108 protein-coding genes (2 of these 108 cut by a window edge) are annotated in these 114,696 nt (G+C 58.4%); 66 read left to right on the top strand and 42 right to left on the bottom strand.

Annotation, left to right across the window (positions count from 1 at the left end; genetic code table 11):
• A protein-coding gene (mutM, locus tag GH722_08765) for a bifunctional DNA-formamidopyrimidine glycosylase/DNA-(apurinic or apyrimidinic site) lyase (GenBank protein ID MRG71860.1) crosses the window boundary here: on the bottom strand, positions 1-213 show its 5' end (the start). It extends 630 nt beyond the left edge of the window; the window shows 213 of its 843 coding nt (coding positions 1-213); the start codon lies at positions 211-213; its stop codon lies off the left edge, out of view.
• 46 nt (positions 214-259) lie between these two features.
• Between mutM and ubiE the strand changes: the two genes are divergently transcribed.
• The 3 genes from ubiE to GH722_08750 all read left to right on the top strand — a co-directional run bounded on the left by ubiE (position 260) and on the right by GH722_08750 (position 3,668).
• The gene (ubiE, locus tag GH722_08760) at positions 260-1,024 is read left to right on the top strand and encodes a bifunctional demethylmenaquinone methyltransferase/2-methoxy-6-polyprenyl-1,4-benzoquinol methylase UbiE (GenBank protein MRG71859.1); all 765 of its coding nucleotides are present in this window, start codon (positions 260-262) and stop codon (positions 1,022-1,024) included.
• Positions 1,025-1,100: 76 nt separating this feature from the next.
• Positions 1,101-2,624 carry a 2-polyprenylphenol 6-hydroxylase gene (ubiB, locus tag GH722_08755; protein ID MRG71858.1) on the top strand — a complete coding sequence of 508 codons (1,524 nt, stop codon included), beginning with the start codon at positions 1,101-1,103 and terminating at the stop codon, positions 2,622-2,624.
• Positions 2,625-2,633: 9 nt separating this feature from the next.
• On the top strand, positions 2,634-3,668 hold the full coding sequence (locus GH722_08750) for an adenosine deaminase (GenBank protein ID MRG71857.1): 1,035 nt from the start codon (positions 2,634-2,636) through the stop codon (positions 3,666-3,668).
• Positions 3,669-3,673: 5 nt separating this feature from the next.
• Here GH722_08750 and GH722_08745 read toward each other — a convergent pair whose 3' ends face one another.
• The 3 genes from GH722_08745 to GH722_08735 all read right to left on the bottom strand — a co-directional run bounded on the left by GH722_08745 (position 3,674) and on the right by GH722_08735 (position 5,567).
• On the bottom strand, positions 3,674-4,339 hold the full coding sequence (locus tag GH722_08745) for a hypothetical protein (protein ID MRG71856.1): 666 nt from the start codon (positions 4,337-4,339) through the stop codon (positions 3,674-3,676).
• On the bottom strand, positions 4,336-4,902 hold the full coding sequence (locus GH722_08740; protein MRG71855.1) for a sigma-70 family RNA polymerase sigma factor: 567 nt from the start codon (positions 4,900-4,902) through the stop codon (positions 4,336-4,338). Before GH722_08740 ends, GH722_08745 begins: the two co-directional genes overlap by 4 nt.
• 179 nt (positions 4,903-5,081) lie before the next feature.
• A complete protein-coding gene (locus GH722_08735; GenBank protein ID MRG71854.1) occupies positions 5,082-5,567 on the bottom strand; it encodes a hypothetical protein in 486 nt (161 codons plus the stop codon).
• A gap of 98 nt (positions 5,568-5,665) precedes the next feature.
• Here GH722_08735 and GH722_08730 point away from each other — a divergent pair, with 98 nt between their 5' ends.
• The gene (locus tag GH722_08730; protein MRG71853.1) at positions 5,666-6,277 is read left to right on the top strand and encodes a CDP-alcohol phosphatidyltransferase family protein; all 612 of its coding nucleotides are present in this window, start codon (positions 5,666-5,668) and stop codon (positions 6,275-6,277) included.
• A gap of 11 nt (positions 6,278-6,288) precedes the next feature.
• On the opposite strand, the gene GH722_08725 is transcribed toward GH722_08730, so the two are convergent.
• Entirely contained in the window at positions 6,289-6,807 is a 519-nt protein-coding gene (locus GH722_08725; GenBank protein ID MRG71852.1) for a hypothetical protein, read from the bottom strand.
• Between the two features lie 235 nt (positions 6,808-7,042).
• Here GH722_08725 and GH722_08720 point away from each other — a divergent pair, with 235 nt between their 5' ends.
• The 10 genes from GH722_08720 to GH722_08675 all read left to right on the top strand — a co-directional run bounded on the left by GH722_08720 (position 7,043) and on the right by GH722_08675 (position 15,929).
• Positions 7,043-8,407: a signal recognition particle protein gene (locus GH722_08720; protein MRG71851.1), complete on the top strand. Its 1,365-nt coding sequence runs from the start codon at positions 7,043-7,045 to the stop codon at positions 8,405-8,407.
• A 32-nt stretch (positions 8,408-8,439) separates the two neighbouring features.
• The gene (gene rpsP, locus GH722_08715) at positions 8,440-8,907 is read left to right on the top strand and encodes a 30S ribosomal protein S16 (protein ID MRG71850.1); all 468 of its coding nucleotides are present in this window, start codon (positions 8,440-8,442) and stop codon (positions 8,905-8,907) included.
• A gap of 5 nt (positions 8,908-8,912) precedes the next feature.
• Positions 8,913-9,464, top strand: coding sequence for a 16S rRNA processing protein RimM (gene rimM, locus GH722_08710; protein ID MRG71849.1), 552 nt, complete (start codon positions 8,913-8,915; stop codon positions 9,462-9,464).
• Positions 9,457-10,212: a tRNA (guanosine(37)-N1)-methyltransferase TrmD gene (trmD, locus tag GH722_08705; protein MRG71848.1), complete on the top strand. Its 756-nt coding sequence runs from the start codon at positions 9,457-9,459 to the stop codon at positions 10,210-10,212. The genes rimM and trmD overlap by 8 nt, the downstream gene beginning before the upstream one ends.
• 4 nt (positions 10,213-10,216) lie before the next feature.
• Positions 10,217-10,672 (top strand): 50S ribosomal protein L19, encoded by a 456-nt coding sequence (gene rplS / locus GH722_08700; GenBank protein MRG71847.1) that lies wholly within the window; start codon positions 10,217-10,219, stop codon positions 10,670-10,672.
• Positions 10,673-10,770: 98 nt separating this feature from the next.
• Positions 10,771-12,177, top strand: a complete 1,407-nt coding sequence (gene leuC, locus GH722_08695) for a 3-isopropylmalate dehydratase large subunit (protein MRG71846.1) — start codon at positions 10,771-10,773, stop codon at positions 12,175-12,177.
• 13 nt (positions 12,178-12,190) lie between these two features.
• Positions 12,191-12,814, top strand: a complete 624-nt coding sequence (leuD, locus tag GH722_08690; GenBank protein ID MRG71845.1) for a 3-isopropylmalate dehydratase small subunit — start codon at positions 12,191-12,193, stop codon at positions 12,812-12,814.
• A gap of 39 nt (positions 12,815-12,853) precedes the next feature.
• Positions 12,854-14,389: a hypothetical protein gene (locus tag GH722_08685; protein MRG71844.1), complete on the top strand. Its 1,536-nt coding sequence runs from the start codon at positions 12,854-12,856 to the stop codon at positions 14,387-14,389.
• An 81-nt stretch (positions 14,390-14,470) separates the two neighbouring features.
• On the top strand, positions 14,471-15,580 hold the full coding sequence (leuB, locus tag GH722_08680; protein MRG71843.1) for a 3-isopropylmalate dehydrogenase: 1,110 nt from the start codon (positions 14,471-14,473) through the stop codon (positions 15,578-15,580).
• A gap of 64 nt (positions 15,581-15,644) precedes the next feature.
• Positions 15,645-15,929 (top strand): hypothetical protein, encoded by a 285-nt coding sequence (locus GH722_08675; GenBank protein MRG71842.1) that lies wholly within the window; start codon positions 15,645-15,647, stop codon positions 15,927-15,929.
• 205 nt (positions 15,930-16,134) lie between these two features.
• On the opposite strand, the gene GH722_08670 is transcribed toward GH722_08675, so the two are convergent.
• Together GH722_08670 and GH722_08665 are read right to left on the bottom strand one after the other, a co-directional pair.
• Positions 16,135-16,920 carry a multidrug ABC transporter permease gene (locus tag GH722_08670; protein MRG71841.1) on the bottom strand — a complete coding sequence of 262 codons (786 nt, stop codon included), beginning with the start codon at positions 16,918-16,920 and terminating at the stop codon, positions 16,135-16,137.
• Positions 16,921-16,923: 3 nt separating this feature from the next.
• On the bottom strand, positions 16,924-17,715 hold the full coding sequence (locus tag GH722_08665) for an ABC transporter permease (GenBank protein MRG71840.1): 792 nt from the start codon (positions 17,713-17,715) through the stop codon (positions 16,924-16,926).
• Between the two features lie 156 nt (positions 17,716-17,871).
• Between GH722_08665 and GH722_08660 the strand changes: the two genes are divergently transcribed.
• From GH722_08660 to GH722_08650, 3 genes are read left to right on the top strand one after another with little or no spacing between them, the layout of a single operon-like run.
• A complete protein-coding gene (locus GH722_08660) occupies positions 17,872-19,386 on the top strand; it encodes an AMP-binding protein (protein MRG71839.1) in 1,515 nt (504 codons plus the stop codon).
• A complete protein-coding gene (locus tag GH722_08655) occupies positions 19,383-20,363 on the top strand; it encodes a 2-dehydropantoate 2-reductase (protein MRG71838.1) in 981 nt (326 codons plus the stop codon). Before GH722_08660 ends, GH722_08655 begins: the two co-directional genes overlap by 4 nt.
• A 56-nt stretch (positions 20,364-20,419) precedes the next feature.
• The gene (locus tag GH722_08650) at positions 20,420-21,169 is read left to right on the top strand and encodes a hypothetical protein (protein ID MRG71837.1); all 750 of its coding nucleotides are present in this window, start codon (positions 20,420-20,422) and stop codon (positions 21,167-21,169) included.
• 12 nt (positions 21,170-21,181) lie between these two features.
• Here GH722_08650 and GH722_08645 read toward each other — a convergent pair whose 3' ends face one another.
• The 9 genes from GH722_08645 to GH722_08605 form a co-directional block, all read right to left on the bottom strand.
• Entirely contained in the window at positions 21,182-21,856 is a 675-nt protein-coding gene (locus GH722_08645; protein MRG71836.1) for a hypothetical protein, read from the bottom strand.
• Positions 21,853-22,560 (bottom strand): FCD domain-containing protein, encoded by a 708-nt coding sequence (locus GH722_08640; GenBank protein ID MRG71835.1) that lies wholly within the window; start codon positions 22,558-22,560, stop codon positions 21,853-21,855. Before GH722_08640 ends, GH722_08645 begins: the two co-directional genes overlap by 4 nt.
• Positions 22,561-22,680: 120 nt before the next feature.
• On the bottom strand, positions 22,681-23,475 hold the full coding sequence (locus tag GH722_08635; protein ID MRG71834.1) for an SUMF1/EgtB/PvdO family nonheme iron enzyme: 795 nt from the start codon (positions 23,473-23,475) through the stop codon (positions 22,681-22,683).
• A 67-nt stretch (positions 23,476-23,542) separates the two neighbouring features.
• Positions 23,543-24,850: an MFS transporter gene (locus GH722_08630; GenBank protein MRG71833.1), complete on the bottom strand. Its 1,308-nt coding sequence runs from the start codon at positions 24,848-24,850 to the stop codon at positions 23,543-23,545.
• Between the two features lie 77 nt (positions 24,851-24,927).
• Complete coding sequence (locus tag GH722_08625) at positions 24,928-26,610, bottom strand: hypothetical protein (protein ID MRG71832.1); 1,683 nt, start codon at positions 26,608-26,610, stop codon at positions 24,928-24,930.
• A gap of 140 nt (positions 26,611-26,750) precedes the next feature.
• The gene (locus tag GH722_08620; GenBank protein MRG71831.1) at positions 26,751-27,809 is read right to left on the bottom strand and encodes an ATP-binding cassette domain-containing protein; all 1,059 of its coding nucleotides are present in this window, start codon (positions 27,807-27,809) and stop codon (positions 26,751-26,753) included.
• Positions 27,797-29,479 carry an ABC transporter permease subunit gene (locus GH722_08615; protein ID MRG71830.1) on the bottom strand — a complete coding sequence of 561 codons (1,683 nt, stop codon included), beginning with the start codon at positions 29,477-29,479 and terminating at the stop codon, positions 27,797-27,799. Before GH722_08615 ends, GH722_08620 begins: the two co-directional genes overlap by 13 nt.
• Positions 29,480-29,644: 165 nt before the next feature.
• Entirely contained in the window at positions 29,645-30,622 is a 978-nt protein-coding gene (locus GH722_08610; protein ID MRG71829.1) for an extracellular solute-binding protein, read from the bottom strand.
• Positions 30,623-30,762: 140 nt separating this feature from the next.
• A complete protein-coding gene (locus GH722_08605; GenBank protein MRG71828.1) occupies positions 30,763-31,452 on the bottom strand; it encodes an FAA hydrolase family protein in 690 nt (229 codons plus the stop codon).
• Positions 31,453-31,559: 107 nt separating this feature from the next.
• Between GH722_08605 and GH722_08600 the strand changes: the two genes are divergently transcribed.
• Positions 31,560-32,192: a glutathione S-transferase gene (locus tag GH722_08600; GenBank protein ID MRG71827.1), complete on the top strand. Its 633-nt coding sequence runs from the start codon at positions 31,560-31,562 to the stop codon at positions 32,190-32,192.
• Positions 32,193-32,240: 48 nt separating this feature from the next.
• Here GH722_08600 and GH722_08595 read toward each other — a convergent pair whose 3' ends face one another.
• Positions 32,241-34,202: a PAS domain S-box protein gene (locus GH722_08595; protein MRG71826.1), complete on the bottom strand. Its 1,962-nt coding sequence runs from the start codon at positions 34,200-34,202 to the stop codon at positions 32,241-32,243.
• A 59-nt stretch (positions 34,203-34,261) separates the two neighbouring features.
• On the opposite strand from GH722_08595, the gene GH722_08590 reads away from it, so the two are divergent.
• Positions 34,262-35,011: a DUF4197 family protein gene (locus GH722_08590; GenBank protein MRG71825.1), complete on the top strand. Its 750-nt coding sequence runs from the start codon at positions 34,262-34,264 to the stop codon at positions 35,009-35,011.
• Between the two features lie 201 nt (positions 35,012-35,212).
• Here the strand turns inward: GH722_08590 and GH722_08585 are convergent, their stop codons facing one another.
• From GH722_08585 to GH722_08575, 3 genes are all read right to left on the bottom strand, one after another.
• Positions 35,213-36,103 (bottom strand): EamA family transporter, encoded by an 891-nt coding sequence (locus GH722_08585; protein ID MRG71824.1) that lies wholly within the window; start codon positions 36,101-36,103, stop codon positions 35,213-35,215.
• Between the two features lie 260 nt (positions 36,104-36,363).
• Positions 36,364-37,998 carry a hypothetical protein gene (locus tag GH722_08580; protein ID MRG71823.1) on the bottom strand — a complete coding sequence of 545 codons (1,635 nt, stop codon included), beginning with the start codon at positions 37,996-37,998 and terminating at the stop codon, positions 36,364-36,366.
• Positions 37,999-38,323: 325 nt separating this feature from the next.
• Positions 38,324-38,695, bottom strand: a complete 372-nt coding sequence (locus GH722_08575; protein ID MRG71822.1) for a hypothetical protein — start codon at positions 38,693-38,695, stop codon at positions 38,324-38,326.
• Positions 38,696-38,773: 78 nt separating this feature from the next.
• Here GH722_08575 and GH722_08570 point away from each other — a divergent pair, with 78 nt between their 5' ends.
• Positions 38,774-38,935 (top strand): hypothetical protein, encoded by a 162-nt coding sequence (locus GH722_08570; GenBank protein MRG71821.1) that lies wholly within the window; start codon positions 38,774-38,776, stop codon positions 38,933-38,935.
• A gap of 764 nt (positions 38,936-39,699) precedes the next feature.
• A complete protein-coding gene (locus GH722_08565; GenBank protein ID MRG71820.1) occupies positions 39,700-39,948 on the top strand; it encodes a hypothetical protein in 249 nt (82 codons plus the stop codon).
• 79 nt (positions 39,949-40,027) lie between these two features.
• Here GH722_08565 and GH722_08560 read toward each other — a convergent pair whose 3' ends face one another.
• Positions 40,028-41,566, bottom strand: coding sequence for a hypothetical protein (locus GH722_08560; protein ID MRG71819.1), 1,539 nt, complete (start codon positions 41,564-41,566; stop codon positions 40,028-40,030).
• 128 nt (positions 41,567-41,694) lie between these two features.
• Positions 41,695-43,005 (bottom strand): esterase-like activity of phytase family protein, encoded by a 1,311-nt coding sequence (locus GH722_08555; protein MRG71818.1) that lies wholly within the window; start codon positions 43,003-43,005, stop codon positions 41,695-41,697.
• A gap of 214 nt (positions 43,006-43,219) precedes the next feature.
• On the opposite strand from GH722_08555, the gene GH722_08550 reads away from it, so the two are divergent.
• Positions 43,220-44,197 carry a diguanylate cyclase gene (locus tag GH722_08550; protein ID MRG71817.1) on the top strand — a complete coding sequence of 326 codons (978 nt, stop codon included), beginning with the start codon at positions 43,220-43,222 and terminating at the stop codon, positions 44,195-44,197.
• On the opposite strand, the gene GH722_08545 is transcribed toward GH722_08550, so the two are convergent.
• Both GH722_08545 and GH722_08540 read right to left on the bottom strand, forming a co-directional pair.
• Entirely contained in the window at positions 44,150-45,652 is a 1,503-nt protein-coding gene (locus GH722_08545; GenBank protein ID MRG71816.1) for a HAMP domain-containing protein, read from the bottom strand. The two genes, GH722_08550 and GH722_08545, sit on opposite strands and share 48 nt — an antisense overlap.
• Positions 45,653-45,660: 8 nt before the next feature.
• A complete protein-coding gene (locus GH722_08540; protein ID MRG71815.1) occupies positions 45,661-46,110 on the bottom strand; it encodes a hypothetical protein in 450 nt (149 codons plus the stop codon).
• Positions 46,111-46,439: 329 nt separating this feature from the next.
• Here GH722_08540 and GH722_08535 point away from each other — a divergent pair, with 329 nt between their 5' ends.
• From GH722_08535 to GH722_08525, 3 genes are all read left to right on the top strand, one after another.
• Positions 46,440-47,501, top strand: a complete 1,062-nt coding sequence (locus tag GH722_08535; GenBank protein MRG71814.1) for a C4-dicarboxylate ABC transporter — start codon at positions 46,440-46,442, stop codon at positions 47,499-47,501.
• 114 nt (positions 47,502-47,615) lie between these two features.
• A complete protein-coding gene (locus tag GH722_08530) occupies positions 47,616-48,179 on the top strand; it encodes a TRAP transporter small permease subunit (GenBank protein ID MRG71813.1) in 564 nt (187 codons plus the stop codon).
• Between the two features lie 2 nt (positions 48,180-48,181).
• On the top strand, positions 48,182-49,636 hold the full coding sequence (locus GH722_08525; GenBank protein ID MRG71812.1) for a TRAP transporter large permease subunit: 1,455 nt from the start codon (positions 48,182-48,184) through the stop codon (positions 49,634-49,636).
• Positions 49,637-49,700: 64 nt separating this feature from the next.
• Here the strand turns inward: GH722_08525 and GH722_08520 are convergent, their stop codons facing one another.
• Positions 49,701-50,825, bottom strand: a complete 1,125-nt coding sequence (locus tag GH722_08520; GenBank protein MRG71811.1) for a DUF2336 domain-containing protein — start codon at positions 50,823-50,825, stop codon at positions 49,701-49,703.
• Between the two features lie 217 nt (positions 50,826-51,042).
• Here GH722_08520 and GH722_08515 point away from each other — a divergent pair, with 217 nt between their 5' ends.
• The gene (locus tag GH722_08515) at positions 51,043-52,269 is read left to right on the top strand and encodes an MFS transporter (GenBank protein MRG71810.1); all 1,227 of its coding nucleotides are present in this window, start codon (positions 51,043-51,045) and stop codon (positions 52,267-52,269) included.
• Positions 52,270-52,328: 59 nt separating this feature from the next.
• Here the strand turns inward: GH722_08515 and GH722_08510 are convergent, their stop codons facing one another.
• Together GH722_08510 and GH722_08505 are read right to left on the bottom strand one after the other, a co-directional pair.
• Positions 52,329-52,793 carry a DUF3429 family protein gene (locus tag GH722_08510; GenBank protein ID MRG71809.1) on the bottom strand — a complete coding sequence of 155 codons (465 nt, stop codon included), beginning with the start codon at positions 52,791-52,793 and terminating at the stop codon, positions 52,329-52,331.
• Positions 52,790-53,191, bottom strand: a complete 402-nt coding sequence (locus GH722_08505) for a DUF1232 domain-containing protein (GenBank protein MRG71808.1) — start codon at positions 53,189-53,191, stop codon at positions 52,790-52,792. The genes GH722_08510 and GH722_08505 overlap by 4 nt, the downstream gene beginning before the upstream one ends.
• A 69-nt stretch (positions 53,192-53,260) precedes the next feature.
• Between GH722_08505 and GH722_08500 the strand changes: the two genes are divergently transcribed.
• The 10 genes from GH722_08500 (at position 53,261) to ccmI (ending at position 61,083) form a co-directional block, all read left to right on the top strand.
• Positions 53,261-54,022: an SDR family NAD(P)-dependent oxidoreductase gene (locus GH722_08500; GenBank protein ID MRG71807.1), complete on the top strand. Its 762-nt coding sequence runs from the start codon at positions 53,261-53,263 to the stop codon at positions 54,020-54,022.
• A 172-nt stretch (positions 54,023-54,194) separates the two neighbouring features.
• Entirely contained in the window at positions 54,195-54,821 is a 627-nt protein-coding gene (gene ccmA, locus GH722_08495) for a heme ABC exporter ATP-binding protein CcmA (protein ID MRG71806.1), read from the top strand.
• Positions 54,818-55,483: a heme exporter protein CcmB gene (gene ccmB / locus GH722_08490; GenBank protein MRG71805.1), complete on the top strand. Its 666-nt coding sequence runs from the start codon at positions 54,818-54,820 to the stop codon at positions 55,481-55,483. Before ccmA ends, ccmB begins: the two co-directional genes overlap by 4 nt.
• Before the next feature lie 113 nt (positions 55,484-55,596).
• Positions 55,597-56,343 (top strand): heme transporter HemC, encoded by a 747-nt coding sequence (locus GH722_08485; protein ID MRG71804.1) that lies wholly within the window; start codon positions 55,597-55,599, stop codon positions 56,341-56,343.
• Positions 56,344-56,356: 13 nt separating this feature from the next.
• Positions 56,357-56,539 carry a heme exporter protein CcmD gene (gene ccmD, locus GH722_08480; GenBank protein MRG71803.1) on the top strand — a complete coding sequence of 61 codons (183 nt, stop codon included), beginning with the start codon at positions 56,357-56,359 and terminating at the stop codon, positions 56,537-56,539.
• Positions 56,536-56,985 carry a cytochrome c maturation protein CcmE gene (ccmE, locus tag GH722_08475; GenBank protein ID MRG71802.1) on the top strand — a complete coding sequence of 150 codons (450 nt, stop codon included), beginning with the start codon at positions 56,536-56,538 and terminating at the stop codon, positions 56,983-56,985. The genes ccmD and ccmE overlap by 4 nt, the downstream gene beginning before the upstream one ends.
• Positions 56,982-58,970 (top strand): heme lyase CcmF/NrfE family subunit, encoded by a 1,989-nt coding sequence (locus GH722_08470; protein MRG71801.1) that lies wholly within the window; start codon positions 56,982-56,984, stop codon positions 58,968-58,970. The genes ccmE and GH722_08470 overlap by 4 nt, the downstream gene beginning before the upstream one ends.
• A complete protein-coding gene (locus GH722_08465) occupies positions 58,970-59,503 on the top strand; it encodes a DsbE family thiol:disulfide interchange protein (GenBank protein ID MRG71800.1) in 534 nt (177 codons plus the stop codon). The genes GH722_08470 and GH722_08465 overlap by 1 nt, the downstream gene beginning before the upstream one ends.
• On the top strand, positions 59,500-59,973 hold the full coding sequence (locus GH722_08460) for a cytochrome c-type biogenesis protein CcmH (GenBank protein ID MRG71799.1): 474 nt from the start codon (positions 59,500-59,502) through the stop codon (positions 59,971-59,973). The genes GH722_08465 and GH722_08460 overlap by 4 nt, the downstream gene beginning before the upstream one ends.
• A gap of 3 nt (positions 59,974-59,976) precedes the next feature.
• On the top strand, positions 59,977-61,083 hold the full coding sequence (ccmI, locus tag GH722_08455; GenBank protein ID MRG71798.1) for a c-type cytochrome biogenesis protein CcmI: 1,107 nt from the start codon (positions 59,977-59,979) through the stop codon (positions 61,081-61,083).
• A 43-nt stretch (positions 61,084-61,126) separates the two neighbouring features.
• Here the strand turns inward: ccmI and GH722_08450 are convergent, their stop codons facing one another.
• From GH722_08450 to GH722_08440, 3 genes are all read right to left on the bottom strand, one after another.
• On the bottom strand, positions 61,127-62,770 hold the full coding sequence (locus tag GH722_08450) for a Tat pathway signal protein (protein ID MRG71797.1): 1,644 nt from the start codon (positions 62,768-62,770) through the stop codon (positions 61,127-61,129).
• 12 nt (positions 62,771-62,782) lie between these two features.
• Entirely contained in the window at positions 62,783-63,286 is a 504-nt protein-coding gene (locus GH722_08445; protein MRG71796.1) for a hypothetical protein, read from the bottom strand.
• Between the two features lie 145 nt (positions 63,287-63,431).
• Positions 63,432-64,397 (bottom strand): tripartite tricarboxylate transporter substrate binding protein, encoded by a 966-nt coding sequence (locus GH722_08440; protein ID MRG71795.1) that lies wholly within the window; start codon positions 64,395-64,397, stop codon positions 63,432-63,434.
• Positions 64,398-64,575: 178 nt separating this feature from the next.
• On the opposite strand from GH722_08440, the gene GH722_08435 reads away from it, so the two are divergent.
• The 4 genes from GH722_08435 to GH722_08420 all read left to right on the top strand — a co-directional run bounded on the left by GH722_08435 (position 64,576) and on the right by GH722_08420 (position 67,306).
• Complete coding sequence (locus tag GH722_08435; GenBank protein ID MRG71794.1) at positions 64,576-65,379, top strand: aspartate dehydrogenase; 804 nt, start codon at positions 64,576-64,578, stop codon at positions 65,377-65,379.
• A 115-nt stretch (positions 65,380-65,494) separates the two neighbouring features.
• Positions 65,495-66,364, top strand: coding sequence for a hypothetical protein (locus GH722_08430; GenBank protein MRG71793.1), 870 nt, complete (start codon positions 65,495-65,497; stop codon positions 66,362-66,364).
• On the top strand, positions 66,283-66,876 hold the full coding sequence (locus tag GH722_08425; protein ID MRG71792.1) for a DUF1232 domain-containing protein: 594 nt from the start codon (positions 66,283-66,285) through the stop codon (positions 66,874-66,876). The genes GH722_08430 and GH722_08425 overlap by 82 nt, the downstream gene beginning before the upstream one ends.
• A 31-nt stretch (positions 66,877-66,907) precedes the next feature.
• Positions 66,908-67,306 carry a hypothetical protein gene (locus tag GH722_08420; protein ID MRG71791.1) on the top strand — a complete coding sequence of 133 codons (399 nt, stop codon included), beginning with the start codon at positions 66,908-66,910 and terminating at the stop codon, positions 67,304-67,306.
• Between the two features lie 47 nt (positions 67,307-67,353).
• Here the strand turns inward: GH722_08420 and GH722_08415 are convergent, their stop codons facing one another.
• The 3 genes from GH722_08415 to GH722_08405 form a co-directional block, all read right to left on the bottom strand.
• Positions 67,354-69,789 (bottom strand): FAD-dependent oxidoreductase, encoded by a 2,436-nt coding sequence (locus GH722_08415; protein ID MRG71790.1) that lies wholly within the window; start codon positions 69,787-69,789, stop codon positions 67,354-67,356.
• 244 nt (positions 69,790-70,033) lie between these two features.
• On the bottom strand, positions 70,034-71,392 hold the full coding sequence (locus tag GH722_08410; GenBank protein MRG71789.1) for a pentapeptide repeat-containing protein: 1,359 nt from the start codon (positions 71,390-71,392) through the stop codon (positions 70,034-70,036).
• 132 nt (positions 71,393-71,524) lie between these two features.
• Entirely contained in the window at positions 71,525-72,505 is a 981-nt protein-coding gene (locus GH722_08405) for a hypothetical protein (protein ID MRG71788.1), read from the bottom strand.
• 123 nt (positions 72,506-72,628) lie between these two features.
• Here GH722_08405 and GH722_08400 point away from each other — a divergent pair, with 123 nt between their 5' ends.
• The 6 genes from GH722_08400 to GH722_08375 all read left to right on the top strand — a co-directional run bounded on the left by GH722_08400 (position 72,629) and on the right by GH722_08375 (position 78,173).
• The gene (locus GH722_08400; protein ID MRG71787.1) at positions 72,629-74,452 is read left to right on the top strand and encodes a gamma-glutamyltransferase family protein; all 1,824 of its coding nucleotides are present in this window, start codon (positions 72,629-72,631) and stop codon (positions 74,450-74,452) included.
• Positions 74,436-75,395, top strand: coding sequence for a hypothetical protein (locus tag GH722_08395; GenBank protein ID MRG71786.1), 960 nt, complete (start codon positions 74,436-74,438; stop codon positions 75,393-75,395). Before GH722_08400 ends, GH722_08395 begins: the two co-directional genes overlap by 17 nt.
• Before the next feature lie 184 nt (positions 75,396-75,579).
• The gene (locus GH722_08390) at positions 75,580-75,876 is read left to right on the top strand and encodes a DUF2282 domain-containing protein (protein MRG71785.1); all 297 of its coding nucleotides are present in this window, start codon (positions 75,580-75,582) and stop codon (positions 75,874-75,876) included.
• An 86-nt stretch (positions 75,877-75,962) separates the two neighbouring features.
• Complete coding sequence (locus GH722_08385) at positions 75,963-76,838, top strand: DUF692 family protein (protein MRG71784.1); 876 nt, start codon at positions 75,963-75,965, stop codon at positions 76,836-76,838.
• Positions 76,723-77,619, top strand: coding sequence for a DUF2063 domain-containing protein (locus GH722_08380; GenBank protein MRG71783.1), 897 nt, complete (start codon positions 76,723-76,725; stop codon positions 77,617-77,619). Before GH722_08385 ends, GH722_08380 begins: the two co-directional genes overlap by 116 nt.
• Positions 77,619-78,173, top strand: coding sequence for a DoxX family membrane protein (locus GH722_08375; GenBank protein ID MRG71782.1), 555 nt, complete (start codon positions 77,619-77,621; stop codon positions 78,171-78,173). The genes GH722_08380 and GH722_08375 overlap by 1 nt, the downstream gene beginning before the upstream one ends.
• A gap of 9 nt (positions 78,174-78,182) precedes the next feature.
• On the opposite strand, the gene GH722_08370 is transcribed toward GH722_08375, so the two are convergent.
• The 3 genes from GH722_08370 to GH722_08360 form a co-directional block, all read right to left on the bottom strand.
• A complete protein-coding gene (locus tag GH722_08370; GenBank protein ID MRG71781.1) occupies positions 78,183-79,766 on the bottom strand; it encodes a L,D-transpeptidase family protein in 1,584 nt (527 codons plus the stop codon).
• A 51-nt stretch (positions 79,767-79,817) separates the two neighbouring features.
• Positions 79,818-80,798 (bottom strand): peptidase M15A, encoded by a 981-nt coding sequence (locus tag GH722_08365; GenBank protein MRG71780.1) that lies wholly within the window; start codon positions 80,796-80,798, stop codon positions 79,818-79,820.
• 121 nt (positions 80,799-80,919) lie between these two features.
• Positions 80,920-82,440 (bottom strand): Gamma-glutamyltranspeptidase, encoded by a 1,521-nt coding sequence (locus GH722_08360; protein ID MRG71779.1) that lies wholly within the window; start codon positions 82,438-82,440, stop codon positions 80,920-80,922.
• 143 nt (positions 82,441-82,583) lie between these two features.
• Here GH722_08360 and GH722_08355 point away from each other — a divergent pair, with 143 nt between their 5' ends.
• From GH722_08355 to GH722_08300, 12 genes are all read left to right on the top strand, one after another.
• Entirely contained in the window at positions 82,584-83,804 is a 1,221-nt protein-coding gene (locus GH722_08355; GenBank protein ID MRG71778.1) for a hypothetical protein, read from the top strand.
• Positions 83,805-83,817: 13 nt separating this feature from the next.
• On the top strand, positions 83,818-85,056 hold the full coding sequence (locus GH722_08350; protein ID MRG71777.1) for a glycosyltransferase: 1,239 nt from the start codon (positions 83,818-83,820) through the stop codon (positions 85,054-85,056).
• The gene (locus tag GH722_08345; GenBank protein MRG71776.1) at positions 85,056-86,192 is read left to right on the top strand and encodes a glycosyltransferase; all 1,137 of its coding nucleotides are present in this window, start codon (positions 85,056-85,058) and stop codon (positions 86,190-86,192) included. The genes GH722_08350 and GH722_08345 overlap by 1 nt, the downstream gene beginning before the upstream one ends.
• Positions 86,189-86,773, top strand: coding sequence for a histidine phosphatase family protein (locus GH722_08340; GenBank protein ID MRG71775.1), 585 nt, complete (start codon positions 86,189-86,191; stop codon positions 86,771-86,773). The genes GH722_08345 and GH722_08340 overlap by 4 nt, the downstream gene beginning before the upstream one ends.
• Entirely contained in the window at positions 86,770-87,927 is a 1,158-nt protein-coding gene (locus GH722_08335; protein MRG71774.1) for a glycosyltransferase, read from the top strand. The genes GH722_08340 and GH722_08335 overlap by 4 nt, the downstream gene beginning before the upstream one ends.
• A gap of 80 nt (positions 87,928-88,007) precedes the next feature.
• The gene (locus GH722_08330; GenBank protein ID MRG71773.1) at positions 88,008-88,805 is read left to right on the top strand and encodes a hypothetical protein; all 798 of its coding nucleotides are present in this window, start codon (positions 88,008-88,010) and stop codon (positions 88,803-88,805) included.
• An 8-nt stretch (positions 88,806-88,813) separates the two neighbouring features.
• Positions 88,814-89,326: a hypothetical protein gene (locus GH722_08325; protein ID MRG71772.1), complete on the top strand. Its 513-nt coding sequence runs from the start codon at positions 88,814-88,816 to the stop codon at positions 89,324-89,326.
• Positions 89,323-91,212 (top strand): dipeptide ABC transporter ATP-binding protein, encoded by a 1,890-nt coding sequence (locus tag GH722_08320; GenBank protein MRG71771.1) that lies wholly within the window; start codon positions 89,323-89,325, stop codon positions 91,210-91,212. Before GH722_08325 ends, GH722_08320 begins: the two co-directional genes overlap by 4 nt.
• Positions 91,213-91,264: 52 nt before the next feature.
• The gene (locus GH722_08315; GenBank protein MRG71770.1) at positions 91,265-93,160 is read left to right on the top strand and encodes an ABC transporter substrate-binding protein; all 1,896 of its coding nucleotides are present in this window, start codon (positions 91,265-91,267) and stop codon (positions 93,158-93,160) included.
• A gap of 21 nt (positions 93,161-93,181) precedes the next feature.
• Positions 93,182-94,180 (top strand): ABC transporter permease subunit, encoded by a 999-nt coding sequence (locus GH722_08310; GenBank protein MRG71769.1) that lies wholly within the window; start codon positions 93,182-93,184, stop codon positions 94,178-94,180.
• Complete coding sequence (locus GH722_08305; protein MRG71768.1) at positions 94,177-95,346, top strand: ABC transporter permease subunit; 1,170 nt, start codon at positions 94,177-94,179, stop codon at positions 95,344-95,346. The genes GH722_08310 and GH722_08305 overlap by 4 nt, the downstream gene beginning before the upstream one ends.
• Positions 95,347-95,580: 234 nt before the next feature.
• On the top strand, positions 95,581-98,109 hold the full coding sequence (locus tag GH722_08300) for a hypothetical protein (GenBank protein ID MRG71767.1): 2,529 nt from the start codon (positions 95,581-95,583) through the stop codon (positions 98,107-98,109).
• 9 nt (positions 98,110-98,118) lie between these two features.
• On the opposite strand, the gene GH722_08295 is transcribed toward GH722_08300, so the two are convergent.
• On the bottom strand, positions 98,119-99,471 hold the full coding sequence (locus GH722_08295) for a tetratricopeptide repeat protein (protein MRG71766.1): 1,353 nt from the start codon (positions 99,469-99,471) through the stop codon (positions 98,119-98,121).
• Between the two features lie 219 nt (positions 99,472-99,690).
• Here GH722_08295 and GH722_08290 point away from each other — a divergent pair, with 219 nt between their 5' ends.
• Both GH722_08290 and GH722_08285 read left to right on the top strand, forming a co-directional pair.
• A complete protein-coding gene (locus GH722_08290; GenBank protein ID MRG71765.1) occupies positions 99,691-100,665 on the top strand; it encodes a phosphate ABC transporter substrate-binding protein in 975 nt (324 codons plus the stop codon).
• A 144-nt stretch (positions 100,666-100,809) separates the two neighbouring features.
• Entirely contained in the window at positions 100,810-102,246 is a 1,437-nt protein-coding gene (locus GH722_08285) for a response regulator (protein ID MRG71764.1), read from the top strand.
• A gap of 8 nt (positions 102,247-102,254) precedes the next feature.
• Here the strand turns inward: GH722_08285 and GH722_08280 are convergent, their stop codons facing one another.
• Positions 102,255-102,662, bottom strand: a complete 408-nt coding sequence (locus GH722_08280; GenBank protein ID MRG71763.1) for a hypothetical protein — start codon at positions 102,660-102,662, stop codon at positions 102,255-102,257.
• Positions 102,607-103,122 (bottom strand): adenine phosphoribosyltransferase, encoded by a 516-nt coding sequence (locus tag GH722_08275; GenBank protein MRG71762.1) that lies wholly within the window; start codon positions 103,120-103,122, stop codon positions 102,607-102,609. Before GH722_08275 ends, GH722_08280 begins: the two co-directional genes overlap by 56 nt.
• A 139-nt stretch (positions 103,123-103,261) precedes the next feature.
• Between GH722_08275 and GH722_08270 the strand changes: the two genes are divergently transcribed.
• The 3 genes from GH722_08270 to GH722_08260 all read left to right on the top strand — a co-directional run bounded on the left by GH722_08270 (position 103,262) and on the right by GH722_08260 (position 108,639).
• The gene (locus GH722_08270) at positions 103,262-104,596 is read left to right on the top strand and encodes an aspartate aminotransferase family protein (GenBank protein MRG71761.1); all 1,335 of its coding nucleotides are present in this window, start codon (positions 103,262-103,264) and stop codon (positions 104,594-104,596) included.
• A gap of 353 nt (positions 104,597-104,949) precedes the next feature.
• Entirely contained in the window at positions 104,950-105,924 is a 975-nt protein-coding gene (locus tag GH722_08265) for a TAXI family TRAP transporter solute-binding subunit (GenBank protein ID MRG71760.1), read from the top strand.
• Positions 105,925-106,023: 99 nt separating this feature from the next.
• Positions 106,024-108,639 (top strand): TRAP transporter fused permease subunit, encoded by a 2,616-nt coding sequence (locus GH722_08260; protein ID MRG71759.1) that lies wholly within the window; start codon positions 106,024-106,026, stop codon positions 108,637-108,639.
• A gap of 91 nt (positions 108,640-108,730) precedes the next feature.
• Here the strand turns inward: GH722_08260 and GH722_08255 are convergent, their stop codons facing one another.
• Complete coding sequence (locus GH722_08255; GenBank protein ID MRG71758.1) at positions 108,731-109,096, bottom strand: c-type cytochrome; 366 nt, start codon at positions 109,094-109,096, stop codon at positions 108,731-108,733.
• A gap of 265 nt (positions 109,097-109,361) precedes the next feature.
• Between GH722_08255 and GH722_08250 the strand changes: the two genes are divergently transcribed.
• Genes GH722_08250 through GH722_08240 form a run of 3 tightly spaced genes read left to right on the top strand, consistent with a single transcriptional unit; the run spans position 109,362 to position 111,686 of the window.
• Positions 109,362-110,072 carry a haloacid dehalogenase type II gene (locus tag GH722_08250; GenBank protein MRG71757.1) on the top strand — a complete coding sequence of 237 codons (711 nt, stop codon included), beginning with the start codon at positions 109,362-109,364 and terminating at the stop codon, positions 110,070-110,072.
• A 4-nt stretch (positions 110,073-110,076) separates the two neighbouring features.
• Positions 110,077-110,973: a LysR family transcriptional regulator gene (locus GH722_08245; GenBank protein MRG71756.1), complete on the top strand. Its 897-nt coding sequence runs from the start codon at positions 110,077-110,079 to the stop codon at positions 110,971-110,973.
• Positions 110,973-111,686 (top strand): alpha/beta fold hydrolase, encoded by a 714-nt coding sequence (locus tag GH722_08240; protein ID MRG71755.1) that lies wholly within the window; start codon positions 110,973-110,975, stop codon positions 111,684-111,686. The genes GH722_08245 and GH722_08240 overlap by 1 nt, the downstream gene beginning before the upstream one ends.
• A 93-nt stretch (positions 111,687-111,779) precedes the next feature.
• Here the strand turns inward: GH722_08240 and trxA are convergent, their stop codons facing one another.
• Together trxA and addA are read right to left on the bottom strand one after the other, a co-directional pair.
• Positions 111,780-112,100 (bottom strand): thioredoxin TrxA, encoded by a 321-nt coding sequence (trxA, locus tag GH722_08235; GenBank protein ID MRG71754.1) that lies wholly within the window; start codon positions 112,098-112,100, stop codon positions 111,780-111,782.
• 91 nt (positions 112,101-112,191) lie between these two features.
• Positions 112,192-114,696: the 3' portion of a double-strand break repair helicase AddA gene (addA, locus tag GH722_08230; protein MRG71753.1), read on the bottom strand. The gene runs 939 nt beyond the window's last position; only the last 2,505 of its 3,444 coding nucleotides appear in the window; its start codon lies off the right edge, out of view; it ends in the stop codon at positions 112,192-112,194.

The raw sequence follows: 114,696 nt of genomic DNA, 5'->3' as shown, positions 1-114,696 counted from the left end.
GACCAGCACCTGACCGTCATCCAGAAACATCCGGATATATTTTGCCCGTCTGGAAATGCTTTCGACCCGGCGTCCCTGCAAACGCCCGCCCAGACCTTCGGGCAGCGGAAAACGCAGGTCCGGACGGCGAACCTCAACAGTGGTCAGCACCCGCCCTTCCAGATGAGTGGCCAGACCGCGACAGACAGTTTCGACTTCAGGTAACTCAGGCATGCGCACAAGCTAGCCTAGCCGGAGACGTTAGGCTATCTTCCCGCGCATGAGCAGCGCAGAAAAATCGGACCCGTCAGCCACCGCCAGTTTTGGCTTCACGGAAGTCCCTGAAAACGAGAAAGCCGGCATGGTCCGGGGCGTCTTCGATTCCGTCGCCGGACGCTATGACCTGATGAATGATCTGATGAGTGGTGGCACCCACCGGCTCTGGAAGGATCATTTTGTCGCCCGTGTCGCCCCGAAAGATGGCGAGGCCATTATCGATCTGGCCGGCGGCACCGGTGACATCGCCTTCCGGATGTCAAAGGCAGCCCCCGGCGCCCGGATCACCGTCTGCGACATCAACGAGAACATGATCCGTACCGGCCGCAGCCGTGCCATTGACCGCGGCATTCTGCAGGGCCTCGACTGGACCGTCGGCAATGCCGAACAGGTTCCGGCACCGGACCGCAGTTTTGACGCCTATACCATTGCCTTCGGTCTGCGCAACGTCACCCACCCGGAACGGGCACTGGCCGACGCCTACCGCGTTCTGAAACCCGGCGGCCGGTTTTTCTGCCTGGAATTCAGCCATGTTCAGGCCCCGGCCATGGCCGCTGCCTACGACCTCTATTCTTTCCGGCTGTTGCCGAAAATCGGTCGCTATGTCGCACGCGACGAAGAAAGCTATCGCTATCTCGCTGAATCGATCCGCATGTTCCCGCCGCAGGAAAAGCTTGCCGACATGATGCGTGAAGCCGGGTTTGAACAGGTAAAATACCGCAACCTGCTCGGCGGCATCGTCGCCATTCATTCCGGCTGGCGCATCTAGACATGACAGGCCCCGTCTCACTTCATTCCCTCCTGATGCGACGGCATACCGTCACCACACCAGTCAAAGTTTCCTGATGATCCGATCTGTTCGACATATATTCCGGATGTTCCGGCTGGCCGCCATTCTGGCCCGGCATGATGCGCTGTTTCCACTTGCCCGCTTTGCGGCGGCGGCACCCGCGCTCTGGATTGCCCGCCTGCTCTGGCGCAGGGGGACGGACGGACGGCCCGGAGAACGTCTGGCGCGCGCCCTTCAGGATATGGGGCCAAGCTTCATCAAACTGGGTCAGGCCCTGTCCACCCGGTCCGATCTGCTGGGCGAAGAACTGTCGAATGACCTCGCTTCCCTGCAGGATGCCCTGCCCCCGTTCGACGGCAAGCTGGCGCAGGAGATCGTCGAAATCGAACTCGGCGGAGATATCAGCAATTTCTTCAGCGAATTTGATATCCGCTCGGTTGCCGCAGCCTCCATTGCCCAGGTGCATTTTGCCACCACGACTGACGGTCGCGAGGTCGCTGTCAAAATTCTCCGGCCCGACATTGAAGCTGCGTTCATCCGAGATATCGATTTCCTGAAATGGGTTGCCGAGATCATCCATTCGACCCAGCCCGCCATGCGGCGCCTCAAGCCGATCGAAATGGTGGAAAAGTTCGAACGCACCTCCATCATGGAGCTGGACCTGCGGTTTGAAGCCGCCGCCTGCGCCGAGCTGGGGGAGAATTTCACCGATGATCCGGATTTCCACGTGCCCGAAGTGGACTGGACACGGACATCAGAACGGGTCCTCACGCTGGAACGGGTCAGCGGCATCGCCGTCGATGAACGCGACGCCCTGATTGCGGCCGGTATCGACCCCCAGAAAGTTCTGGAAACCTCTGCCCGGGTATTTTTCCAGCAGGTGTTCCGAGACGGTTTTTTCCATGCGGACATGCATCCCGGTAACGTCTTCGTCCTGCCTGACGGGTCAATCGCACCGGTCGATTTCGGAATCATGGGACGGATCGACAGGCGGACACAAAAATTCCTGGCTGAAATGCTGATCGGTTTTCTGTCGCGGGATTACCGGCGTGTGGCAGAGGTCCATTTCGCCGCCGGTTACGTACCGGCCGGTCAGTCAAAAGATGATTTTGCTCAGGCCGCCCGGTCGATTGCCGAACCGATACTGGGCCTGCCATTGTCACAGATATCTGTGGCGCGCCTGCTGGGGCAGTTGTTTCAGGTCACGGAAACCTTCCGCATGGAAGCACAGCCCCAGTTGCTGTTGCTGCAGAAAACCATGCTGACCGCAGAAGGAACCGGACGAAAACTCAACCCCTCGGTCAATATGTGGGAGCTGGCCAGACCGCTGATCGAACAATGGATGATCGATACCGTCGGACCGCAGGCCAAGGTTCGTGATACACTGGAAGATATCGCCCGCCGGACCCCGCGTCTGCTGGACAATGCCGAGAAGGCTGTCGCCACGCTGGCCGGACAGGGCATCAAGGTCCATCCTGAATCGATGGACTGGCTGAGCGGCGGCAAGAGGCGCAGTGCCACGCCCTGGGCGTTGTGGGTACTGGTCGCCGTCATGGCAATACTGGTTTTCGTCGATTAGGAGGCAGACATGCAGCCGGCGGGTTTCAACATCGAAGACTATATCGCCGGCTTGCCCAAGGCTGAACTCCATCTCCATATCGAAGGCACGCTGGAGCCTGAAATGATGCTGGCTCTGGCAGAGCGCAACGGCGTTGACCTGCCCTACAGCACGCTGGACGACGTGCGTGCGGCCTATCAGTTCGACTGCCTGCAGGATTTTCTCGATGTCTATTATGCCGGAATGTCGGTTTTACAGACCGAGCAGGATTTCCATGACCTGACCTTTGCCTATCTGCAGCGTGCCCATGCCGACAATGTCCTTCATTGCGAGATTTTCTTTGATCCGCAGGGCCACACAGATCGCGGCATTGCCTTTGAGACGGCGCTCAACGGTATCTGTTCCGCTCTTGACCGGGCCGAGGCCGCTTTCGGGCTGACCTCGCAGCTGATCATGTGTTTCCTGCGTCACCTGTCGGAGCAAGCCGCCTTCGAAACGCTGGCGCAGGCGCAGCCACACCGGAGGCGCATCGCCGGGGTTGGTCTGGATTCATCAGAAGTCGGTCATCCCCCAGCGAAATTTGAACGGGTCTTTGCCGAAGCAGCGCGTCAGGGCTACCGGCTGGTTGCCCATTGTGGCGAGGAAGGACCGGCGGACTATGTCCGTGATGGTCTCGACCTGCTGAAAATTGACCGCATCGACCACGGCAACCGTGCTCTTGATGACCCTGAACTGACGGCACGGATTGCCCGTGACGGCATTGCGCTGACGGTCTGCCCGCTCTCCAACCTCCGGCTTCAGGTCGTCACTGACCTGCGGGATCATCCGGTCCGCCGGATGCTGGATGCCGGGATGAAAGCAACCATCAATTCAGATGATCCCGCCTATTTCGGCGGCTATATGACTGAAAACTATCTCGCCCTGTCCCGGGCGCTCAACCTGACACGATCCGAGATTGACCAGCTGGCGCAAAATGCCATGGAAGCCGGGTTTCAGGATGACGACCGCCGACAGGCCTGCCTGGCAGCACTTCACCGCTACAGGTCAGCCCATCCCCCGGGCTGATCCGGTCAGCCGAAAGCGCGGGAAATAATCGGGTCGAACAGACGCCCGACCGGACCTGTCAGCCTGATCGGGCTGTCGATCACCACAAGACAGATACAGTCTTCCTGCGGCAAAGCCGTCGGGTTGTGGTCGGTATCACGATCCGCAAAAACCGCATCTCCGGCCTGATACCGGCCAATGCCGTCGTCATAGGCCCCCTTCAGCACCAGCGTCCATTCATCACCGGTATGAGTATGCTGAATGCTTTTACGGCCCGCCTTCACATGGATCAGCTGGGCATCCGCCCCGTCGCGGCCCTTGTTGAGATCAGCATACCGGACCGCCGGCCCAAGACGACGCCAGCTGGCCGAGGCCAGACCGCCGCTCAGATAGTCCCGCAACGGGGGAAACGCGCAGGGGTGATCACCGGAGAGAGATGTTGCAGGGCGCAGGGGTTCCGGCGCCAGATCATCAAGCTGATCGAACAGCGCCGCCTTTGCCGGGTCTGACATCTGTACATCAGCCAGCTGATCCAGCAGATCGCCGCCAAAGCTTTCCATCTTGCGAACCGTCTCCCGGCAGACCGGGCAGAAAGACAGATGCGTCGCCACCATCAGCGCATGGCTCTCGCCGAGAGCGCCGGAGGCATACTCCATCAGCAGTTCTTCATGCGGGTGAAATGTCGGCTTCATTCTTCTGTTCCATATGCCTGTCGAAGTTTCTTCATCGCCAGCCGGATCCGGGATTTTACCGTTCCCACCGGCAGGTTTAGCCTTGCGGCGATAGCGCCATGTGCAAGCTCTTCATAATACGCGAGCCGGATCAGATCGGATTGCTCCTGCGGCAGCGTTTTTATCGCCGCGCGCAATGTCAGAGCTTCCTGTTCCCTGTTCAGAGCCACATCAGGTGCGGTTTCCGGCTCCGGTTGCAGCATCGGCTCATCCGGATCGAGGGAAGGCCGGCGTTCCTTGCGAATCCGGTCGATGCTCTTGTTCCGGGCGATGGTGAACAGCCAGGTGGTGAAGCCGGCCTTTGCGCCATCAAACTGCGCCGCACGCCGCCAGACCAGAATCAGGGTTTCCTGAACCAGTTCCTCAGCATCGCTCTCCGAGGTACCAAGCCCGAGGAAATAGCTTTTGAGACGCCCGGAAAAGAGATCGAAAATTTCTCCGAAAGCGGATTTGTCATGGCTTTCGGCAATGCGCCGCACCAGTTCAGCACAATGTTCCGGTGTCGGTTTAGGGCGTCCGGACATCTTGCTCACAAACCAGTAGCCGCGATTTCCTGCTGATCGTCCATCTGCCGCAACAGCTATGCCCACGATACCGTGCCTCGCCCTGAAAATCAGAATACGGATCAATCATCCATTTCAGCTTTCTACGACAGGGCGGCCCGGATGGATCACCATCATGCGACATATGACAGAAAGACAGCTTATCCCTTGGTGACGGAGATTTTCAGCTGATAGTCCGCCGCATTGCGCGGATTGGCGGATGAGGTGAACAGGCTGGTATCATTCTTCAGAATGAGCAGTTCACGAAGCGGGCCCATCAGATCTTCGAAGATGTTGAAGCTGTTCTGGAATTTTTGCATGATCCAGCGTTCGCTTTCAACCACCCTGCCATCAACCAGCACCGCATCATACATGTTCATGATGATCGACAGACGCTGGGCGAAACTCAGCTTGTCGGATATTTCTTCGAGGAAATCATCGACATCATTAACCTCGGTATAGGCAATCGCTTCCTTCGTCAGTGCAGAAACCTCATCCCAGGTCAGATCACCGCGGCGGACATGCTTGCCGAACACGGTCATGAACTCCGCCATCTCCTCCTCGACGATGCGACCATCAGCGCGCATGATATAGGCAAGAGACGCGGCAATAATAAGCAACGGCTTGGCGGATAAATCTTCGGACATGGTATTCTCCCCTCAACTGCTGCCTGTTTATGCCGCATGCAGTCAAACGCGACAACCTGATTAACCGCCCGGCGCCAGACTCTCAGGGAAATGTCATTATGCTTGATGCCAGAATCAGACCTTACATTGATCGACCACTGGCTCTTGCGGCAGAAATACTGGTCGCCCGGAAGATATCTGCCAACACCGTCACCCTCGCAGGTTTTTTTATCGGCCTCGCGGCCGTACCGGCAATAGCCGCCGGGGCCTATCCTCTTGCGCTCACCCTGATCCTGATCAACCGGTTGTCGGACGGCCTTGACGGGGCGGTTGCCCGGCTGACCGGGAAAACCGACCTCGGCGGCTATCTCGATATCGTCTGCGATTTCATTTTCTATTCGGCCATCATCTTCGGCTTTGCGCTGGCCAGCCCCGGGAACAGCCTGTCCGCCGCTTTCCTGATCTTCAGTTTCATGGGCACCGGTTCCAGCTTCCTCACCTTTGCCATCATGGCGGAAAAGCGGGGCATCACGACAGATATCCGTGGCTCAAAGTCGCTCTATTATCTGGGCGGCCTGACGGAAGGCACGGAAACCATTGCCCTGTTCGTGGCGATCTGCCTGTGGCCGGAATATTTCCCGGTGCTGGCCTGGGCCTTCGGAGCGCTTTGCTGGGTCACGACAATATCGCGGATCATTGCGGCCCGGCAGACATTCGGAGATGCCGGATAGGTCTTCGTCGCCTAATGCTCTCCCTCACGATACAGCGACCGGGTGGCGCCCCGGACCAGCATGCCGAAATAGTCATGGCCACTGGTCGCGATATTCGGTGTCCGGCCCTGTACGTCAGACAGGCGACGTGACCCGCCGCAGAACACCATCCGCAGGGTCAGTTCACCGCTGCCCACCGCGGCAGTCTCCGGAACCTCTCCCTGACATATCCGATCACCCGACGCACCGGAGCCATTGAAGACCACAAAGGTGCGGGCGTCATCAGTCGGAAAATCCGGCCCGGCCTGCGCATATTCGATCACCCGGCCGATCTGCACGACCGACATTTCCTTCAGCGTCCGTTCCGCCACACCGCCGTCATTGAAGGGATCACCGATCACCACCACCGGCATCGGACCATCGGCAATAGTCGCAATCAGCGTGCTGTCGATACCGCTTTCCTGATAGCTGACCACGGAGGTCGGCACATCATCACAGGCGGTCAATGCCAGCAGGGCCGCAAAAGCCGCAAGGCGGTGAAGTGACTGCATGGATATTCCTCATCATCAGCAATATATGGATCAAGTCTCCGCCGCCACGCCCCGAAATCAAGCCGGGCCTTGACTCGCAGCCCGATTTGCCGTTTAAAGCCCGCCGTTCTGCAGAGTTCAGACACAGCTGCTCCCGTATCCATATCTACACGGGGGTCCGCCAGTCCGCGAGGGTTCGCGCACTGGCGCATTTGCGTTTGGGCGATCAGAACTGTTGTTACAAACGGAAGTGCCGATGTTCGACGCCTTACAGACCAGACTTGGTGACGTCTTCGAGAAGCTGAAACGCCGCGGCGCGTTGAGCGAGTCCGATGTATCGGAAGCGCTCCGCGAAATCCGTGTTGCGCTGCTCGATGCCGACGTCGCCCTGCCGGTCGTCAAGGAACTGATCGACAAGGTTCGCGAAGAATCCGTTGGCGAAAAGGTTCTGAAGTCGGTCACGCCCGGCCAGCAGGTCGTCAAGATCGTCCACGACACCCTGACCGACATGCTGGGCCGTCAGGTCGAGGATCTGGACCTGACCGTCAGCCCGCCGATGGGCATCATGGTGGTTGGTCTGCAGGGGTCCGGTAAGACCACATCCTGCGCCAAGATCGCCAAACGTCTGACCGAAAAAGACCGCAAGCGCGTGCTGATGGCATCGCTCGACGTTTACCGTCCGGCCGCCCAGCAGCAGTTGCAGACACTCGGTGACAGCATTCTGGTGCAGACCCTGAACATTGTTCCGGGCGAACCGCCTGTCGCCATCGCCAAGCGCGCCCGCCAGACGGCGCTGCTCGAAGGCTTTGACGTTTATATTCTCGATACCGCCGGTCGCCTGTCGATCGATGATGCGCTGATGACCGAGGTCGAGCAGGTCCGTGATGCCACCAAACCAGCAGAAACGCTGCTGGTGGCGGACGCCATGACCGGTCAGGACGCGGTCAATGTTGCCGACACATTCAACCAGCGTGTCGGTCTGACCGGCATCATGCTGACCCGTGTTGACGGTGATGCACGCGGTGGTGCTGCACTTTCCATGCGGGCCGTGACCGGGCGCCCGATCAAGCTGCTCGGTGTCGGTGAAAAGCTGGAAGATCTGGAGCCGTTCCATCCCGAACGTATCGCCGGCCGTATTCTTGGCATGGGCGATGTGGTCTCGCTGGTCGAGAAAGCCACGGAACAGTTCGAGGCGGATGAAGCCGAAGCACTGGCCAAGAAACTCCAGAAGGGCAAGTTCGACCTCGATGACATGGCGGCCCAGCTGAAGCAGATCACCAATATGGGTGACATGGAAGGTCTGCTCGGCATGTTGCCCGGTGTCGGCAAGATGAAAAAGCAGCTCGCCAACGCCAATATCGACAGCAAGGCCATCGGACGGCAGACAGCGATCATCTCGTCGATGACCAAATCCGAGCGGGCCAACCCGAAACTTATCAATGGCTCCCGCCGCAAGCGCATTGCCGCTGGCTCCGGCGTGGATGTCCAGGACGTTAACCGCCTGTTGAAACAGCACCGTCAGATGGCCGACATGGTCCGGAAGATGGGGAAAATGGGCAAAAAAGGAATGATGCGCGGACTGGCCGGCATGATGCCGCCGGGCTTTGGCGGTCCGCGTTAATCACTGAATTCGTAAAGAAAGGAACTACCTGAATGTCTCTTCGTATCAGACTGTCCCGTGGCGGCGCCAAGAAGCGCCCGTACTACCGCATCGTGATTGCCGATTCACGCTCACCGCGTGATGGCAAGTTCATCGAGCGTGTCGGCACCTACAATCCGATGGTCCCGCAGGATCACCCGGAACGTATCCTGCTGAAGGAAGACCGGATCAAATACTGGATGGGCGTTGGCGCCCTGCCGTCAGAGCGCGTTGCGAAGTTCCTCGGTCAGGCAGACATCATCCCGATGCCGGCGATCCCGAGCCAGACCAAGAAGAACCAGCCGAAAGCCAAGGCCCAGGAACTTCTGAAAGCCAAGGCGAAGGCCGCTGAAGATGCTGCTGCCAAAGCCAAGGAAGAAGCTGAAGCGGCTGCTGCCGCTGCTGCTGCACCGGCTGAAGAAGCTCCTGCTGAAAAAGCTGCCGCAGAAGAAGCACCGGCCGAAGAAACCGCCGCGAGCTGACGATCATGACGGACAGCCGCGTCTGCATCGGCGCCTTTGCCGGCGCGCATGGAGTACGCGGTGGCGTTCGTCTGAAGTCATTCACAGCGGAATCGTCGGATATTGCATCCTACGGACCGCTGGAAGACGAAGCGGGAACGACGCGATACGAGATCCAGCTGACCGGCGAGGCAAAAGGTTTGCTGACCGCCCGGGTAAAGGGGATTTCGGATCGCGATGCGGCACTGGCCCTGAAGGGTGTACGGCTTTATGTCGATCGCGCCCGGTTTCCGGAGCCGGAAGAAGAAGAATACTACCATACCGATCTGGTCGGTCTGGTGGTGGAGTTGCCGGACGGGACACCGTTCGGAAAAGTAAAGAGCGTCGCGGACCATGGCGCGGGCGATATTCTTGAGATCGTCCGGCCGGATGCCCCGGCAGTACTGACGCCCTTCACCCTGGCGGCGGTACCTCTGGTAGATATTGCGGGTGGGCGGATTATATATGATCCGCCGGAAGAGATAGACGGCGAGGCACCGGAAGGTGCCGGTGAAGGTGACGTAAAAGGCGATGACTGAGTCAGCCGAACAGAACAAGGGATGGCATGCCACCCTGCTCACGATCTTCCCGGAAATGTTTCCGGGATCGCTGGGCCTGTCGCTGGCAGGACGCGCGCTGGAGAAGGGGCTGTGGTCGCTTGAAACTGTGGACATCCGCAGTTTTGCACGCGATAAACACGCCTCTGTCGATGCCACCCCGTTCGGAGGTGGTGCCGGCATGGTTATGCGGCCCGACGTTGTCAGCGACGCCATTGAAGGCGCCGGTGGCGTTGGCCCGCTGATCTATCTCAGCCCGCGTGGACGCCGCTTCGACCAGAAGCGCGCGCGTGAATTGGCAGAAGGTCCGGGATTGCGGATCCTCTGCGGACGGTTTGAAGGGGTCGACCAGCGTGTGCTGGAGGCTCATGAGGTTGAGGAAATCAGCCTCGGTGACTTCATCCTGTCGGGTGGCGAACCGGCGGCACTGGCCGTCATGGACGCCTGCGTCAGGTTGTTACCGGGTGTGGTCGGCAGCGAGGAATCGCTGTCGGAAGAGAGTTTCGAGACGGGGTTGCTGGAGCATCCCCACTATACAAGGCCCCAGGTTTGGCGGGGTCGGGCGGTGCCGGAGGTTCTGATCTCCGGGCATCATGGGAATATCGAGGACTGGCGTCGCGGCCAGTCGGAAGAACTTACGGCAGCGCGCCGACCGGACCTCTGGGCCCGGTATCGCACTGACCGGGATAATTCCGGGGACGTCGCGACAAAGCAGCAGGAAAGGGCGTAAAGCCATGAATATGATTGAACAGATCGAAGCCGATCAGATCCAAACGCTCGGCAAGAACATTCCGGAATTTGCACCGGGAGACCTGGTTCGCGTGCAGGTGAAGGTCATCGAAGGTGATCGTGAGCGTCTGCAGGCTTATGAAGGCGTCTGCATCGCCCGCAGCAATAACGGCCTGAACTCCAACTTCACGGTCCGCAAGCTGTCCTACGGCGAAGGTGTGGAGCGCGTGTTCCCGCTCTACAGCCCGAACGTTGCAGAAATCGAAGTGGTTCGCCGCGGCAAGGTTCGTCGTGCGAAGCTGTATTATCTGCGTGGCCGCGCCGGCAAGTCCGCGCGTATCGCCGAGCAGACAACCGGTACGAAGGCGAAACTGCGCCAGGAAGAACGGGTTGCAGCTGCTGAGAACCGGACATCGCGCCGGAAGAAAAAAGCCGAAGCCGCGGCAGCGTCCGGCGAATAAGACGACCAGCGCCGCACCCGCTCAGGGCTGCGGCGCTTTTCGTTTCGGGAAGAGAGTCACAGCGGACTGGTTCCGCCAGATGGAGAGGCATGACTGATATGGTTGCACCACGCACATTGTTCGAAAAAATCTGGGATACCCACCTGATTGATCGTCAGGATGACGGGTCTTGCCTGATCTATATTGACCGCCATCTGGTCCATGAAGTCACCAGCCCGCAGGCTTTCGAGAACCTGACGCTGACCGGTCGCAAGGTCCGCCGTCCGGAACTCACCCTGGCGGTCCCCGATCACAATGTGCCGACCAAGAACCGGGAAGCCGGTATCGAGGATGAGGAAAGCCGTATTCAGGTCGAAACCCTGCAGAAGAACTGCGCAGATTTCGGCGTGCCGCTGTTTGATACCTTCGACCCGCGTCAGGGCATTGTGCATATCATCGGCCCGGAACAGGGCTTCACCCTGCCCGGCGCCACCATCGTCTGCGGCGACAGCCATACCGCGACCCACGGTGCCTTCGGCGCACTGGCATTCGGTATCGGCACCTCGGAAGTTGAACATGTGCTGGCGACCCAGACACTGGTTCAGCCGCAGTTGCAGAACATGCGCATCAATGTCACCGGCAAGCTGCCGGCCGGATGCACCGCGAAAGATCTGGTGCTGGCCCTGATCGGCAAGATCGGTACCGCCGGCGGTACAGGTTATGTCATCGAATTCGCCGGACAGGCGATTCGGGATCTGTCGATGGAAGGCCGCATGACGGTCTGCAACATGACCATCGAAGGCGGTGCCCGCGCCGGTCTGATTGCACCGGACGAAACCACGTTTGACTATCTGAAAGGCCGCCCGATGTCGCCGAAGGGCGCCGCATGGGAAGCCGCTGTCTCCTACTGGAAAACCCTGCCGTCCGATGACGGTGCGGTTTACCAGAAGGAAGTCACCATGGATGCCAGCGACATCGAACCGCAGGTCACATGGGGCACCAGCCCGGAAGACGCCCTGCCGATCAGCGCAAAGGTACCGGCACCGGAAGACTTTGCTGACCTCGGCAAGCGCTCCGCCGTGAAGCGGTCACTGGACTATATGGGCCTGACCTCCGGCACCCCGCTGGAAGAAGTGAAGATCGACAAGATGTTCATAGGCTCCTGCACCAATGGCCGCATCGAAGATCTGCGTGCCGCCGCCGAAGTACTGAAGGGCCGCAAGGTCGCCGACAGTGTTCACGCCCTGATCGTTCCGGGTTCCGGCCTGGTGCGCGAACAGGCCATCGAGGAAGGCCTCGACAAGATCTTTATCGAAGCCGGTGTCGACTGGCGTGAGCCGGGTTGCTCCATGTGTCTGGCGATGAATGCCGACAAGCTGGAAGCCGGTGAGCGCTGCGCCTCGACATCCAACCGTAATTTCGAAGGTCGCCAGGGCAAGGGGGGACGTACCCACCTGATGAGCCCGGCAATGGCCGCGGCGGCTGCCGTCATGGGTCATCTGACCGACGTTCGCAAACTGGTCTGAGGGAGAAAGTAACATGGACAAGTTCAACAAACTGACCGCTGTTGCGGCCCCGCTGCCACATGTGAACATCGACACCGATGCGATCATTCCGAAGAACTTCCTGAAGACCATCAAACGCACCGGTCTCGGCAAGAACCTGTTCGCGGAATGGCGTTATAATGACGACGGTTCGGAAAAACCCGATTTCGTGCTGAACAAGCAGGCCTGGCGCAAGGCGCAGATTCTGGTTGCTCATGAAAACTTCGGTTGTGGCTCCAGCCGCGAACATGCCCCCTGGGCACTTCTCGACTTCGGCATTCGCTGCGTCATCGCACCGTCTTTCGCCGATATCTTCTACAATAACTGCTTCAAGAACGGCATCCTGCCGATCAAGCTGCCGCGCGAGCAGGTCGACCAGTTGATGGAAGACGCTGAACGTGGCGCCAATGCCACGATCACCATCGATCTTGAAAACCAGACCATTCAGGGTCCGGACGGCGGCGAGATCAGCTTCGAAGTCGATGCTTTTCGTAAACACTGCCTGCTGAACGGCCTTGACGATATCGGCCTGACCGAACAGAAGGCAGACAAGATCGACAGTTTTGAGACCGAACGGAAAATGTCCCAGCCCTGGCTGTCAAATCAGGCTGCCGAATAAACCCGGACAGGGTCTCCTGAGCATTTTCTGGCCCCCGGGATGCAGAAAGTAAGCAACTACGACCAGCTGGCAGCCCTCAATCTGATTCCGGCTGCCAGCTGGGTCTTTGATCTCGACCATCATCAGATCTGGTGGGGCAATCAGGCGGCGATTGAATTCTGGCAGGCGAAAGATCTGGCAGACATGAAATCGCGTGATTTCTCCAGCGACACCGGCATGGTGCGCCAGAGACTGCGTGACAGTTTCAACAATACGCCGGAAGGCTCCTTCGCTTCAGAGTCCTGGACACTCTATCCCAGGGGCCAGCCGACAAACGCGCTGCTGCATCTTTCACCCCTGCTGATTGAAGAAGGCCGGGCTGCCGTCCTCATACATCTGATTGTCATGCCGCAGGACAAGGCGGATGATCCGGACCCGAATGCCCAGCGGCTTCTGGAGGCAGCAAGATACAGCCAGACAATCGTCCGGACTTACTCCAAAGAAGGGCGGTTGCTGTCACAGAACCCCGCCGCCGCATCGGTTTTCCCCGCCCTGCCCTCCATGTCGGCAGATATCGCCATCGGAGCGATGTTTGAAAACCCTGAAACCGGTGACCGCATTCTGGATGACGTGTCCCGGGGCATTTCCGGATGGCATGAAGAAATTGTCATTACCGCCGCCGGGAAACGATGGTACCGGCTGAATGCCCAGCCTGCCTTTGACCCGGTTACCGGCCTCCCTTCAATTATCGTCAGCGGTGAGGACACAACCGAATCCCGCAATATTGTCGACCGGCTTGCGGCCATGAATGAGTCACTGGAAAGACGGGTTGAAGAACGCACGACCGAACTTCGCGACGCCCTGACACTGGCCATACTTGCCAGGGCCGAAGCAGAAGAGGCTAACAACGCAAAATCCAGTTTTCTTGCGCAGATGAGCCATGACCTCCGGACGCCCCTGAATGCCATCATGGGCATGTCTGACCTGATGCGCAGTGAAGTTTTTGGTCCGATAGGCGAGAGATACAAAGCCTATAATGAAGATGTCCTGAATGCGGCAACGCATCTGCTGGCGCTGATCAATGACCTGCTTGATCTGTCCAAGATCGAAGCCGGTGCGCTTGAACCGGTTTTCGAATGGTGTGTCATCAGAAGCATCATTACCGAAGCCTGTGATATTGCCCGTCGTGGAAGCGGGGGTCGGTCCCCGGAGATTACGGTCCAGATCGACGGCGATCCGGAAATTTTCAGTGACCGGCGAATGATTCTCCAGATTCTTGTCAATTTGCTGTCAAACGCAGTGCGCTTCACACCGGAAACCGGACAGATCTATGTTGCAGCTGTAACACGCAATGATGTCACCCTGCTGCGGGTGCGCGATACAGGTGCCGGCATTCCCGCCGACAAGCTGGAAGACGTCCTGACCCCCTATCGTCAGGGTGATCCGGAACTGGCAGCCCAGAATCAGGGCACCGGCCTTGGCCTGGCTATTGTGAACAGCCTGTCTGTCCTGCTCAGTGGCTCAACCCGGATCGAAAGCACCGTCGGGCAGGGAACCGAGGTTATCGTGACCCTGCATCATTCAAAGGTTTCATAAATTGTACCTTTCGGTGACCCGGTCTGACCGCTAAAAACAGCATCAACAAATTCACGCTTCATTCCGACGGAGGAAACGACTATGGCTGCCAATAAAAAATTGCTGATCTTGCCCGGTGATGGCATCGGCACGGAAGTAATGGCTGAAGTACGGCGCGTCATCGACTGGATGGACAAGCGCCGCCATGTCTCCTTCGACATCAGCGAAGACAAGGTTGGTGGTGCGGCTTATGACGAATATGGCACCTCGCTGGCCGACAAGACGCTGGAAACCGCACTCTCTGTCGATGCGGTGCTGTTCGGTGCTGTTGGCGGTGCGAAATGGGATAATGTCGAACGCCATCTGCGTCCGGAAGCGGGTCTGCTGAAACTCCGCAAGGAAATGGACCTGTTCGCCAATCTTCGCCCGGCGACCTGCCTGCCGGCACTAGCACAGGCCTCCAGCCTGAAGGAAGAACTGGTCTCCGGCCTCGACCTGATGATCGTTCGCGAACTGACCGGCGGTGTCTATTTCGGTGAACCACGCGGCATTTCCACCCTCCCGGACGGCCGCAAGCAGGCCATTGATACACAGATCTACGCCTCCGATGAAATCGAGCGGGTCTGCCGGGTGGCCTTTGAACTGGCTGGCAAGCGTTCCGGCAAGCTGCATTCCGTCGAGAAGGCGAATGTCATGGAGACCGGTGTGCTGTGGCGTCAGATTGCCACCGAAGTGGCGAAGGACTTCCCGGACATCACCACCGAACATATGTATGCCGACAACTGCGCCATGCAGCTGGTCCGCAACCCCAAGCAGTTCGACGTCATTGTGACCGACAACCTGTTCGGTGATATCCTGTCGGATTGTGCGGCCATGCTGACCGGCTCACTCGGCATGCTGCCGTCAGCCTCTCTCGGTGCTGCCGACGATTCCGGCCGCCGCCGCGCCCTCTACGAGCCGGTACATGGCTCCGCCCCCGACATTGCGGGCACCGACAAGGCCAACCCGCTGGCAACCCTGCTCAGCTATGCGATGACGCTGCGTTACAGCTTCGACATGACAGAAGATGCCGACCTGATCGAACAGGGTGTCATGAACCTTCTGGCCAGCGGCATGCGTACCGGTGACATCATGCAGGACGGCAAGACCCTGACCTCCTGCACCGGCATGGGCAAAGCCCTGATCGGCGAACTGGACAAGCTGGCCGCTTAACGGTCACTCTGTCTTCCCTCCCGGAGCGATCCGGGAGGGAAACATTCCTTGTCCGGTACTCATCATGCGCCTGCTCCTTGTTCTGCCTGTCCTGCTGCTCTCCACCGCCCCGGCGATGGCGGTCACGCCCGAGGAATGCCGGACAGCTCTCGACGCCCTCCTTGACGAGATCGAGACCAACCGCAGCTATGCAGAAGACATCTACCGCGAAAGCCTGAAAGCCGCCGACACCGACTATGAACGCGAGGTCTGGCAAGCCGAGATCGACAAGGTCTACGATCAGGAAGAACGCGAACGCAGCCGCGCCGACCATATGTGGCGCGACTGCATGGCCGCCACCGAGGGCTGAGACCCGCACGCGACGCCAGTTCCCCGCCGACCCCGCAGTTTACCCGCCTCCCTCATACCTCCCTCCTCATCCTGAACTCGTTTCAGGATCCCACCCCGCCTGTCTGAGCCTGTGCAGACAGGCGGGGTGGGGTCTCAGGAGATCCTGAAACGAGTTCAGGATGAGGGGAAAGGGAGCGGGTGTATAATAACGAAAATCAGACAGCTCAGTCTTTCAGGCGATATCCGGACCGGAACATCAGCCAGACGGCGGCGGTGACTGCGAGGGCTGATCCCAGCACCACGCTGAAGCCGGTCAGCGGGGCGACTTCAGACTGGCCGAGAAAGCCGCCCCGCATACCATCAATCGCGTAATAAAGCGGATTGATCTCGACGATCCAGCGCAGCGATTCGGGCAGACGGTCGGCGGTGAAGAACATGCCGGAAAGATAGGTCAGCGGCATGAAAGCGAAGGTTTCCACGGCCTGCCACTGGTCCCATTTATTGGCGAAGATGCCGAGGACCATGCCAAGAGACGACAGCAGCAGCAGGATCGCCGGGACAAACAACAACAGGCGCAGCGGGGCTTCGACCGTCATTGGTGAACAGAGCCAGACGACGCTGCCGACAATCGCAAGGTTCAGCAGTCCGTTGATGATGCCCGACAGCAGGTAACCGGTAATCAGCTCACCCGGCCCCATCGGGGGGACCAGTACATCACCGATAATGCCCTCCATCTTGTCGAACATGAGGGAGATCGAGGAATCTTCAAAAGTCCGTTCCATCATGGCATAGGCCACAAGGCCGGGAGCGATGAACAGGATCGCCGGAACGCCGCCTATCGTCTCCCGCAGATCGCCCAGAATCAGCCCGAAGACCGCCAGCATCAGCAGCGCGGTGACGGCCGGGGCCAGCAGGGTGATCTTGTAGATATCGACCATCCGCAGCCATTCACGGCGGACCAGCGTCGCGATGCCCATCCAGTTGACGAGACCGACGCTGCGGACCTGCACCGGTCAGGCTTTCAGCTTGTAGCCGCACCGGAGTAACCGGTAGCAGAGTGCCCAGAGCATCAGATCAACCCCCAGCATAACCGCTACACCCAGCATGGGATCAGTGTCCGAACGACCGATGAAACCGGCGCGGAAGCCGTCGATCATGTAAAAGAACGGGTTGAAATGTGCGATGGTCTGCACCGTCTCGGGCAGGCGCTCAATGGAATAGAAAGTACCGGAAAGAAAGCTGAGCGGCGTGACGACGAAATTGGTCACTGCTGCGATATGATCGAACTTCTCGGCCCAGATACCGCCGAGTATGCCAAGCAGCGACAGCAACAGCGACGCCGCCGCGGCATGGAAAACAATCAGGAACAGATTGTCGACTCCGATCGGGGCAACAAAGGCCATCGCCAGCAGCACGACAATCCCGACGCACAGGCCACGGGTCATGCCCCCCAGTGCAAAGGCCGTGAGCAACTCGCCAGCCCCCAGCGGTGGCATCAGCACATCAACGATATTGCCCTGAATTTTCGAGATTACGAAGGATGAGGACGTGTTCGCAAAAGCGTTCTGCGCAATGGCCATCATCACCAGACCCGGCGCCAGAAAAGCCAGGAACGGCACCCCGCCGACTTCCCGCACCGCGCCGCCCAGCGCCAGCCAGAAGATCGTCAGAAACAGCAATGTGGTGACAATCGGAGCCATCAGGGTCTGGGTATAGACCGAGGTGAACCGCCGGACCTCCTTCATATAAAGGGTCCAGAGACCTAGCCAGTTGATGTAGCCGATGACACGGGGTTGCGGAACCATAAGCGTCCTTGGAGAAATACAGGGTGCGGGATATGGCCCGGGTTTTACCGTTCCGCGGAAAGCACGGCAAGGATTAGCCTCAATCGGCTGCTCCCGCCATTGACGCGCCGCCGGGGACAGGTGACCATCCCGGTAATAAGGAAAAGGAAACCGTCCATGTCCGCCAGAACCATTCACGATCTGCTGGGCCCTGCCCGCGACGATGCCGATGCCATTTCTGCCCCCGACCGCCCGGCCCTCAGTTACCTCGGCCTGCGCGAACTGACTGAACGCACAACCGGAACCCTGAACAGCCTCGGCCTTGGCCACGGGGATGCCGTTGCCATTGTGCTGCCGAACGGGCCGGAAATGGCGACCGCCTTTGTGACCATGGCTGCCGCCGTTACCACCGCCCCCCTGAACCCGGCTTACCGGGCAGAGGAATTCGATTTCTATCTGCAGGATCTGGAAGCCCGCGCTCTGGTCGTCCAGAGCGGAGACGAGACACCGGCCCGGGAGGTTGCGGCAAAACTCGGCATTCCCGTCATCGAGCTGACGCCCGGCACTGCCGCCGGTGATTTCACCCTGAGCGGCACCTCTGCCGGCCCCGCCCGCACTGATGGCCCGCAGGACCCGGATGCCATCGCGCTGGTACTGCATACATCGGGCACGACATCGCGGCCAAAAATCGTCCCCCTGTCGCAGCGTAATATCTGTGCCTCCGCCAGCAATGTCGCGGCGAGCCTGGCGCTGACCAGCGCTGACCGCTGTCTCAACGTGATGCCCCTGTTCCATATTCACGGGCTGATTGCGGCTGTTTTGTCGTCACTTTCCGCCGGGGCCTCGATCTTCTGTAGTCCCGGCTTCAATGCGCTGCGTTTCTTCAGCTGGATGGATGAAGCCCATCCGACCTGGTACACCGCCGTCCCGACCATGCATCAGGCAATCCTGTCGCGGGCTGCCCGCAACCCCGACAGTATCAAGACCTCTCCCCTGCGTTTCATCCGTTCTTCCTCTGCCTCGTTGCCGCCGCAGGTCATGGCTGCGCTGGAGGAAACCTTTGATGCGCCGGTCATCGAAGCCTATGGCATGACCGAGGCGGCCCACCAGATGGCTGCCAACCCGCTGCCACCGAAGGCCCGCAAGCCCGGCAGCGTCGGCCAGCAGGCCGGGCCGGAAGTCAGCATCATGTCACTGGACGGAAAACTGCTCACCACCGGAGAGACCGGTGAGGTTGTCATCCGTGGCGAGAATGTTTTCGGTGGCTATCGCAACAACCCCACGGCGAACGCCGAAGCCTTTACCGATGGATGGTTTCGGACCGGCGATCAGGGCGTTCTTGATGACGAAGGATATCTGCGGATTACCGGCCGTCTGAAGGAGATCATCAACCGGGGCGGGGAAAAAGTCTCCCCCCGTGAAGTTGACGAAGTGCTGATGGATCACCCCGCCGTGGGACAGGCCGTCACCTTTGCCCTGCCCCACGACAAGCTGGGCGAGGAAGTTGCCGCAGCCATCGTGCTGCGCGAAGGGGGAATCGCCACCGAACCCCAGATCCGGGAGTTTGCCGCAAACCGGCTGGCGGACTTCAAGGTGCCAAAGAAAATCGTCTTCCTTGATGAAATTCCAAAGGGCGCGACAGGCAAACTCCAGCGCATCGGGCTGGCAGACAAGCTGGGGCTGACGTCATGAAAATCTGCATCTATGGCGCCGGCGCAATCGGCGGATATCTCGGGGCCGGTCTTTCCATGGCAGGTGAAGACGTCACGCTGATCGCCCGTGGTCCGCATCTCGCCGCCATGAAGGCCAACGGGCTGAAGCTGCTGAGCGGTGGCGAGGAACATGTCTGTCATCCCGCCTGTACGGACGATCCGGCAGAAGCCGGACCGCAGGATGTGGTCATCATCGGCCTGAAAGCTCATTCCCTGCCGAAGATTGCCCCCACCGTCGCACCGCTGCTGCATGACGATACGATGATCGTCACCGCACAGAACGGCATCCCCTACTGGTATTTCTACAAGGAGGGCGGCAAGTATGACGGCACAAGAATTAGCAGCGTCGATCCGGACGGGTCGGTCTGGAAGCATATGGACCCGGCACGGGCCATCGGCTGTGTTGTCTATCCGGCCTGTGACATCATCGAACCCGGCGTCATCCGGCATGTGAAGGGTAACCGTTTCCAGATTGGCGAGCCGGATGGCAGCCGGTCAGACCGTATCAGGGAACTGTCGAAGGTGATGATGAATGCCGGATTCAAATCGCCCCCCCGCACCCGGATACGTGACGATATCTGGGTCAAGCTGTGGGGTAACCTGTCGTTCAACCCGATCAGCGTGCTGACCCATGCCACACTGGATATCCTCGCCAGCGACCCGAATACAGTACCGGTGATCCGCGAGATCATGGTCGAGTCACAGACCGTGGCAACCGAGCTTGGCATCAAATTTCCGGTCGATGTGGACACCCGAATTACCTGGGGTGGCGATGTCGGGGCCCACAAGACTTCCATGTTGCAGGATCTCGAAGCCGGTCGCCCCATGGAGATTGACGCCATCGTCGGCGCTGTCTCCGAGCTGGGTCGGCTTACCGGAATTGCGACCCCCACCATTGACCGCATCCTCGGGCTGGTACGCCAGCGTGCCCGTATCGCCGGATGCTATGACGGCTGACGAAACGCGCCACGCCTGATACTCTCTGTCGCTGGGTACAGGCTGTGGGTTCGATGATGAGGGTCACAATCAAACGGGCGATGCTGTTCATCGCGCTGACATTTTGCAGCGGCCCTGCCGTCGCAGCAGACGCCTATCGTGGCATGACCCTGCTGGTTGCGCCCGGCGCGGAAAAACTCGAACGGGTCGTCCGACCTGACGTTGCTGTAGCCAAGATCAGGACCGCACTGGATCTGATTTACCGAAAATCCCCCCTGAATGCCCGGCTGATCGACAGGCTGAAGCAGATCGGCACGGTCGTGATCATCTATGATCCCCAGCATGCCGAAAGCACGCTGACGGAAAACCGGCTTGCCCGGTTCCAGACCGAATCCGGTATCGACGAAATTGACCGCCGGACCCCGCTGACCTTTGTCGCTGTCCTTGGCAAACAGGTCATGTACCGCGACCCCAATGAACTTGCGGGGACCATCGTGCATGAGATCGTGGGTCATGGCACCCAGCACCGCATTGGTCGTCTGTCAAAAATGACGGTGGAGGACCGGGAATGCGAAGCCCGCCTGTTTCAGCTGGCCAGCTGGCAGGACCTCGGCGTGCCGCAGCGTTCGACCTTTGTCATCCAGTTCCGGCGCAGCCTGGAACATCTCTACTGCCTCCCCTTCCGGCAATGGATGGCAAAACGCCGTCATGCTCAGGCAACCGGATTTGATGAGATCAAAATCCAGCCGCTGGAACTGGCAACCGCCTTCCGGGATTACATCGATACGGTTCTCGGCAAACCGCTACCAACCTCTCCGGATCGATAATCCGGTTCCTCGTCAGCCGGCAATATGCATCTTCGGGTCGGCGATGGTGTCAAAGGCCGGGCGGGACCGGATCTGTTCGTAATAGCGTTCGACATTCGGGAATGCCGGACCGTCAATTTCCAGAAGCTTCCAGCGATGCACCCGGATCATCATCGGAATATCGCCCATCGACCATCTGTCCCCGGCGATATAGACGGTCTTCCCCAGCTGACTATCAACAATCGCCATCGCCTTGATCAGGGCATCCCGGGACTGGCTGGCAATCGCGGCATCCCGCATTTCGTCGGGGAAACGGATCGTATGTTTCACATAGTGATGCATCGGGCGCATCAATTCATTGTCCGCCCATATCATCCAGCGGGAAGCCGAGACGAAGATCTTGTGATCATTGCCATAGAACAGTTCCGGATCGCAGCTCATGCCGAGATACTGAACAATCGCGTTTGATTCCCACAGAATGAAGCCATCATCATCAATGGTCGGGATCGTGCCATTGGGATTCATCGCCAGATATTCCGGTGTATCAACAACGCCAAACGCCTTGTTGCCTTTTGCCACATGGCCAGTGGACCCCATGGTGGCGCTGGCGAGGGTCAAATCGTAATCACGTCCCAGTTCTGCCAGTGCCAGCAGAACCAGCTGGGTATGGGCAGAGGAAGGGCGGCCCCACAGTTTCAGTTTCGTCATGTCGCTTTTCCTCCCGGCTTGTTGCCGTCCTCAGAGTTGAAATTCTCCGGACGGGAGATGAACGCCTCCCGGCCCTTCCAGATATGATCTTCCATCAGTTGCCCTGCCCGGTCTGCATCGCCCGCGGCGATAGCGTCGACAATGGCCCGATGTTCTTCATTCGATTTTTTCAGGCCCCGGCCATGCACAAGGGTCCGCATGCGGTAAAGCCGCAGATCCCGCAGGGTGCGTTCATGATTATGCGAGATACGCCGGTTTCCCGCCGCATCGACAATCGTCGTATGAAAGACGTCATTGAGTTCATAATACCGGGCGTGATCATCACAATCGGCGGCAAGCTGCATATCCTCAACCTGCTGGCGAAGCATCAGCACCAGACCGGCGACCGGCTTGCGCACCACCTCCCGAACCGTGTGACAACAGAGCGCCGAGCGTTCACCAAAGGCTTCCAGCGCCTCCGCTGCGGAAATGGCCTGCACATAAACGCCCCGGTTGGGTTCACTGCGCAACAGGCCATCAGCCTTCATTTCCCGCAATGCCTCGCGAACCGGCCCCCGGCTGATCCCCATGCTGCGGGCGAGATGCAGTTCATTGATCCGTTCACCCGGCGGCAGATCACCGGCAACGATCAGCCGCTCTATTTCCCGGCGTGCTGCTTCCGCAAGGGAACCCGGCCGGATGAATCTGGTCTGCTGGACAGTCATGGCGGGAAAATATCCGGGTTATGTCAACTGTCAACAATTATATAATAACTAAATTAATATAATTAGTTAGATTATATATCGTGATCTTCATGTGGAAGGGTACGGTCAGAACAGAGCCGTCTAATCCATCTCGCGGGCGACCCGGATACCGATATTGTAGCTTTTCATACGGGCATCATTCTTGGCCCGGCTGGCAGCTTTTGAAACCGGCGAGAAATAGTACCAGGACCCGGAACGGATCGTCTTCAGCAGGCACTTTTCAGTCACCCGCGGTTTGCCTGTGGGATCAGCCCCCTCATGATTCGGGTGCCAGCAATCAGCCGTCCATTCCCAGATATTGCCATGCATTTCATACAGGCCAAAGGGGTTCGGCTTGAAAGTGCGGGTTGGTGCGCTTTTGTGTCCGCTGAATTCACCGGCACCACATTCCCGGCAGTTCGCCAGTCCCTGTCCGATTTCGTCACCCCACCAGTAATGGGTGCGGGTGCCGCCCCGTGCGGCATATTCCCATTCTGCTTCTGATGGCATGCGATAGGTCTTGCCGGTGATCCGCGACAACCATGCGATATAGGCTTCGGCCTGCGCGAAGGTCATGTTGATGACGGGCCGTTTTCCCCGGCCCCAGCCATGATCGCTGGCAATGGCATCACAGCCTTTCGCAGCAACACAGGCCTGCCAGTGGTCCCAGGTAATTTCTGTCCGGGACAGGGCAAACGGCCTGGCCAGCTTTACCCGTACCGTCGGCTTTTCGGTCGGCCGTCCCGCCTTGTCGCCCATGATGAATTCGCCAGCGGGGATGACCGCCATCTCCGGGCATTTCGGACAGTCCTGAAAAAACTTTCCGGCATCCTGTGCCTGTGCAGAACCGGCAGCAAGACAGAACAGAACAACGGCAAGGAGGGCAGAGATGCGCATCTGCATATCATAATCGGCAGCGACGGCGGCTCCAAGCGTTCCGGAAGGCCGCCGCGCCAGTGAGCGATCAGGCTGTTTCCGATATCTTTATCTGGCCTTCTCCGGTCCCTGCCTTGTCAGTATCCGTGTTGTCGGAACCGGTTTCTTCCATTTCATCCGCTGTCATGATCGCCGCCACCATCGAGCCGCGCGGCGAGACCGCGACATAGCTGGTCTGGTCTTCTGCCGGCAGCGAACTGCGGACGGTCATCCGGTAGGCGACAAACAGCGCAATCGCTCCGTAAATTGCGCCCAGCGTCCAGCCAAAGGCGGCATCACCATACCAGCTCATCGCAGTCGCCACCGTCACCGGCCCGGCAACAGCACCCAGTCCATTGACCAGCACCAGCTTTGCCGAGGCGGCTACCATCTGTTCATATTCCAGATAGTCATTGGTGTAGGCGATGCAGAGTGAATAGATCGGTGTCGAGAATGCCCCCAATGTACCGAAAGCAATCACCAGCCAGATGAAGCTGGCTTCTGCCGTCAGCAGTGCCACGGCACCGGCAGCGGCGGCGGAAATTACCGCAATACCGAAAATAACCAGACGGCGGTCCAGCCTGTCTGACAGGGCGCCAATCGGCCAGAGCACGAAAACCGGCGCTATGAAGGAAGCCGCCATGAAAACCGAGGTCTCACCCAGACTGAAGCCGATGGCGCGGGCATACACCGCACCGATGGAAAAGATCGCGCCAAAGCCAAGACCATTGAGAAAGGAAACCAGCACCCCGGTCGGACAGGCATCAAATATCTCACGCAGACTGATCCGCGACGGCTTGTCGAAGCCGGGCGCCCGCGATGTCGAAATGGCCAGTGGCACCAGCGAGCAGGAAACGATGACCGAAACCAGAATGAACAGGACAAAACCATCCGGGTCAGACAGTACCAGCATGAACTGACCGGCCCCGACCGCCCCCATGGAGACAACCATATAGATCGACAGCAGCGTGCCCCGGGTCTTATTGGTCGCGACCTCGTTCAGCCAGCTTTCCGCAACGATATACAGACCCGCATAGGCAAAGCCGGTGACGATACGCATCAGCACCCATGGTACGGGATCGACAAAGACAGCATGGATCAGGACCGTAGAAGAGGCGATGGTTGCCAGCGCCGCAAACACACGGATATGGCCAACCCGGCTGACAAATTTCGGTACAATGATGCTGCCGAGAAAGAAGCCGACATAATAGCCGGACATGATGATACCGGTGGTCGCATCCCCAAAATCTTCCGAGGATGCACGAACGCCAAGCAGGGTACCCTGCAGGCCATTGCCAAGCATGATGAAGCCGATGCCAACGAGCAGCGCCCAGGCCGATTTGATAGCTACCCACATTGCCGCTGTCCGATCCTTGTATCAGATCGGGCGATTACCACTTCATGGCACCGCTGCAAAGCGAATTAGGCTGATTCTCAGGATTTCCTGTATTCAGACAGATCAGGCGGGTTTGGACCCGGCGCAGTCTTGCGTTCAGCCAGACTTTCCGTGAAGAACCGTTCCCATTCGCGGATCGCCTCGTCACGTTCGAAAAGTCCGGGAACATTTGCCTCCAGCGTCTTGCGAACAGACTTGCCGAAAGCCTGATCCGTCACCAGACGGACCGCCGTATCAACATAATCCGCAAGCGAATCAGCAATACAGACATCCAGTTTCGCCTGCCGCAGAATGGCCCTGCAAACCCGCCCCCGCATCAGGCTGTGCGGCTGGGTCACCACCGGCGTGCCGACAGACAACGCCTCGAAAGTGGTATTGCCGCCATTGAAGGTCGGAATGTCGAGAATGACATCTACCAGCTTCATCAGATCGAGGAACTGCGCATTCGCACGCGGCGGAACAAATTCGATACGCTCTGCAATATCCCCCATCTTCCGGGCCCAGCGCTGCTTCAGATAGAGCGACCACCGTGGATAGCGACCATGCACGACAAGGATACGGGCCTTCGGATCCTTCTTCAGAATAGCTTCGAGATAGGCATCAAAGTCCGGATGCAGTTTGAACAGGTATTGCGCGATGAGGTAATAATTTACCCCTTCCTCAAGCCCGGCATCAGCACGGGTACGCAGCTTTCCAGCCGCGACAGGTTTTGGATAACTGGTTGGCAGGGTTTCAAGCTGGAACAGCTTTTCGCTATACCAGCGCTGCGGGTTATCCGGGTCTTCCAGCAATTTCGATGAGACGAAATAATCAATGTTCGGAATACCCGTCGTCACCGGATGTCCCCAGGTCACACATTGCACCGGCGCCAGACGGGCAAAGCCCAGACAGTAGGTCCAGGTGTCCATGCCGATTTCCGGAAAAACCAGAACATCCAGCTTCGCCAGCGCCAGCCGTCGTCGCGCCTCACCCAGATCGCCGGGCAGCTCGATGGCCAGATCGGCCGATTGCAGTAGTTCTTTTGTCAGATCATCGCGCCCGCCGGGTCCGACAGCCACGGTAACGTGGAATTTCTCACGGTCCATTCCGGTAATCAGACGCCGGTTGAGCTTGCCGATGGAATGTTCCCGCAGGAAACGCGAGACAAAGCCAACCCGGATCTTCCGACCCGACACATCAGGCACCTTGCCGTCGACGCAATGTGGCGCCGATAGTGCCAGATCAGGCGTAACCCGCCGATAGAACTGGGCCAGCGCCTCATAATAGGGACGGTCATTGATGCCGTAATAAGCGAGATAAAACAGCGAGGCACCGTCAACGGTCGGATCCGGAATCGAGAGGCTCTGTGCCGACAATGCCCCCACACCAGCACGAACTCGGGCCAGATGCAGGGCTATTTCATTGTTGGATGCCACCAGCGGCGGCAGGGCCAGCGCAATCTTGAGCCGCAGGGAGTCGCGGGGTGTAAAAGCCTGCGCCAGACCGAAGCAGCGCACCGCGCCATTGATATCCCCTTCCCGCAGCAGCAGGTCAGCCAGCTTCAGCTGTGCGACCGACTGTGTCGGATCAATCGAAACGGCGGCGATCAGTTGCTGTCGCGCCTCCTCAGACTTGCCGGATTTCTCCAGTTCGCTGACCAGCTTCAGTCTCGCCGCCGTGTTCAGCGGGGACTTCTCGACCAGGGCTGCCAGAGCTTCCCCGGTTTCCTCAATTTCTGCCATCTCGGACCGCCTTCAGACTATTCCACAACCCTTTCCGCAATCATCCGCGCATTCGCTTCGCAGACAACCTCCCCGGCGCTTCCCTGCGCCTTAAGATCAGGTCGCTAATCCATTGCAGTTCTGTCACCCGGGACAGGGAGCTATCCGGGCAATACCCAGCCATCCCGGATCAGGACACCAACGGCATCACCAATCTGTCCGGCATAGCCCGGAACTTCTGCCGACAAGGTCAAGTCGTCGCTGACAGCGACCTCCAGACTGCTCACCGGACCGCGATAGGTCCGGCTTTGAATTTTCGCGCTAATCGCCCCTTCCGCACCGGCTTCGCCGATCGTCATCCATTCCGGCCGGATGCACAGCCGGGCGGGCTGGCCGACATCAACATGCCCGCGTACCGAAAACACCTGTTCGCCGATCCGCACCAGACATTTGCCGTCCGGCTGTTCGCCAGCCCCGGTAACCGTCACCACCTGACCGCGCCCGATAAAACGCGCCACCATTTCGTTTGCCGGGCGGTCATAGAGTTCCGGAGGCGGTGCAAGCTGCACGATCCTGCCCTTGTCCATGACTGCAATGCGGTCCGCAAGGGCCATCGCCTCAGCCTGATCATGGGTCACATAGACCATCGTGGCACCGGTGGTCTGATGAAAGGCACGGAACTGATGCTGCATCGATTCGCGCAGATGGGCATCCAGATTGGCGAGGGGTTCATCCAGCAGAACGATATCCGGTTCCATCGCCAGGCAGCGGGCCAGTGCGACACGCTGGCGCTGGCCACCGCTGAGGTTGGCCGGCCTGCGGTCACCGAGCCCGCCCAGCCCGACCTGTTCCAGAGCCAGGTCAATCCTGCGATTGGCCTCGGCCCCGCGCAATCCCCGTACCCGCAGGGGATAGCCGACATTTTCGGCAACATTCATATGCGGCCAGAGCGCATAGGACTGAAAAACCATACCGACCCGCCGGTGTTCGGGCGGAATAAACAGACCGTTCCCGTCAACCATATCACGGTTACCGAGACGGATATGCCCTCCCGTGGGGCGTTCAAAACCGGCAATCAGCCGCAGCAGCGTGGTTTTGCCACAGCCGGAAGGCCCCAGCAGGGCGATGAACTCGCCCGACATTGCGGCCAGCGAGACCTCCGCAACCGCGGCGTCTTCTCCGAAATGTTTCCAGACAGATGTGATTTTCAGGTCTGCCATGGCAGTACCCCCTTCGGCAGCCGTCCGGACAGGGCATGGACGGCAGTCATGAGAACAAGAATGGCGATGACTGCGAGAACGGCGACAGCAGATGCCAGCACCGAATAGCCGCCGTCATCCAGATTAAAGACAACAACCCCCAGCGTCTCCGTACCTGACGACCAGAGCAGGGCCGACACCGTCAGCTCATTGAACGCCGTCATGAAGACAAGAATTGCTCCCGCCGCCGCCGACGGAGCAATCGCCGGGGCAATCGCAGAACGCAGACGCATCAGGAACCCGGCACCACTGGATTGTGCGGCTTCCTCCAGCGACCGGTCTGTCTGAATAAAGGCGCTGATGACCGGACGCAGCCCCAATGTCAGAAACCGTCCGAGATAAGCCGCGAAGATGATCCAGAGCGTTCCATAAATGCTGATATCCAGCAGCGGAATCGGTTTCAGGAAAATCAGAATACAGGCAATAGCCAGCACGACACCCGGCAGGGCATAGGGTGTCTCGGCCGCAATATCGAGGAACCGGGTCACGCCGGAACGGCGCCAGGCGATGAAATAACCCAGCGGGATGGCAACAAACATCAGCACGATTGCTGCCCCCCCTGCCAGAATGAAGGAATTCCGGAAGGCCCGGCCCGTCACCTCCTGCCGGAAGATCACTTCGCTATAGGCTTCCAGTGTTGCCGTCTCAAAGCTCAGACGCACGCCATAGGCAGATACCAGTGAGGTGGCGACCAGTGCCAGCAACGGAGCAATCAGGATCATGGCGATGACCATCCAGCACCCGCTTTCCGCAACCGGACGCAAGCGACCGAGTGTCAGGTCAAGGGTACGGGAGGGAGCACCAATGGTCCGGTAATCCCGGCGTGACAACATCCAGCTCTGAACCAGCAGACCGGTCAGCGCAATAACCCCGATGATGATCGACAGAATGGCAACTTCAGAAATGATCGACGGGCCAAAGCCGGAGAGGCGCTGATAGATCAGCACCGGCAGGGTTGTATAGGAAATCGGCGTCCCCAGCATCGCCGGAATACCGAAATTTCCGATAGCGGAAACAAAAGCCAGCGCGCCGCCGGCAATCAGTGGTGGTGTCATCAGGGGAACAACCACATCAAACATCACCCGCAGGCGACCACTGCCGGAAATACGGGCCGCTTCAACCATTTCGCGGGGGAGAGACCGCAGCCCCGCCCGGAGGGCCAGAAACACCAGCGGTGCATGCTGCACACCAAGCAGCAGGATAATACCTTCCTGCGAATACATCGGATGGGGCGAACCAAGCGGCGGTGCAATTCCCAGAGCATTCAGCAAGGCACTGGACGGACCAAACAACTGTATCCAGCTGAGAGCCGTGATCTGCGGTGGGATCATCATGGGAATCATGAAGCAGAAGACCAGCGGCCCCTTGGCCCGGATATCCGTCAGCGCCACCAGCAGCGCAAAGATCGACCCGAGCACAACCGAGATCACCGCCCCGCCAATCCCGGTAATCATCGAACGCTGGGTCGCCAGCCAGGTTGATTTTGAGGACAGGACTTCCCGGGCAACATCCAGCCCGGGGTCTCCGCCCGGCGCAACGCCCTCAAGCAGCAGGCGCCCAAGTGGCAGGGCACTGAGGCAGACAACAAAGAAGGCCAGGCCGCACAGCATCAGCCGGTCGCTGGCAAACATACCGGCGGCCCGTGGTTCAGGTCTGGTGGACAGAATTTCGTTCAATGGGGAATGACGCTGATCTGGAAAAGGAAAAGCCCGGCGACACCGGGCCCGACAGCAACTGACGGATCATCAGGAAACAGCGGTGGCCGGGTATTTATCACCCGGCCACCGCTGATAACCTTACTGACCGAAAGTCTCGGTGAACTTCTTCTTGTCGGCATCGGCATTTTTCAGTGCCGCAGCCGCGTCAAAAGCCATCAGCTTGATCTTGTCACGCGACGGAAAACCGGCCGGCGTGGCAACATCAGGATGGGCAGCCAGATAACCCTGGCTCAGAGCCAGTTCCTGACCTTCCCTGGACAGCAGGAAGTCGATGAAAGCCTTCGCGGCATCCACATTCGAAGCGGTCGACAGGATGGCCGCCGGCTCGGTGACTGCGGTCACACCGCTTTCCGGAAAAACAAATTCAACCGGAGCACCTTCAGCTTTCTGCCGGATCGGCAGGAAGTCAACGACCATGCCATAAAGCTTCTCGCCGGAGGCAACAGCCTTGAAGGTTCCGCCATTTCCGCCTTTCGGCGAGACACCGTTGGCGGCCAGCTTTTCATAATAAGCCCAGCCGAATTTTGGATTGCTGGTCAGTGCAGACATGTGGATAGCGGCAGCACCGGACGTCAGCGGTGACGGCATCGCAACCAGCCCCTTGGCTTCCGGCTTTACCAGATCATCCCAGTCGGTCGGTTTCATCGGTGCACCCGTATTGTAGACGATACCGGTGGTGATCAGCTTGGTGGAAAAATAGGTTTTGTCGGCGTCATGAATACCGGCTTCATAACCGGCAACCGGCGCCGCATCATAGGCCATCAGACGGCCTTCGCTTTTCAGCTGTTCCATGTTGACCACGTCAGCGATCAGCAGCACGTCGGGCTTCGGCGCACCGGCCGCAAATTCGGCCCGCAGTTTCGCCATAACCTTGGTCGTACCATCACGAACCCATTCCACATCAACATCCGGATGAGCCTTCTTGAAGGCATCAACTGTCTGCTGGGCGTCCTTGTTCGGCTGGGATGTATAGAGAACCAGTTTGCCGGAAGCGGCAAAGGCCTGCCCGGTCAGAAAAGCCGTCGCTATCGCGGCAGCGACAAGTGTCTTGCGCATGGGTAATCCCCTGTTCGATGAATTGAAACGCTCGTCTGCGAGCGTGCTCCTCCGATAACAGGTGAATGTTATGCTTTTGTGACGAAATAAAAAAGAGAGGATCACGCCGGAGGATATCCGGCGTGATCATTTCTGAAAGATCAGACGACCTTGATCTCGACTTCGCCGACACCGTCAACGCCGCCAACAAGGTGATCGCCCCGCTTCACGGCCCCAACACCGGCAGGCGTTCCGGTATAAATCAGGTCGCCGGCCTCAAGCCCAAAATCCCGGGACAGGATGGAAATGGTTTCCTGAACATTCCAGATCAGCTCGGCAATGTCGGAATCCTGGACGATCTCGCCGTTATTCTTCAGCCAGATACGACCTTTCGTCGGATGCCCGATGGAGGCCGCCGGTTTCAGCGGTGAAATCGGTGCGGAATGATTGAAAGCCTTGCCGGCTTCCCAGGGACGGCCAAGTTTCTTCATTTCGCCCTGACGGTCGCGGCGCGTCATATCCAGACCAACCGTGTAGCCCCAGATATGATCCAGCGCATCAGCTTCGGCGATATCGTCGCCGCCCTTGCCGATAGCAACGACAAATTCCATTTCGTAATGCACATTTTCCGACAGATTCGGATACGGAAAGTCGCTGCCGGTCGGCAGCAGAGCATCCCCCGGCTTCATGAAGAAAAACGGTGGTTCACGGTCCGGATCGTGGCCCATCTCGCGAGCATGTTCGGCATAGTTGCGGCCAACGCAATAAACGCGGCGGACCGGAAACCGGTCCTGACTGCCGTCAACGGCAACTGAGGGTGCGGCTGGCGCAGGGATGACATAACCCATAATATCGACTCCATATCCAATGTGTGCCGGACAATACAACCCGCGCGCGACAGCTTCCAGTGGCGATTTGCCGGATACCGGACAGATCCCCAGAACCGGAGAAAATACGTATGATCGAACTCTATACCTGGACCACACCAAATGGCCGGAAAATCACGATGGCCCTCGAAGAAATGGGCCTGCCTTATGTCGTCAGACCCGTGAACATTCACAAAGACGAACAGTTTGCCCCGGATTTCCTGAAAATCAGCCCGAACAACAAAATTCCGGCAATTGTCGATACGGAAACCGGTATTTCGATGATGGAATCAGGTGCCATCCTGCTCTATCTCGCGGAAAAGTCCGGCAAGCTGCTGCCGAAAGATCCGGCCGGTCGCTGGAAAGTCATTGAATGGCTGATGTTCCAGATGGGCGGTGCCGGACCAATTCTCGGACAGGTCCATCATTTCCGGAAATATAATTCCGGCAAGGCACCCTATGCCGAGGAACGTTTTGGCAATGAGGCGAAACGCCTCTACGGGGTCATGGACAAACAGCTGGCTTCAAACGAATTCATCGCTGGCGATCTGTCTATTGCCGATTTTGCGATCTGGCCCTGGATCGGCCGCCATGACTGGCAGGAAATCGATCTGAACGACTTCCCGAATGTGAAACGATGGTATCTGGCGATGGCGGAGCGTCCGTCCGTGCAGGCCGGCTGGAATATCCCGCCGACGGATCAGAAGATCCCGATGCCCGCCTGATCGTCTGCACTGGTCTGTCGCGGGGCAAACAGCGCGCGACAGACCAGATTACCCGGTTGCCGGCGCATTCGTTGAGAGCAGACGTTCCGCCGGCAGGCTCACCCGTACCGTCGTGCCCACGCCTATCTTGCTTGTCAGGTCCAGGCGGCCGCCATGCAGCTCAGCCAGGGATTTGCTCAACGGCAGTCCCAGACCACTGCCTTCATGGTTTCGGGTCATTGCATCAGCAATCTGGACAAAAGGCAGTAACACAGCCTCCTGATCGGCATCGGTAATTCCGATACCGGTATCGCTGACTTCGATAAACGGGCTGTTTTGCTCTACGCCGGTCCGGACCGTAATTTCCCCCTCACTGGTGAATTTGATGGCGTTGGTCAGCAGGTTCAGAAGTATCTGCTTGAACAGCCGTTCATCGGCCATAATGACGGGGGCCTTATCTGCACCACCTTCGATCCGCAGCATCAGTCCTTTGGCGCGGGCACGCTGCCGGACCATGCGCAGGCAACTTTCAATCAAATCGGCAACGACAACCCGCTCTTCGTCAATCTGGGTTTCGCCGGCTTCGATCTTCGTGATGTCGAGAATATCGTTGATCAGGTTGAGCAGATGTTCGCCGGAATACAGGATATCCTGACTGTATTCGAGATATTGCGGATTACCGAGCGGCCCGAGCAATTCCTGAGACATGAATTGCGAAAACCCGATGATCGAATTCAGCGGTGTGCGCAGCTCATGGCTGATATTGGCCAGAAACTGTGACTTCGTACGATTTGCCAGTTCCGCCTCTTCCAGCGCCCGGCGCAGGCGTCGCTCTGCTTCGAACCGGCTGGAAACATCAACAGCGGACGCCAGTACACGAAAATCATCACTATCCGGCTCTGTTTCGAGATAGGCGGTCATCTCCACCTCAACGACCGAGCCGTTGCGATGGACAAACCCGGCAAGCTGATTCTCGTACAATCCGTCTTTCAGCAGCTTCGGGCGCAACACTTCCTGAACAAGTTTCCTGGTCGGTTCCGTTGCCAGTTTAAGAACGTCCGTATTCAGCAGCTCGTCTTTCTCATAACCGAGTTTCCGGGCAAAACGGTCATTGATCGCTTCAAGAAGATATCCCTTGCCGCAGGTCCAGAGCATGACCGGGCTGGTTTCATATAACTGCTGATAACGCCGGTCACTCTCCTGATGCGCTTTTTCCGCAAGAACCCGGCTCGTTACATCCTGAAATGTGCCGAAAATTGCGATGACCTGGCCGGTTTCGTCCGTTTCACAGAACCCGCGAGAATTGCAGTATCTTATGCTTCCGCCGGGGCGGACAATTCGCAGTTCGTGTTCGAACGGCCTGGCATCCCTGATGGCTTCCGCAACCAGGCTTTCAACAATTGACCTGTCGTCCGGATGATAAGCCTCAATCGCCTGTTCCAGCGTTATCGGCCGGTCGGCAGGCAAACCGTGAATACGATAAAGTTCGGGTGACCAGAACACGACCAGAGGATCCAGCTGTACGCGCCAGAATCCGGTATGGCTGATCTGCGATGCCAGTTCATGATCCGCCTTGGTGCGTGACAGCTCCTTCTCCAGATTCACCCGTTCCGTAATATCCGTGTAGGTGGTTACAAACCCGCCGGAAGGCAGCGGATTGCCAACAACATCAAGGACAATACCGTCCTTCGTCACCCGCTGAAAACGATGCGCCTTACCCTGACGTGCCAGCCTGATGCGATCATCAACCAGGGCATCCAGGTCACCCTCACCATATTCGCCGCGCTCCGCATTATGCCGGAAAAAGGAAGCAAGGGGTGCGCCCTGGTAAAGCAGTTCGTCGGGAAACCCGAGCAGCTTTGCGAACTGCGGGTTCCAGATGACGAGATTCAGATCGCGATCAAACACAGAGAACGCCTGCGACAAATGTCGTACGCTTTCCTTGAGAATATCGTCGTCAACTGAACCTGTTGGCTTGTTTTTCAATCGTCTTTCCCCGTCTGCAGACAGTCTAGGAGGTTCCGATAACAATTCGCAAACTGAAACGGTTGCGGTCCTGCCCGCCTGTCCGCCACTATCGGCGGGAACAAATGGAGCAGGTCATGCATATTTCCCGTCGCCAGATTATCACATCTCTGATCTCCGTCGCCTGTCTGATATCCCCCCCGGCTCAGGCCCAGTCATTCCTCGACAAGGCGCGAAAAGCATTGGGCGGGGGAGGAGGCACGTCGTCCGGTCTGGGCAATGACGAGATCATCAAGGGGCTCAAGGAGGCACTGCGTGTCGGCTCTGACCGGGTCGTCAGCCAGATTGGAACAACCGACGGCTTCAATGCCAATCCGGACATCCATATTCCACTGCCGCCGACCCTTCAGAAGGTCCAGTCAGCGCTCAAAACCGTTGGTCTTTCCGGTATGGCAGATGACCTGGAGCTCCGCCTGAACAGGGCTGCGGAAGCCGCTGCGCCGGAAGCCCGGCAACTGTTCTGGAATGCGGTTTCAACCATGAGCATTGATGACGCGCAGAAAATCTACAATGGCCCGGATGATGCCGCGACAAGTTATTTCCGGGGCCGGATGACACCCGAACTGCGCGAGAAGTTCACACCCGTCGTCAATGACAGCCTGCGCGAAGTCGGTGCCGTCCGGTCATATGATGCGATGATTGGTCAATATAAATCCCTGCCCTTTGTCCCCGATGTCACGGCCGACCTGTCCGACCATGTGGTAACCGAAGCACTGGGTGGCCTGTTCCTGCTTCTCGGTCGCGAGGAGAAGGCCATTCGTGAAAACCCGGCTGCGCGAACCACCGAAATTCTCAGGACTGTTTTTGGGCGATGAAGGGTCCGGAACCCAGAAAGTTGCGGTGGCGCTTCTGGGGGAAGGGAGGGGGAAGGGTGAAGCGCCACCGCTGTCTCTGGACAGGCCGAGGCGTCGGTCCTGTGTCCAAAACGACTGCGGGTTCAGGGAGGGGAAAACCGCAAGCCGTCATCTGATGAGACCTGTTGTATACGCGTCAGACTAGAAAAAATGTGACCGGCGTCACAGGTGAGACTTTTTTCCAGTGTTTTTCTTATGCGGTGTCATCACCTCAATACCCGCCGCCACCAGAATTGAAACGCCCCCCGCGATCTCGGTCAGACCGACCGGCTCTCCCGCATAAAGCGCTGCGGATCCGACACCAACGACAATTTCACCCATCAGCAGAATACCAACCCGGGCCGGTGCCAGATGCCGCGCGCCCCAGATTGTCAGGATCAGCAACAGTCCCAGCATCACCCCGCCCAGCAGAATCGCACTGCCCGATGATACCGTCCAGACCACCGTTTCCACGCCGCCCGGCATGACGACAAGAATCGCCAGAACCGATATCGCAGAGCCGCTGACCAGCGTCCAGAATGTCGCGGACCGGACACTCACAGCCGGTCGGTCAAACAGGCTGAAAGAGCCGATTGACCAGATCAGTCCCGCCGCCAGTGCGGCAACATCCCCTGCATTGCCGGGTAAGGGCAACCCGCCATCGTCACCCAGTATCAGCATCAGCCCGACAAGACTCAGGATCAGTGCGGTCGCCCTGTGTAATGTCAGCCGTTCACCCCTGAACGTCAGGCCGATCAGGGTGCTCCAGACCGGGGTCAGGTAAAACAGCAGCACCGCGTTCACCACAGTCGTCATGCCAAGAGCCAGGGAATAGAGCGTCATCGCCGCGCCAATGGTCACACCGGCGGGAAGCCCGCCCCAACCCGGTCGACCGGTCCATGACAGCACCGGCGCATAGAGACAAAGGGCCGCAATGTTGAACAGAGCCGCCACCATAACCGCATCAGGGCCTTCTGACTGAAGCCAGCGGACCGGTATCCAGTAAAGCCCCCAAAGAACTGATGCCACGGCGACAGCCAGTGTCGGGCCAGCATATCTGCTGTGCGTTTTCATCGGGTAGCTTTCAGTTTTGTGAAGACCACCGCCATACAGACAAGGACTGAAATCACTGCCTTTGCACCGGCGGAACTGGCTGGGATCCTGATTTAGGACAGTTTTCCACACCCGGCAACAGGACAGCAACCGCTTCCCGCCACTCCCGCACCCCTGACGCCTTCAAGCCGGCAATCTTCTACCGCCGGAAAAATTCCGGCAGGATCTTCTGGCGAGGCTGGCTGAACAATAACCGGAATCCGGGTCTCCGTTCCTGCATATCAGGCGACATGATGGCTGTCTCCGGCTGCTTCCTGGGACTGCAGCATCAGATTGACGATAAATCTGGTGCCACCCGTTTCTGCCGGTGTGGCCCGCACATTGCCCCCCTGTCGGGTGACCGCCCGCTTGACGATCGACAATCCTATTCCGCTGCCTTCATATTCAGACCCGCTATGAAAACGTCGGAACGGCTCGAATATCTGTTCCGCCAGCGCCGGGTCAAAGCCGACCCCGTTATCCGCAAATGTGAGGGTAAATCTGTAGTCTGTATAAACGCCGGAGATCCGGACTTCGGGGGACACTCCCTCCCGGACGAACTTCGCAGCATTTGACAGAATATTCACAAAAGCCTGCACCAGCTGGAAACGGTCCCCCGGCACAGGCGGACCGTCGGGTATATCAAGGCTCACCGACCCTGACCGGTCATCGAACAGATGTTCCGTCTCCCTGACCGCAGCCTGAACAACCTCCCGGAGGTCGAGCATTTCCTGAGATAATGGTTCCGAACCGACCCGTGAATAAGCGAGAAGATCGACAATCAGACGGCGCATCTTCCGGGCAGATATCGCAAGTTTATCGAGATGACGACCAAGATCATCACTGACCTCATCACGATGGCGTAATCTGATCAGGTCAATATTGGTCAGAATTTTCCGCAATGGTTCCTGCAGGTCATGTGACACGACAGAATTGAATTGTGCGAGCTCTTCATTTGCCGTTTCCAGCGCCGTTGAATGCGCAATCAACCGGTCTTCCTGCCGACCCATCCGGTGTATAAGCTCCGTCAGAGACGCCTCTAACCGGCCCAGGGCTTCATAAGCCGACATGCCCTCCGGCCAGGCATGACGGGTAAAAACCTCACCCGGGCCGGAAGACTTCGCCATCCCGACAAGCCGTTCAATGCGCTCCTCGATATAGGTATTTGCCGATTGCAGGCTTGCTGCCGTAACAGCCAGTATTCTCGCATTCTGCCGGGCACGGACATAGACAAACAGAATGACAACGGTCAGCAGTACAAGGCCACCGACGGCGAAATGGAACACCATTCTGATCCGGCTCATCTGGAAATTCTGTTCCTTCAGATTTTCTTCGAGAGCCTCGCGCGCGGCATGAATACCGGCAAGAATTGACCCCATTGCAGCCATGGCTGGGCCGTCATCGATCCTGACGACGCGATCAATCGCGATGGCACTGCGACCAGCCACAATCAGCCGTTCCGCAATGAATGTCATCTCACGATAGGCTTCCAGCGTGTTTCTGATCGCCGCCATGTCATCGACACCGCCCCCCACTTTTTCCAGAGCAAGCAATGCCTTGTTTATCTGAAGCCGGGCCATGAGGAGACGGTCCGCGTCACGCCGCAAAACCCCGTTTTTGAAATTGTGAATGAACTGGGTGTATCCGAGATGATGCTGCATCTCTTCATAGGCCCCGAGCCGGAAATAAACATCTGCCTGAAACTTGCGAAGCGTCTCGATCTGCCGGCTCGCATCCCCCAGCTCCCTCACCAGAAACAGGCTTGCGATGATTGTCACCATGGCAAGCATCAGCAGGCAGAGCAGTATCGAACTCATCCGGTCCTGCGGGGTGCCGGATTTATCCGAATCATTCTCAGACCTTGTCCGAAACAGCATGAATAACCCCAGAAATCATCTCTGAAAAATATACTTTTGGCATAAATTCTAATAAAACCAACAAGTTTTAAGTGCTAAAAAAATCAATATATCGCAGTCGCTTCCAAGTTACCTCCAGAAGGCCTTCGTAACGATACGTACTTTCCACAATACCTGCGTGGCCCCGATGCAAAGTGGCAAACTGCCCCCTATCGTCCGTTGTTGTACGACATGCGCGCACTGGATCGACCGCCAGACGGGTATCAGGTTCGGTACAGTATATCTGATCTGAGAAAATAACGTGTAGACGGAACTGGTCGGCATTTTGCCGGATGCCCGTACAGTGTCAGCAATCCGTAAATATCAGCTTATCCAGATGCTGTGAGATTTCAGTCATGTCAGAATCGTTCTTGAATTCCAGATTATAGACCCGAACCGAATAGCCGCAGGACTGCCTGATCTCGTAGTCCCGCGACAGCAGCTCGATATATCGCTCAAGTCGCTCAATCGATTTATTGTTGAGTATCCGCCTGTGTAACCACCGTTTGAAATTCTGATAGTGCTTTTCCCTTTTCTCCTCACTGTCGTCATCGTCCTCATTCTTTTCATACCAAATGAAGTCTGCGGCCTGTCGCTGAGACCACCCGGCCCGGCGCAGCAGGTGAGAAAGCGCATCATACAACTCATCAGCCCGTTTTTCTTCCTCGTTTGTCCCCATTTGTCCCCACCGTTACCGGATAACGTTGTTGTCAGGACATTCCTGACATTTCTCAAACCAAGCTAATGGAGTAATAGCATGTCGAAGAAAACGAAGAACAACCCCACTTCCGGCAAGCAGGTCACCCCGATGACGAAAGAAGCTGCGGAAAGGATAGAAAGGGCTGCCAGAGGGAAGCCGAACAGTGATCAGGGATTTGTGAAACGGGCCGTGGAGGCAGCAAAAGAAAACAAAAAGTAAGCCCCGTTCCGGGCCGCCCGATGGGAGACCAGACTGTCTCCTATCGGGCATTCTCGGCCCGGCATTCTTCCGCTTTCACCTTGAACGTGCTGAAAAAGGCCTTCCGGTCTCCCTCAAGATCATCCAGAGTCAAATCCTGTTGTGTCTGCTCCAAAGCGCACAGGCACACGTCTCTTTTCTCGCGAACCTCCCTGTCAAGAAGGCTTCGCTTTGAATTCCCGACACAGCTTTCGACAATCGCATATTCTGTTGCGATCGGATAACGGTCAGAGGACATAATCGTATAACTCAAGGCACCCGTAGCGGCCGCGACAAAGACCAGGCGACCGAGCCGGTTGCTTCGACGATCAAACTTTCCATCCGCGATATGCGCTTTACAGGAAGCACATGTAATTCCGAATGGCAGGGGAAGACGGGTGTCCGTTCCACATTTCGGGCAGGCTATTTCCATTTATTGCTTTCCGACTATGACATCATGAAATAATTCCCTCTATGTTTGTTTTTTACAACACAAACATACCTTAATAGAAATTTTAACTCCCGATCACTCACAAGCCCAGATGAACGGGCCAGTCAAAAAACACTGACATTGCCGGAACAAACAAACCCCCGCACGGGTTCAATATGTTCAGATCCAACCCATGAAAATATTGCAATGCAGCATTTCAATTATATCTCTTTGTGAAAACAGAATTATATGTATGCTGCGATGCAATATAAAAATCAAATCAAGGGAGGGGCACAAACAACTTTGGAGAGTTTCCATGTGGCCCTATACCAATATCGAAAATGAGTGGATTGCCGAACCGTCCGAAACGAACGAGCGCCTGACCTATGTCAGGGTCTCGCCGGAGATGATGGATTATTATATCCGCCGGAGCGAGAAGCTGCGTGCACAGGCTGTCAGCAGCATGATCATCGCCGCCTCATCATGGGTCCGGCATCTGGTTGTCGACCGGTTGTTCCACGATGTTATCGGACGACTGGCTCACCGGACAGCTATCCGGCACTAGACCGGTCAGAACGGCGGCCCTGCAGCACCCGAACCGGTGGCGGGGCCGCTTTTCAGATTATCCGGAGGCCCTGCCCCGGCTATCCGATATACCGATGCGTTTTCACCTTCGCATCCTGTGGTGCAAAGCCCATCTTCTTCTTGAAATAGAGGGCGGCGGCCTCTTTCTTTTTCTCGAAATATCCGCGCTCAACATACATGCCCTTGTCCTGACGGATCGGCGAGAGCACGTAGCGTGATTTATCGATAAAGCGTTGTGAATCCTTAATCAGCGGATCCAGATGCTTCTTCTTGTTGGTCTCTGCATCCAGCATCCAGTTATCCATCAGAATATTGTCACAGAGAATATTCAGGACATTCGACGTGGTACTGTTAGCCAGATAATAGCAGCCCAGCAACGGCGAGACCTGGAAGATGTTGGAATCAAGCTTTTCTGCCGGATTGTTCCGCAGGATCGCGTTGATTTTCTTCATTTCCTTATACTTCATCGCGAAGATCGTAACCTTCTGACAAAGCTTTGCGAGAGAAGCGACCGCAGATGTTGCCGGTCCGGTCGCACCACCGAGATCGGCAAATAGTCCGGCAGTGGAAACGGCGAATTGCGCCGTATGAATGGTTGCCAGACCCGCATGCTCGGCCGAACTTTCATTCAGCAGACGCTGCAGGGCCGTGCAGGCATCCCGGGCGTTTCCCGGCAGGATGAAGGGCATATGCTTGGTCACTTTATGGGCCTTGTGAAGATCCTGCGCCGCCTTGCCCCATTCCATCGCCGCCTTGCTGCCGCTCTTGACCTGCTGCACGATTGGCAGAGCCGATGAGATAAAGTCGGTAATGAACTCCGTTCCCAGTTCTGCCAGAATATCCGGCAGTTCGACGACATCGAACAGTTCGAACAGCAGCTTCAGAACCTTGTCGAATCCCGGGACCTTTAAATAGAGATCGAGATTGATTCCCGGAATCTCGATCGCCGAGAGATCAATGGACGGGAAGTCAATGTCGATCGAGGGGACATCGACATAAGGCAGCGAGATATCCGGAACCGAAAGGTTCGGCAGATCAACCCGAAGATCCGGAATCACGAAATCCGGAAAACTGAGTCGCAGATTCAGGTCAATCCCCAGAATGCCCTGCAGGTCCCACAATACCGACGGCAGGGTCAGATGGGGGAACTTGACACCGATAGCCCAGACCAGCGCCGGCAGCGAGATGTCCGGCAACAGGTCCTTGTATTTAATCAGCCCTTTCAGATTGAGCCGGACTTTCGGCAGGCTGAAGCCGGGGATGCTTCCCAGCTTGAAATTAGGCACCAGACTGAGATCCCAGCCCGGAATGCTGAGCGACGGAATATCGATATCGATCAGCTTGCGCAGATCAATGCCCTTGAACAGATCCACATTGAGGCTGGGAATATCGATGTCCGGCGCGTTGAGGCCGGGAATTTTCTGGACGGATTTACGGGCCTTGTTGGCTTCCTTCGCCATATCCTTGGCGTCATCCAGCAGGCTTTTCGGCTTCAGCTGGGTGCCTTCGAACATAGCCTGAAGGGCTTTCCTGCGTTCGCGGGTGATCTCCATGAACGCGGCGCGAAGCGCAATTTCTTCCGATGCTGTCAACGCCATCCGGCGATCCTCCGAAAACCGGACCGGCCAGATGGAACCGGGCCAGTCAGAAACTCTCAGTCTCTGACTAGCCCGGAAAGTCTCTATATTTCGTGAACGCCAAACCGCCGCTCACTCATGTAACCGGATTAACGACGCCACAAAGCCGGATCGGCCGACACCGCACCTTTGACAACAAGGATGCGGGTTGCATCACCATTAATGCCGAAATCATTGTCGTTGATCAACGCCATCGAACCATCACCGAGAAAAGCCACCCCTTCGATTTTCGTCGGCGCATCCCTGTAATCGCGGGAGGTATCAAAGCGCAGCGTCTTGGGAACCGCGACGAGGTCCAGCGCCCTGAGGTCATTGCCGGCTTCCAGCGACGGACTGGTCGACGGATCGTCCCAGCGGCTGCCGAGAATGTTCGTGGCACCTTCAAGGGTCACTTCATGCAGCTTGGTGGTACCATCTGTCCGTTCCAGCATCAGCAGCCGGTCCAGTCCAAGAGCCGTTACTTCGGAGATTCGCGGTGCATTTTGCTTGTCCGACGGATCAAGGCCGAAGGTCTGCGGATCATCAAGCTGGTAGATATATTCTCCGACAAGCTTGCCCGACTCGCGGTCAAGCTTAAACAGACGCGTATTCTTTGACGCGGCATAGGTTTTTGCATCCGGGTTTGCCAGCGGGTTCTGAACCATGAAATAGAGAAATTTCTCATCCGGAGAGACCGCCATTGATTCGATACCACGGTTCGCCTGACGACGTGATAACACGGCTGGCAGACTTGCAACGATCTCGGTATCCGCCCCTGCATAATCCGCCGCAGCATCGGCCGGCACCAGACGTCTGAGCACCCGTCCGTCAGCAGCAACATGCAGGATCGAGGGACCCATTTCCTCGCCGATCCAGAAACTGCCATCAGACAACTTCACAATTCCTTCCGCATCAATCGCATCAGGACTGAAGGCCAGTTTGTTACCCTTCAGGTCAATGCCCACATCCGTCTTTGCAACCGTCTGCGGGTTGAGCATGCCGGAAACCGCAAGACCGGATGCCGTTTTCAGCGAAATAACATCCTTCACCAGAAAGCTTCCCGCAGCGATATCCAGTTCCAGACGATAGATCGACGGCGTATAATCCGGTGTCGGATAGAACCGAGCACCCTTGATGCCCTTGCAGAGAGCCTGGCTTTCCTCGCCCATCAGTTTGATGGCGGCCTTGCAGGTGAAGTTCGGACCGCGGTCCGAAACCGCATAGATGACATTCGTCGGATCAGAGGCATGACGGAAGGCGCCGGAACCCAGACCAACACTGTAGGTTACCTGCTGACCATTGGGATAATCGACATTGCGCCACTGGCTGAGCGGATCATCAATAGTCAGAACCGTAACGTCTGCTGCCTGAAGCGATGTCGCCGCCAGAAACATCGCTGTACTGAATGTCATAATTCTCATGTAACCGGATCTCCGTTGAGTTGAGTTGGCGGACCCTAATCCGGTTTCATGACAGGTTTTTGACCCCCCGCATGACACTGAAAATTTTGTTATCTGCTGATTCTTCTAATTCCTGACGGTCCAGTGACTCAGATCACTTTGCTTCACCGTCAGATGGCCCACTATCCGGCCCGCAAAAGTGGGCATCATCCCGAACCGGAATGAAAGTGATTGCATGATCAGAGACGATGACTGTCCGGATACCGACAGCATAGGTGCCGCCCTGCTCGGCGTGGTGACAGACGCCCTGCCAACGGCAATTGCCTATGTCGATCGCAACCGGATTTATCGCTATGCCAACAATTCATATCTGAAAGCCGTTCGCCAGTCTGCCTCTGACGTTATCGGCCAGTCCATAGACGCAATCGTACAGAATGAATGGCTGTCGGATGATGTGATTGAAATGATTCACAATCGCGTCGCACGCGCCCTGAACGGCATGGCCAGCGAGTTCAGTTTCAAGGCGACCCTCCCGGACACGAAAGAAGAAATCTGGTTACTTGCAACCTATACGCCTGATGTCGACCCGGCTGGCCGGGTTCGCGGATATGTCAGCCTGTTCCGGGATATTACCGAAGAGAAAGCCATCGAGTCACAGTTGCAGGAAAGGGCGACAACCGATCCCCTGACGGGTTTGCGAAACCGCCGGTTTCTGGAAGATGTTGCTGCTCAGAAATTTGCCGAGGCTGAACGCGGTGGAAAAACACTCGGGCTGCTGATGATTGATGTTGATCTGTTCAAATCCTTCAACGATCAGCACGGGCATGCTACCGGCGACGAAATTCTGTGTCAGATTGCCAAAGCCATCTCGGACAGCCTCCGCCTTGGTGATATCGTCACAAGATGGGGTGGTGAGGAGTTTCTTGCCCTGCTCAACAGTACCGAACAGGGGCAGATCATTCTGGCCGCCGAAAGAATTCGCCAGTCTGTGGAAAACCTTCACCTCCAGCCCGGCACACTGCCTCACCCCGTAACCGTTTCGATTGGGGCTTCGCTGTGCGGTAATGATCCGACACAACTCGATCAGGATATAGAAGCAGCTGACAAGGCGCTTTATGCCGCAAAAATGAATGGCCGCAACTGCATCGAGACCAGCCCCCGGTTTTCAGGCGGAGGCGCGGCTGACAAACGGAAACTCGACCCAGAAGGTTGAACCTTCATTCACAACCGATGTGAAATCGATCTCTCCGCCCATCCTTATCGTCAGCTGCTTTACGAGCGCCAGTCCAATCCCGGCACCGTCAATGGATCCGGCCTCCCGCCCCAGACGATCAAAGGGAATAAAAACCTTGTCGTGCATGGCCTCGGATATACCTTCGCCGGTATCGCGGATCGTCAGGCGGCACCAGCCATCCCTTACGCTGTCCAGACTGACAAAGACCCGGCCGTCTGACCGGTTGTACTTGATGGCATTGACCAGAAGATTGGTGACGATCTGACGGTACCGGGCACCGTCGACAAAGATTTTGTTGCCACCCGCCAGGGCCGTCTGAAAATCCAGATGCACGGCCTTCTGTGCAGCCCGGCCGGTCTCCCCGGCAATCACGGCTTCGACGATCACCAGCGGGTCAACCGCTTCCGGCGTGATCTTCAGGGTTCCCGTTTCCAGCTCGCTGTAATCCAGCAATTTGCTCAGCAACGACAGCAGAATGTCACCGCTTCTGACAATCTCCTCCAGATACTGACTGCGGCGTTCAGGCGAAATCGAATCCGCGTCTTCGATGAGCAGGCTGGCAAACCCGATGGTTGCATTAAGCGGCGTCCGGAACTCGTGGCTCATCGCCGCAAGAAACTGGGTTTTTGCCCGATTGGCCAGCAGGGCCTCGGTACTTGCCTGTTCCAGATCATGCGTCCGTTCCCTGACCCGCCTTTCCAGATCACTCTGGGTCTGCTTGAGCAAAGCGAGGCTTTTCTCCTCCCGGTCCTGCAAGGCGTTGAAAGCGGTCATCAGATCACCGATTTCATCATCACTGTCCCAGGTAACACGCCCCCTGGCCCCGTCTCTGGTTTCCCCGAAGGCGCGCCTGAGATCATCGATTGGCCGACCGATCGAGCGACTGTAGGAAACATGAACAATGACCAGCGCCGCCAGCAGCATCACCCCGACGGAGAGCACAGCAAAGCCGAGCCGGTTGAGGGTCTGCTCCCGCAAATGCCGGTCTGTAAAGGCAATCTCCAGCCGCCCCGCCTGACGTAACCCGTCCTGATCCGCAAAGTTCACGAACTGTGACATCCGCCATTCCGCCGGTTCATCCTGCGGCACGCCAAAATTATCGATCAGCCCCCCATTCATGTCATAAATCGCGAAAGCAGCGACAGCATCATCCGCTATCACCGACGCCATCAGCAGTCTGATCTGGCGACGGTCACGGCGATAAAGGGGCTCCGCCATGATGATCGACAGGTTCGACGCAACCGCCCCAAGCCGCTGTTTCAGGTGATGACTCGCCCGGCTGTAACTATGCCATTCATAACCCGCCGTCAGCAGCACCAGGACCAGAAACAGCGCCGGCACAAAAAGGGCCAGAAACCGCAGTTCAACAATTGAAACATGGCGGCCCTGCCATGCACGGGGTTCAGGCGGCTCAATGCCAGTCTCGGTAGACACGTACCGGCTTACAACATTGTACGCGGTGTGGTCTCGATACTCGGCCAGATCCGGTCACTGATGGAGATGTTCTTCTCCATATCCTCCAGCCAGAGTATATGTGTGCCGCGATCCAGCTGCAGAAACAGCCGATCTTCGACAATTTTCCAGGCATGGGGATCAATCTCGAATTTCTTGCCGACACGGACACCGTAGGAACAAAACCCGCCATAGGCCGGCGCATATCTGACCGGGTCAGCCTCGAACAGTTTCCGGTTTTCCGCCGAAGAAAAAAGATAGGTCCCGCCATCATGGGTTGCCACATGACCGGGCATTCCCCGGGCCGGCATACCAAGCGTGAAATAGGCAACGACATCATAGCCTTTGACCATGATGCCCTTGCTATCAACATTCAGCTCATCCGACGCCTGTACCGCCCCTCCGGCACAGAGCAACGCTGCAAAGAGCATCAAACGCAAAAACTGAACCATCCGACACCCTTTCAAAACAGACGGGAAGCTTATCTTTTGAAGTACTTAGACCCGGGAACAAGGTATCCCGACATTCTGTAACGCTCCATACATTTCTGAATATATTTACCGGACAATATAATTCTGGCCAATTCTGAATATATTTCCCGGACAATATAATTCAGTCAGTTTGTTCTTGAGAGCCGAACAGCAGTCCAGTAGGTTTTCTTCCTGTCAGCAACAAGGGGCTGGCAGCAAAAAAATAAACATACAATCGGGCGATGATGCCAATGCATCAATCACCTTCAAAAAACAGTATTGGTTCTGGGAGAACTGTAATGAGTTTCAAGAAAATTGTGACGACGGTCGCTGCTGCGGCTGTTGTCAGTGCGACCGCGTTTGCCTGGACAGCGCCTGCTGTTGCTCAGGACAAGAAAGTCCGCTGGAAAATGGGTTCATCCTATCCCAGCCGACTGGTACAGCTCGGTGGCCTTGGCGTCATCCTGTCGAAGAACGTGGAACGTCTGACCGGTGGCGACATTCAGCTGAAATTCTTTGAGCCGGGCGCACTGGTTCCGCCACTTGAGTATTTTGACGCGATTGCAGCCGGCTCCGTCGATGCCGCCTGGTCAACCCCCGGCTACTGGCAGTCAAAAGAAGCTTCCCTGTCATTGTTTGCCGCCGTTCCTTTCGGCCCGTCAGCCGGCGAATATCTCGCATGGATGTTCCATGGCGGCGGTAACGAACTGATGGACGAGGTCTATGGCAAACACGGCCTGAAAGCCCTGATGTGTGGCGTTATCGCACCGGAAGCTTCCGGCTGGTTCCGCAAGGAAATCAATTCTGTCGACGATCTGAAGGGTCTGAAGATGCGCTTCTTCGGTCTTGGCGCGAAGGTCATGGAAGAACTGGGCGTCTCGACACAGCTGCTGGCGGGTGCAGACATTTATCCGGCCCTGGAACGCGGCACCATTGATGCCACGGAATTCTCCATGCCGGCGATTGATCTCGATCTTGGCTTCCATCAGGTCGCCAAGCATTACTACTTCCCCGGCTGGCATCAGCAGTCGACCCTGTTTGAACTGCTGATGAACAAGCAGAAATGGGAAGCCCTGTCAGACACCCAGCAGGCTCAGCTGGAAATCGCCTGCAAGGCCAACATCATGGAGGGTCTCGCCGAAGGTGAGGCCATTCAGGCCAAGGCGCTGATCGAGCTGAAGGCCAAGGGTGTCAATATCCACCGCTGGTCGCCGGAAATCCTCGGCACACTGGAGGAGACCTGGAACAAGGTTGCCGCCGGACTGGCCGCCGAAGATCCGACCTTCAAGAAGGTCTGGACTTCCCTGCAGGCTTTCCGCGCCGACTACAAGGTGTGGAGTGACCTCGGCTACCTGAAGTAAACGTCAACTGCATTGCGGCCGGAGACCGTCATCTCCGGTCGCAATGTGCTTCCTGACAAGACTTCCGGATACTTATCGCAGGCCGGATCAGTTACTTCAGACCTCGGGGGGACCATGCATCCGCTTCTGCGCACAAGCACCATGCTCGACACCGTCATTGATCGGGTCGCCATGGTTTTCGTCTGGTCAAGCATCCTGCTGATGCTGGCCGTCATCTATGATGTCATCACACGTTATTTCGGCCTTCCGCGAGGCTTCGGACTGAACGCGACAAAACTTCAGGAATCAGAATACTGGTTCCATACCCTGCTGTTCACCTTCACGCTCGCCTGGGCCTACCGGCGTCAGGCACATGTCCGCATTGACCTGATCCGCGACAGGCTGCCCCTGAAGGTGAAATTTCTGATCGAAATTATCGGCTGTCTGCTGTTCCTGATCCCCTACGCGGTCATTACCTTCTATTTCACCCTGGATTATGTCGAACATTCTTATGCACAGCAGGAAGTGTCGAAGTCCGGTGTCGGGCTGCCCCATACCTGGATTATCAAATCAACCATTCCGCTGATGTTCCTGCTGCTGGCAATCGCCGGTGTCTCACAACTTCTCAAATCCGTTGCCGGGTTTATCGGCGTTCTGCCCGATAATCAGGTAACCGCGACACTCGGCGGAGATAACTGATCATGGATCTGGAAACACTTCTGCCGCTGGGCATGTTTGCTGCCCTCGCATTTTTCCTGTTTTCCGGCTACCCCGTCGCCTTCGTGCTCGGCGGTGTCGGCCTGGCTTTCGGCTTTCTTGCCATCGCGCTGGACCCGGACTGGTATAATATCGCAATGTTTTCCGCGATTCCGTCCCGGATATTCGGCGGCATAGCAGAAAACCTGATCCTCACCGCCATTCCGATGTTCATCTTCATGGGCACGATGCTGGAGCGGTCCGGCGTCGCAAAGGACCTGCTTTACTGCCTTGAGGTACTGTTGCGCCGTATTCCCGGCGGACTGGCAATCTCGGTCGTCCTGATGGGCACAATCATGGCTGCGACCACCGGCATCATCGGCGCCAGTGTTGTGATGATGACCCTGCTGGCGCTGCCGACGATGATGAAGATGGGCTATGACAACCGCCTGGCGACCGGCTCCATTGCCGCATCCGGAACACTTGGAATCCTGATTCCGCCCAGCATCATGCTGGTCATCATGGCCGACCTGCTCGGCCGCTCCGTCGGCAATCTGTTCTTCGCCGCCTTCTTTCCCGGCCTCATTCTGGCTGGCCTCTATGTCGTTTATGTCTGCACGATCTCGGCAATCTTCCCGAAGATGGCGCCCAGTTCCGATGCGGATTTCGGCCCGCAAACGATCGCCGCCCGTTTTGGCATGGTCATGCAGAGTTTCATTCCGCCGGTCTTCCTGATCTTTCTGGTGCTGGGTTCCATTCTGCTGGGCTGGGCCACGCCGACAGAGGCGGCCGGCGTCGGTGCTGCAGGCTCGGTATTGCTCGGTTTCATCAATCTGGTGGTTCTGCCGAAAATCGGCATCAACTCGCTGGAGGAACGCTACGGCGCGATCGGCGGAACCGATACCCTTGTTGAAGAACGGGAATCCTTCTTTGTCGTCATCAAGGATGTCGTGGTTCGTGCTGCCCTGACAAACGCCATGATTTTTGGCCTGTTTATCGGCGCAACCATGTTCAGCTTCGTCTTCCGTAACCTTGGCGGGGATGATGTGGTGATCAACCTCGTCGAAGGTCTCGGCCTGGGTTCCTGGGGCCTGCTGTTCCTGATCATGGGACTGGTATTTGTCCTCGGATTTTTCTTCGACTGGCTGGAAATTACCCTGATCGTGCTGCCGGTCTTCACCCCGATCATCGAGATACTCGACTTCGGGACGCATGTGCCGCAGGCCGACATGATCTACTGGTTTGCCATCCTGCTTGCGGTCAACCTGCAAACCAGTTTCCTCACGCCACCCTTTGGCTTTGCCCTGTTCTACATGAAGGCCGTGGCTCCGGCCGGTGTGAAGATTGAACATATCTATGCCGGGATTGTGCCCTTCGTCCTACTGCAACTCATCGGGCTGGGACTGGTCATGGCCTTCCCGGACATCGCACTCTGGCTACCGCGCACATTCCTGAACTGACCATCACCCTGTCATCCCGGCCCATAACCGGGGTGACAGGCTTCTATCGGCATCTGTCCTGAAGTCAGGAGGTTTCCTGGGGAGAAAGCTGGTCCATACGGGTCAGCAGATAGTCCAGATCGTCGGACTGCAGGTCGACGCCAAGATCGTCATACTGGGTCAGAATACGTTCGATGAGTCGCCGGGAGAAGCGTTCCCGGTCATGGTCCAGTCCGTCATATTCCGTCTCGCGCATGACATCAATCGCTGCCCGGACAGCCGTGTATTGCGCCTCTGGCATACCTGATTTCTTGTACAGCGCCTTCAGCCCGAGATGTCCCTGATCGTGAATCAGCTGTCGGGCGTTTTCCAGCGCCACGCCGGCCATCGCCGAGAGCGCATGCTCGAAGAACACCAGATCGCCCATGCAGACTGCCCGTATGACCAGCGAAGCCGTCAGGCGCCCCTCTTTCCGAAGTGCAGCAACAAGCTCGCTGACCTGATCTTCACTCGAAGACATCGACAGACCAACCGTTGCCCTCTCCCGCGCTTTTAGCAGCAGACGGGTCGCAAGATCACTGCGGTCACCCTGTTTCTGGATAAGCTGACTCTGCAATTCCGCCGACACCATCGTCACCAGCCGTTCGGCAATCTGAACCGGGAGGGCAGATCGATTGACCAGCGGGCGCTGAACGCTCTCTGATTCGCCAAACCGGTCGATCACATTATTCAGGGCCTTATCTGATATATCTGCATTCTCATTCCCGACCAGGCGGGCCACCGTTGCTTCACTGCCAACTGTCGCAAGAGCATCCGATACAGCCGATGACACAGTCGGGCGCCCGGCAATCGCCAGCTGTTTGGCGTCGTCCTGAGTGCGCACGATGCTCAGCAAATCCGCATCTGTCAGCACAACAGAGAATTCAAGGACCGGCAGGGCTACCGAGGCAACATCGGCAGCCAGGCTCAGGGCAACATCATGCGGGATATCCGGTGACGTCTTGAGGTTTTCCGACAGGGCTTCGCGAACCCGCGATTCAGCATCTTTCAGCATGATCCTGAAAATATCTTCCGCCAGACGGCGTTCATCGGAACCCAGCTGGTTCGATGTAAAGGCCCCTGCCACTTTCGCTGCCGTTTCCGCGCGGCTGTCCGCAGAACCGTCTTCCAGCAATTGCCTGACGTCTTTATCGGTGAGAAATGCGGCCACGTAAGTCTCCTTACTTCAAGGCTACCAGTATTCAGAATGAACACGGATTATGACAGCATTGAGGCTACTCCGTCGATGACCGTCGTCACAGCCCGAAACAAACCGGGTCCTGTGAATAATTGGTATGGCGGCAATTATTGTTTTGGCCCTTCCGGAGGAATGGGAGAAATATAGGGTCAAATCCAGCACTCCCCCCTTACTGATGAAAGTCAGAAACATGACGGATAGCACTTCCCCTCGTCCACTGTGGCGTAATCCCGTCTTTGTCATCGCCTGTGGCTGTCTGATCGCTATCCTGAGCTTTGGTGTCCGGTCCAGCTATGGCCTGTTCAATGCCCCGCTGTCAGAAACCCGCGGCTGGGGCCGTGAAGTATTCGCTCTTGCGCTGGCCATCCAGAACCTGCTCTGGGGCCTTGGCCAGCCGGTCGCCGGTGCGCTTGCTGACAAATACGGTTCGGTTCGCGTTCTCGCCATCGGTGGCATCATCTATGCCGCAGGCGTCACGCTGACTGCCTATGCCACTACCCCGCTGATGTTGCAGGTCACTGCCGGGCTGCTGGTCGGCATGGGACTGGCCGGTGCGTCCTTCACCATCGTCATTGCCTCCTTCACCCGCCTGGTGCCCGAGGACAAGCGGTCACTGGCACTGGGTGCCGGAACCGCCGCCGGGTCAATCGGCCAGTTCATCTTCGCCCCGATGGGACAGGCTTTCATTGCCGGTTATGGCTGGGAGACAGCACTGGTCATGCTCGGTGCCTGCATGTTGCTGGTTCCGTTTCTGGCAACCGCCCTCCGCACCGATGACAACGCTCCCGTCTCGACCGAGCCGGAGATGACATTCTCCAGCGCCCTGAAACAGGCATTCGGCCATGGCAGCTATCTGTGGCTGATCTCCGGCTTTTTTGTCTGCGGCTTTCAGGTTGCCTTCATCACAGTTCACCTGCCTGCCTATCTTGACGACAACCATGCCACCGCCGGAATCGGTGCCTGGGCCATTGCACTGGTCGGACTGTTCAATGTGGTCGGTTCACTGACTGCCGGTGCCCTTGGCGGCAAATATTCAAAACGATGGCTGCTGAGCGGCATCTATCTCGGCCGGTCGATTGTGATCGCCCTGTTCGTGCTGGCCCCGAAAACCGATGCTGTCGTGCTGACCTTTGCTGCAAGTATGGGGCTGCTCTGGCTGTCCACCGTACCCCTGACCTCCGGTCTGGTCGCCGTCATGTTCGGAACCCGTTATATGGGAACCCTGTTCGGCTTTGTGTTCTTCAGTCACCAGATCGGTTCGTTCCTTGGCGTCTGGCTGGGTGGCCGGCTGTACGACACCACCGGTTCCTACGATATGGTCTGGTGGATGAGTGTCGCTCTCGGCCTGTTCGCGATGGTCGTACATCTGCCCATTCGCGAACAACGCGCCCCCGACCTGGCCCCCGCCACGCGCTGAAACCTGCGGCTTTACCATCCTTCTGAACCCTGTTCAGAGGGACGGTATCGGCCTCTGATTCAGGCTGGCAGGCCCATCAGGCCGGTGGTCATCGCAAGAATCGCCAGAATCGACAGGTATTTTCGCAAGACCCCGTACCACAGCGGGAATTCACCCCGCCGTACAGTCTGGAGATCGGCCAGCGCCACAATGCCATGGCCGATAATCAGCATCAGCAATCCATAGACCGGGTTCATCAGGGTCGCGACCCAGCCGACGATAGAGGGGGCGACGCTGAATCCCAGCCGCGCCCATGTCGCTTCTTCACCGGTCTCCGCCTGCTTGCCGCGCATAATGACCCCCCAGTGCATGGCACCCAGAAATGTCAGAATGACCGCGCCATAGGCAATCAGGGCAAAAGCCGCATCATAGGCGTGATACGCCCCCGGCCGCAGTTCCGGCATCCAGACGCCGCCTGCGCAAAGCCAGAACGGAATCAGTCCGGCAATGCCAAAGGCCAGCGCCGGCAAGGGTATCGATCTCATACAGTCTCTCCGTTCGTATCTTCTGCGGGCTGCATCAGAAAGGCCCGGGCCTTGCGGTAATGCGCATCCGTCATATGCCCCCGCACCATCCCCAGCGCCGCCGCCAGAATGGCCGCATCATCCGTAAAACCGGGAATCAGGATATCGGGGATCACATCCGTTGGCGTGATGAAATAGACCAGTGCACCGAAGATGATTGCCTTGGCCTTGGTCGGCGTCGCCGGGTCCATGGCACAGTAATAGGCAGCAATCGCATCATCGGTGAATGGTATCCTGCCGAGATTTCGCCGCAGCTTCTGCCAGAAGCTGTCCTCGACGATCTCTGCGTCTGCCTTCAGCTTGTCGAGATCAACCGGTTCCGTGCTCATGCCCGCTATATGGAGCGGGTGCCGAAACATGGCAATCCCCCGCACCCTCTGATATAGAGCAAAAGACTCAATTTTCATCGCAGATTTCGGGAGTTCGAGATGGACGTCAAGGGTAGTGCAGCGGTTGTAACCGGTGGTGCTTCCGGCCTCGGGGCCGGCATGGCAAAAGTGTTGTCCGACAATGGCGCGAAGGTCGCCCTGCTTGATGTGAACGCAGAAAAAGGCGAGGCCCATGCTGCTGCCATAGGCGGTATCTACTGCAATTGCGACGTAACCAGTGAAGACAGCGTTACCGCCGCACTGGACAAAGCCGCAGCGGCGCATGGCGAGGCCAGAATCTGCGTCAATGTGGCGGGTATCAACATCCCCGGCCTGACCGTCGGCCGCAAGGGTGCCTATGCCATCGAAAAGTTCTCGAAGGTAATCGAAGTCAATCTCATCGGTTCCTACAATGTCGCCCGCCTTGCCGCTGCCCGCATGACCGAACTTGAACCGATGGAAGACGGAGAGCGCGGTTTCATCTCCTTCACCTCATCCGTTGCAGCCTATGATGGCCAGATGGGCCAGACCGCCTATGCCGCCTCCAAGGCAGCACTGGCCGGTATGACCCTGCCAATGGCCCGCGATCTGGCCCGCACCGGCATCCGGGTGATGACCATTGCCCCCGGCCTGTTCGCCACGCCGATGATGTTCGACCTGCCCCAGGAAGTGCAGGACGCCCTCGGCGCATCCGTCCCTTTCCCCTCGCGACTGGGCACCACGGATGAATATGCCTCGCTGATCATGGAGATGATCCGCAACCGCATGCTGAACGGTGAAACCATCCGCCTTGATGGCTCGCTGCGTCTGCCACCGAAATAGGGCTGAATGCAATTGCGGTCCTTCGAGACACGGCTTTGCCACTCCTCAGGACGAGGGGGGTCTGTAACCTCATCCTGAAGAGGCGCGTCGCGTCGTCCCGAAGGACGACCGCATTCCCGTTTACCGAAATTCACGCAGACCAGGCGACCTTATCCATGCGATACTCACAGTCATGAGCTTTTCCGGTCATGCCCTTACCTGCCAGCGTGGCGGACGTCTGGTCTTCTCCGGCCTCGACTTTACTGTCGGTGCCGGTGAGGCGCTGCTGCTGACCGGGGCCAATGGCAGCGGAAAATCCAGCCTGCTCCGCATCATGGCCGGTTTGCTGACACCGGCAGAAGGAGTGTTGCAGCTGGACGGCACCGCCGTCACCGAAGATCCGGACAACTGGCGGGCGTCGCTGGCCTTTGTCGGCCATCATGACCCGGTCAAACCGGTGATGACCGTGCGGGAGAATCTCAGCTTCTGGGCCAGACTTGCCGGGTCGGACCGGCTGGATGACGCCCTCGACGCTTTCGGCCTGACCGATCTGGCCGACACGCCCGGCCGGTTTCTGTCAGCCGGCCAGCGGCGACGCACGAACCTTGCCCGATTGCTGGTCAGTCAAGCCCGGATCTGGCTGCTCGACGAGCCTTCAACCGCCCTCGACCGCCATGCAACGGACAGACTGGAGTCCGTGATGGCCGCCCATCGGGCCGGCGGCGGCATGGTCGTCGCCTCCAGTCATATTCCGCTGAAGCTGGAACAGGCTGCCAGCCTGACCCTCGGACAGAACCAGCCTGCGGGGGATGCCGGATGATCCACCTGATTGCCCTGATCCGCCGTGATCTGGCACTGGCGTTCCGGGAACGCTCGGACAGCCTGCTGGTCATCGCCTTCTTTGTCATCGCCGCCCTGCTGTTTCCCTTCGGGGTCGGGTCAGAACCCAACCTGCTGGCCCGGATCGGACCGGGAGTCATTCTGGCGGTTGCCCTGCTGGCGGCTTTGCTGTCACTCGACCGGCTGTTTCAGACAGATTACGAAGACGGGTCACTTGAACTGCTGGCCACCGGACCGGTTCCGCTCGGCCTGGTTGTCACCGCCAAGATCATCGCCCACTGGCTGACCACCGGCCTGCCGCTGATGCTGGCAGCGCCACTGCTCAGCCTGTTCTTCAATCTGCCGCCGGACCTGCTGCCCGCCCTGCTGCTGACCATGCTGCTGGCGACCCCGCTGCTCAGCCTGATCGGCGCTATCGGCGCGGCGCTGACACTCGGGGCCCGGCGCGGCGGTGTACTCCTGTCCCTGCTTATCCTGCCACTCTATATCCCGACCCTGATCTTCGCCGCCGGTGCCCTCGATGCGGCCCGCCTCGGCCTCGACATCTACCCGCATCTGGCCATCCTCGGCGCCATGCTGCTGACCGCCCTGCCACTCTGCCCGCTGGCCGCAACAGCCGGGGTCCGACAGGCGCTGGCATAAAGAAAAAACCGCGCGAATTGCGCTTTGCCTTGCGTCAAATCAATGACCTTTCTGGATAAGACCCTATATCTGGGCTAGATACCGGATAACGATGACCTGACCCTCGGATCGCCATGCATCGCTTTGCCAACCCAACCCGTTTTCTGCGCATCGCCAATGCGTTGCTGCCGTGGTTTGTTCTCTCGACATTGTTGCTGATCGGCAGCGGGCTGTATTTTGCGCTGTTTGTCTCGCCTGCCGACTATCAGCAGGGAGAAACCGTGCGGATCATGTTTGTACATGTACCCTCCGCCTGGATGGGGCTCGGGGTCTATACCGGACTGGCCATCGCCAGCGCCGTCGCCCTGATCTGGAAACATCCGCTGGCAGATATTGCAGCCCGTGCATCAGCACCTGTCGGGGCGGCTTTTACGCTGATCTGTCTGCTGACCGGGTCGCTGTGGGGCAAGCCGATGTGGGGAACCTGGTGGGTCTGGGATGCGCGCCTGACCTCGATGTTGCTGCTGCTGTTCCTGTTTCTCGGCCATATCGCGCTGTCGAATGCCTTTGACGACATGGAACGCGGGGCAAAATCAGCCGCCGTTCTGGCGCTTGTCGGGTTGGTCAATGTGCCGGTCATCAAGTTTTCCGTCGACTGGTGGAACACCCTGCATCAGCCGGCCAGCGTGGTCCGGCTGGACGGTCCGGCGATCCATCCGTCGATGCTGACGCCCCTGTTATTGATGGCCGCTGGCTTTCTGGCCTTATATTTGACGCTTTTGATCTTACGTATGCGCGGTGAAATTGCAGAACGGAAAATCCGGGTCATGCGGATGAACCGGGCTGCTGATGGCGAATTTGCTGCCAACGCGGCAGAATAAGGGAGGGGAAGAGATGAGCGAATTTCTCGATATGGGTGGTTATGGCGGATTCGTCTGGCCCAGCTATCTGGTCACACTGGTTATTCTCGGTGGCTTTACCCTGTCCTCCTGGATCGGCATGCGGCGTCAGGAAGCCGAACTGAAATCACTTCAGGATGACTCTCCCCGCCGTCGACGGAAACGGGGTGGCGCGTGAAACCGAAACGCCGCCGCCTCTACATCGTCGGACTGGCCCTGCTTTGCCTCGGCGCGGCAACGGCCCTCGTCCTGACCGCCTTTGAAGACAACATCGTCTTCTTCTACAGCCCCACTGAACTGGCCGAAAAGCCGGATATCGGGGCGGGCCGCATGATGCGGATCGGCGGACTGGTGGCTGAAGGCAGTGTCCTCAAGAACGATGCCACCGTCTCCTTCACGGTCACAGATCTGAACAGCACCGTCCCCGTATCCTATACCGGCATGTTGCCTGATCTGTTCCGGGAAGGTCAGGGTGTGGTGGTCGAAGGCAGCCTTGGCGCTGATGGTCGCTTCATCGCCACCGAAGTGCTGGCCAAGCATGATGAAAATTACATGCCGAAAGAAGTCGCTGATGCGCTGAAAGCCTCCGGGCAGTGGAAACATGCGGAGGAAGCGCCGAAATGATCCCTGAACTTGGTAATTTCGCCCTGGCACTGTCGCTGGTTGTCTCCGTGGTCATGACCGGGTCCGGTCTGATCGGTGCCCAGCGTGGCAATGCGGCCTGGATGGTTGCGGCCCGCCCTGCCGCCATTGCCCTGTTTGGCCTGTCGGCTATCGCCTTTGCCGCCCTGACCTGGGCCTTTGTCGTCTCCGACTTTTCGGTCGCCAATGTCGCCGCCAATTCGCACAGCCTGAAACCGATGCTCTACAAGGTTGCCGGAGTCTGGGGCAATCATGAAGGCTCGATGCTGCTCTGGGTACTGATGCTGTCCCTGTTCGGTGCGGCGGTTGCCGTGCTGGGGGATAATCTGCCGCCCGGCCTGCGGGCAAGGGTGCTGGGCGTACAGGGGGGGATTGCCTTCGGATTTCTGTTATTCATCCTGCTGACCTCGAACCCGTTTGACCGGCTTGACCCGGCCCCGCTGGATGGTCAGGGGCTGAACCCGCTGTTGCAGGATCCGGGCCTCGCCTTTCATCCGCCGATGCTCTATCTCGGCTATGTCGGCCTGTCCGTGACCTTCTGTTTCGCCATTGCCGCCCTGATTGAGGGCAAGGTGGATGCCGCCTGGGCACGTTGGGTCCGGCCCTGGACACTGGCCGCATGGTCATCGCTGACCCTCGGTATCGCGCTTGGCAGCTGGTGGGCCTATTACGAACTCGGCTGGGGTGGCTGGTGGTTCTGGGATCCGGTGGAAAATGCCTCCTTCATGCCCTGGCTGGCGGCAACTGCCCTGCTGCATTCCGCGATTGTGGTGGAAAAGCGTGACGCGCTGAAAACCTGGACTGTGCTGCTGGCGATCATCGCCTTTTCCTTCAGCCTGCTGGGGACATTCCTCGTCCGCTCCGGGGTGCTGACCTCGGTTCATGCCTTTGCCACCGATCCGGCACGGGGGCTCTATATCCTGCTGTTCCTGCTGACCGTCATCGGCGGATCACTGACCCTGTTCGCCATCCGCGCCCCCGCCATGAAAAGTGGCGGTCTGTTTGCGCCGGTCAGTCGCGAAGGGGCGCTGGTGCTGAACAATCTGCTGCTGTCCACCGCCCTGGCGACGGTGCTGCTGGGGACACTCTATCCGCTGTTTCTGGAAGTGGTCAGCGGCGACAAGGTTTCCGTCGGCCCGCCCTTCTTCAATGCCACCTTTGTTCCGCTGATGATTCCCCTGCTCATCGCCATGGCCGCAGGGCCGCTGATGGGCTGGAAACGGGGCGATCTCGCCGGGGTTCTGTCCCGCCTGAAAGTCGCCGGCATTGCCGTGGGCTTCGCCATTGTCATCGCCTGGTGGGCGCAATCTGACGGGCCGCCGCTGGCGCTGCTGGGTATTGCCTTAGCCGCATGGCTGTTTGTCGGAACACTGGTCGAGTTCTCAGAACGAACCAGACTTTTCCGCATCCCATTCAGCGCCAGTCTTCGCCGGGCAGCGGGCCTGCCCCGGTCCGCCTGGGGGCTGCTGCTCGGTCATGCCGGCGTTGCCATTCTGGTTGCCGGTGTCACCGGGTCATCCGCCTGGACGGTTGAGAAAATTCAGGCCATGGCTGTCGGCGAAACCATTGATGTCGCAGGCTACAGCTTCACACTGGACGGCGTTTCCGAAGGACAGGGGCCAAACTATCAGTATCGCCGGGCCGCCTTCACGGTGCGTCATGACGGCAAGGTCTATGATATACTGGAGCCGGAAAAACGCTTCTTCCCCGTCGAGCAGAACGAGACGACGGAAGCCGCCATCCGCACCACCTTCCTTGGTGATCTCTATGCGGTCATCGGTGATGCAACACCGCAGGGAAAATGGGTCACACGGATTTATTTCAATCCGCTGGTACCCTGGATATGGGCGGGTTGCCTGATCATGGTTGCCGGTGGTCTGGTCTCGCTGTCGGACCGTCGCCTGCGGATCGGTGCTCCACAACGCCGGCGCAACACACCGTCACCAACTCCGGCCCCGGCGGAATAATGCGTAAATTTCTGTATTTCATCCCGGCCCTGATCATGGCTGGTCTTGGCGCGGCCTTTTATCTGCAACTGGGCAAGGATGCCTCTGTCGTTCCCTCGGCCCTGATCGATCAGCCCGCCCCTGAATTTTCCCTTGGTCCGATCGAGGGGCATGACAGACCGGGCCTCGCTTCCGCTGACTTTGCCGGCCAGGTAACAGTCGTCAACGTCTTTGCCTCATGGTGTGTGCCCTGCCGGGCAGAACATCCGCTGGTGACGGAACTGGCAAAGCGCGACGATATTCAGGTCACAGGCCTGAACTACAAGGACAAGCCCGCAGATGCCCGTCGCTGGCTGGCAGAACTGGGAGACCCGTATGACCGCATCGGGGCCGACCAGACCGGACGGGTCGGCATTGATTTCGGAGTCTATGGTGTGCCCGAAACCTTTGTGATCGACCGTAACGGCGTGATCCGCTTCAAGCATGTCGGACCCCTGACCGAAGAACATGTCCGGAAATCAATCCTGCCCGCTATTGAGGCATTGCAGAAATGAACCGCTGGCTGCTGATCGCATTGGCCCTGCTGATGGCCTCTCCTGCCCTTGCTGTCATGCCGGATGAGGTTCTGGATGATCCTGCACTGGAAGCCCGCGCGCGGGAGGTCTCGAAAGAGCTTCGCTGTCTGGTCTGTCAGAACCAGTCCATTGATGACTCGAACGCTGATCTGGCCCGCGATCTGCGGGTGCTGGTGAGGGAGCGTCTTGTCGCCGGGGACAGCAACGATCAGGCGCTTGATTTCATCGTTGCCCGTTACGGTGATTATGTGCTGCTGAAGCCACCCGTTCAGGCCAATACGCTGGTGCTGTGGGCCGGGCCGGTTGTGATTTTCCTGATCGCCGGCGGCATTCTGCTGATCCGGGTCCGGCGCAAAACACCCCTGTCTTCAGCCCCGCCTTCTCTGACAGCAGACGAGGAGGCCCGCGTGCTGCGGGCACTCGACCCCGAAAAACAGGAACGGGATTAGACCATGTTGTGGTTCTATGCCGCCCTGATGACACTGGCCGTCATCGTCCTCATCCTCTGGCCGTTGCTGCGCCCGACTCGCCGTAGCATCGACCGCGCCGACTATGATCTGGCGATCTATCGTGACCAGCTGGACGAGGTTGACCGCGATCTCGCACGCGGTGTCATCGACGCCGAACAGGCAGAAGCCGCCCGTACTGAAATCAAACGGCGAATTCTGGCCGCTGATGCTGAACGCAACGCCATCAGCACCACCGCCCGCCGTCCGGCACTGGCCGGGGCGATCCTGATTGCCCTGATTTTACCCATCGGGGCAGTCGCAGTCTATCTGCCCCTCGGCAATCCCGATCTGCCAGCCCAGCCACTCACCGAGCGACGGGAAGCCGCTGCCAAAGCGGCGGGGGCCGGATCTTCCCTGGAGTTTAAAGACGCCATAGAACAGCTCCGCCAGCGGCTGCTCGAAGATCCTGAAAGCGCAGAAGGCTGGACCTTGCTGGCCCGTTCCCTGGCGGCCATGAAGCGCCATGCCGAATCTGTTCCCGCCTTCCGTCGTGCCCGTGAATTATCGCCGGACAATGTCGGGCTGATGACCGATTTCGGCGAAACCCTGATGATCATCCATAATGGTGAGGTGACGGAAGAAGCCTTGCAGCTGTTCCTGCAGGTGCTTGAAAAAAGCCCTGACCATCCTGCCGCTGTCTATTATGTCGGCCTGTCATCGGTCCAGAAAGGCATGGTGACAGAAGGCATGGCGCGCTGGGCTGCCCTTGCCCGCAAGGCGCCGCCGGGTGCTGAATGGCTGCCCTTTCTGGAAGACCAGATGCGCCAGCTGGCCGCGAACAGTGATGCAACGCTGCCGGACGACATGACCGCACCGGCCACCGGTGGACCCACCCGCGAACAGATGGAAGCCGCGCAGGAAATGACGCCGGAAGAGCGGCTGGAAATGATCCGCTCCATGGTCGACGGTCTTGAAGCCCGCCTGAAAGACGAGCCCGACGACCTGGCCGGATGGCAACGCCTCGCCCGGGCGTGGCGCGTCCTGGGCGAAACGGCCAAGGCTGAAATCGCCGAACAGCGCATCCGGGAACTTCAGCAGAGCCGGCCGTAAGGCGGAGATTCCCTTTCTCGCCCTGCGGGGCCTGACGATATGGTCAGGCCGCCACCCTGCGCTGTTTCACAAAAATCCAGATCGCCACAAGGATCAGGCCGCCGCCGACAATCGGGCGGACCGTTCCCTCCATCATGAACAGTGGTATCGACAATACCGCACACAAAGCGGGAATGAAGATATTAGCCCAGCTGTGACCGGCCTGTTTCGCCTTCTGATACCAGGGGAAGGCGATGGAGAAACAGGCAATGAGGATAAAGAACAGCGACCACGGGCGGGTGAAATAGAGCGTCGGGTCAGCATCCGACGAGACCGCACGATTCAGCCAGACCTCGGCAATCGGCCCCAGCACCACACCCAGAATCATCGGTGCCAGCGGGAAGCCCAGCAGGCGCATGACATAGCCGAGGATACCGAAGATGAACAATGTCCAGATATCAAAGGTCGAGTTATGCAGCGCGAACACCCCGATCGCGCAGAAGCACAGAATAACTGACGCCAGCGCGTACATCCGGGCTTTCGTCACCAGCAGGAAGCCGCGCAGGGCCACAGACTGCACCGCCAGCATCAGGAAGTTGGCAAAGAAGAAGGCGATAAAGATACCATAAGCCAGCTTCGGCTGATCGCCGATAAAGCTCGGGCTCGGCACAACGTCATGGATCAGCAGGGCACCGAGCATCACCGCGGTGACGATGTCTCCGGGAATACCCAGTGCCATCATGGTGATCAGCGCACCGCCCGCCGTGGCGTTGTTTGCACTTTCCGACGCGATGATACCGGCCGGAACGCCGGTGCCGAATTTCTCCGGGTTCTTGTCCGCCTTCTTTGCCTGATCATAGGCAAGAATATTGGAAATCGAGCCCCCTGCTGCAGGCAGAATACCTGTGAAAGCACCAATCAGGGATGAGCGGATCAGATGCGCCCAGTCTTTCACGATCGCCTTGACCGCTGCGAGATGTTCAACCCGTACCGACTTTGCACCGGCATCCATCAGGCGGCCACGGGCTCCCTCCCTGTCGGCAACATCCGTCATCAGCTGGCTGAAGGCGAACAGGCCAACCAGCACCGGCAGGAAAGCAAAACCGCTTTCCAGAAATTCCATACCGAAACTCAGCCGCTCGATGCCATTGACCGAATCCTCGCCTATGGTTGCCAGCAACAGGCCCACCAGTCCGGCAATCATGCCCTTCAGCAACTGTTCGCCAGCCAGCGATGCCGTGATGGTCAGGGCAAACAGGACCAGCGACACATAATCGTTAGGTCCGAATTCCAGCCCGATCTTTGCCAGTTGCGGTGCCAGCGACATCAGCATGATGGCGGAAATGATTCCCCCCGCAAATGACGACCAGACACCGATTCCCAGCGCCAGCCCCGGACGACCGTTGCGGGCCATCGGGAAACCATCGAAGGTCGTCGCAACAGAGGATGGTGTGCCGGGAATACCCGTCAGCACACCGGACATCAGGCCGCCGGAAAGACCACCGACGAAAACCCCGATCATGGTCGACAGGCCCTCAATCGGCGAGAGCGCAAAGGTGAAGGGCAGGGTCAGTACCACCGCCATGGTAATGGTGAAGCCGGGAATGGCACCGGCGATGAGGCCCGCCAGCACACCGACGGTCATCAGCAATATATTCTTGATCTGGAAGACTGCGTCAGCAGCACCAAGTACGTTTTCAATCCACATGATGCGTCTCCCCTACCAGGTCGAAAGGATCACACCTTCGGGCAGGATCACCCGAAGTGCGAAAGTGAAGATCGACCACATTGTCCCGACAGACAGCAGAGCGATGAGGGCATGCAGTGCCAGCGCACGGGGCGATGCCCCGCCCATCACGGTCAGGGCCAGGAACACGAACAGCACCCCGCCGATCAGCATACCGAAGAAATCCAGCGTCAGCAGGAAGGCGAGAAACAGGCCATAGCAGAAGAACACGTTGCGATAACGGTAAAGCCAATGGCCTGAAACGGCAGTATCCTCGTCCCCTTCACCCTCTGCCACGACATCGGGACCACGGCGCAGTGACTGCGCGAGATAGCCGAGCGTACAGAGTATCAGCGGTATCAGGATTGCCTTGGGCCAGACATCAGCGCCCATTGTTGCAAACGACATTTCACGAATCTGGAACGTCTGTTGCAGAAAAACAGCTTCGACAATCAGCAGAACGATTGCCGTCAGCGCATCACGGTTAAGACCGGCCATGGCGCATCCCCCCTGGACGTAGTGGTCACAAAAGCTGAGTTTCCGGTTTTATCGCCGGACCGCAAAAACCGGATCCGGACAACAAAACCGCCTCCCTCAAAGCAAACGCCGCCCCGGTCAGTTACCGGGGCGGCGAGTCATCAGCTTATTTCTTGTACAGGCCGACATTGATGGCCAGTTTTTCCCACTTTGTGTAGGTGTCCTGCCAGTATTTTGCCGTCTCTTCCGGGGTTGTGCAGAAAGTCAGCGAACCCTTGGCTTCCATCTGCTTCTTGATGGCCGGGCTTTTGCAGGCCGTAACAAAGCGCTCGCCCCACATGGCGATCACGTCTGCCGGGGTACCTTTCGGTGCCATGACGCCACGGTCGGTACCATAGACCAGGTCATAGCCCTGTTCCTTCAGCGTCTTGACGCCGGGGATTTCCGGATTGCGTTCTTCGGTGGTGATGCCCAGCGCCTTCAGTTCACTGGTCTGGATATACTTCTTTGCCGAGGCAAGGTTGATTTCACCCAGCTTGATATTGTCAGCCAGCAGAGCCGTCATCCGCTCACGCGTGCCATCATAGGAGACATGCTTGAACTTTGCGCCCGTCGCATCTTCCAGCAGCAGGAAGACAAAGTGGCTGGTCGACCCCAGCGTGCCACCGGCAAGAATCGTTCCCGGAGCATCTTTCGCCGCTTTAACGAGACCACCGATATCATCATAAGGCACATTCTTCGACGCACCGATAATGGCCGGTGTCCGTGTCAGCAGCGAAATCGACTCGAACGCATCCCAGGTGAAGTCAACACGACCGGTGAAGAAACTGGTAATTGCGCTCTGATGAATGGCGAACAGCGTGCAGCCATCGGGATTTGCTTTCCGGGCTTCCTTCGCGCCCTTGTTGCCGCCCTGACCGGGGGCATTGACGACCTGAAGCTGCGGTGACTTTCCGTCCTTGTTCACTTCTTCGACGAAAATGCGGAAAATGATGTCGGTACCACCACCTGCACCCCAGGGCACAATCAGCTTGGCCGTGCCACAAGACAGGTCAGCAGCCCCGGCTGTCGTCGCGCCAAGGCCGGTGAGGGTCAGTGCAGCTGTCGCCGCGATAAGTGTTTTACGTAACATAGAAGTCTCCCTGATTTCGTACGGTTCAACCGGCTTTCCCAGGCTGGAAGAACATGATTGATGTGCGGTCTGGTCCTTGATTTCTTCAAGAGTTCTGTTGCACAGGTCGAACAGGTTAGCCAAATTGAACGCTGAATCAAACGGCAGGACAAAGAATAGCATGACACAGACAGGCGAGATGACGGTTGCAATTGGCGGCCTGGGGGCAATCGGGATGAAAGTTGCCCGGGTACTGGATCAGGGTGGTATTCCCGGTTGCCGGCTGGTTGCCGTCGCCGCCAGCGACCCGAAACGGGCCGCAGAACGGGTCGCTGACTTCACAACACCGCCTGAAGTAACCGACCTCGCCGGGCTGGCAGACAAGGCTGATATCATCGTCGAGTCCGTACCCGCACGTCTGTTCCCGGAAATCGGCCGACCCGCACTGGAAGCCGGGAAAATCTTCATGCCGCTCAGCGTCGGTGCCCTGCTGGATCACATGGAACTGGTCGATCTGGCGAAAAAAACCGGCGGGCGCATCCATGTCCCGAGCGGCGCGCTGCTGGGGCTGGATGCCGTGCGCGGTGCCTCCGAAGGTGAAGTTTTCTCCGTCACAATGGAGACCCGTAAACCGCCCCGTGGCCTGAAAGGCGCACCCTACATCGAACAGAACAAGATCGATCTGGACGCAATCAAGGAACCGACAGTGATCTTTGAAGGATCAGCGCGTGAAGCCGTTCGCGGTTTCCCGGCAAACGTCAATGTTGCGGTTGCGCTCAGCCTTGCCGGCATTGGGCCCGACAAGACAACCATTCGCCTGTACGCAGACCCTACCGTCGACCGGAACACCCACACCATCACCGTTGATGCCGATTCAACCCGGTTCACCATGAAGATCGAGGGCGTACCGTCACCGGAAAATCCCGCAACCGGCAAGCTGACACCGCTGAGTGTCATTGCCGCCCTGCGCGGTATTGTCTCGCCCCTGCATATCGGTTCCTGATTCCCCCTCACCTGAAATCGTCATTACGGTTGCATACAATCAGCCTCCGATAACGGCTGGTGATTGTATGCAACCGCGCTTTGCTGATAAGGTCGCGGTCGCTGGAGGGAAAAGGGTGGAAGATGTCTTCTCTGAAGTCGCTGTTGCGCGGCTGAAAACATACATATCGCAACCACATCTGGTTGATCAGTTCGCGGCTATTGCGAACCCGGATGATGCGGTGATGAATATCCTTGTGGCCGGTCACCGGCGCGCCGGAAAAGGTGCGCTGCTGAATGCCCTGACTGATGCCTCCGGGACCGGGTCCTTCAAGGAATCCGGGCTGGATGACGCTGTTGTCAGCATGGAAATCAAAGGCATCTGCTACACCAGTTATCATCTGCCCGAAAACGGTGTGAGCGAACTCCCGGCGGCCCTGACAGAATTGTTGCCGAAGGCTGACCATCTGATGCTGGTACATGACCCCGGTGTCGGTCATCTGCGCCGGTCAGAACTGGATTTTCTGGAACGGCTGAAAGAAATCTCCGGCTTCGATCCGGTGTCCCGGCTGAGTCTGGTGCTGTCGCATCGTGAAGCCTATGAGACCATCATTCAGGATCTTCTGGGTTTCATTCTTCAGCAAATTGATGAATCCATCGGGCTCAAGCCCCGGGTTTTCATGGTTTCCTATGCGCGCTATCTGAAAGGCGTGCTGCTCGACAAACCTGCCTTTACCGAACGCAGCGGTATTCCCGATCTGCAGCAGATGCTGTCAGAACTGATGAATGACCGCTCCCTGCGTGTAGCAGGGCAAATCGGCGACAGCGGTGCTGAGGTCGTCGCACGTCTGAGAGCTGAAATTGATGCTGCAATTGATAAACGCAAAGCCGAGATGCAAAGGCTTGAAGAACATCTCGACAAGACATGGTCAGCCCTGGTGGGCGACATGGAACGTCTATCCGCAAAATACGAAGAACGACTTGCCGCTTACGAGGCGGAAAAGTGAAGGATCTGGCCATGATTGATATTCTGAGACAAAGCGCAGCCATCTGCGTAAGGCACATTAAGGAACTCGCAGATCAGGATTTTGACCCGGGGATTGTCAGGCGCGTCTTTGAAACCCTTTCGGATGAAGACGCCCGTGAAATCCGGTCTCTGATTATTGCCCTGACCGAACTGATCGGGCCGCTTGGCGACTATGTTGAAGATGCCACCAACCTGCCGGAAGACAGACTTCTGGCCGCATCGGCCTTCAATTACCTGATTATGCCTTTCGATCTGATCCCGGAAAATGAATTCGGCATTATCGGCTATCTTGATGACGCCATTTATTCGTTCCTCGTTCTGGACCGGCTGACCGAACCCTCAGACAGCCTCCGGGCGATTGTTGCCAGTAACCGCGGAACACTGGATGCAACCTGCACCATGTTGCCGGACTGGTTCATGGAAGCGGTCGAGCGGTCAATCACCCAGACCTGTGACCAGCTGCGCCATCAGATCGGCAGTCTCGCATCGTGATCGCCACAGGGAAGATCCAAGGGGCCTGCCCATGGCGATAACCATTATCGGCGGTGGACTTGGCGTCGGCAAAATTGCCGGCAACAAGACCGAACGGGAAACCCCGGAACAGGCAGAACATCTTCGCAAGCTGCGCGAGACGCTGGTTGCCGAGGTCTGCGAGGATGCGCGTGAGCTGATTGCCCGCCATGACGATGTGATCGATCACCCGGAAGACGTTTCAATGAGCTTCCTGCGGGTCAAGGATTTCGTCCGGGCATCCGCAACCGAACGTCATCAGGACGTTCCGTTCCGGCTGCTCTGCAGTCTGATGCCGGAAGCACGGCTGGCTCAGTCGATGATCGACAAAAGCCTGCGCATTGCCGAGCTTCAGGAACAATATGAAGAACTGAAACGCCTGCGGAATATCGTTGACCGCACGATCGGCTGATCTCCCGCCGCTTTACAGGATACGGTTCTGGTCTCGGACAGAACGGTCTAGCTGCGCAGTCTGAGATTCTCCGGGTCGTAAGGGCTTTCAGCAATCAGGGTTGCCTTGTACATCCTGTCCAGAATGCGGATATCAAATCGGTTGCCTTCAATGGCCAGATCCGGCCGCACCATCGCCAGCGCAAGCGACTTGCCAACCCGGAAGCCATAATTTCCGCTGGTCGCCCGGCCAACCAGCCTGCCGTCCTGATAGATCGGATTGTTCCCCAGCGCATCCGCGTCCGTGACATCATGCACCTCCAGCGTCACGAAGGCATTTTCAAACCCGCGTTCACGCCACTGCATCAGCGCGTCACGACCAATGAAGTCACCCTTGTCCGGATGCACGAACCGGTCGAGACCGGTTTCATAAGCCGCATATTCAATCGACATTTCCGTGCCGACCAGACGGTAGGACTTTTCCATCCGCATGCTGTCCATGGCGCGAATGCCAAACGGCCTGATTCCGAGATCGGCACCGGCAGTCATCAGGGCATCGAAGATATGGTTCTGATATTCGATGGGATGATGCAGTTCCCAGCCCAGTTCCCCGACGAAGTTCACGCGCAGCGCCATTGTCGGTGCCAGCCCGGCATCAATCCACTTTCCGGTCAGCCAGGGAAAGGCCGCCGTTGAGAAATCCGTGTCGGAAACACGCTCCATCAGGGTCCGGGCTTTTGGTCCGGCGATCACCAGCACGCCATACTGACTGGTCAGATGATCAAACCGCACGCTGCCGTCATCCGGCATATGCCTGTGCAGCCAGTCATGGTCGAGCCGCTGCATCGCCCCCGCCGAAACAAGATAGAAGCTGTCTTCCGCTTCCCGCATGATGGTGAATTCGGAATGTACGCCGCCACGGCTGTTCAGGGCATGGCAGAGACCCACCCGGCCGATTTTCTTTGGCAGCCGGTTGGCCACCAGGCGATCCAGAAATGCTTCCGCCCCCGGACCGGAAATCCGGCATTTCGCAAAGGCAGACATATCCAGCAGACCGACATTCTCCGCCACATTGCGGCATTCATTACCGATATGCTCAAACCATTTTGAGCGGCGGAACGACCAGTCATCTTCTCTCGGCACACCTTCCGGCGCGAACCAGTTTGCCCGCTCCCAGCCGAATTTCTGGCCGAATACCGCCCCCAGCGCCTTCAGGCGGTCATAGCAGGGGGCCGTGCGCAAGGGCCGTCCGGCCTCGCGCTCCTCATCCGGGAAATGAATGGTGAAGACATTCGCGTAAGCCTCCTCGTTCTTTTTCCGCAGGAAGCTTTTCGTCGCATAGTCACCATAGCGACGCGGATCGACGCCCAGCATATCGATGGTCGGTTCTCCCTCAACCATCCATTCCGCCAGCTGCCATCCGGCACCACCGGCAGCGGTAATGCCGAAACTGTGGCCTTCGTTCAGCCAGAAGTTCGGTTTGTCCCAGGCCGGGCCGATGATCGGGCTGCCATCCGGTGTGTAGCAGATCGCACCGTTATAGACCTGCTTGACACCAACCTCGCCGAACGCCGGAACCCGGTTGACCGCATCCTCGATATGCGGTTCCAGCCGCTCCAGGTCTTCCTGAAACAGCTCATATTCCGAATTGTCATTCGGCCCGTCGAGATAACAGCAGGGCGCTCCTTTTTCGTAAGGCCCCAAGATCAGCCCACCCCGTTCCTCGCGCATATACCAGGCCCCGTCGGAGCCGCGCAGCACACCCATCTCCGGCAGGCCCTGTTCCTTGCGGGCAACAATATCCGGATGGGCATCGGTAACGATATACTGGTGTTCAACCGGGATGACCGGAATATCGAGGCCGACCATGGCCCCCGTGCGCCGGGCGAAATTGCCGGTCGCCGAGACGATATGCTCGCAGGTGATGTCGCCCTTGTCGGTCTTCACCAGCCATTCACCGCCCGATGTACGCTCGATGGCGATGACCGCCGTGTTCCGGTGGATGGTCGCCCCCCCTGACCTTGCGCCCTTCGCCAGCGCCTGTGTCAGGTCTGCCGGCTGAATATAGCCGTCATCCGGATGCTGGATCGCCCCGACAATTCCCTCGATATTACAAAGCGGCCAGACTTCCTTCACCTCGTCCGGGGTCAGGAAATTCACCTTCACGCCAATTGTCTCCGCCACGCCGGCATATTGATAATATTCATCCATCCGGTCACGGTTGGTTGCCAGCCGAATGTTGGAAACCGTCTTGAAGCCAACGTCCTGGCCGGTTTCTTCCTGCAATTCCTTGTAGAAGCGGACCGAATATTTGTGAATCTGACCGACTGAATAGGACATATTGAACAACGGCAGCAGGCCCGCCGCATGCCAGGTCGAACCAGACGTCAGTTCCTTGCGCTCCAGCAGCACCACATCCGACCAGCCCTTTTTTGCCAGATGGTACAGGGTGGAAACCCCGACAACGCCGCCCCCGATGACAACGACCCGTGCGTGACTGTTCATCTGCTCTCTCCCCCCGGCGGCGACCTGCGGTCAGCCCGACAATACACCGCCCCGGTAACCCGGAGCAGAATGCGCACTTGACCATTTACCGGAGGGGCAACGCTTGGCAATTCGCGACATCAGTTGGCACCGGACGCGACATGGGAGTGGTGAAGCAGACGGATCCTGAAACGAGTTCAGGAGTAAGCGCACTGGAAATGGCCGGTTCACATCACTTCAGAGGTCGTACGAAGATGTCTCCAGTCTATTCCAGATCAATCTTCTGGGCACCGCGGATGTCGATATCCTTGACGTTGGCGCCCCGGAAGTCGGCGCCCTTGCAGAAGCTGTCACGGAGGTTGGCGCCGTTGAGGTCGGCGTCGCGCAGGTCAGCCCCTTCGAGATTTGCACCCTCGAAATTGACATGGCTGAGATCGGCGCCGCGCAGAATGCTTCCGGTCAGGCGCGACAGGCTGAGATCGGTCGGCCAGACATACTCCATCGTCCCCCGGATGCTCATCGGGCCGAGGCGGGCGCCGGTCAGATCAGCCCCGCTGAGATTGGCGCGGCTGAATTTCGCGCCCCGCATATCCGCCTGTTTCAGGTCGGCCTTGCGCATATCGGCAAACCCGAAATCTGACATCACCAGCATTGCTGCCGAGAAATTGCAGCCCGCGAGGACGGAATATTCGAATTTCGCCGTCCCCAGATTAACCCGTCGCAGATCCTTGTCGCGCAGGTCATGGCGGCTGAAATCGGCCTGTTCGCCGTCCCGGCCACCGCTATCGACCCATTTCCCGTGATTGATGAGGATATCGCGCAACTTGCCTTCGAGACCGTCCATCTGGGTCGGCAGCAGGGCGTTGGTAATATCGGCTTTCTTCAGGTCACGGTAATCAAGGATCGCCCCCAGCAGGTTTGCCCCTGCCATATGCGTTCCGTTCAGCACCGCCCCCAGCATGATCGCCCCGGAAAAGACGGCGCCATCAAGATTGGCTTCCGACAGGTCAGCGCCTTCCAGATTCGATCCGGTCAGATTGGCATTGCGCAGGTCAGCCCGGATGAATTTCACGCCTTTCAGGATCGTGTCTGTCAGGTCGGTCTGAATGACAAAGGCATTCGACATCTTGGCGCCGGTCAGGTCTGCATGCCGTATCTTGGCGTTCTGCAACTGGGCACCATCTGAGTCTTCGAAAATGCGCTGAAGATTTCCCCGCTTGTCGGATTTCAGCATGACCCCGTCGCGCAGGTCGCTTTCGACCATCGTCGACCCGGTCAGGTCGGCCCCGCGCAGGCTGGCGCCCCGGATATCGGCCTTGGACAGATCGGCCCCCCGCAGACTGGCCTTTCGAAAATCAGCAGAGAACAGGTTGGCACTGACCAGAACGGCTTCGTTCAGGTTTGTTTCGTGAAGGCGGCAGCCGGTCAGTTCCGAATTCGACAGATCGTATTTTGAAAGATTGAGATAGCTCAGATCAGCCATCGAGAAATTCATCCGTTTGCCACCGGACTTGCCATTCACGAACAGCTTGTGCAGCGCATAGGCTTCATCAACCTCGTCCTGGCTTACCTTACGCCAGTCGAGCTTCTTTTCATCCATCCATGAGACGCTCTTGATCGCCATCTCTGATCCGATACTGCCCCGTAATGCCCCAAAATCAGCGAAAACCGATTGAATGACAGATTGTGATAACACCACGACGCAAGTTGCGAAGTGATTAAATGCACAACCAGTTCGTCATCATGCTGCCGATTATCAACGTTTGCCCGCATTGATACGGTCACTGACCGATTTCCATGCCTCGACAGCCCGTGCCAGGCGGTCGGCAAACTCCGCCGGGCCCAGATAGGTGGCCCGGGTCATTTTCTCTTTCAGAATGGCCTGCATCGCGGGGCGGTTCAGCAGGTCCGCGATGTTCCCTGCAATCGCCTCGACCACCGGTGCCGGTGTGCCTTTCGGTGCAAAAATTCCGCGCTCAAGTTCGTACACGAAATCAATGCCCTGAGACCGAAAGGTCGGCAGACCGGGAAATTCGTCAACCGGTTGTGCCGACGTCACGCCCAGCAGACGGAACGACCCGCTGGTTCTTGCCGCAGCGCCCGCCCCCGGACCAACCTCCGCCAGCGTAATATCGCCATCTATGAGGGCACGGACCATTCTTCGCGGGCTCTGATAACTGCGGAATTCCGGCGTCACACCAATCATCTGGGTCAGCGCCTGCAAGGCAAAATAATCGACCGATCCGGGATGACCCGCCGCAATCAGCGGAGAGGCCGGCCCGTCAGCGGGTTTCGCAAAGGCTGCAAGATCCCCGGCGGACCGTATCGCCGATTTGGCGGACACCGCGATCAGCAGCGGTGTTGATGCGACACGGGCAACCGGTGTGAAGGCATCCGCCGGGATATCCGTGTTCCCGGCCAGGCGCTCCAGCGTCACAAAATCATGTGCTGCCAGCATCAGACAGCCATCCGGACTGGCTTCTGCAACCAGACGGGCCCCCACAAGGCCGCGTTCCCCCGCAACATTGCGGACCTTCAGCGCAGGCAGATGGCCGGCAAGGTTGTAGCGTTCGGTCAGAATACGAAACAGCACATCCGTCGCCCCGCCGGGATTCCAGGGGACAACCAGCGTGATTGCCTTGCACGGCAACAACTGCGCCTGTGCCGGGCCCGTCGGAAATATCATCGCTGTCAGGGCAGCCAGTCCGGCCACCGCCAGCATTGCGGCTTTCATCATCAACAGCTAAGTCCCATACCATATGCCGGAAAATGATCTTGCCGGTTCAGGATCAAACAGATTGACTGACATAACCTAAAGACAACCTCTGTCCAACCCTCTGCCCTTAACGGAAAATCACACATGACCAAATCTGCCGTCCCCCCCAGCGTCACACCCAAAGGCTCCGGCCCTGCCTTTACAACCCGTCCGGAAATCATCGGTACATTCGGTGTTGCAACATCAACGCACTGGCTCGCCTCGTCAGCTGCCATGGGAATACTGGAACGTGGCGGAAATGCGTTCGACGCCGCTGTCTGTGCCGGATTTGTGCTGAATGTGGTTGAACCGCATCTCAACGGCCCCCTTGGCGACGCCCCGATCCTGACCTACGACGCAAAGACCCGGACCACAAAAATGATCTGTGGTCAGGGCCCTGCACCGAAAGGCGCCACCATTGAGCATTATCGCGGCCTCGGTCTCGATCTGGTACCGGGCGCGGGTTTTCTTGCCGCCGTTGTGCCGGCGGCACCGGATGCCTGGCTGACCATGCTGGAAGATCACGGCACCATGCGGCTGGAAGAGGTCATTGCACCGGCCATCTATTATGCCGAAACCGGCACACCGCTGGTTCCCAATGTCATCAAGACCATCGAAACGGTGGTTGATCTGTTCAAGGATGAATGGCCAACATCTGCCGAACTCTGGCTGCCCGGCGGCAAGGTGCCGGAAGCCTTTGCCCTGCATTGCAATCCGAAACTGGCGGAAACCTGGAAACGGGTGGTTCGTGAATCGAAGGGTGGCTCGCGGAAACAGGAGATCATCAAGGCGCGGGCCTGCTTCTATGACGGTTTCATCGCTGAAAGCATTGAGGCCTTCAACCGCAATGAACTGATGGATTCCTCCGGCGAACGCCATGCCGGTGTTCTCACCGCTGCTGATCTGGCCGGCTATCGCTCCCCGATCGAGGATCCGCTGACCTTCAGTTATCGCGGCCACACGATCTGCAAGGGCGATGCCTGGTGTCAGGGGCCTGCATTGTTGCAGCAGCTTGCCATTCTCGAAGGTTTCGATATCGCCTCGATGGACCCGACCGGCCCGGATTACGTACATACCGTTGTCGAAGCCGCCAAGCTGGCCTTTGCCGACCGGGATACCTTCTATGGCGACCCGGATCATGTCGATGTGCCGATGAAAACGCTGCTGTCGAAAGAATATAACGACGCCCGGCGTGCCCTGATCGGCGAGAAAGCTTCCCTGGAACTGCGTCCGGGCACGATCCCCGGCTATGGAACACCGCCGGATTACGCCGCTGCCTGTGAGCGGGTGAACGCCGATGTCGCACCGGGTACCGGCGAGCCGACAACCGGCAAGCTGGGCACCACCAAGGGCGATACCTGCCATGTCGATGTGATCGACCGCTGGGGTAACATGGTCTCGGCCACGCCAAGCGCCGGCTGGCTGCACTCCTCGCCAACCATTCCGGAACTCGGTATGTGTCTCGGCTCCCGCGCCCAGATGTTCTGGCTGGACCCCAAACACCCGTCTGCCCTGATGCCGGGCAAACGTCCGCGCACCACGCTGACCCCGTCGATGATGTTGCAGGATAGCGAAGGCGTGATGGCATTCGGCACCCCCGGTGGCGATCAGCAGGACCAGTGGCAGATCGGTCTGCTGCTGCATCATCTCGATCACGGGATGAACCTGCAGGAAGCCATTGACTGCCCGAATTTCCACTCCGAACATTTCATCTCGTCCTTCCATCCCCGGGCTGCCCATCCGGGCAAGCTGGTGCTCGAAGGCCGTTTCCCGCAGGCGACAATTGATGAACTGAAACGCCGGGGTCATGTGGTCGAGGTTGGCGGAGACTGGTCTGAAGGCCGGCTGGTTGCCGCACGCCGTGACGGTAAGGTTCTGAAAGCAGCTGCAAACCCGCGCGGGATGCAGGGCTATGCGGTGGGGAGATAACAGAATGTCTGTACCCGTCATCGATATCCACAGCCATACCGGTGTCTATGGCCGCAAGGAAGTCGGCCCTCTTGCCGACGGCATGCGGACAGCCGGGCTGGACCTCACCATTGCCAGCGTTGTTGCCGACAACAAGGTCATCAAACGCGATGAAACCGGCCTCCTGCGGTGCATGCGTGAGCCGGACGAGGGCGAGCTGTTCGAGCATACCTGGCAGCAGCTCGACCGGCTGGATGCCGCAATCGAGGAAGATGGTCTTGGTGTCCTGCTCGACAGCGGCGACCTGCCGGAAGGCCCGGCCGTACTCAAGGCCATCGAAGGGGGCGATTATCTGGAAGGCGATCTCAGCCGGGTCGAAGCCGCCTATAACCGGGGTGTCCGGTCCATGCAGCCCGTGCATTACCGGATCAACGAGCTTGGCGATATCCAGACCGAACCGGAACGTCATCACGGCCTGACCGGGTTTGGTCGCGAATATGTGGCCGAGATGAACCGGCTGGGGATGGTCATCGACCTTGCCCATGCTCCGGAAGCCATGACCCGTGATACGGTCGGGATCAGCAAGGCTCCGGTCATGATTTCGCATACCTGCCTGCAAATGCCCGATGATCCGCACCCCCGAATGGTTTCGGCCGAACATGCCCGCGCTGTGGCAGAAACCGGTGGTGTCATCGGGGTCTGGGCCTGCGGCTTCCGCTTTTCGACACTGGATGCCTATGTCGAACAGATTGTCCGGCTTGTCGATGCAATCGGCGAGGACTCTGTTGCCATCGGCACCGACCAGTTCGCCGGGGCTGCCAAGAAGGTCTTCCCGGATTTCGAACCCTTTGGCCGCCTGCCCGAGATGCTAAAGCAGGCCGGTTATTCGGAGACGGTCAGCGCAAAGATTCTCGGCGGTAACTTCCTCCGTCTGTTTGCGGATGTCAGAGCCGCGGCGGCATAAACCGCTATATTCCGTTGCCCCGGGTCGTCGTCACCGGCACCCGGAGCAACGTGAATTTATGGCTCAACTTCTTTTCTGCTCCTCGCGGAGGCCTCAAGCTTTCGTGTTGTGAGTTGAGAAGCCATACCGGGCTGGCCCGTTATGATCACTCTGTCATTAAATCTTCAGGACAGAGGAAACTTCCATGAGCTCCAAACTTGCAACTGCTGCCATTCTCGCCGGTGCCGTCGCTGTCGCCACCTCCACTCTCAGCCCGACCGACGCACGCGCTGCGGGCAAGGAGAAATGCTACGGTGTTTCACTGGCTGGCCAGAATGACTGCAAGGCCGGTGCCGGTACTACCTGTGCAGGCACCTCCAAGGTCGACTATCAGGGCAATGCCTGGACACTGGTGCCCAAGGGAACCTGCACGACCCTGGAACTGCCGGGCGACCGCGCAGGCAGCCTGACCGAACTCAGCCGCGACCTCCCGAAAGCCTGACCCGGCCCACATCCTTCGGGAGCGCCAGAACCGCGCCCCGAAGGATAATCGCCGTTCTCATCAGAAACATAGCCGCGGGCTGATCCATGACCGTTCAAACCAGCGACCTGACCGGCATCAGCCTGAAACCGCAGCATTACGACGACATTCTGGCTTCCTCGCCACCGGTTGGCTGGTTTGAGATACATCCCGAAAATTACATGTGCGACGGAGGTCCGGCTCATCATTATCTGACCCGGATCCGCCAGCACCGGGAGATATCCCTGCATGGTGTCGGTCTCTCGATTGGCGGTGCAGAGCCACTGAACCGGGATCATCTGGATTGGCTCAGACAACTTGTCGACCGCTATGACCCTGTCCGATTCTCCGAGCATCTCGCCTGGTCAGGCCATGGTGGCACTTTCTTCAATGATTTGCTGCCGCTGCCCTATACCCTGGAAACGCTGACACTGGTCTGTGACCATATCTCTGAGATTCAGGATTATCTTGGCCGCGAAATATTGCTGGAAAACCCCTCGACCTATCTCCGCTTCACCAGCGGTGACTTTGACGAACCGGCCTTTCTGACAGAAATTTCCCGGCGGACCGGCTGTAACCTGCTGCTCGACCTCAACAATGTTGTCGTCAGCTGCACCAATCAGCAGACCAGCCCTGACGACTGGCTGGATGCCTTTCCGCTGGACCGGGTCTCGCAGATCCATCTCGCCGGACATGCCACGGATCGTGATGAAACGGGCGCGCCCCTGCTGATCGACAGCCATGACCGCTGCGTTGACCGTCAGGTCTGGGCGCTGTTCGAACGGGTGATCCGTAACCGTGGCACCATCCCGACACTGATCGAATGGGATGATGACATTCCCGCACTTGATGTCCTGCTGGCGGAATCAGCAAAAGCCGCGGCAATCCTGCAACAGGCCGGCTCTTTTTCTGAAAAGGAGGCGCGACATGCCCTGGCAGGATGAACAGGCCGCCTTTGCAGCCGTCCTTCCCGCACCACATCTTCCCGCACCGGGTTGTACATCCGGCCCCGGCCAGTCCCGTGCTGACCGGCGTTTCAACATCTATCGCAACAATCACATCAGCAGCCTGATTGACGCACTGGCTGCTGGCTTTCCCGTGGTCAGGGCGCTGGTCGGTGATGAATTCTTTCGCGCCATGACGGCAGAATATATCCGCCAGCACCCGCCCCGGACACCCGTCTTGCTGGCTTATGGCGAGACTTTCCCGGGCTTCATCGCCAGCTTCCCGCCGGCCGGCAGTCTGCCGTACCTGCCGGATATGGCGCGACTTGAACGGGCGATGGCAGAAAGCCTGAATGCCGGGGATGCAGATCCACTGACGATCAATACGCTGGCCGGCATTGACCCGGCAGCGCTTCCGGACCAGCGACTGATCCTGCATCCGTCAGCACGATGGGTGGAAAGTGACTGGCCCGTGATCTCAATCTGGCAGGCACATCAGGCATCCGGCACCAGCCCATCGCCGGATGCCCGCGCAGGCGCTGAACGGGCCATTATCCTGCGCCCGGACCTGACGGTCGATCTGCACCACGCAGAGCCCGGTGCCTACAAATTTTATCGCGATCTGGCGTCCGGCAGCACCCTTGGCGATGCATCAGAGGAATTGGGAGAGGAGGCTGCCACCATTCTCCCCGGTCTGCTGGGGACGGCCTTTGCAATGGGGCTTGTTACCGCAATCAGCGGACAGCAATCAAAACCCATAACAACGGGAAACAGGAAATGATTCATACTCTGAAGACACAGCATGATGCCGTCTTTGACCGGCTGTCCGAGATTTTCGCCGGCTGGGGGGTTGGGCTTGCCGCACGTCTGGCCTTTGCCAGCGTCTTGCTGGTCTATTTTCTGAACTCTGCCGCGACCAAGGTCGGCAGCGGATTTCCCGGCATCTTCATTCCCGAAATCGGGGCCTATGCCCAGATGCTGCCATCCATCGCAGAAGCCGCAGGCTATGACATCGATGCCATTGCCTTCTTTCCCTATAAGCTGATCGTGCTGGCCGGAACAGTCGGAGAAGTGCTCCTGCCCATCGCCATTGTCATTGGCCTGTTCACCCGGCTGGCCAGCCTCGGCATGATCGGTTTCATCGCCGTCATGACTTTCGTCGATATCACCGGACATGGTGCGGAACCGGCCACCATCGGTGCACCCTTTGACCGTATTCAGGATGCCGCTATCTGGGACCAGCGGCTGCTCTGGGTCTTTCTGCTGTTCGTACTGGTCATTCAGGGGGCCGGGAAAATCTCACTGGATGCCCTGCTGAGCCGCGTCACCCGATAGGCCGTGCACTCACGAGCTGGTGTTCAGTGCCTTTGCAAGACGGGCATCACGGCCATAGATATCGTCGCGGAAATGCACCGTACCTCCCTCACCGATCCAGGCCGTCAGATAGGTCAGATGAACCGGCACCCGGTTTTTCAGGTTGATGCGCGATGTCTTCCCTTCCGCCAGAATCGCATCGATACGTTCCCGGTCCAGACCATTCGGGCGCAGCAACAGGGCCGCAAGGTCAATGGGCTTTTCCAGCCGGATACAGCCGGAACTGAAAGCACGGACGGTTTTTGCAAACAGATCACGTGACGGTGTGTCATGCAGATAGACATCATATTCATTGGGGAACATGAATTTCACCTGACCCAGTGCGTTCAACGGTCCCGGCTTCTGGCGTAACCGATAGGGAAACTTACCCGGCCCGAATGTCATCCAGTCCACAGTTGCCGGATCGACGGGCTGGGAATCATCCTGCCAGCTTGCAAAAACCTCGAATCCGTTCGCGACGAGATAACCCGGGTCTTTTTTCAGTTTCGGCAGAATATCGTTCGAGGCAATCTTCGGAGTCGCGGTCCAGGTCGGATTGAGTTCAAGATACCGGATCGTGTCGCTGAAAATTGGTGTCATGCGGAACGGTTTGCCCACCACAACCCGCATGGACAGAGCGACCAGCCCCTGCTCCACATAATCCAGTTCAAACCCTGCCATATTGACCAGCACATGGGTCTCGCCCAGTTCGTCCGGCATCCAGCGTAACCGCTCCATATTCAGCAGAACGGTTTCAATCCGTTTTGAAACCGGCACGTTCAGCGCCTTCAGGGTACCCGCACCAATAGCACCGTCGGCGGACAGCCCATGCCGCCGCTGAAACTGCCGTACCGCAACTTCCAGTTCCGGATCATACAGATCTCCGGCATTTCCCGGACGTGTCTTGTCGAACGAGGCCGCAAGCCGGGCCCGGACAGCACTGATCCGTGTATCCGTCATACCCGGTTTCAGCGTCGGGCCGTCCGGAACCGGCTGCCAGCCGCCGGATGCGGCCAGCGCCCGCTGTTCCGCCAGCAGGCGGCGCATCCGGATATATAATTCACCGGACGGGGCAAATTCCGCGAGGGTTGCCGCCGGCCGGGCGCTGTCTGCGATCCGTTTCAGTGCGGCAACACCATCAATATCACGGGTGAAAACAAACAGTTCCGGGTCTGCCTTTGACGGCCCGACACGACCGGCATGCAGGTCCGTGACATAGCGCAGCACCTTCGCCGACAGATTGACATCAAAGCTGGCAAGGGCCGCCTCCGTCGCATCGTCCGGCAGGCTGATCTGATAATCGTCCGGGCGCAGACCTTCCAGTGCGGCCCTGTCCAGACGCCCGATGACCGCTATCGCCTTCTCATCCGGCCCGGCATCTGTGGTCCAGACCGGTTTCAGGTCGCGGGTACGATAAAACCCGGTCACCGCCTCAACCGTCTGCGGGGTATATCCCCGGAGGCCGTTCAGGGCGGCCTCAATCGAACTGTCTGCAGCAGCCTGTCCGGCACACAGAAGTCCGGTGACCGTGATGAACAGAACCCGCAGAGATATCGACGACAAGCTTGATGGCATCACGTGAAAATCTCCCGGTTTGGATTTACCCCCGGATAAGACACCAGATCATCAGAGCGGCGCAACTCCCCATCGGGCAATAAAGCCACGGGCATCAATATGAATGAACGGCCCGTGCGATGCGGTACTGCCATAAGCGCCCAGCCCGCCCGGCATCCAGGTGCGTTTCTCCCGCCCTTCCAGCTCTTCGATCAGGTTGTAGAGAGCCAGCGCATCCTTCTTGGTCACCTTGCCATCGCCGTCAAGATCATCCATCCGGTCGTCCTTCGGGTGGACATCAATAAAGATATCAGCAGCCCCACCATAGATATGCCGGGAATTCGGACCGTTACCGATTGAGCGGTTATAATGCGGTGTGCGGTAGCCGCTCATCACCTCAAACGAGGCGGTTTTCCAGCCACGGGCGTTCACCGCTTCCAGCACCCGTTCCAGCTTGATCAGCAGCTCAGTTCGCAACACGACGAATTTCGGCCAACCTCCGGGCTGTTTGCAGAGAAACTGACCAAGCCGGAAATGTGGCGAAACCGGCAGATCGGCCAGCTCTGGCGTAACCTCGATCAGGCCCGGCGGGCGTTCGTAAACAGACAGCCCCTTGTAGGGTTTTTCCGGATAGCTGCCGATGACGTAGCCGTCGATAACACCATCCTTCACATCTTCCATCGGGCGCATGACAATGACCGTCAGATCCACTGTCTTGCCGGATGCGACAACTTTTACCGCATGTGGTCCGGTCCGGTCCGGAACCACCCAGCCAAAACGGCGCGGCGTGACCTGAATGATCTCGCCTGTTTCGGCGCGCAGTTCTGCCTTCACCCCGGTTCTGATCGCCAGACGGCCACCGGGCAGTGCAAAAATCGCCATCTGGCGATAGGGAATATCAACGCCATCCACACTGACATGAAAGGCAGCCCGCGCAGGCTTGTAGGCGTCAGCTGACATTGCTGGCCGGATGGGCAGCGCACTCAGCAAAACACTCAGAAAGATCAGGAATCCGGCAAACCGAAGCATCAACGCATTCCGGCGGCACAACATTTTCTGTGTCCTCAATGCCCGAAGGCAGGGGAAAATCCGGCGCTCTTATATACGTTCTCACGGCTTCCACAAAGCGGATTATCAGGGCTCCACGCAGGATATGAAAGCTGCCCTCCGACGATCAGGAAAGACAGGCATCTCCGTCACGGCGCGGGTCGCCCGCCGCTTCAAAACCGCGTCCCGTCAGGCCCGCAACCTGGGTTCCGCCAAAGAACATGCTGGGCTCTGGCCATTCATGGACCGCAAGCCCGGTTTCGCGCAACAGGGCCAGCTCAGCCACCGGAAATCCCGGCTCGATATCAGCGCGACCAGCCTCGACATGCAGACGGGGAGCGCCGACGGCTGACGCCAGATCCATCCCGCAACCCGCGATATTGCGGATAAGCTGAAGGATCGCCGTGCGTATCCGGTTCGAGCCGCCCGAACCGAGAGCGACAAGCTGACCGTCCGGTCCCTGCAGGATACAGGGGGTCATCATCGAGGCCATGGGGCTGTCAGGCCGCCAGTTATGAAAACCGCCAGGATTGATATCCTCTTCGCCCAGCACATTGTTCAGCATAAAACCGCAACCCGGCACCAGATGTCCGTTCCCCTCACCATTGGAAAGGGTCAGGGCAGCAGCATTCCCTGCGGCATCGACGACACTGATATGACTTGTTCCCCGCGTCGACAGCAGGCTGTCACGCAGGGCCGACTTTGCCGCCCCGATGATCTCCGGCGCCAGCAAGCGTTCTGCCGAAATGTCACCGGACAGACGAAGCCGGTCGGTCTCGGCCATCACCGCAGCCAGAGACCGCAGACTGCCAGGTGATTGCGCAGATTCTGGCGGCAGAGAATCCAGCAATGCCAGACCAAGGGCAACCAGCACCCCGCCGCTGGAGGGGGCCGGGTTTGCCGCGACCTGCCATCCCCGGTAGGTGACATCAATCGGCGAACCTGTCTGAACCTGATAGCCGGTCATGTCTTCCATCGTCAGATGACCGCCGGAGGCTGCAGAAAGCGCGGTGACATCCTGTGCAATATCACCGCGATAAAACAGATCTGCACCTTCCCGGCCCAGCCGTTCCAGCAGATCGGCGAGGTCCGGGTTGTGCAGACGATCACCGGCAGCAAACAGCCCGGTTTCAGGGTCGGAACCGGCATAAAGCCTGCGGGCATCCTCTGTCGCCTGATAGATCGGAGCCACCACCGACATGACCTGTGCCTGAAACCTGTTGATCTCAAACCCGGTCCGCGCCGTCGCAACGGCAGGCTGAAGCAGAGCAGCGGCAGACATGCTCCCGAGATCATCCAGAATGCGAAAGAACCCGGCAATGGCACCGGGTGTCGCTGTCGACCCCATACCGATGTGAAATTCCTGTCGCGTCGGGCCAAAATCCGCATGGGTCGCGTGAAAATCAATCTCGTCTGCCGGTCGTTTCACTTTCGGTGTCCGGGCAAAAAAATCATAGGCCCGGGGCACCCCGCCAGCAGGTCGCGCGACCATAAAGCCGCCACCGCCCGGACTGGCCAGAACCGGCTCTGCGACAAAGGCCATCGCCATGCCGGCAAGCGCCGCATCAAAGGCATTCCCGCCTGCATGCAGGATATCGGTTGCGGCCCGGACGGTCAGGGGATGGCCGGCGGCGACGGCACCTTTCATGCTGATCTCGTTACTGTCATCGGGTTCATGGCACGGTTTAACCGCCAATCACCCGCCGGTGCCATAAAAACTTCGTCATTTCCATCACGTCACCGGCTGTGGCATAGTCCGCCCGTGCTTCAACAGCGGGGAGAGCGGCACATATGGGCGAGCCGCTCCACGGAAAAAGAATACTCATCTACAGCCACGATTCGTTCGGGCTCGGACATCTGCGCCGATGCCGGGCGATTGCGCATGCGCTGGTGGATAATGACAAGGAACTGTCGGTCCTGATTATTTCGGGCTCGCCGATCATCGGCAGCTTTGATTTCCGGTCGCGGGTCGATTTCATCCGCATCCCCGGCGTGATCAAGCTGCGTAATGGTGAGTACACGACACAGAGTCTGCGCATCGACACGGAACAGATTCTGGCGATGCGTGCCTCGATCATCCAGCATACCGCCGAGACCTTTGAACCGGATATCTTCATCGTCGACAAAGAACCGCTGGGACTGCGCGGCGAAGTACGTGACACCCTCACCATGCTGAAGGCACGCGGCACGCCGACCATTCTGGGTTTGCGCGATGTGATGGATGAACCGGCTTTGCTGGCGCCGGAATGGGAGCGCAAGAATGTGCTGCCCGCGCTTGATGATCTGTATGATGAAATCTGGGTCTATGGCCTGCGTCAGATCTGCGACCCGCTGGCCGGGCTGCCAATCCCTGCATCTGTCCGCCGTAAAATGACCTATACCGGTTATCTGCCACGCTTCCCCTCGAAGGGGGCGGTCCCGACAGATGCCATACCCTTTGAGGAACCCTATATTCTGGTGACAACCGGCGGCGGTGGTGACGGTGACACCCTGATCGACTGGGTTCTGCGCGCCTACGAGTCCGGTGAATCCCTGCCGCATCCGGCCCTGCTGGTGCTTGGCCCCTTCATGCAGGCTGAAATGCAGGCGGAATTTCATCAGCGGGTGGCCCGCCTTGACCGGGTCCATGCCATCACCTTTGACGCCCATATCGAAACCCTGCTGTCGCGGGCAATCGGCATGGTCGCCATGGGCGGCTACAACACGTTCTGTGAAATTCTGTCTTTCGATAAACGCGCCGTCATCGTGCCGCGTACCCGGCCCCGGATGGAGCAGTTCATGCGGGCATCTGCCGCTGCACGTTACGGGCTGGTCAGCATGCTGGAAGATGACGGCTGGCGGGAAACCGGACAGATGGTCGAGGCGCTTCGCAAGTTACCGACCCAGCCGATGCCATCGCAATGCGTGATGCCCGGTCTGCTGGACGGATTTGGTACCATCCGGCGCCAGACATCGCTCTGGCTGCAGAATGACAGCGGTGACCGCCCGCGGCTCGCGACTGCCGGGGAATAGGCAGTCCTCCGTCATGGCATCTGTCGGGATTGTTCTGAAGGGGTATCCGCGTCTGTCGGAAACTTTCATCGCACAGGAACTGCTGGAACTGCAGCGCCGTGGACTGGATTACCAGATCATCTCGCTGCGCCATCCGACTGACCGGGAAACCCATCCCGTTCATCGCGAGATAACGGCCTCTGTCAGCTATCTGCCGGAATATCTGCATCAGGAACCGTCGCGGGTACTGAATGGATTCCGTCAGGCACGCAGGCTGCCCGGATATGCAAAGGCCTGGGCGATCTGGTTACGTGACCTGCGCCGCGACCCGACCCGCAACCGTATCCGCCGGTGGGGGCAGGCGATGGTTCTGGCGACGGAACTGCCCTCAGACACCACCCGCCTTTATGCCCATTTTCTGCATACCCCGGCCTCGGTCACCCGCTATGCGGCAATCCTGCGCGGTCTGCCCTGGTGCTGTTCGGCTCACGCCAAGGATATCTGGACTTCGCCGGACTGGGAATTGCAGGAGAAACTGTCCGATCTGGACTGGCTGGTGACCTGTACCGAAACCAATGCCCGGCATCTGAAGTCGCTGGCGGCGAACCCCGACAGGGTTGCACTGGTCTATCATGGCCTTGATCTCGAACGATTTCCTGTTCCTGCCTCGCGGGCGATATCAGCCACCGGCCCGGTCACCATCCTGTCCGTCGGCCGTGCGGTCCCGAAAAAAGGCTATGATGATCTGCTGCGCGCACTGGCCCTGCTGGATGCCGATACTGACTGGCAGTTCGTTCATATCGGCGGCGGCGGGGAGCTCCGGAATCTGAAAGCACTGGCGACAGAACTCGGGATCGACCGGCGAATCAGCTGGCGGGGTGCCCAGCCCCAGACGGCTGTGCTTGAAGCGTTGCAACAGGCAGACATCTTCGTGCTGGCCAGCCGTATCGCCGAAGATGGCGACCGTGACGGGCTGCCGAATGTCCTGATGGAAGCCCAGAGCCAGCGCATCGCCTGCGTGGCCACCGATATCTCGGCCATACCCGAACTCATCATCGACGGAAAAACCGGCCTGCTGGTTCCGGAACGGGACAGCCCGGCACTGGCAAAAGCCCTCGGGGAGTTGATTACCGACCCTGAAAACCGGGCAAAAATGGCCCTTGCCGGAGAACAGCGTGTGCGGACGGGTTTCGCCATGCGCCGGGCCATTAACGATCTCGCAAAACGCTTCGGACTTGACGAACCGACGCCGGAACCGGACAAGATCGTCTGATGCGGGTTATGTTTTACGCTCCTCTGAAGCCGCCGACGCATCCCGTCCCCTCTGGTGACCGGCGGATTGCGCGACTGCTGATGCGCGCCATCGAAGCAGCCGGACACAGTGTCGAGCTGGCAACGCGCTTTCGGTCACGGGACGGCTCCGGCGACGAAGCACGCCAGATCAAGATGGCGGCACTGGGCAAACGCGTCGCCGACCGGCTGATCCGCCAGATAAAATCCCGCCCGGCAGAAGAACGCCCGCAGGTCTGGTTTACCTATCATCTGTATTACAAGGCACCAGATTATATCGGCCCGGCAGTCTGTGCCGAATTCGGCATTCCCTATGTGGTGGCCGAGGCGTCACATGCCGCGAAGCAGGAAGACGGTCCCTGGGCTGTCGGTCATCGCGCTGCCGAAGCCGGTATTCGTGCGGCTGACCGCATCATTCTTCTGAATTCTGCCGACCTTGAGGGGCTGGAGGGAATTGTTGCAGACTCCGCTGCCATTGTCCGCCAGACCCCCTTCATTGATACCGCCCGCTTTGCCGAGGCCGCACTGGCCAGCAGCCGGCATCGGACCGAAGTCGCTCACGAACTGGGACTGGATGCAGGCAAACCATGGCTGATCTCGGTCGCCATGATGCGGCATGGCGACAAGCTGCAATCCTATCGGGCACTCTCTGCCGCCGTCAGCAAACTGACCGACCTTGACTGGTCACTCATCATCGTCGGTGACGGTGCAACCCGTCCGGTGGTTGAAGCGGCCTTCAATGAGGCTGCACCCGGTCGGACGGTTTTTGTCGGACGACGCGAAGGTAATGATCTGGGCCGCCTGCTCGCTGCCAGCGATATCTATGTCTGGCCTGCGATCAACGAAGCCTTTGGCATGGCCTTTCTGGAAGCACAGGCATCGGGATTACCCGTGGTTGCCGGCGGATATGGGGGCGTCTCCGACGTGGTCACCGGTGGTGGCATCATTACCCCGCCGGATGATGTCGACGCCTTCGCAGCGGCTGTCCGTCTGCTGATTTCTGACGCCGCCCGCAGGGACTCACTGGCCGCCGCCGCCCAGCGGTCGGTCACCGACATCTCTCTTGCCTCGCGGACCATAGACCGGCTGCTGAAAGATGTGGTCGGAGAGGAAGCGTGAGGCGGCTCTGCCTGCTGCGCCATCTGCCCACCGACTGGAATCGGGAAAAACGTCTGCAGGGACGGCGGGACCAGCCTTTATCAGCTTCATCCCGGCCAACCGCGACGATCTCCCTCAACCCCGAGCGATGGCAGTTGCTGTCCAGCCCGCTGAAACGCTGTCTTGAAACGGCCCGGCTGACTTTCGGGGCTGACCCGCAACCGGAGCCGGCCCTGATTGAAATGGACTGGGGTGAGTATGAGGGCCGCAGGCTGGCAGACCTCCGCCGGGAAGCCGGTGAAAGTCTCGCCGCCAATGAGGCTCGCGGGCTTGATTTTCGCCCACCCGGGGGTGAATCCCCCCGCGATGTCCAGAAACGCCTGAGCGACTGGCTGCCCGTCGCCGCAAAATCGGACCGGGATATGGTTGCCGTCACCCATAAAGGGGTCATCCGCGCCTTCTATGCCCTCGCGACCGGATGGGACATGACCGACGATGCACCGGACAAGCCGGACTGGACGCAACTGCACTGTTTCACGCTGAGCGACGGGGGCCTTCCCGCAATCGACCGGCTGAACGCGCCGCTTGAGAGCCTGCAATGACCGGCCCGGTGCTGTTCTGGGTGCAGCATCTGCTCGGGATAGGCCATCAGCGCCGCAGCGCCGCCATCGCCCGGGCCTGTGCCGCCGCCGGACTTGAAGTTCATTATGTCTCCGGCGGCATGCCGGTGCCGCATCTCGATCTTGCGAGATGCAGGTTCCACCAGTTGCCGCCCTGCCGAAGTCCCGACGACAGTTTTTCTGCCCTGATCGACGATCAGGGCCAGCCGGTCAGCCCGGCCTTCTGGTCTGCCCGGCAGTCACTGCTGACACAACTGGTCACTGATATCCGGCCCGCTGTCTTCATGACAGAAACCTACCCCTTCGGACGGCGGGCGTTTCGCCATGAACTGCGACCCGTTCTGGAACAGGTTCTGAAAACCGGCGTCAATGTCGCTTCGGTCCGGGATATACTGGTGCGCAAGCCTGACCCGGCAAAATATGCCCAGGCTGCAGATCTGATCGACCGCTATTTCACAGCCGTTCTGGTGCATGAACCGGATGCATTCACCGGGTTCGACAACAGCTTTCCGTTCAGCGGGCAGATCGCAGGCAGACTACATAAAACCGGATATGTCGCCGAGCGACCACTCCCCCCCGGCAATCCGGACACCAGCCGCGAGCCTTCCGGTGACATTCTTGTCTCCGGCGGTGGCAGCGATGTTGCCCTGCCGCTGTTCCGGGCGGCACTGGCGGCCCGGCGTCATTCGCGACAGGCAAACAGGAATATCTGGCGAATACTGGTCGGACAGGGTGTCAGCGAGGCGGAGTTCCAATCCCTGATTAAGGACGCAGAAGACGGCGTTGTTGTGGAGCGGACCCGGGCTGATTTTCATGACCTGCTGAGCCGTGCCCGCGCCTCTGTCTCGCTGGCAGGCTACAATACCGTCATCGACGGACTGGTCGCCGGCCTCCCCATGCTGCTGGTCCCGTTCGCCACCGCAACCGAAACGGAACAGACCGACCGGGCACGGGCCCTGGCTGAAGCAGGCCACGCCATTACCCATGACCTGGCGACGATTAACAGCCTCTCGCTGGCCGCCGCCGTTGACCGGACCCTTGACCTGCCCCGACAGAACCACAACACCGCCTGGTTCCGGGGGGCTGAACAGTCTGCCGCAATCCTGCATCAGCTGGCGACGCAAACCCGCGAATGAATCGACGCTGCGGTTTCCCATGCCTATAGTGACCGGGGTCAGGGGGTCTGACCGGAAACCAAGGGGCGATCAGGGAACAAATGTCGGCGTTGCAAGCAGCGGAGCAGAATCTGCAACCCCTTCTGCCGGAAACCCTGAACGAACTGGAATGGTGGCGTCGGCAGGAACGACAGGCCACGCTCTGGTGGCGCGACGACGACGCTGTAGCCGACAGCCCGGCACTTCGGCAGATGCTGGAAATTTCAGCCCGCAACCGGGTTCCCCTGACGCTGGCCGTCATTCCTCACGGGCTGGAGAATAATCTGGCACCCGCGACAGGGGACTGCCCGGACCTGACTGTTATGCAGCATGGCTATCGCCATCTGAATCATTCCCCGGCAGATCAGAAAAAATGCGAACTGGGCGACAACCGGGACCCTGATGACATTCTGTCCGAACTGGCGGCGGGCCGGAAGATTTTGTCGGACGCATTTGCGAACCGGTTTGTGCCCGCACTGGCCCCCCCCTGGAACCGGATTGGCAGCATCATTGCCACCCGGCTGGATGAGGCGGGCCTGATCGGCCTCAGCCTCTATGGCGACAAGCCGGCTTCGGTTACGGATGCCATCACCGGTCGCCATACCCATCTCGATATCATCGACTGGAAGGGCAGCCGGGGCTTTACCGGCGCAACCGCCGTCGACCGGTTATTTGCCACAGCCCTCCGACAGCGGCGTGAGGGCAAGGTGGAGATATCTGCACCGATTGGCCTGCTGACCCACCATCTGGTCCACGACCCGGCGGCATGGGACTTCCTTGATGCCTTCATGGCCTTCGCCCGCCATGATCCGGCGCTCATTTGCAAAAGCGGTACAGAGGTGTTTGCTTGGATAACGTGACTTCGACGATGCATTACTATCCATCGAAAGAACTGATCGGCGATTATATTCGTGGCACGATCGGTGTGGTGATCTGTGCGACCCCGATTGTCCTCACCGGATCAATGCCGGTCGCCGGCTGGATACTTGGCTTTCTGGTGCTGCTGTTTGCCGGTTTCATCATCCGGACCGCCTTGCGCCATTATACCCGGATCAAAATGGATGATCTGGGGCTGACCAGCTCCGGCATCATGACCAAACAGATCGCCTGGCCCGATATCAGCAGGGTAAAAATGCGTTATTACTCGACCAAGCGAGACCGTACCGAAGGCTGGATGCAACTGAAGATAACCGGGGCGCGGGGACGGACCATCGAAATGGACTCCATCCTGACCGATTTCCAGAGCATCATAAACAAACTGGGAACGGCCGCGGTTCAGGCCAGCGCGGCGATGGATGAAACAACCCGGGCAAATTTTGCGTTGATGGGGATAGACTTGCTCGAACTTGCGAACGAAGAACCGGGGGAAACGACGGAGTGAGCAACATCCTGTCAGTCGAAAACCTGCATGTCCGCTTCCAGCTGGAAGCCGGAACACTGGAGGCTGTCAGAGGTGTTTCTTTCTCGATTCCCGAGAAATCGACCGTAGCACTGGTTGGCGAATCCGGTTCCGGCAAGTCGGTGATCAGCCAGGCAATCCTTGGCATTCTGCCGGAGATTGCCGACATCAGCGAAGGGTCGATTGAATTCCGTGACCCGGAGAAAGCCGGCGAGATCATTGATATCGCCGCTCTGCACCGGGATTCCCGGGAGATCCGGCAGATTCGCGGCGGACGGATTTCCATGATCTTTCAGGAGCCCATGAGTTCCCTGTCCCCGCTGCACACGATTGGCGACCAGATCACCGAGGCCGTACGGCTGCATCGTGATGTACCGGGGTCTGTTGCAACCGATCTGTCACGCGAGATGCTTGATCTCGTCGGGTTTCCCGATCCCGGTCGCGCCCTCAGAACCTACCCGTTCGAGCTGTCAGGCGGGCTGCGTCAGCGGGCCATGATTGCCATGGCACTTGTCTGCCGCCCGGCGCTGCTGATTGCCGATGAGCCGACAACCGCCCTGGACGTCACCATTCAGGCCCAGATTCTGAAACAGATGCGGGATCTGCAGGACGAACTCGGCATGTCGATCCTGATGATTACCCACGACCTTGGGGTTGTTGCCAATATCGCTGACGAAGTGGTTGTGATCTACCACGGCGAGGTGATGGAGCGCGGCCCCATCGACGAAATTTTCGAGAACCCGCAGCATGAATATCTGCGCGCCCTGTTGCGCGCCGTGCCGCATTTCGACATGGCGGATGGCGAACGTCTGACCCCGATCCGGGAAATCGAGAGTGAAACAGGACATCTGCTTGATGCCTACCGGACGGATGAGACAACCCCCTCCATTGCCAGCGGCACAACCTTGCTGGATGTCCGGCATGTGACGAAGACCTTCAGCATCCGCAAGACCGGCCTGTTTGGCGGCAAACAGAATGAAGTCGTGGCGCTGGACGATGTCAGCCTGCATGTCCGGAAAGGCGAATGTCTGGGGCTGGTTGGTGAAAGCGGCTGCGGCAAGACGACGCTCAGCAAGATCATCATGAGCGCCATCCATGCAGACCGGGGCGAAGTGATGATTACCGGCCCCGAAGGCCCGGTCGACATCAGCAAACTGACCGAACGGGAGCTGTTTCCCTATCGCCGGAAGATACAGTTCATCTTTCAGGACCCCTATGGATCGCTCAACCCGCGCATGCCGGTCTCGGAGCTGATCGCCGAACCCCTGGTCATCCATGATATTGGCGACAACCAGTACCGTGAGGAAATGGTGAAGGAACTGATGAAGCTGGTGGGGATGGATATCCGGCATCTCAACCGTTATCCGCACAGCTTCTCCGGTGGCCAGCGCCAGCGTATCGGTATCGCCCGCGCCCTGGCCCTGAAGCCCGACCTGCTGCTCTGTGATGAGCCGGTCTCTGCACTCGATGTCTCCGTGCAGGCGCAGGTGCTCAACCTGCTGAAAGACCTGCAGGAAAAACTTGGCCTGACCCTGCTGTTCGTATCGCACAATCTGGCTGTCGTGAATTATATCGCCAACCGGATTGCGGTGATGTGCGCCGGGCGGCTGGTTGAAATGGCACCCGGAGATGAACTGTTCCGCAGGCCCGTCCATCCCTATACCCAGGCACTGCTGAAAGCCGTTCCCTTCCCGGACCCGTCCCGGCCCCTCGATTTTCAGGGCCTGATGGATGGCAAGATGTCACGCCCGGAAGACTGGCCGCCGCCGTTCGGCGCATCACCCGGCGCCCGGCTGGACCTGCAGGATATCGGCAACGGCCATTTCGTCCGCGCTGACGACTCCCTGCTGCGTGCAGGAGCCGCCTGATGACGACACCCTTTTTCATCTCATCCGCACAGGATCACGAAAGGATCTCGCGATGAACTTCACCAGTGCCCTGATTGCCGCCACCGTTATCCTGACCAGCGCGGCCGGTGCTGCCGACATGAAAGAGCCGCCTTATCTGGCCGCACAGGTTGCCGCCGGGAAGCTGCCGGCGGTCTCTGAACGACTGCCAGAGATGCCGCATGTCACCGACCTGGCAGCACTGGGCAAAAAGCCAGGAAAATATGGTGGTGTGCTGCGCACCCTCGTCGGGCGCGAGAAGGATATTCGCCTGATGAATGTCTACGGCTATTCCCGGCTGGTGGGGTATGACGCCGATATCAACCTGCAGCCCGATATTCTGGAAAGCTACGAGGTGGAGGAGTCCCGCATCTTCACCCTGCATCTGCGCAAGGGCCACCGGTGGTCTGACGGGCATCCGTTTACCGCAGAGGATTTCCGCTATTACTGGGAAGATGTCGCCAACAATGTCGCACTCTCGCCGGTCGGCCCGCCGGAAGAGCTGATGCTCAACAAGCAGCCGCCGATCTTCCGGGTGATCGATGAAACCACCGTTCAGTATGAATATGCCGGCCCCAACCCTTATTTCCTGTCACAGCTGGCCGCGCCGCGCCCGACCTATCTGTATCGGCCGGCGCATTATCTGAAACAGTTCCACGAGAAATATGCCGACCCCGCAACACTGGCAGCACTTGTCGAAGAACATCGCCGCAAGAACTGGGCGCAGCTGCATAACCGCATCGGCCATATGTATAATAACAGCAATACAGCACTGCCAACGCTGGAGCCCTGGGTCGTTGCAACCGAGGCCCCGGCAGATCGCTACAGCTTCACCCGCAATCCTTATTTCCACCGGGTCGATTCAGACGGGCACCAGCTGCCTTATATCGATGAAATATCCATGTCGATTGCCGCCAGCGGGGTGGTGCCGATCAAGGCGGGCACCGGCGAAACCGACCTTCAGGGCCGTGGTCTTGCCTTTGCCGACTTCACGTTCCTGAAGCAGAACGAAGAGCGTTATGGCTATAACGTCAATCTCTGGCGACTGGGCCTTGGCTCCGTCATGGCGCTTTATCCGAACCTGAACACCAGTGACGCAGAATATCGCAAGCTGTTCCGGGATGTCCGGTTCCGGCGCGCTTTGTCGATGGCAATCAACCGGGATGAACTGAACGAGGTGCTGTTCTACGGCCTCGCGATCCCCGCAGCCAATACCGTGCTGCCTTCCTCGCCGCTGTTCCGGGAAGACTACCAGCAAGCCTGGAGCAACTTCGATCCGGATGCTGCAAATGCATTGCTGGATGATATCGGCCTGACCAAACGCAATGATGACGGCCTGCGTCTGCTGCCGGATGGCCGGGCCATCGAAATCACCGTTGAGACAGCCGGCGAACGCCCCCAGCAGGTCGATGCCCTGCAGCTGGTCAAGGACAGCTGGCTGGAGATCGGTGTCCGCATTTTTGTGAAGAATTCACCGCGTGAGACTTTCCGTAACCGGATTTTCTCCGGTGAAACCCTGATCTCTGTCTGGCCGGGTCTCGATAATGGCGCGCCAACCGCTGATGACAGCCCCTCGGAAATCGCCCCGATCAGTCAGCAGCATCTGCAATGGCCGAAATGGGGGCAGTATGTCGAAACCTACGGCAAGTCCGGGGAACCGGTTGATATGCCGGAAGCCATGAAACTGGCTGCACTCTACAAGGACTGGACTGCCACCACGACGACGGAAGCACGCCGCAGGATCTGGCATGAAATGCTGAAAATTCATGCCGATCAGGTCTACACTATCGGGACCGTCTGCTGCTCCGTACAGCCGGTGGTCACCAAGGCGGGGCTGGAAAATGTACCCCAAGAAGGGCTTTGGGCCTGGGCACCGACGGCCCAGTTCGGCATTTACCGGCCGGATACTTTCTTCTGGTCAAACCAGTAAGCGGCGGGCTGGATCACACTGATGTTCTCCTACCTGCTCCGGCGACTGTTTATCATGATCCCGACATTGCTCGCGATAAGCTTTATCGTGTTCGTCGTGATCCAGTTGCCGCCCGGCGATTATCTGACCACGCTGGTCGAGGAATATCGCAGCCGGGGTGAGCAGGTTCCACTGGAGGAGATCGCCTTCCTGAAACGGGAATACGGCTTTGGCGAGCCGTTTCTGGTGCAGTATATTCACTGGCTGGGCGGCATGATGGTCGGTGATTTCGGCCATTCCTTCTCGTTTGACCTGCCGGTCTCCGAAGTCGTCGGTAACGTGCTCGGCTATACGGTACTGGTGGAATTCACCACCGTGCTGTTTGTCTATCTCGTCTCTTTCCCCATCGGTATCTATTCCGCCACCCACCAGTACAGCTGGACAGACCACGGTATCAGTCTGATCGGTTATATCGGCTATGCGGTGCCGAATTTCCTGCTGGCGATCGTGCTGATGTATTATTCAAAATTGTGGTTCGGGGCGGAAATCGGCGGGCTGATGGATATCCGGTTTGAAGATCAGCCATGGTCCTGGGACAAGGCGGTTTCCGTGGCCCAGCATCTCTGGATTCCGGTCGTTGTGATCGGCACCTCCGGCACTGCGGCGATGATAAGACGGCTGCGGGCCAATCTGCTCGACGAACTGCGCAAGCAATATGTCGTCACCGGACGGGCCAAGGGGCTGCCGAAAACCCGCCTGTTGCTGAAATATCCGGTCCGGATGTCGCTCAATCCCTTCATCGCCGATATCGGCAGTCTGCTGCCTGAAATCGTCTCCGGGTCTGCCATCGTCGGTATCATCCTCAGCCTCCCGACCACGGGCCCGCTGCTGCTGAATGCCCTGCTCAATCAGGATATGTATCTTGCCGGGTCGTTTCTGATGTTCCTGTCGGTGCTGGTTGTGGTCGGCATGTTCGTCTCCGACATCATGCTGGCCTGGCTTGACCCCCGGATCCGCCTCGACGGAGGACTTCAGCGATGAGCAGGGAACGCCATACACGACGGCTTGAACACTGGGTCAGTGACGCCCCGTTCAACCCGATGTCGGTGCAGGAAATCTCTGCCGAACAGCAGGCCTATTATCTCGCACCGCACTGGAAACTGATGTGGTGGAAGCTGAAACGTCACCGGATTGCTGTCTGGTCAGGCGTGCTGCTGTTGCTGCTGTACAGTTCGATTCTGGTCAGTGAAATCCTGGCCCCGTACAATCCGAACACGCGGGTCATTTCGCATATCTACGCACCACCCCAGTCGCTGCACCTGTTTCATGAAGGGCGGTTCATCGGCCCGTTTGTCTATGGCTACAAGAAAAGCCTGGATATGACGACGCTGAAGCGAACCTATGTCGAGGATCCGAAAAAGGTCCAGCCGCTGCGGTTCTTCTGCGCCGGTGATGAATATGATTTCTGGCTCGGCGGAACCTTCGATTTCCATTTCGTCTGCCCCGCCAGGGGCGGGCAGTTGTTCCTGCTGGGGACAGACCGTCTGGGCCGTGACATGCTGTCGCGACTGATTTACGGCACCCGGATATCCCTGACCGTCGGGCTGATCGGTATCCTTGTCAGCTTCTCGCTGGGCATCACCATCGGCGGCGTTGCCGGGTATTTTGGCGGCTGGGTGGATTCCACCGTGCAGCGATCAATCGAAATCTTCAAATCGATACCTACCCTGCCATTGCTGATGGCGCTGGCGGCGGCCATTCCACCGACCTGGCCAGTATTGGTGAAGTATTTCGGTGTCACCATTATTCTGGGATTGCTGGACTGGCCCGGGGCTGCACGAACCGTCCGCTCCAAGCTGCTGGCGCTGCGCGAGGAGGACTTTGCCGTCGCCGCGCGCCTGATGGGGGCCTCTCCCACACGGATTATCGGCCGCCATCTGATCCCGAATTTCGCCAGTCATCTCATTGCTTCGCTGACGCTCTCAATACCCGCCATGATCTTCGGCGAAACCGCTCTCAGCTTTCTGGGGCTCGGCCTGCAGTCACCGATGATTAGCTGGGGCGTGTTGCTGATTGAGGCACAGAATATCAGCGCGGTTGAGCTGTATCCCTGGCTGATGGCACCGGTCGTGCCGGTGTTCGTCACGGTACTGGCCTTCAATTTCTTTGGCGATGGTCTGCGCGATGCGGCAGACCCTTACCGCTAACCGAAAGGCTGATCCGATCATTATTTCCTCAACCCATGAATAGAGTATAGAATTACTGCTCTGTTTACGTTAACTATCTCAGTCATGAACAGATATCAGCAAAAACAACCAAGCCTGCGCCGGACACTTTTGTCGGCTGCCGCCTATGTTGTTGTTTTTGCTGCAATCTCATCCACTCCTCTGCTTCTCAACAATTCTCATGCCCGGGCCGAAACCCCGCTTGAAAAAGTTCAGGTGCAGGCGACTCGGGCCTTGTTTGAGGCTATCCGGCAGAATTCCATCACCGCGGTGCGCACCCAGATTGCCCTGGGGGCTGATCTTGATGCCCGTAATGCAGACGGTCAGACACCGGTCGGGCTGGCAGTCTCTCTGCGTTATACGACCATCGCTGAATTGCTGAACCGGTCCCGTGTCATGCAACGGGCTGCTGAAGAATCCGCCGTTCCGCTGCGCGCGCCGACCGTCAAGGTGCTTCGGGCCGGACAATCGCGTACCGGCAACGCACCACCCGTCCGTGACACGAAGATCGTCACCGATGAGAACGGTGTCGCCATCTATGAGGGTGCCCGCGAAGAACAGATCAGCAAACCGGCACAGCCGAATACGGCCTTTCCGTCGACACTGGTCTGGCCGCCGGCACCCGATTTTGTCACCTCGGTTGACGGCCGTCGCGTACCGACCGACCCTTCGGCAAATGTATTTTCATTCGATTCGCCACCGGACCGGGTAACGGCCGCACCGGTTTCTTCTGTCACCGCAGAACCTGTCGCCCCGGCACCGGCACGAATGGCGCCGCCGGGACCGACATCATCAGCTGATCCCGTCCACCCGGCCTCTTCTGACGATATCCCGAAAGAGCACTCCGGTACCGGGACAGGATTGTCACCGAAGCCGGACAACAAGACACCGGCAACAGCGGAGCCGGTTACGGCACAACAGGAAAAACCGGCCCGCAAGAATGGACCGCCAGAGCCGCAGACCAGCCCGGAGCCGTCCATCCTTGAACGCCTGGGCAACCTGTTCTCCGCGGCAGAACCGGTTGGTCCGCCGTCTACCCCGAATTCTGTGGCAGCAAAGATAACACCGGAATCTCCTGCGGCTGTTCCCGCCATCAAGCCAGAACCAGCCCCCCTGCGTATCGCCGAACCGGTTGACGCGACAAACGGTCTTGATCCGGCAGTACTGGCACAATCTCTGAACGAGCCGGTGCAACCTGCGACGGCCGATGTCGTGCCCGCTGAAACAGCGGTTGCGGAAGTAACGCCAGCAACCGTGGAAACGACAACGCCTGTCCATGCCAGCCCGGCAGATTTCATCGCATCTCTCGGGAATCTCCTCGCACCGGAACCAGCGGTTGAGACCACTCCGGCGGCAGAGGCAGAACCGGTTACAGTTCCTGCGGAAAAACCGGTCGTTGTTGCAAAGTCTGCGCCGGAACTTTCACCGTCTCCCAAGACCCCGGAAGTGCTGGACCGGCCCTTGGACGTACAATCTGTCATGGCAGAAACAGCCGAACCTCAGTCCGGGCAAAGGATTGACCTGCTTGATGTGATCGGAAAATTGTTCACTGCGGAGACATCGGGGCCGGCTGATACACTGGCAGCAACGGAAACTCCGGCCTCTCTTAGTGCCGAGAACGCCGCCGGGCCGGCCTCCCCGAACAGAGTAAGCAAGCCTGCAATGGCGGAACCTTCCGTTCTGGATGCTGTCGCGTTCACACCGCAGAACCCGGAAGTTCTGGCACAGACCGAAGCTGAATCTGTCTCTGTTCAGCCTGTGGCAACGCCGGTCGCAACAGTGAAACCGACGGTGGCAATACAGGAAGTCCCTGAACCCGACTTCTTCAATCGTGTCGCCAGTCTGTTCAGTTTTGGCAGCAACAAAGATGAGACACCGGAAACCGAAATCAACGCAGAACCGGAAGTTCTGGCCAGCCAACCTCTGGATGAAAAAACGGTGACCAAGGCAGTCCAAGCCGCAGTTCCCGAGACCAGATCAGCGCCCAAAACCGCCTTTTTCCCCGGCGAGAAAAAAATCGTGGCGGGTGCCTGGCCTCCGGCCCCGACCGAACCAACAGCGCCGCCGCCGCCCATGCCACGTCAGATGGTGCCCGAGACCGCCAGCGAAGATGTCGTGCAGACAGCCTCACTGGAAGTCGGGCCGGCACCGTCACGCGAGCTGCCTTTACCCGCCTGGACAACGGCCCCCGCGGTTGAGCCCCGCACCTTTGCCTTTTCAGAGCTGATGCATCTCGGCCATCGTCGCGACATCTATGATGCCGAAGACACCAAATGTCTGAAATATGTCTATCGCCACAAGAAAGAGCGGATCAGGGCCTGCGTTGTCAATGTGACATGGCCCCGCGAAATCCGGCCTGATTTCGTGGCAAATTCCATCATCTATACCGGACAGAAAGCCGTCGTCATCTATCAGGACGGCATTGCCGCCGCAATGTATGCTCTGTTCCGGTCCGATGCCTTTGAACGTATCTCCGGCTATCTTGCCAGTCAGTACGGCCCGACAACTGATTATAGCCGGGACAAGGTACAGCTGATGGCCGGTGGCCGGCGACAGAACGAAATCAGTCTCTGGCGCGGCACTGACCCGGCCAGTGGCCTGGCAATGGAAATGGAAGTGCGCAAGTTCGACAATGTGCGCGATCTGTTCGGCGACCCCTATCACGGCATGATTGAAATCCGTTTCGCTGAATCCCGCCGTGTTTTCCAGTTCGTACAGCCACTCGATCTGATGACCAACCGCTGAACACCCGGCTCAGGATGATGAGCCTGTAATTTCCGAGATCGTCTGTTCCATTGCCGCGAAGGCCGGCTTCCAGCCTTGCACCCTGTCTTCCCGATACAGACGCATTGACGGATACCAGAAGGTGCGGTCTCCGGTCAGCCCCCAGCGCCAGTCCGGCAGGGTCGGCAGCAGCACCAGAACCGGCACCCCCATCGCACCGGCAAGATGCGCGACCACATTATCAACAGTCACCACCAGATCGAGGCCGCTGATGATGTCTGCCGTATCCGCAAAATCCTTCACGCCCGGCATCGGATCAGTGACCTGCTCCCGAAGGGCGGGATGAGAGAACTGTCCCGGTGGCGTATCTTTCTGCAAATTTACCGGGCGGATATCCTGTCGGTGCAAAAGCGGCAGAAAATCTGCGAACGTTGAACTGCGGAGATGATTGTTGCGCGATAGCGGATTACCGGTCCATGAGAACCCGACCCTTAGCCTGTCCTCTTTATTTCGGTCCCGTGACCTGTCCCCTGATGCGGACAGATAGGGGGGCTTCGGATAGCTGTCCCGTTTCAGGTTCATCAGATGCGGCAGGCTGAGCAGTGGCGCCCAGCGATCAAAGTCCGGATAAGGCCCGCCATAGGGCACAAGCCCGTCGATACCCGGCACATCCCTGAACAGCCGGATCAGGGGCCGTGGTACTTCCACAAAGACCTGACGGAAGTATGATTTCGCCATTCCGGCGAAACGAATGAAATGAATACTGTCACCCAGTCCCTGCTCCGGGGTGATCAGCAAAGACCCGCCTCCGGTTTCTTCCTGCTGCCAGCGTGGCTGACGGAAATCCGGCGCCCGGGTTGTGAAGGCGCTGACTTTCCAGCGCCACTCATAGGCATCAAACGCCTGCTCTGTCTCACCTGAATGGAACAGGGCTGAGGCCAGATTATAATAGGCTTCCGGCAATCCGGGATTGAGCGCAATAGCCTGCCTCTGATATCCGGCTGCCGCCGCTGCATTGCCCAGCCCAAGCTGGATATTTCCGCGATTGACCAGACCGGGCAGGTTTTCCGGGTCGGCTTCCAGCAGCCGAGCGTAAGTTGCATCCGCCTCCTCCCGCAAGCCAAGCCCGGCATACAGCGAACCCAGAGCCTGCAGAATATCCGGCCGGCTTCCCGCAAATTGTCTGGCCTGCTGACAAGCCGCAACGGCGCCTGCCCGGTCCCCGGATCGCTGGCAATACTGTGCCCGGACAATCCATGCCTGCGGATCAACCGGATCGCGTGACAGCATTTTCCGGGCGACCAGTTCCGCCTGCCAGTTCCTTCCGGCAGAGAGATGGCTGATTGCCTGCTGATAAAGGGTGTCGTCTGTCATTACGCGCATGTCTCCGGTCAGGGAGGAGGCTGCAGGCTGACGGTCCGTCCGGCAACAAATTTCAACAGCGTCATTTTTTGTCACAAAGCTGTAACGCCCCGTCTGTAGGAAGGCAGCGTTCGCCGCACATATTTCACCGCGGTGTCCGAAATTTGGAACCAACTCGGAGAGTCCCCAGTGTTCAAGAAAACCCTCGCATTTGCGATTACGGCAGTTGTCGCAACCACCATGGCCCAGTCGGCCTCAGCCCGCGACCAGATCCGCATCGTCGGTTCGTCAACGGTTTTCCCGTTCTCCTCGGCTGTTGCTGAAGAATTCGGTCGCTCCACCTCCTTCAAGACCCCGGTTGTTGAAAGCACGGGTTCCGGTGGCGGTCTGAAACTGTTCTGCGCCGGTGTTGGCGTTGACCACCCGGACATCACCAACGCTTCCCGCCGCATCAAGTCTTCGGAAGTCGAGCTTTGCGCAAAGAATGGCGTCACCGAAATCACCGAAGTCAAGGTCGGCTTTGACGGTATCGTCTTCTCCAATTCGAAGAAATCCCCGCAGATGACCGTGACTCTTGAGCAGATCTTCCTCGCTCTCGCCCGCGAAGTTCCGGTTGATGGCAAGCTGGTCGCCAATCCGTACAAGATGTGGAACGAAATTGACCCGTCACTGCCGAAGAAGAAAATCGAGGTTCTCGGCCCGCCGCCGACGTCCGGCACCCGTGATGCATTCGTTGAGCTCGCCATGGAAGGCGGCGCGCATGCCAACAAGTTCATGAAGAGCCTCGACAAAAAAGCCTTTGGTGCCGCTGCCGGTTCGATCCGTGAAGATGGTGCCTATGTTGAAGCCGGCGAAAACGACAATCTGATCGTTCAGAAACTCGACGCCAATCCGGATGCCTTCGGTATCTTCGGCTTCTCCTTCCTTGACCAGAACGCTGACAAACTGCAGGGCAGCATTGTTGACGGTGTCGACCCGACCTTCGAGCTGATCGCCGATGGCTCCTACCCGGTATCCCGCTCGCTGTACTTCTATGTGAAGAAAGCTCATGTCGGTGTTGTTCCGGGTATTGCTGAATATCTGAGCGAATTCACCGCTGAAAAGGCATGGGGTCCGGAAGGTTATCTCGCAGACAAGGGCCTGATCCCGCTGCCGGACGCCGAACGCAAGAAAGTTGCCGCCGACGCCCGTGGCCTGGCCAACCTGAGCATGTAATCTGATCTTCAGGATCGGATGACGGGAACGCCCGCCGATTAAATCGGCGGGCGTTTTCTGTTTCGGGTTTTCTGGCTTTTTTGCGTGCAAGTCCTGAGATCAGCCGGATTCATACCGAAAGATCGCACTACAGGACCAAACCATATGCCGGACCTCTTGCCGGACATTCTGCTCGTCGAAGATACACTCTCGCTGTCGCGGGTGTATGCTGAATATCTGCGCGACGAGCCCGTCAATCTGCATACTGTCGCCACCGGTGCGGCAGCGCTGGAAGCCCTGCGCCGGTTGCATCCGTCGACGGTGCTTCTTGATCTCAAACTGCCGGATATGGATGGTCTGGATATCCTGCGCACCATCCGGCAGGAAGACCTCGCCGATACGGTGATCGTCATTACAGCGCACGGATCGGTCAATATCGCCGTCGAGGCCATGCAGGCCGGTGCGACCGACTTCCTCGTCAAACCTTTCACTGCCAACCGGCTGGTCGTCACCCTGCGGAACGCGATGGAGCAGGCGTCGTTGCGGACCATCGTCGCGACTTATCGCGATACATTTGATCGCCGTGAATATTGCCGCTTCATCGGCTCATCCCTGCCCATGCAGGCGGTCTACCGCATTATTGAAAGTGCTGCCTCGTCGAAGGCTACCGTCTTTGTGACCGGTGAATCCGGGACCGGCAAGGAACTGACTGCCGAGGCGGTCCACAACCGCTCACCACGGCATGCCCAGCCTCTGGTCGCCATCAATTGTGGTGCCATTCCCGGCGAGCTGATGGAAAGCGAAATTTTCGGTCATGTAAAAGGAGCCTTTACCGGAGCCGTAGCCAATCGTGACGGGGCCGCAACCCGGGCCGACAAGGGAACCCTGTTCCTTGATGAAATCTGCGAAATGCCAATGGCCCTCCAGACTAAGCTGCTGCGCTTCATACAGACCGGGCGATTTCAGAAGGTTGGCGGTGGTGCGGATGAAAGTGTGGATGTCCGTTTCGTCTGTGCGACCAACCGCGATCCCTGGGAAGAGGTGATGGCCGGCCGGTTTCGCGAAGACCTGTATTACCGGCTGCATGTGATCCCCGTATTGTTACCACCACTCCGGGATCGCGACAGTGATGTCCTCGACATTGCCGATCATGTCCTTGCGCGGATCTGCAAGGAAGAAGGGAAAAGCTTCACCGGTTTCGACGAACCTGCCCGTCAGGCACTGCAACAATATGACTGGCCGGGTAATGTGCGTGAGCTGGAAAACACCCTGCGCAATGTTGTTGTTCTGAACGACGGTGAACGGGTCAGCATGACAATGCTGCCGGAAAGAATTGCAGCGGCCATCGACACCAATCAGGACCGGCGACAACGCATGATGCGACGGGCCACAGATACCGGACAGCGAACAGAAGACGCCGCCACAGGCCCGATTGAACCGCTGCGTCTTGTCGAACGACGGGTCATTGAAGCCGCCATTTCACAGATGGACGGAAATATACCGAAAGCGGCAGAGGCTCTGGATGTCAGTCCGTCGACGCTATACCGGAAACTGGCTGTCTGGCAGGAAACTAAACGAAGTGCAGCCACGCCGGAAACCTGAAACGGGTTTCAGTTTTTCCCGTCAAGAACCGACTGCGCCTCATCAATCGAAGCCTCGGTGACAGACTGGAAATCCAGTGTCAGCTGCCGGGCACGATCCTTGTCATCCTTCAGACAGCAGAATTCGATTTCCCGTGCGATCTCAGCGAGGCCGACAAGCCCAAACGTACCGCAGACACTTTTCAGGGAATGCGCCCGGTCTGCCATCACGGCCATATCAACCGGCTGGTTATCCTGATCCGTTAAACCGTGATTTCTGACTTCTGCAAAAAAATCTGCGTACAGACTGTCCGCAGCCCCGGCAGAAACATTCTGCCGGACATCCTCAATCATTGCCGCATCAACCAGCCCCGACGGATGGTCAGGAGTCATAGGCGACCAGCGCCTCGAACGGGACATCCAGCCGGTCACGGCCATTCAGGAAAGTCAGTTCGATCAGACAGGCCGCCCCGACAACATCGGCACCAACCTTGCGCAGCAGATCAATGGACGCCTGCAACGTGCCGCCAGTGGCCAGCAGATCATCCAGCACCACCACCCGCTGACCGGGCTTGATGGCATCTTCCTGAATCTCCACCGTATCCGTGCCGTATTCGAGTTCATATTCGAACGGGATGGTCTTGCCGGGAAGCTTGCCCTGTTTGCGGACCATCACAAATCCGCTGCCCAGCTTCAGCGCCAGAGGGGCAGCAACCAGGAATCCCCGGCTTTCAATGCCGACCAGCAGGTCAGGCTGAAACCCCCGGACAATCCTGGCCAGACGACCAAGGGCAACCTGCCAGGCATCGGCGTCGGCCAGCAGGGTGGAAATGTCATAGAAAAGAATGCCGGGCTTCGGAAAGTCGGGCACGCTGCGGATGTGGTCCTTGATATCCATAATCTGGGTTCTGCCGGGTAATTTCGATGCGCGACTTTAGCCAGCCCGCGCGGTGCGATCAACGCGTCATAGGCAATCCGGTTGTGCCAATCCACAGATTCCCGATAAGCTTCCCGCAGCATCTTGAAGGAAACCGGCCATGGATCATGTCTTTCATCGCAGTACCAGAGGGGTCATGCCACAGGCTGTCCGGGGTGATGGTATCGAACTGATCGACGCCACCGGAAAGCGGTATATTGATGCCAGCGGCGGGGCGGCCGTGTCCTGTCTTGGCCATTCCAGCGAGGCCGTACGTCAGGCCATGCATGAACAGCTGGATCAGCTGGCCTTTGCCCATAGCGGCTTTTTTACCAATCAGCCGATGGAGCAGCTCGCCGACTTTCTGACCCAACAGGCAGGGGGTGATCTGGACCGGGTCTATTTTGTCAGTGGCGGGTCCGAGGCTGTCGAGACCGCCCTGAAAATGGCCCGACAGTATTTTGTTGAAATTGGCCAGCCACAGCGCCGCCATTATATCGCCCGGCGTCAGAGCTATCACGGCAACACGCTCGGCGCGCTGTCTGCGGGCGGGAATATGTGGCGACGTCAGCAATTTGAACCGGTCCTGCTGCCCGTCACGTCCCATATTGCCCCCTGCCATGCCTGGCGCTGGAAGGAAGCCGGGGAAACCGATGAGGCCTATGGCCTGCGCGTGGCAGGAGAGCTGGAAGAAACCATCCTGAAACTGGGAGAAGATCAGGTCGCTGCCTTCGTGGCAGAGCCTGTTGTCGGTGCGACCATGGGGGCTGTACCCGCAGTTGAAGGGTATTTCCGGCGCATCCGGGAAATCTGCGACAAATACGGGGTTCTGCTGATTCTGGACGAAGTGATGTGCGGGATGGGCCGGACCGGCGATCTGTTTGCCTTTCATCAGGAGGGGATTCTGCCCGACATGGTCGCCATCGCCAAAGGTCTGGGGGCCGGATACCAGCCGATTGGCGCGACGATTGTCCGGAAGAAAATCTATGATGCCTTTGTCAACGGGTCGGGCTTCTTCCAGCATGGCCATACCTATATGGGGCACGCCCTGGCCTGTGCAGCCTCCCTTGCCGTGCAGAAGGAAATACAGGACCGGGATCTGCTGACCAATGTCACAGCCATGGGTGACCGGCTGGATGCCCTGCTGCAGGACCGTTTCGGCAATCATCCGAATATCGGCGATATTCGCGGACGAGGGCTGTTTCGCGGACTGGAACTGGTTGCCGACCGGGCCAGCAAGGAACCGCTGGACCCGGCAGCTTCCGTAAACGGGAAGATCAAGACAGAGGCCATGAAGCGCGGTCTGATGTGCTATCCCGGCGGGGGTACGGTCGACGGACGGACCGGCGATCATATCCTGCTGGCCCCACCCTTCATCGTTACGGAACAGGATCTGTCCGCCATCGTTGAAAGACTGGGTGATGCGGTCGATGCGGTTCTGCCCGGCAGCCGGTAATCTGGCTGGAAACGTGATTTCTTGCCATGGCTAGGCAAGCTGGTACACTTTTCTTCTGACGGTATTTCCGTCGACAAACGAACGCGGATTGCAGAAGACGGGCGGATAAACCAGCCAGTCCAGTCAGCCGATGTTCGAATAACAGGGGGTTTTGCTTGAGCGATAACACGCTCCAGAAACAATTCCGAAAATCTCTGATCCGGTGCCTTCTGCTCCGGACCAGAAAACCGGATGCGCTGAACGACAGTGCGTTCGTGCGGTCGCATCATGACCGGCTCTGATGATCGCCAGAAAACCGGCACCGTCAGGGCGAACCTATGCAAACAGTCACATACGAAAACAGGAGGGGGTTCATGATCCTCAAAAAAACACTCATTGCTACCGTCGCCGTTGCAGGCCTGTCGCTTGCCGCGACCGGCGCGTCAGCACAACAGACTTTCATTTCCATCGGTACCGGCGGTGTCACCGGCGTGTATTACCCGACCGGTGGTGCAATCTGCCGTCTGGTCAATGCAGGCCGCAAGGAACACGGCATTCGTTGTTCCGCTGAATCGACCGGTGGTTCTGCCTATAACATCAACACCATCAAGGCAGGCGAGCTGGAATTCGGCGTCGCCCAGTCAGACGTGCAGTACCATGCTTACAATGGTACCGGCGCTTTCCAGGAAGCCGGGGCATACAAGGACCTGCGGTCCATGTTCTCCGTTCATGCCGAGCCGATCACCGTGGTTGCCCGTCGGGAAGCCGGTGTGAAAAGCTTTGAAGACCTGAAGGGCAAGCGCGTCAATATCGGCAACCCCGGTTCCGGCGTCCGCGCCACCTGGGAAGTTCTGGAAGCCGAATATGGCTGGAAGCGCGACGACCTGAAGCTGGCCTCAGAAATGAAGTCGGCTGAACTGGGTCAGGCACTCTGCGACAACAAGATCGACGCTTACTTCATGACGGTCGGCCACCCCGCTTCGATGGTTCAGGAAACCGTGTCTTCCTGTGATGCAAACATCGTTGCCGTAACCGGCGATATTCCGAGCAAGCTGGTCGGTGCCAATCCTTACTACCGTTTTGCGGATATCCCCGGCGGCATGTATGCCGGCAACCCGGACGACACCAAGACCTTCGGTGTCGGTGCAACCTTCGTTTCATCATCAGCCGTATCCGATGAAATTGCCTATGTGGTTGCCAAGGCGGTCATGTCGAACCTCGACGATTTCCGCAAACTGCATCCGGCTTTCGCCAATCTGAAAGCTGAACAGATGGTCAAGGATGGCCTCACTGCCCCGCTGCATCCGGGCGCAGAGAAAGCCTATAAGGAACTCGGCCTGATCAAGTAAGGCTGATTACCGGGTCGACGGGGGTGCCGCCTGGTGCCCCCGTCATCCGCCCGACTCGTTCAGACATAGGCAAAACCAGGCACTTCAAGGGGGAAGATCATGGCGGATACGAACAAAAAAGGCGGGGCGGCAATCGATGATATCGATCTCGATGATCTCGTAGCCTCGTCGGATACAGGAGCACGGGCACCGACCGGTTTCGTCGGCAAGCTGATAGCCGGAATTGCACTGACCTGGTCGCTGTTTCAGCTCTATATTGCCTCGGACGTACCCTTCTTGCTGGCGGAAGTATTCGGCAATGTCGTGCTGTTCCCCTCGGATCAGGCACGCGCCATTCATCTTGCTTTTGCCCTGGTTCTGGCCGCACTGGCCTATCCCCTTTTCAAAGGCTCTCCCCGCGATCGCGTCCCCTTTTATGACTGGGGCCTGGCGCTGATCGGGGCCGCCTGCTGTCTCTATCTCGTTTTCTTCAAGGGATCGATATCGACGCGACCGGGTCTGCCGATCACGGCCGATATTGTCGTTTCCGTTCTCGGCATGATCACCGTGCTGATTGCAACGTTCCGGTCACTTGGCCTGCCACTGGTTATCGTGGCGTCGGTTTTCCTGATTTATGTCTTTTTCGGTCACCAGCCCTTCATGCCGGAAGTCATCCAGTGGAGAGGTGCCTCGCTGGACAAGGCGATGTGGCATTTCTGGATGCAGACTGAAGGCGTCTTTGGTGTCGCCCTCGGCGTCTCGACCTCGATGGTCTTCCTGTTCGTCCTGTTCGGCTCCCTGCTCGACAAGGCCGGTGCCGGCAACTATTTCATCAAGCTGGCTTTCGCCATGCTCGGCCATCTGCGGGGCGGTCCGGCCAAGGCGGCTGTTGTGTCTTCTGCCATGACCGGCCTGATTTCCGGCTCCTCCATCGCCAATGTGGTGACCACCGGCACCTTCACCATTCCGCTGATGAAACGTGTCGGCTTCTCGGCAGAGAAAGCCGGATCGGTTGAAGTCGCCTCCTCGGTGAATGGCCAGATCATGCCGCCAGTCATGGGGGCTGCGGCCTTCCTGATGACCGAATATGTCGGCATCAGTTATCTCGAAGTCGTCAAGCATGCGCTGCTGCCGGCGGTCATCTCCTATATCGCGCTGTTCTACATCGTCCATCTGGAAGCCCTGAAAGCGAATATGAAGGGCCTGCCGAAACCGGGTGTTGCCAAGACCCTGATCCAGAAGCTGACGGGTATCATCCTGGGTTTCGTGATTACCGGCGCTCTTGCCATGGGGATCTATTACGGTCTCGGCTGGACCAAGGATGTCTTTGGTCAGGCAACCATCTATGCGGTGGCCGTCCTGTTCGTTGTTGCTTATCTCGGCCTGCTCTATGTGTCGGCCCGCGCACCGGATTTGGAAGAAGATGATCCGAATGCCGAGGTCGTCTCGCTGCCGGAGACCGGCCCGACATCCCGTGCAGGTTTCTACTTCCTGCTGCCGATTCTGGTGCTGATCTGGTGCCTGATGATCGAACGTCTGTCACCGGGTCTGGCCGCTTTCTGGGCCACCATCGGTATGATCTTCATCCAGCTGACCCAGCATCCGCTGAAAGCCATGATGCGGGCACGGGGTGATCTCGGCGCCTCATTCCGGCAGGGCTGGAACGAGGTTATCGACGGCATGATTGCCGGTGCCCGGAACATGATCGGGATTGCCGTGGCGACCGGTGCTGCCGGCATCATTGTCGGCACCATCTCGCTGACCGGTGCACATCAGATCGTCGGTGAGTTCATCGAATTCCTGTCCGGCGGCAACCTGATCTTCATGCTGATACTGGTGGCGATCTTCTCGCTGATCCTGGGCATGGGTCTGCCGACAACGGCAAACTACATTGTCGTCTCCTCACTGATGGCCGGTGTCATCGTTGAGGTTGGTGCCTCAAACGGGCTGATCGTCCCCCTGATCGCGGTGCATCTGTTCGTCTTCTACTTCGGCATCATGGCGGATGTGACACCCCCTGTGGGACTGGCATCCTTTGCAGCGGCGGCCGTTGCCCATGCGGACCCGATCAAGACCGGGTTCACGGCGTTCTTCTATTCGCTGCGAACCGTTGCCCTGCCCTTCCTGTTCATCTTCAACACGGACCTGCTGCTGATTGACGTCGGCTGGGTACAGGCCGGGTTTGTCTTTGTGGTGGCAACCATAGCCATGCTGCTGTTCGCTGCGGGGACACAGGGCTACTTCTTTGCCCGCTCGAAATTGTGGGAATCGGCCCTGCTTCTGATCATCGCCTTCACCCTGTTCCGGCCCGGCTTCTGGCTGGATATCGTCGAAGAGCCTTATCAGAAGGTCGATCCGGCAACCATTGTGCAACTGGCAGAATCCTCTCCGGCGGATGGCGCCATCCGGGCCACCCTTGAAGGTGAGGAACTGGGATCCGGCAAGATTGTCGAGAAAACAGTCAGCCTGCCGCTGGGTCCGGCCGGACCGGGTGCTGAACGTCTGGCCAAAGCCGCCGGGATCGAAGTAATCACGACTGACGGCAAGACCATGGTCGATAACGTGACCTTCGGCGGCTATGCCGAGCAACAGGGCATTGACCTGGACTGGGTCATCAAGAAAGTCGAAGTCGAGTCAGAACGGATGCCAAAGGAAGTTTTCTACATTCCGGCACTCATCCTGCTGGCGGGGCTGATCATGATCCAGCGCCGTCGCCGTGAGGGTGAACCCGCCTGATCCGGTTATCTGAACCACAAACACGAAAGGCGGTGCCCCCCGGGCACCGCCTTTTTCTTTACCCGGTTACGTCAGAACCTTAAAACGGTGCTTACTTCACCTGTTCCAGCATATAAGCCAGCAGGTCATCGCGCTCAGACTCTTTCCTCAGACCGGCAAATGCCATGCGGGTGGCGGCTTTTTTCTTGTCAATAAAGCTGCCGATATATCCTTTCGGGTCGGCCATGTAATCAACAAAGCCCTGTTCATTCCAGACCAGTCCGGCTTCACCTGCGGCGACCATATCCTTGGAATATTTGAAACCTTCGACAACACCGGCTTTTCGCCCGAACAGCCCGGCCAGCGTCGGTCCCGGCTTTCTCTGTTCAGCATCAAACGAATGACAGGCAGCGCATTTCTTGAAGACGGTCTTGCCCTTGGCCGCATCACCGGCAGCCTGTGCGGCACCGGCAAACATCCCGGCAGCCAGCAGAACGGTGGTCGCGGCTACAGTCAGTTTCATCACGGAAATTCTCCTCATCACCTGCAGTTAATACCCATGACCCTGATTTAGCGACGAGGCGTAGTGATGTACAGGGGCGAATATCTGCCCTGCATCAATTGGAGACATAGAATGATCATCTCCAAAAATATCATTTCTATTAATATAATGATTTCTAATATCGATTTTGATAATGTTTGTTTTCAGGTGATAAAGGTCATCCCCTTACCGGAGATAATTCATGACCTCAGTATCCGTTCTCGCCCGTGAAACCCGTGTTCTGGTCTTTGATCAATACGGCACCATCGTCGATATGCAGAAAGGCCTCACTGAAATCGCCACGCCGTTTCTGAAGAAAAAAGGCTGGGATGGTGAAGCCCATCGTTTTGTGACCTGGTGGCGACGCACCCATTTTGAAAATTCAATGATCGACGCGCTTGGCGATCGCGGCCATACCCCCTACCGCGAGATCGGCCACCGCGCTGTCAGTTTTGTCATGGACCGTTGCGGCATCAGCTACACACAGGACGAAGTTCGCTGGCTGGTCGGCGAGATTGAAAAACTGAAACCCTTTCCGGATGTGCTGACGGCACTGGCCCGCCTGCGCGAGGCTGGCTACAAGCTCGCCATTCTGTCGAATGGTGACCGCGACATGCTGGAAGCCGCAAAGCCGCATATCGGTTTCCCCTTCGACCATGTAATTTCGGTTCAGGAATCCGGCTATTTCAAACCGCACTGGAAAACCTATGCGACGGCGGCCGAAATCATCGGTGAAGACCGCTCGAACTGCCTGTTCGTTGCCAATCACGCCTTTGACTGCATCGGGGCGAAATGCTGGGGTATGCGCGCCGCCTTCATTGACCGCCGCAAACGGCCCTTTGGCGAAACCCCGCACCAGCCGGACCTCATCACTTCAGACTTCACGGAACTGGCGGCGGCCCTGACCGAATGACCGGATGAATCTGCGCCGTGTTGACCTGAACCTGCTGGTCGCCTTTGACGCCCTGATGCGAACCCGCCATGTCGGGCGCGCGGGCGACCTGCTTGGTCTTGGCCAGCCGGCAATGAGTGCGGCTCTCAGCCGGCTGCGTTATCTGTTTGGCGATGACCTGCTGGTCCGCCAGGGCGGCGGCATGGCAGCGACGGAACGCGCGACCCAGCTGGCACCTGAGGTCAGCCGGCTGCTGAAGGAAATCAACCGCCTGATCGAGGAACCACAGGGGTTTGACCCTGCCGCCAGCCAGATGACCTTCCGCCTGCGGCTGTCTGACCTGCTGTCTGCCCTCATCCTGCCGAAACTGCTTCAGCATCTGGCGGAAACAGCACCAGGCATCAGCCTCGAAGTTGTCCATCTGTCGCCGGAAGCTACCGTCGATGCACTGGAACGGGGGGATATTGACCTCGCGGTTTCAACCGGCCTGTCAGCACCGAAGTCGATCCGGCAGGCAATCCTGTTCGTTGACCGGCTGGTTTGCCTGACCCGTGCCGAAGCGGCCCTGGATAACACCACACTGACAGCCGCGACATTTGCCTCCCTGCCGCAGATCCGGGTCTCACAAAGCCCGCTGGATGATCGCTTTATCGACCGCCAACTGGCCGCCGCCGGCCTGAAACGCCGGATCGTGCTGACCCTGCCGCACTGGCTTGCCCTGCCGGAAATCATTGAACAGACCGAACTGCTGGCGGTCGTTCCCGAAAGCATCGCAACCCGCCTTGTTACAGGACGCAATCTGACGTTCTCCCCTTCTCCGCTGACAGAATCCGGTTTTGACTGGTCCCTGTACTGGCATCGGCGTACAGACAATGATGCAGCCCATGTCTGGTTGCGGAAAATCATTGAGGAGATTGCCTGATGGCAAAGCCTGCCCCGGCCAGACCGGATCTTATCCTGTTGCCCGGATTCATGTGTGATGATGATTTGTGGAGCGATATCCTGCCGGGACTGGCAGATATTGGTGACTGCCGGTTTGGTGATCTGTCAGCATCCGGCGACCTCGACCAGATGGCGCAGACTCTTGCCGCCAGCCTGACCGGCCCGACGCTGGCCATCGGTTTCTCCATGGGTGGATTTGCCGCCCGGAAACTGGCGCTGCTGGCCCCTGACCTTATACAGGGGCTGGTCATCATCAACTCATCTGCCCGTGGTGACACGGATGTCCGGCGCGAGCGTAACCGGGTCGCGCTGGCGGCTCAGGAAACCCGGACCTACAGGGGGATTTCGCGCAAGGCCCTGTCCCGTGCCCTGCATCCGGATATCGAGACAAACAAGGTACTTATCGAGCGCCTGCATGCCATGTCGATACGTCTGGGACGGCAGGCTTTCCTCAACCAGCTGTCAATCCGGCGCACAGATGAACGCCCGACACTCGGCAACATCTCCTGCCCGACGCTGGTCGTAACCGGCGATCAGGACCGTCTGCGCGGCATCGAGGAAGCCGAGGAGCTGCGCGACGGCATCCCGAATGCCACCCTCACCATCATCCCGGATTGCGGCCATATGACCCCCGTGGAACAACCCGCCGCCCTGCTGAAGGCGATTCGTGACTGGCACGCGACGATAGCCTGAGCGACAGAGACAACCCGTCAGACATGAAAAAGCCCTCATCCCGAACTTGTTTCAGGATGAGGGCTTTTTATTCAGTCAGATAACGAGTCTGGCTCAGATCTCGCCTTTGACCCAGTCAAACAGCTGGCTTTTCGGCAGCGCGCCGACCTTGGTTGCGGCAACATCGCCACCCTTGAACAGCATCAGGGTCGGGATGCCGCGGACGCCGTACTTGGACGGGGTCATCGGGTTGTCATCAATATTGACCTTCGCAACCGTTACCTTGTCACCAAGTTCGGCAGCGAGTTCTTCCAGAGCCGGGCCGATCTGCTTGCAGGGGCCACACCATTCTGCCCAGAAATCGACCAGAACCGGGTGGTCGGATTTGAGAACGTCTTCATCGAAGCTTTCGTCGGAAACTGCCTTGGTGCTCATATTTCATCATCCTTGTCGTGGGGCCGCCCGATCATCGGCGGCGCAGGGGTGGGTTCATTTGCCCGATATCTGGGACCGGAACGGCGACACGTCAAGGCGCGGCACGTTCCATCGACTCAACGGGGAGTCTCATCAGAATTGGTCCGTCCGTCCATAACAAAGCGCAATCAACTGTTTTTCCCGGATAAATCGTCATCAGCAAACGCCGGTAGAGCGCCATCTGCCGGAGATAGATCATCGGCACGTCGGCGGCGTCTGTCGGTGGCGGGCGGTTGGTCTTGTAATCCACCACCAGCACCCGGTCATCGATGATCACAATCCTGTCAATCTGGCCGGAGACAACACGCGGACCGGCCTGCGTCTGTACCGTCCCGACAATCGGAGCCTCGGCGACCGCAGCCCCGGTGAACAGATCAGCAAAATCCGGTCTGCTCATGACCGCCAGCGTTTCCGTCAGAATGGCTTCCTGCTGGCTTTCACTCAGCCGGTGGCCCGGTTGCGCCAGATAGGCCGCCCCCACATCACCGCGACGGGCCGGGTCAATATCCGGCAGGCTTTGCAGCATCCGGTGAACCAGCTTGCCACGCAGGAAGCGGTCCCGGTTATCCCCGTCCGTCAGCGGTGAGCGGACCGGCGGGTCTTCCTCATCCGGGCGCGACGGACTTAGCGGGTCAGACGGCTCCGGATCTATCGGGGCAGACCGCAGCGCCCAGTCCGGCAATGGCAGAATACGGGTTTCGGTCAGATCATGCTGTTCGGTCGAGGGCTCCCGTGTCTGGTCGTTTTCCAGCCGCAATATCGGAGTTTCAAACCGGGCATCCGTAATCTCCGCGGCGTTACCTTCGAGACCATTCAGGATCAGATTGTACCAGCAGCCCTCCGGCTCTTTCTGCCGGTTCTTCCAGCCGCAGATATACAGCCTGTCCTCAGCCCGGGTCATCGCGACATAGAGCAGCCGCCGATATTCCGCATCCCGCATCACCTTGCCAAGTTCCTTGCGGCGCTTCACCTCGGCGCTGTCCAGCGGGGCCTGCGGCGACCAGAGGGGCATGCCCCCACCCTCTTTATCCGGATCCCACTGAATCAGGGCACCCCGTGACGGCGCCTGCAGGGTGTCCGGGAGATAGACCACCGGCGCCTGAAGACCCTTCGCGCCATGCACAGTCATAATCCGCACGGTGTCGCTTTCACCGGACTCCGGGTCACGTTTGATCTCGACATCGCCGGTTTCGAACCAGTGCAGGAAACCCTGCAGGGACGGCGTGTTGCTGCGTTCAAAATTAAGACAGAGATTGATGAATTCGTTGATCGGGTCTGCACAATCCTGACCCAGCCGCCCGAGGAATTTTTTGCGCCCCCCGTCGCCATCCAGTACCCGTTCATACAGCTCGAAGGGGCGGATATAATCTGCCTGTGCCAGCAGATCGTGCAGCCAGCGGGTCGCGGCGACCGCATTCGGCAGCGAAGAATCACGCAGGGCATCCCACAGCCGTGCCGGGCGATTCCAGGCCACCCCGAACAACTCGTCTTCCGTCAGACCGATCAGCGGGCTTTTCAGCAGGCAGGCAAGATTCAGGTCATCTTCCGGCAGCAACAGAAACCGGCCCAGAGCGACCAGATCCATAACCGCAATCTGTTCCTTCAGAATCATCCGGTCGACCCCGGCGATCTCCACATCCCGCGCCTTCAGCGCCCGCACCAGATGTTCCACGAACAGACCACGGGTTCTGACAAGCACAAGAAAATCGGACGCGCGGAGCGGCCGCCCGCGACTGGCCAGCATCTCGCCACGGGTAATCCGTCCGGCAATATCATCGGCAATCAGGCCCGCCACCCGCGCCGGGGCACTTTCACCCAGCTGAGCCTCCAGCGGCGGCTTCCAGGCCGGGGGATCATCAGTGACATCCGGCTCGACCGGCGGCCAGAGTTCAACCAGCCCGGCATGACCGCTGCGCCAGGCATAATGACGAATTTCACTCTCACCAATGGCCACGCCATCACTGACAGCGGGACTGGCGAAGGTATGGTCAACCGCCGCCAGTACCGAAGTGGTGGAGCGAAATGACATCTGCAGCGGCACTTCTGCCCAGTTACGCTCTGCCGCTGTTGCCTTGGTCTTGAACCGCTCCCGCATCCGGACGAATTCTCGCGGATCAGCCCGCTGGAAGCTGTAGATCGACTGCTTGCCGTCACCCACCGCAAAAACCGTCGGCGGGCGCTCATGCGCCGATTCTCCGACAAAAAATTCACCGGTCAGGCGTTCGATCACTTCCCACTGTTCCGGGTTGGTATCCTGTGCCTCATCAACGAGAACATGATCGATACCGCGATCCAGCTTGAACAGAACCCAGCCGACATTGCCTTCAACCGCCAGCAGATCGCGGGTTTTCAGAATCAGATCATCATAATCCAGCACATTGCGCAGCGCCTTCATGCGGGCATAGCGGGTGCTGAGACGGTCAGCCAGCGTCAGCAGGGACAGCGTCGCCTCGGCGACGGTCAGCGCCTTGCGGGCTTCCAGAAAAGCCTCACAGCGAACAGCCTCGACATAAAGGATATCTCCTGTACCCGGTGCCAGGGTCTCAACGGCCTTGGT

Source organism: Alphaproteobacteria bacterium HT1-32 (assembly GCA_009649675.1).
Classification (GTDB): domain Bacteria; phylum Pseudomonadota; class Alphaproteobacteria; order Rhodospirillales; family HT1-32; genus HT1-32.
Note: the sequence above shows the minus strand (reverse complement) of the source record. Positions and strands in the feature narration are given on the sequence as shown.

What these genes read in the sequence shown, in the direction of transcription:
- ubiE (MRG71859.1), top strand. Translation starts at nt 260, where the DNA reads ATGAGCAGCGCAGAAAAATCGGACCCGTCAGCCACCGCCAGTTTTGGC.
- ubiB (MRG71858.1), top strand. Translation starts at nt 1,101, where the DNA reads ATGATCCGATCTGTTCGACATATATTCCGGATGTTCCGGCTGGCCGCC.
- GH722_08750 (MRG71857.1), top strand. Translation starts at nt 2,634, where the DNA reads ATGCAGCCGGCGGGTTTCAACATCGAAGACTATATCGCCGGCTTGCCC.
- GH722_08745 (MRG71856.1), bottom strand. Translation starts at nt 4,339, where the DNA reads ATGAAGCCGACATTTCACCCGCATGAAGAACTGCTGATGGAGTATGCC.
- GH722_08740 (MRG71855.1), bottom strand. Translation starts at nt 4,902, where the DNA reads ATGTCCGGACGCCCTAAACCGACACCGGAACATTGTGCTGAACTGGTG.
- GH722_08735 (MRG71854.1), bottom strand. Translation starts at nt 5,567, where the DNA reads ATGTCCGAAGATTTATCCGCCAAGCCGTTGCTTATTATTGCCGCGTCT.
- GH722_08730 (MRG71853.1), top strand. Translation starts at nt 5,666, where the DNA reads ATGCTTGATGCCAGAATCAGACCTTACATTGATCGACCACTGGCTCTT.
- GH722_08725 (MRG71852.1), bottom strand. Translation starts at nt 6,807, where the DNA reads ATGCAGTCACTTCACCGCCTTGCGGCTTTTGCGGCCCTGCTGGCATTG.
- GH722_08720 (MRG71851.1), top strand. Translation starts at nt 7,043, where the DNA reads ATGTTCGACGCCTTACAGACCAGACTTGGTGACGTCTTCGAGAAGCTG.
- rpsP (MRG71850.1), top strand. Translation starts at nt 8,440, where the DNA reads ATGTCTCTTCGTATCAGACTGTCCCGTGGCGGCGCCAAGAAGCGCCCG.
- rimM (MRG71849.1), top strand. Translation starts at nt 8,913, where the DNA reads ATGACGGACAGCCGCGTCTGCATCGGCGCCTTTGCCGGCGCGCATGGA.
- trmD (MRG71848.1), top strand. Translation starts at nt 9,457, where the DNA reads ATGACTGAGTCAGCCGAACAGAACAAGGGATGGCATGCCACCCTGCTC.
- rplS (MRG71847.1), top strand. Translation starts at nt 10,217, where the DNA reads ATGAATATGATTGAACAGATCGAAGCCGATCAGATCCAAACGCTCGGC.
- leuC (MRG71846.1), top strand. Translation starts at nt 10,771, where the DNA reads ATGGTTGCACCACGCACATTGTTCGAAAAAATCTGGGATACCCACCTG.
- leuD (MRG71845.1), top strand. Translation starts at nt 12,191, where the DNA reads ATGGACAAGTTCAACAAACTGACCGCTGTTGCGGCCCCGCTGCCACAT.
- GH722_08685 (MRG71844.1), top strand. Translation starts at nt 12,854, where the DNA reads ATGCAGAAAGTAAGCAACTACGACCAGCTGGCAGCCCTCAATCTGATT.
- leuB (MRG71843.1), top strand. Translation starts at nt 14,471, where the DNA reads ATGGCTGCCAATAAAAAATTGCTGATCTTGCCCGGTGATGGCATCGGC.
- GH722_08675 (MRG71842.1), top strand. Translation starts at nt 15,645, where the DNA reads ATGCGCCTGCTCCTTGTTCTGCCTGTCCTGCTGCTCTCCACCGCCCCG.
- GH722_08665 (MRG71840.1), bottom strand. Translation starts at nt 17,715, where the DNA reads ATGGTTCCGCAACCCCGTGTCATCGGCTACATCAACTGGCTAGGTCTC.
- GH722_08660 (MRG71839.1), top strand. Translation starts at nt 17,872, where the DNA reads ATGTCCGCCAGAACCATTCACGATCTGCTGGGCCCTGCCCGCGACGAT.
- GH722_08655 (MRG71838.1), top strand. Translation starts at nt 19,383, where the DNA reads ATGAAAATCTGCATCTATGGCGCCGGCGCAATCGGCGGATATCTCGGG.
- GH722_08650 (MRG71837.1), top strand. Translation starts at nt 20,420, where the DNA reads ATGAGGGTCACAATCAAACGGGCGATGCTGTTCATCGCGCTGACATTT.
- GH722_08645 (MRG71836.1), bottom strand. Translation starts at nt 21,856, where the DNA reads ATGACGAAACTGAAACTGTGGGGCCGCCCTTCCTCTGCCCATACCCAG.
- GH722_08640 (MRG71835.1), bottom strand. Translation starts at nt 22,560, where the DNA reads ATGACTGTCCAGCAGACCAGATTCATCCGGCCGGGTTCCCTTGCGGAA.
- GH722_08635 (MRG71834.1), bottom strand. Translation starts at nt 23,475, where the DNA reads ATGCGCATCTCTGCCCTCCTTGCCGTTGTTCTGTTCTGTCTTGCTGCC.
- GH722_08630 (MRG71833.1), bottom strand. Translation starts at nt 24,850, where the DNA reads ATGTGGGTAGCTATCAAATCGGCCTGGGCGCTGCTCGTTGGCATCGGC.
- GH722_08625 (MRG71832.1), bottom strand. Translation starts at nt 26,610, where the DNA reads ATGGCAGAAATTGAGGAAACCGGGGAAGCTCTGGCAGCCCTGGTCGAG.
- GH722_08620 (MRG71831.1), bottom strand. Translation starts at nt 27,809, where the DNA reads ATGGCAGACCTGAAAATCACATCTGTCTGGAAACATTTCGGAGAAGAC.
- GH722_08615 (MRG71830.1), bottom strand. Translation starts at nt 29,479, where the DNA reads ATGTTTGCCAGCGACCGGCTGATGCTGTGCGGCCTGGCCTTCTTTGTT.
- GH722_08610 (MRG71829.1), bottom strand. Translation starts at nt 30,622, where the DNA reads ATGCGCAAGACACTTGTCGCTGCCGCGATAGCGACGGCTTTTCTGACC.
- GH722_08600 (MRG71827.1), top strand. Translation starts at nt 31,560, where the DNA reads ATGATCGAACTCTATACCTGGACCACACCAAATGGCCGGAAAATCACG.
- GH722_08590 (MRG71825.1), top strand. Translation starts at nt 34,262, where the DNA reads ATGGAGCAGGTCATGCATATTTCCCGTCGCCAGATTATCACATCTCTG.
- GH722_08585 (MRG71824.1), bottom strand. Translation starts at nt 36,103, where the DNA reads ATGAAAACGCACAGCAGATATGCTGGCCCGACACTGGCTGTCGCCGTG.
- GH722_08580 (MRG71823.1), bottom strand. Translation starts at nt 37,998, where the DNA reads ATGCTGTTTCGGACAAGGTCTGAGAATGATTCGGATAAATCCGGCACC.
- GH722_08575 (MRG71822.1), bottom strand. Translation starts at nt 38,695, where the DNA reads ATGGGGACAAACGAGGAAGAAAAACGGGCTGATGAGTTGTATGATGCG.
- GH722_08570 (MRG71821.1), top strand. Translation starts at nt 38,774, where the DNA reads ATGTCGAAGAAAACGAAGAACAACCCCACTTCCGGCAAGCAGGTCACC.
- GH722_08565 (MRG71820.1), top strand. Translation starts at nt 39,700, where the DNA reads ATGTGGCCCTATACCAATATCGAAAATGAGTGGATTGCCGAACCGTCC.
- GH722_08560 (MRG71819.1), bottom strand. Translation starts at nt 41,566, where the DNA reads ATGGCGTTGACAGCATCGGAAGAAATTGCGCTTCGCGCCGCGTTCATG.
- GH722_08555 (MRG71818.1), bottom strand. Translation starts at nt 43,005, where the DNA reads ATGAGAATTATGACATTCAGTACAGCGATGTTTCTGGCGGCGACATCG.
- GH722_08550 (MRG71817.1), top strand. Translation starts at nt 43,220, where the DNA reads ATGATCAGAGACGATGACTGTCCGGATACCGACAGCATAGGTGCCGCC.
- GH722_08535 (MRG71814.1), top strand. Translation starts at nt 46,440, where the DNA reads ATGAGTTTCAAGAAAATTGTGACGACGGTCGCTGCTGCGGCTGTTGTC.
- GH722_08530 (MRG71813.1), top strand. Translation starts at nt 47,616, where the DNA reads ATGCATCCGCTTCTGCGCACAAGCACCATGCTCGACACCGTCATTGAT.
- GH722_08525 (MRG71812.1), top strand. Translation starts at nt 48,182, where the DNA reads ATGGATCTGGAAACACTTCTGCCGCTGGGCATGTTTGCTGCCCTCGCA.
- GH722_08515 (MRG71810.1), top strand. Translation starts at nt 51,043, where the DNA reads ATGACGGATAGCACTTCCCCTCGTCCACTGTGGCGTAATCCCGTCTTT.
- GH722_08510 (MRG71809.1), bottom strand. Translation starts at nt 52,793, where the DNA reads ATGAGATCGATACCCTTGCCGGCGCTGGCCTTTGGCATTGCCGGACTG.
- GH722_08505 (MRG71808.1), bottom strand. Translation starts at nt 53,191, where the DNA reads ATGTTTCGGCACCCGCTCCATATAGCGGGCATGAGCACGGAACCGGTT.
- GH722_08500 (MRG71807.1), top strand. Translation starts at nt 53,261, where the DNA reads ATGGACGTCAAGGGTAGTGCAGCGGTTGTAACCGGTGGTGCTTCCGGC.
- ccmA (MRG71806.1), top strand. Translation starts at nt 54,195, where the DNA reads ATGAGCTTTTCCGGTCATGCCCTTACCTGCCAGCGTGGCGGACGTCTG.
- ccmB (MRG71805.1), top strand. Translation starts at nt 54,818, where the DNA reads ATGATCCACCTGATTGCCCTGATCCGCCGTGATCTGGCACTGGCGTTC.
- GH722_08485 (MRG71804.1), top strand. Translation starts at nt 55,597, where the DNA reads ATGCATCGCTTTGCCAACCCAACCCGTTTTCTGCGCATCGCCAATGCG.
- ccmD (MRG71803.1), top strand. Translation starts at nt 56,357, where the DNA reads ATGAGCGAATTTCTCGATATGGGTGGTTATGGCGGATTCGTCTGGCCC.
- GH722_08470 (MRG71801.1), top strand. Translation starts at nt 56,982, where the DNA reads ATGATCCCTGAACTTGGTAATTTCGCCCTGGCACTGTCGCTGGTTGTC.
- GH722_08465 (MRG71800.1), top strand. Translation starts at nt 58,970, where the DNA reads ATGCGTAAATTTCTGTATTTCATCCCGGCCCTGATCATGGCTGGTCTT.
- GH722_08460 (MRG71799.1), top strand. Translation starts at nt 59,500, where the DNA reads ATGAACCGCTGGCTGCTGATCGCATTGGCCCTGCTGATGGCCTCTCCT.
- ccmI (MRG71798.1), top strand. Translation starts at nt 59,977, where the DNA reads ATGTTGTGGTTCTATGCCGCCCTGATGACACTGGCCGTCATCGTCCTC.
- GH722_08450 (MRG71797.1), bottom strand. Translation starts at nt 62,770, where the DNA reads ATGTGGATTGAAAACGTACTTGGTGCTGCTGACGCAGTCTTCCAGATC.
- GH722_08445 (MRG71796.1), bottom strand. Translation starts at nt 63,286, where the DNA reads ATGGCCGGTCTTAACCGTGATGCGCTGACGGCAATCGTTCTGCTGATT.
- GH722_08440 (MRG71795.1), bottom strand. Translation starts at nt 64,397, where the DNA reads ATGTTACGTAAAACACTTATCGCGGCGACAGCTGCACTGACCCTCACC.
- GH722_08435 (MRG71794.1), top strand. Translation starts at nt 64,576, where the DNA reads ATGACGGTTGCAATTGGCGGCCTGGGGGCAATCGGGATGAAAGTTGCC.
- GH722_08425 (MRG71792.1), top strand. Translation starts at nt 66,283, where the DNA reads ATGGTCAGCCCTGGTGGGCGACATGGAACGTCTATCCGCAAAATACGA.
- GH722_08420 (MRG71791.1), top strand. Translation starts at nt 66,908, where the DNA reads ATGGCGATAACCATTATCGGCGGTGGACTTGGCGTCGGCAAAATTGCC.
- GH722_08415 (MRG71790.1), bottom strand. Translation starts at nt 69,789, where the DNA reads ATGAACAGTCACGCACGGGTCGTTGTCATCGGGGGCGGCGTTGTCGGG.
- GH722_08410 (MRG71789.1), bottom strand. Translation starts at nt 71,392, where the DNA reads ATGGCGATCAAGAGCGTCTCATGGATGGATGAAAAGAAGCTCGACTGG.
- GH722_08405 (MRG71788.1), bottom strand. Translation starts at nt 72,505, where the DNA reads ATGATGAAAGCCGCAATGCTGGCGGTGGCCGGACTGGCTGCCCTGACA.
- GH722_08400 (MRG71787.1), top strand. Translation starts at nt 72,629, where the DNA reads ATGACCAAATCTGCCGTCCCCCCCAGCGTCACACCCAAAGGCTCCGGC.
- GH722_08395 (MRG71786.1), top strand. Translation starts at nt 74,436, where the DNA reads ATGCGGTGGGGAGATAACAGAATGTCTGTACCCGTCATCGATATCCAC.
- GH722_08390 (MRG71785.1), top strand. Translation starts at nt 75,580, where the DNA reads ATGAGCTCCAAACTTGCAACTGCTGCCATTCTCGCCGGTGCCGTCGCT.
- GH722_08385 (MRG71784.1), top strand. Translation starts at nt 75,963, where the DNA reads ATGACCGTTCAAACCAGCGACCTGACCGGCATCAGCCTGAAACCGCAG.
- GH722_08380 (MRG71783.1), top strand. Translation starts at nt 76,723, where the DNA reads ATGATGACATTCCCGCACTTGATGTCCTGCTGGCGGAATCAGCAAAAG.
- GH722_08370 (MRG71781.1), bottom strand. Translation starts at nt 79,766, where the DNA reads ATGCCATCAAGCTTGTCGTCGATATCTCTGCGGGTTCTGTTCATCACG.
- GH722_08365 (MRG71780.1), bottom strand. Translation starts at nt 80,798, where the DNA reads ATGTTGTGCCGCCGGAATGCGTTGATGCTTCGGTTTGCCGGATTCCTG.
- GH722_08360 (MRG71779.1), bottom strand. Translation starts at nt 82,440, where the DNA reads ATGAAAGGTGCCGTCGCCGCCGGCCATCCCCTGACCGTCCGGGCCGCA.
- GH722_08355 (MRG71778.1), top strand. Translation starts at nt 82,584, where the DNA reads ATGGGCGAGCCGCTCCACGGAAAAAGAATACTCATCTACAGCCACGAT.
- GH722_08350 (MRG71777.1), top strand. Translation starts at nt 83,818, where the DNA reads ATGGCATCTGTCGGGATTGTTCTGAAGGGGTATCCGCGTCTGTCGGAA.
- GH722_08345 (MRG71776.1), top strand. Translation starts at nt 85,056, where the DNA reads ATGCGGGTTATGTTTTACGCTCCTCTGAAGCCGCCGACGCATCCCGTC.
- GH722_08335 (MRG71774.1), top strand. Translation starts at nt 86,770, where the DNA reads ATGACCGGCCCGGTGCTGTTCTGGGTGCAGCATCTGCTCGGGATAGGC.
- GH722_08330 (MRG71773.1), top strand. Translation starts at nt 88,008, where the DNA reads ATGTCGGCGTTGCAAGCAGCGGAGCAGAATCTGCAACCCCTTCTGCCG.
- GH722_08325 (MRG71772.1), top strand. Translation starts at nt 88,814, where the DNA reads ATGCATTACTATCCATCGAAAGAACTGATCGGCGATTATATTCGTGGC.
- GH722_08315 (MRG71770.1), top strand. Translation starts at nt 91,265, where the DNA reads ATGAACTTCACCAGTGCCCTGATTGCCGCCACCGTTATCCTGACCAGC.
- GH722_08310 (MRG71769.1), top strand. Translation starts at nt 93,182, where the DNA reads ATGTTCTCCTACCTGCTCCGGCGACTGTTTATCATGATCCCGACATTG.
- GH722_08305 (MRG71768.1), top strand. Translation starts at nt 94,177, where the DNA reads ATGAGCAGGGAACGCCATACACGACGGCTTGAACACTGGGTCAGTGAC.
- GH722_08295 (MRG71766.1), bottom strand. Translation starts at nt 99,471, where the DNA reads ATGCGCGTAATGACAGACGACACCCTTTATCAGCAGGCAATCAGCCAT.
- GH722_08290 (MRG71765.1), top strand. Translation starts at nt 99,691, where the DNA reads ATGGCCCAGTCGGCCTCAGCCCGCGACCAGATCCGCATCGTCGGTTCG.
- GH722_08285 (MRG71764.1), top strand. Translation starts at nt 100,810, where the DNA reads ATGCCGGACCTCTTGCCGGACATTCTGCTCGTCGAAGATACACTCTCG.
- GH722_08280 (MRG71763.1), bottom strand. Translation starts at nt 102,662, where the DNA reads ATGGCCGTGACCGGCTGGATGTCCCGTTCGAGGCGCTGGTCGCCTATG.
- GH722_08275 (MRG71762.1), bottom strand. Translation starts at nt 103,122, where the DNA reads ATGGATATCAAGGACCACATCCGCAGCGTGCCCGACTTTCCGAAGCCC.
- GH722_08270 (MRG71761.1), top strand. Translation starts at nt 103,262, where the DNA reads ATGGATCATGTCTTTCATCGCAGTACCAGAGGGGTCATGCCACAGGCT.
- GH722_08265 (MRG71760.1), top strand. Translation starts at nt 104,950, where the DNA reads ATGATCCTCAAAAAAACACTCATTGCTACCGTCGCCGTTGCAGGCCTG.
- GH722_08260 (MRG71759.1), top strand. Translation starts at nt 106,024, where the DNA reads ATGGCGGATACGAACAAAAAAGGCGGGGCGGCAATCGATGATATCGAT.
- GH722_08255 (MRG71758.1), bottom strand. Translation starts at nt 109,096, where the DNA reads ATGTTTGCCGGTGCCGCACAGGCTGCCGGTGATGCGGCCAAGGGCAAG.
- GH722_08250 (MRG71757.1), top strand. Translation starts at nt 109,362, where the DNA reads ATGACCTCAGTATCCGTTCTCGCCCGTGAAACCCGTGTTCTGGTCTTT.
- GH722_08245 (MRG71756.1), top strand. Translation starts at nt 110,077, where the DNA reads ATGAATCTGCGCCGTGTTGACCTGAACCTGCTGGTCGCCTTTGACGCC.
- GH722_08240 (MRG71755.1), top strand. Translation starts at nt 110,973, where the DNA reads ATGGCAAAGCCTGCCCCGGCCAGACCGGATCTTATCCTGTTGCCCGGA.
- trxA (MRG71754.1), bottom strand. Translation starts at nt 112,100, where the DNA reads ATGAGCACCAAGGCAGTTTCCGACGAAAGCTTCGATGAAGACGTTCTC.